Origin of the sequence: Acinetobacter sp. RUH 2624, assembly GCF_000162375.2 — a bacterium.
Lineage (GTDB): Bacteria > Pseudomonadota > Gammaproteobacteria > Pseudomonadales > Moraxellaceae > Acinetobacter > Acinetobacter nosocomialis.
The window spans coordinates 249,623-364,965 of sequence record NZ_KI391939.1 but is presented as its reverse complement, the minus strand read 5'-3'; the positions used below and the strand labels follow the sequence as shown (position 1 = coordinate 364,965).

Here is a 115,343-nt window from a genome sequence, read left to right as displayed (position 1 = left end):
AACTTGTCCTTCGTGTAATACAATCAGCTCATTGGCATAACGGCGTACCAAATTTAAATCATGGCTAATCAAAATTAGCGCCATGCCATATTTACTTTGCAAAGACCTCAGTAACTCTAAAATTTGCGTCTGTAAAATCACATCAAGCGCGGTAGTTGGTTCATCTGCAATTAAAATTTTAGGTTGAAGCGCTAGCGCAGCCGCAATCATCACCCGCTGTTTTTGTCCACCTGAAAGCTCATGTGGATAACGTTTTAAAATGTACTCTGGATTAGCAATTCCTACGTCTTTTAATAATTGAATTACCTGCTGCTGAGCTTTTGCCTTTGACCAACCTTGTAAAATGAAATGTTCACCGACAATTTTTTCAACACGATGCAATGGGTTTAAAGCCGTAGAAGGCTCCTGAAAAATCATGGCAATTTGGCGGCCACGTATATGTGTTTTTGTCTTTTCATCTGTTTCTAAAATATTTTTTGAATCAATAATAATACGACCAGATGTTTTTAATTTTTCTGGTAATAATCCCATCATTGCCAAACAGCTTATTGTCTTACCTGAACCACTTTCCCCTACAATTGCAAGCGTATCTCCAGCTTGCAAATTTAAATTGAGACCCTCCAATAAAAGCTGATCTTGTGTAGAGATTGAAAGGTTTTCTATATTTAGCAATGTAGCATCTACATTTAAGTTATTTTCTTGGGTCAAATGCATCGCGTGCCGCCTCCCCAATATAAATTAATAATGACAACACAAAAGCCAAGCTAAAAAAGCCCGATAAAGCCAACCACGGTGCATCTAAGTTATTTTTACCTTGCAACAACAACTCACCTAAAGAGGCAGCATCTGGCGGTAAACCATAGCCCAAGAAATCGAGTGCGGTTAAAGCAATAATATTAGTAGTCAAAATAAAAGGTAATTGCGACAGGCTAGAACTTATGGCATTTGGCAAAATGTGCTTAAAGATAATTGCTCTATCAGTTACACCTAAAGCCTGAGCCGCACGCACATAGTCAAGTTGACGCGCTTTTAAAAATTCGGCACGGACAATTCCTACCAGTACAGTCCAGCTAAAGAACAGCATAATAAAAAATAGCCAATATACATTTGGGGTAAACATGCTGACTAAAATCATGACCATAAAGAGCATGGGTAAACCATTCCAGACTTCTACCAGTCGTTGCCCCAACAAATCAACCCAGCCACCATAGTAACCTTGTATAGCACCCACAAAAATACCAAGTAGTGCTGCACAAGCTGTTAAAGCCAAGCCGAAAAGTAATGAGACTCTAAGCCCATAGAGAATACGTGCAAGCACGTCTCGCCCTTGGTCATCTGTCCCTAACCAGTTCTGCTTAGAAGGTGGCGATGGCACAGGTACAGCCAAGTCTAAATTAGGAGTCTGGTAAGAAAATCTTATAAGGGGCCAAATTGCCCATCCGTTATGATTGATAAGCTCTTGTACAGCGGGGTCTTTATAATCTGCTTCTGTTTCAAACACGCCACCAAAAGTAGTTTCGGGATATGATTTAAAAACAGGCAAATAATAAGCGTCCTCATATTTCACCAACAATGGTTTATCGTTAGCAATGAACTCAGCAGCTAAAGACATCGCCAAAATGAGGCTAAACAAAACAAAGCTTGCCCAACCTAATTTATGTTGCCTAAACTTTTGCAGCCGTGACTGCACAATTAAAGACATTATTTGCCTCCTTGTGCGTCAAAGTGAATACGCGGATCAATCCATTGATACAGCACATCGCAAATAAGTCGTAAAAGTAGACTAAACAGCGTGAAGAAAAACAATACGCCGAAAATAACCGGATAGTCTCGTTGAACAATCGCTTCAAAACCTAATAATCCCACACCATCTAGGTGAAAAATAATTTCAATGAAAAGGTTTCCGACAAAGAAAATACCTGCCAAAGTCTCCGGCAATCCGGCGAGTACCACTAAAATGGCATTGCGAAATACATGTTTATATAAAACTTGCTGGCTATTTAGGCCTTTTGCGTAAGCTGCCAAGACATAAGGTTTATTGAGTTCTTCTAAAAATGAATACTTAGTTAAATAAGTTAGGCTCGCAAAACCACCTAAGACCATCGTAATAAGTGGCAAAGTCATATGCCATAAATAGTCCGTAATTTTTCCAAAAAAACTCAATTGATGAAAGTTATCTGATACCAGGCTTTGCAATGGAAACCAGTGAAAATATGACCCACCCGCAAAAAAAACAATAAGCAGTATGCCAAAGACAAAGCTGGGTACCGCATAACCCACCACTAGCAATAAAGAAGTGGAACGATCAAACCAAGAACCTTGTTGTTTCGCTTTTTTAATTCCAAGTGGAATTGAAATAAGATAAATCAGCAAAGTGCTCCATAGCCCAATCGAGATCGACACAGGCATTTTTTCCCAAAGCAACTCAACTACTGGTTTATCTTTAAAAAAGCTTTGTCCAAAGTCTAAAGTCAAATAGCCCTTTAACATCAGTAAAAAACGTTCTACTGGAGGATGGTCAAAACCGTATTGTGCTTTAATTTGCTCTACCATTTCGGGGCTTAATCCTTTAGCACCCTGATAGTACATTTCAGTACCTAATATCCGCCCTGCTCCTACGCCACTTTCTACCTCATGGATTGCTTGTTCTACAGGTCCACCCGGTGCAATTTGCACGACCACAAAGTTGATCAATAAAATAATGAACAACGTTGGAATCATTAAAAGAAGTCGCTTAAGAATATATGAACCCATATAACAGGATTTCCTTTAGATACGTGCTTTTATTGTTGATGTAAATATTGGGCAATTTTTTTGGCTTGGTTTGGATTACTCCACCAATACTCTATACCAGCCGAGAGCACAGGTTTCACTTTAGGTTGCTGATACATATTCCAGTACGCATACCAATAATCCCCTTTCCCATAAGTCGGGATCTGGTAATATCCTGCGCGAAGCAATCGGTCAAGAACATGAGTATAAGTGATTTGCTGATCACGGTCTTTGGCAGTCACCAGTTTTGAAATGACTTCATCAATAACCGGATTACGAATACCAGCGTAATTATAGTTACCATCTTGAACTGCTGCGGCACTTCCCCAGAACTGAGCCTGTTCATTGCCCGGATTTAAAGATTGCGGCAAATTCATCGTAGTCATGTCAAAGTCATAACGGCGTGTACGCTCTAAATATTGCGGCGCATCAACCTGCCGTAAATTAATATTAATTCCTAATTTTTTTAAATTTCTTACAAATGGCATCAGTGTTCTTTGTTTGCCATCTTGCTGAATGAGGAACTCAATTTTTACAGGCTGGCCTTCAGGAGTATATAACTGCCCTTCTTTGATTTTATAGCCTGCTTGAATGAGTAATTGTCTTGCGATTAATAAGTTTTGACGGTTAAAACCACTGGCATCCGAGACCGGATATTTCCAGTCTGTCAAAACAGCTTTTTGCATGACTGGAGAAAGCTTTGGCAAAAGAGGCTTTAATATAGTGAGCTCACTCTTTGAAGGACGTCCTGTTGCTGACAACTCACTATTTTCAAAATAACTTTGTAGTCTTAGATATTGTCCATAAAACAAAGCTTTATTTTGCCATTCAAAGTCATAGACATAGGTTAAGGCTTGTCTAAAGTGAATATCGTTTAAAGGTTTTTGTCGTGTGTTAAACACATAACTTTCAGTTGCAATCGGATTATGGTGTCTAAACTTATATAGCGTGATTAAACCTGATTTTACCGCTGGAAACTTGTAGTCAGTGACCCATTTTTTAGGATTAGTTTCTTCATGCAAGGTATATTGCCCAGATTTAAAACCTTCGAATGCAATATCCCAATTTCGGTAATAAACATATTTTAAATGGTCGAAGTTATAGCGCCCTTTATTAATAGGCAAATCTTTTGCCCAATAATTTGGGTTTCGTTTATAGCTAATACTACGTCCAGCATCAATCTTCTCAACCACATACGGCCCTGAACCTATAATCGGTTGCAAAGTAATACGAGTAAAGTCACGGTTCTGCCAGTCTGCTTTTGAGTAAATCGGTAAGCTCGCCACAACAAATGGCATTTTTGGATTATGGCTAGACTTAAAAGTGAATTTAACTTGATGAGGATTTATAACTTCTGTTTTTGCCAAGTCGGCAAGATACATTTGTAGGCCAAAATTAGATTTGGTTTGATAGATATCAAAGCTAAATTTTACATCCGTTGCTGTTAAAGGCTGTCCATTACTAAAGCGTGCTTTGGGATTTAAATAGAAGGTAATCGATTGCGTTCTTTCTGGATCATAGGAAACTCTCTCAGCTAAAAGTGGATATAAAACTCCAACTTCATCGAGTGACTGAGTCATTAAAGTATCAAAAAGATAATTTACTCCTTCTGTCGCGTTCCCCTTACCGTTCATGCTGTTTAAATTATCAAAAGTCCCTTGCGCAGCCCGACTCAATACTCCACCTTTTGGTGCATTCGGATTGGCATAAGGCATTGCAGCCATTGTTAAATATTTAGGCTTAGAGTGAATTGCGATATAAGGCGTGATTTGCTGTGCAGAGAATACAACTTGTGAAAAGACACTGAGCCCGACTAGCAGGCTCAGTTGAGGATATAACTTTTGCATAAAGTTCTAATTATTCTATAAATTAGGCACTTTAATAATATCGCCAATACGTAATTGAGTCGACGGTGTTAAGTTATTGAGTTCCGCCAGTAAAGTAGTTTCTAAACCATATTTACTTGCAAGACCAATTAAAGTATCACCACGTTTAACTTTGTATTCCACAACAGTTTTTGGAATTACAATATTTTGTCCGCGCTGTAAGTTTGCATTTGCTTTTAATGCATTCATTTCAGCAAGTTCACGAACTGAAATACCTGCACGGCTTGCAATCGTATGTAACGACTCGCCAGCTTTAACCGTATACTTTTCAGTATTTTTTCCGGCTGCAACAGGTTTAGCTGCTGATTTCGCCGTATCAACTTTTGCTGTTTCTACTGGTGGCACATCACCTGTTAATTTTAAACGTTGACCAACACGAACATTACTGTTACGAGATAAACCATTCAATGAGGCAAGGTAATCTAACTGCAAATGATAGCGGTTGGCGATATTCCCTAAGCTATCACCAGATTTGACCGTATAAGTCTCTGGCGTTTCTTCTTTGACATTTTTAGTAGAAGTCTTGCTTGGTGTTTCAACCTCACCTGTCAATTTTAAACGCTGACCAGCACGAACACCTGCTGTACGCGACAAACCATTTAAATCAGCCAAATAACTGGTTTGTAAGTTATATTTAGCTGCAATCGCATGCAAGCTATCGCCAGATTGAACAACATAGTGATCTGGAACACTTACACCAGCAGGTACTTTTAAGTTTTGACCAAGCTGTACATGGCTATTGGCTTTTAAGTTATTTAGTTCAGCAAGTTCAGCTAGGCTAATTTTAGACTTGATCGCGATACTTGATAATGTATCACCACGCTGCACTTTATAGCTTTCAGTTTTATACGACGGTCCTGCTGCAAGTTTTTCATATTTACCAGAAGCTTTATTATCATCAACTTCATCGACAGTAACTTCTTTTGCAGGTACATTGATTTTCTGACCAACCATTAAGTTACTACCAGCCGACAATCCTGGCGTTAGCTCTGCTAATTCTTGGTTAGATAATGCGTAACGATCTGCAATTAACTTCAAATATTCGCCGCGTTTAACTGTATAGCTTTTTGTTGCAATACGACGTGTACTTGCCTGAACTGCTTTAGGTTGTTCTGCTTTAGCAGAAGTACGGTTGCCTTTAGGCTCTTTTAAATGCAACTTTTGGCCAACAAATAGACCATCGCTTACCGATAAATCGTTGTATTCAGCAAGCTGTTTCACAGACAAATTAAATTGATTTGCCACTCCCGTTAAGCTGTCATTTGCTTGAACAACATATACATCAGGTTTAGCTGCCGATTTTGCAGTAGATTCAACCTCTTGCGGTTTAGCATCATACAAATACAGGCTAGTTCCTACAAATAATGTCTTTTCAGGATCAATCTGGTTCCACTTAGCGACATCGCGCCAGTTCACACCATTTTTCATCGCAATAATTGCTAATGTATCACCCGGTTGTACGGTATAGGTACTACGCTTACCTTTAGGCTGTACAACAACAACATCAGTATCCGTTTTAATGTAAGGCTTATCTTTATTACGCTGACCATCTTCAGAGTTCGCAACACTTGCATCTTCAGCTAAAGTTTTCGGGTAAGCAAAGCCTTTACTTAATTCTTTACCTTGCTGTTCAGCAACTGACAAACTCGTTTGAATCGCAGTTAGCTTAATTTTACCGTCATAAGGATCAACAATTTCGGTACCTTGCGGTGCAATTGCTTTTAGCTCGGCAACCACTTGGTCTTTTTCAGCTTGTGTAGCTTGCGGCTGTAAAGCTTGCTCAACTGTTTCTTTCTCACCTTCAGCACGAACTGCCGCTAAAATTTTCTCACGCTCAACTGCTGAAATTGGCGGTTCTGTTCTTACAGGTTTTACATTGGTCGCAGGTGTGACTGCAACTGGAATACGTGGTGCACTCGGTACATCAGCTGAGGCGGCAAAAGCAGCTAAAGCATCAGATCCACGAGGTGTAGAAGTTTTTACCGTTACAGAGCTACCGGTTGTTTTGGTAGGTGTAGTTGGTCTTACAGGCTGAACCTGTGTCGCCGGTGTAGTTTTAACAGTAACTGAAGTTGAGGTGGTTGTAGTTGGTTTAGATGGAGATGTGACATTTGCCCACCAACCTGAACTGCTACCACCAGCTTTCATGGCTTTTAATTTGTTATCAACTGACGGGCTTACATCAGCTGGAATTAAAATACGCATTGGGCTTGCAGGGTCTACTGTTTCACCACGATAGCCTGGGTTTAATGCATATAGCTCAGCACGGCTAAGACCAGTTACTGATGCAATTTCATTTAAAGACAATGGTGCAGATAACGTGACTTCACGGAAATGGGGTCTGTTTGCAATCGGCGGTAATGAAACCCCATAAGCACGCGGATTTTTAATAATTTGAGCAACTGCCAAGAAACGTGGAACATAGTTCATGGTTTCTTGTGGAAGTTTTAGTGACCAGTAGTCCGTTGGTAGACCTGCAGCCTGATTTCGGTTAATCGCTTGTTGAATACGCCCCGGACCAGCGTTATAAGCTGCTAAAGCCAACTCCCATGAACCAAACTGGTTATATAAGCTTCCTAAAAACTCATACGCAGCACGTGTAGATTCAACAACATCACGACGACCATCGTACATACCCGTTTGTTGTAAACCATAAATACGACCAGTACTTGGAATAAACTGCCATAAGCCTGCTGCTGCTGCACTACTTGTTGCAGCAGGGTCATATGAACTTTCAATCACGGGTAATAATGCAAGTTCGGTTGGAAGACCACGGCGTTCTGCTTCTTTCACAGTATGATATAAATAACGACTTGCGCGAGCACTTAAACGGTCAAGGTAGGGCTGACGTGAGATAAACCAACTACGCTGCGCTTCAATGCGTGGATCCCAATGATTGAGGTCCATTTTGAAGCCTACAGCCATACGCTTCCAGACGTCACCGTGTTTTAAAATAAGTAAACGGTCGCCTTCTACAGCACGCATATCCGTTGCTGAAAGTAAATCTTCTAACGAGTCCAGACTGCTTGCATCAAGATAGCCTGCTCCACTGACCTGTTTTGTTTTCGAGGTTTTTGCAGATTGCGGAGTCGAAGAACAGCCTGTTGTAATACCCAACGCAGCTAAAGCAGAGCTAAGTACTGTAATTTTGAATAATGATGCTGCAGATGGCTGCCACACAAATGTGGTTGGTTTATACATAAAAACTTCCAAACAACTCGCGTAATATTTCTTGGGGTCTGCCCACAAACCCTAGGTCTTCGATGCCATTGTAGTAAAGCATGCAAGATAGACAAGGCAATAATTTAATGTCATTTGCATGGAAATGTTACAAGAAATTAAAAAAAGCTTGCTTTGTAACGATGGAACCGAACTTTTTGCGTATACAATACACCATATTCAGTTCTTTTTCTTTCAGTTTAGGTTTCGATTTATGTCTCAAACAATCACACTGTATGTTGATGGTGCATGTCGTGGCAATCCCGGTTTAGGTGGTTGGGGTGCATATGTCATTACCGAACAGGGTGAACATAAATTATTTGGCGGCGAACCCGACACAACCAATAACCGTATGGAACTTACTGCGGCTATTGAAGGAATTTCTTTTTGCCCTCCTGATGCACAATTAATTGTCTGGACAGACTCAAATTATGTAAAGCAAGGCATTACAGAATGGATTCATGGCTGGAAAAAGAAAAATTGGAAAGATGTTAAAAATCCTGACCTATGGCAAAAACTTGATGCTGTTTGCGCAGGTAGAAATATTGAATGGAACTGGATTAAAGGTCATGCAGGACATCCTGGCAATGAAATGGCAGACCAACTTGCAAATTTAGGTGCAGATAAAACAGCTCAAGAAATCAAGCAACCACAGTCTGTGGCTGCACCGCAAGATATAAAAAAGCCTGAACAGGACTGGTTGCTAGATGATCCTTTCGGGTTTGATCTGGTTGAAACAAGCGAAGATGAAGATGTGGCTCTTGAACCATCACAAGAAGTTGAGATGAATACTTTAGACGAAGAAGTAAATGAGATTGAAGCTGTAGAGCAAGAAACAAAGCAACAAAGTAGCAATATTCATCCTCAAATTATTGTTACCGAAGCAAAGCTTAAATTACAAGGCCCTCGTCAGCTCATTCTCGATACTGAAACGACTGGTTTTTATTTCCAAGATGGCGACCGTATTATTGAAGTCGGCGCCATCGAAATGATTAACCGTAAGCTTACAGGCAGTTCGATTCATATTTATATTAACCCTGAAAAACCAGTGGGTGAGTCAGAAAACATTCACGGTATCAGTGATGATTTCTTAAAAGATAAACCTGTCTATGCGGACATTGCAGATACTTTATTTGAGTATCTAAAGGGTGCAGAAATTATCGCTCATAACGCAACCTTCGATATGAACTTCCTAGATATGGAGTTTAGACGTGTTGGGTTACCTGCTCTTTCAGAAGTTTGTGAAGTTACCGATACTTTAGCTTTAGCCAAAAATAAGCATCCTGGACAGAAAAACTCACTTGATGCCTTAGTTAGACGTTATGAAATTCCAGCGCGCGACCGTACCTTCCATGGTGCGTTACTCGATGCTGAAATTCTTTCTGATGTTTACTTGGCAATGACTGGTGGTCAAGTTTCCTTTGATATGGATGCGCTCTCTCAAAGCGAAAGTGATCAACAAAAAACAACCAAAGCTAGAATTCAAATTGATTTACCCGTTATTTACCCTTCAGATGAAGAGTTGAACATACATGAGACTTGGGTCAAAGAATTTGAGAAAAAACATGGAGAACCTTGCTTTTTTGCAAAATAAATTTTTGATTCTCTAATGTTTTTTTAGTTTCCCCTTTTGCAAGTTAAGTTATATTAGTCATATAGATTTTTAGCTCAAAATATTGAGCCATGACGAATATAACAATTGATTTTTTTTGCAAAGGGGAATTTTTATGTCTGAGCATAATTCGATCCAATTTGATCCAACAGCGTTACTTATTATCAAGAATGAAATTGATAACTCAATAAAACTGGTGGAAGGTGCTGTAAGTACATTAATTGAAGAGCAGGCTCTCCCTTTTGGTATTGATGATGCATTAGAACAATTTAAACAATGCACTCAAGTATTACGCCTCATTGATATCCCCTATTTAGCAAAAATCACTCAATATTCAACCGAGTTGATGCAAAAAATTATGGCTAAGCCCGAACACATCAACACCGATGAGGTTGTTGCTCTAAGTGAAGGCACGACTATGGTGAAACGCTATATTGAGTTTATTTGTTTACGTGAAGTTGAAGTCCCTCAGTTTCTTTTGGACACTCTAAACAATTTAGAAAAAGCCTTAAACAAGCCATTAACTTCATCTGGCCAGCAGATTGCTTCAAACCTTACAACAACTTCACTTGAGTTACCGTTACCCGAAGTGCTCATCAATGAAAAAACTCAATTTATCCATCAACTTTATAAATTATCTTTGCATCAGTTTTTAAATAAAACTGAAAGTGCTCGAGACTTTCAGGCATTCAAACTTGTTGGTAGCTATTTAATCAGTATGGCTCATGGTCAACCAAGCCAACAATATTGGCAATTAGTGAACTCCACCTTTAATCATATTGATGAACTTGTTTTAAATGATGCTCGCTTACGTGTATTGATTAATCTTGAAAATGCTATAGGCCTATTTTTAGCATCGCCAGAAAGCTTTGAAGCAAAATTAACTGCATTAGCAGATATCATCAGTATTGTAATTGGACAAGAAGATCACCTCGCAAAGCAAATTCGTGGGCAACTAAACATTGGTCATGAGTTTCTCACCGACACTCAACTTAAAGCACTGAGCCAACATTTGTATGGACCAGACTTTGATACCATGCAAACGGTCAGTCAATTAATCTTAAGCGAAATGAATAAAGTTCGTAATGATATTGAATATAACTACCAAAACATGTCGCCAGAAAAGGCTCAGCAACTTCAAAGCAGCCTTATGCAACTTGCTCATACTTTTAAATTACTTAACTTAAATGAAGCTGCTTCAGAGCTTTCCCAACAAGCCAGCAGTTTAAGTCAAATCAATATATTGAGTAATGAAAACTATGCTCAGCAGCTCATGAAGAGCATTTTATCTGCTATGAACGCTATTGGTATTTTAGTACGCAATTATTCATCCAACCGTCTACAAATTCGTGTGAACAACACTAATATTTCTTTAGATCGCTTAGATGAAGCACATGAAATGTTATTAAATGAGACAAAAAATTTAATCGATTTTGTATGCCAAAGTTTGACCTTATATGCCAACGATCAAACTCAAAATATTGAAGCGATTGCAGGCTCATTAAAAGAATTGGCTGGCGCGGCTGAATTTTTAGGAAGTACGGTTCAACAAAATGCTCTGCTTGAAACTGCTAAATTTGTACAGCAGCAAATCGAACAGAACCAACCTTTTAGTCACGACCAGATTCACTGTATTTTTAACGTATTAGCTGGACTAGATATGTTAGTTGACAATTTAAAAAATAAACAGCCTGTTCTACAATCCATGTTTGATGTAGCATTGCTAAGTAGTCAACAACTTCAAAAAAAGGCAGCTTAATGTCTGAATTATCACTTGCTTATATTTTTCATCACCAACAATTATTGGTTGACCAAAACTTCCAATTACCCAAAGTCGAAAAGTTAGCAAGTGATCTGCTTTTCACTCATGACGAACAGGTCATTGCACGTGACCTGCTGAGTGAAGAAGCTATACCGGAAGGTCTGCAACTCGTTCCAATTCGTCAACTTATTTCCAACTGGTCAAAAGAGCAATTTTTACAGGCAAGTCGTGCTGTACAGTTGCTCGAATGGCGACGTAATCACAAATTTTGTAGCCACTGTGGACACGCTACCGAAGTCCACTCAACCGAATATGCAATGGTATGCCCTGCTTGCGGTTATCATCAGTACCCTCGCGTAAACCCATGTATCATTACTATCATTACTAAAGGTGATGATGAAATCTTATTAGCAAAATCAATTCACAATAAAACCAACATGTATGGTTTGATTGCAGGTTTTGTCGAAGTTGGCGAAACTCTTGAAGAAGCTGTTCAACGCGAAGCTTTAGAAGAAGTGGGGCTTAAACTCAAAAATATCCAATATATGTCAAGTCAACCTTGGCCGTTTCCAAGTAATCTTATGATTGCGTTTAGAGCTGAATATGAGTCAGGTGAAATTTCTTTGCAGGAAGATGAAATTGCCGATGCGCAGTTCTTTAAATTTGATCAGCTTCCTGAAATTCCATTTAAAGGCAGTATTGCACACGCAATGATTACGCAGATTACTCAAGCAAAGTAATCTGCGCGCTCTCAAACAGATGTTTTAGAATACTTCATCAAGAAAGTGCAAAATGGTTCGTTTTGTTCTGAAGTAGTGACTTACAAAACTCGATAGACTGGCCAAAATCGTTATATGGCCAGTTTTAGGGATAATAGCAATATGACTATGATTTCCCTTCTCTCTAAGGGCTTGATCCATATCCAAAGTATTATGCTGCTTTACGAGCTGATCATTTTCAGCCATGAGTAGATAATGCTTAATATTATTTTGTTTTACAAGATAATAAGGCATCACCTCTTTATAAGAAACACCTTGATCAAAAGCATCTTCAGCAAGCGGATCACCCTTATAATCAAAATGATACGGACCAGCTAATCCGACTATTGCCTTAATTTTCCCTAAACATTCAATCTTAGGTGAGTCAGGGTGATAAACAGCCGACATTACATTAAATGCACCTGCCGAATGTCCCATAAGCACAATATTCTCAGTCGAGATTTCGTGTTTTTCCTGATTTTGATGCAAATAATTTAACGCTTGCGTTAAGTCATCTACATAACTTGGAAAAATATTTTTTGGCGCAAGTTGATAGTTAATGACAGCAACGTCATAACCTTCTTTTGTAAATGCTTCGCCAATAAATAAATAGTCTCGTTTATTACCATGTTGCCAAGCACCACCGTGTACAAAAACAATGAGTGGTCGATGAGCTAAGCGTTTAGTAGAACGATAAATATCTAGACGATGGCGAGGCTTTAAGCCATAACGCACATTTAAAACCTGCTCAAAACCATCTTTTGGTGTAAAACGGTTTAAAGCAAAGCTCCCCAAATCATACAGGCGGAACTCTTTATAAAGAGTTCTCGCCTGCTCAATTTTACTTTGTAATTGTTCAATCAGGTTCATATTTTATTGTGCAGTAGATGATGCTGGATCTGTTTGGTCCGGATCAATTGCAACAGGAGTTTGAACTGTTGGTTGAGCAAGAACATTATTAATTACCGGCGTAGTTGTTGTGTTGCCAGTCGATGCTGCCGGAGCAGGCGCTAAATCAATGTTATCAATAAGCGTTACAATCTTAGTCACGTTACCGACATTTTGCAGCACATTGTTTAAGTCATTAATTTCAGCTGTGTTTAAACGACCCATTACATATAAAACACCATCCTCGGTATGGACAAGTACTTTACTGTCCGATACAACTGGCGCTTTCATTAATAAAGCACGTGTATTTGCGGTTACCCCAGCATCTTGCATGATCGTGTTATAGCTTACTTTGTTACCCACTGTAATATAGTTATGTACAGCTTTCACATCACTCATGGCTTTAACGTTATCTTCTGCCAACTGTTTCAAGTATGGATCTGGCACCTGACCAGTTAACAATACTGTGCTATGGAAGCTTTCGATGTTAATACGAGATTGTTTAAAACGCTGATCAAGCTTATAGAGGTTAATATTCGCTGTACGCTTAATTGAAGAATCAATAAATACTTGGCCTAAGCTACGTACACCACTATCTGTTCCAACTGGAGCTGTACCTGTTCCACCAGAAATAAAACTTGCGCAACCTGACAAACTTGCGACACAAAGCGCTGTTACAGCAATACGTTTCAACACTCCACCAGACTCCTATCAATCTCTTCTTGGCTTGATCATAAACATCGGTTTTAATTTGCTCAAAAGAGTAATGAACTCTTAATCCAAAGTAAATGCATTTTCGATCCATTGCAGATCATAATGGAATTTCGAAAAGTCTTGCTGTACTGTTTTTGCAATTTTCTGTGGAAAATCAAAACAAATCACATCAAAACGACAATAAAAATCCTGATAAGATGGGTAGCGCTGTAAAAACCTCATCGCCGTCTTAATTATTTTTTTCTGTTTACTTAAAGTCACCATTTCACAAGCTTGACCATAATTTCCCTGCCCTCGCGCTTTTACCTCAACAAAAATCAATTCGTTACCGCGTTTTACAATCAGATCGACCTCTCCACGGCGTGAATGATAATTACTAGCGACCCATTCATAATTTTGTTCTTTTAAAAGTTTTAGTGCTGTTTGTTCAGCCCATTGGCCCAACTGCTGTGCAACTAACATGATTTTTTTGTTTCCCCCTTTTTTAAATGTAAATGCTCTTAATACCGATTCTGCGTTTTTATATTTTGAATTGAGTAAATCAAAAGCAAATGTTTTGAAAAATAAAAAGCCTACTGACATTGTTCACGCCAAAAACAGAATTTCGGGTACACTAACCGATTAAAATTGTTTATCTGTACGGAGTAAAAACCAAATGAGTGCTCAGTTATTTGTTGTAGCCACCCCAATCGGGCACTTAGATGATATGACTTTCCGTGCAATTGATATCTTAAAATCAGTTTCTGTTGTGGCTGCCGAAGATACACGCCAGTCAGCTCAATTATTCAAACACTATAATATATCTACCCCACTTACCGCATGCCACGACCATAATGAAAGTAATAAAATTGAGCAGTTAGTTCAAAAGCTACTTGCTGGTGAAAATATTGCTTTGATTAGTGATGCAGGCACACCACTTATTAGTGACCCAGGTTTCAAACTGGTTCGAGCTGCTCAAGAAAATGGCATTAGAGTTGTGCCTGTACCGGGTGCATGTGCTGCAATTGCTGCGTTAAGTGCTGTGGGCTTACCAAGTGACCGTTTTAGTTTTGAAGGCTTTTTGCCATCAAAAGCTTCTCAACGTATTTCGCAACTCGAAAAGCTTAAAAATGAAACTCAGACCTTAATTTTCTATGAAGCACCACACCGTATTTTAGAATGCGTCAAAAATATGGCTGAAGTATTTGGTGAAAACCGCCCTGTGGGTTTCGCACGTGAAATTACCAAAACTTTTGAAACGATCAAAAAAATGACCTTAAAAGATCTGGTCAGTTTTATTGAAAATGACCATAACCAAGAAAAAGGTGAAATTGTTCTTGTAGTTGGCGGTGCACCAGAAAAAACAGATCTGGAACAAGAAAAACTAGATGAACTTTTAAAGCGCTTACTTCAAGACTTATCAGTTAAAGCGGCATCTCAACTGGCTGCCGATTTAACGGGTATTAAGAAAAAAGTCGCTTATCAACGTGCGCTTGAGTTAACACAATCTTAATTTATTAACTAAACGGTGATGACCAACGCCTATGTCATCACCGTGCATGAATTTTGCATAACAATATTAAAGATAAAAACAAGAGTAGTGATATGACTGAGTCACTTGGAAAGCTTGGCCCACATGAAGGGCAAGAACTAGAATTATTACTTTCAGGCAAAAAACCTATCGCTTATTTTTATGAGTTATTACCTATTGAATTTATAAAACATCTTGAGCAAGGGTCTTTATCTATGATCAGTAAAGACATTGAAACTTCTCTGCCTTTCCCCTTTTCAATTATGCTGATCTATAAAGATGCTTCTTTAGCAGATTTGAATGAACTCATGTTATGTATTGAAAATTCATTAAAAGCAACTCAACTTGAAGAGCGCCTAGAACTCGACCGTAGAATCGGACAACTTTTAGGTTACTCAGTACAAGATATAGAATTTTATGTTCAACACATCTCAAATCGACATTTAAGAACTAAGATCTAAAATTATCTCAATATCTCTTTTGCTGACTGAACAATCGTTTCAGTCAGTACATCGAGTTGCTTCGACTGTCTTTTCCAGTGATGCCAATATAAAGGAACATCAAGTTGAGCCTCAGGCATAATATCAATAAGTGTTCCATTTTCGAGTAATGGTTGAACCTGAAGCTCGGGCACCATGCCATAACCTAAACCTAGTTGAATTGCTTTAACGAAAGCATCTGTTGCCGGAATAAAACTATAAGGATAACTCTGCATTGGTAAACCGTATCCTTTTAATAAAACCTCTGAATGCATTAAATCTTTATGGTTAAAAATAACCGCCGGTGTTTTTCTTAAAACTTCTCGGTTAATTCCACCACTAAACCACCGATTTACAAACTCGGCCGATGCCAGCATTTTATAGCGCATTTTACCAAGAGGCTGAGCTAAGCAACCCGCCATCACTTGCTCTTCTGCTGTAATACATGCATTGACCTGCCCTGTTTCTAGCAAAGTATGTGTGTGTGATTGATCATCAATTTTTAGCTCTAACACTATTTTTTCTTTAAAAAGTGTTTGCTGAATACTGGGTAAAAGCCAAGTTGCTAATGAGTCTGCATTTGAAGCCAACGCAATTTTATAAAATTCCGATTCGGATGATTTTCCCATTAAGCCCTGTAATAGATTTTGCTCCATTAATCTTGTATGCCTTAAATGTTGTAGCAAGGTTTGCCCTGCTTGTGTAAGCACACATGGACGGCCACGTATTATTAAAATCTGCCCTAAATATTTTTCTAGTGCTTGTACACGTAGTGATACAGCAGATGGAGTGATACATAAATGTTCTCCTGCTGCATCGAAACTTCCGACTTCTGCAACCGCAAGAAAAGCTTCACACTGCTTACTATCCAACATATAAAACCTAAATTATTTTTAGCCAAACCTAAATATTCTTAATTTTACTTATTTCTTTATAAAAAGACAGATAATTCCCGCATCTGATTTTTTCTACTTAATGGTTATGCTTTCTCTGAGTGTATTTTTTAAAGGTTTAGGTATTGGTAGCGGCCTAATTGTAGCGATTGGTGCTCAAAATGCTTTTGTTCTAAAACAAGGGCTCAAACAGCAATATGTATTTTGGTTATGTTTAATCTGCGCACTGTCCGATTCGATTTTAATTGCTTGCGGTGTATTAGGTTTTGCCGAAATTATGACAGCTTCACCTATCTTAATTACAGTCGCGAAATATTTAGGAGCAACGTTTTTATTTGTCTATGGTGCAAAAGCCTTCTATGCCGCGTTTAAAACGAATCAAGGCATGGAACTTGATAGCAGCCAAAAGCAGACTTTAACCCAAGCACTTGTGACTTGTCTGGCATTTACTTGGCTCAATCCACATGTTTATTTAGATACTATTGTGCTGATTGGTTCGGTTGCAACACAGCTAGAAGATAAAATTAGTTTTGCTTTAGGCAGCATACTTGCTTCTTGGATTTTCTTTTTCAGTTTGGGTTATGGTGCAAGATTCCTAAAACCATTATTTATCAATCCCAAAGCTTGGAAAATTTTAGATTTTATTATTGGTTGCGTTATGTGGAGTATTGCAATATCAATTCTCATCTAATGCATTCAAAAACAAAAAGTACCATGCTTAAATGGTACTTTTTTGTTTATACGATCAAAATTAAGCTTCTGAGCTCAACATTATCTTTGATTGTTTTCTTTCTTGTAATGACTGCTTAATCACAGCATAACCCGAAGAAACACCTAAATATGCGATCACAAAGGCTACTAATAAATCCGGAAATACAGTGCCTGTTCCAAATACGCCAACCGCCGCTAAAATTACAGCAATATTGGCAATAGAGTCATTTCGACTGCATAACCAGACAGAGCGCATATTCGCATCGCCATCGCGGAATGCATAAAGCATTAAAGCAACTGAAACGTTAGCAATTAAAGCAATTACCCCAATTGCCCCCATAACCATCGGTTCAGGTGAAACACCATGAAAAAATGACCATACCACTTTTGCAATGACGAAGAAACCAAAAGCGGCCATCGTAATACCCTTAATAAGAGCTGCGGTTGCGCGCCAATAAAGGCTCATCGAGAGTACAACTAAAGACAAAGCATAATTTGCTGCATCTCCTGCAAAATCTAATGCATCTGCCCATAATGAAACAGATTGAGCTTTGTAGCCACCTACAATTTCAACTACAAACATGAGTGCATTAATCACAAGTGCAATCCATAGCGCTTTTTTAAAGCGTGGGCTGACTTTCTTTGTAGGTGAACATGTTGAAGCACATCCACATCCGGCCATTTTATTTCCTCAAGAACTCTTTTATAGTCATTAAAAACCCTTGAGTAGCTCCAGAGTCAAGTCTTATGAGTCTTTCTATTGGCCAATTATCAAAAAAAGCAGATGTTCCAATCGACACTATTCGTTATTACGAAAAAGTAGGTGTACTCGACCGTATTCAACGCTCAGAAAATAATTATCGTGTTTACACAGATCAAACACTTGCGGACCTATTATTTATTAAACATTGCCGCGAATTAGATATTTCTCTTAGTGATATTAAAACGTTAAAAGAAATGAAAGCTCAGCCAAAGCAGGCATGTACGGAAATTGATAATTTGGTGAATAAATATTTGATTGAAGTATCGGAAAAAATTGAACGACTTTTGCTTTTAAAAGAAACACTCATCGATTTAAAACAACATTGCTCGACCGACCGTACAGTAGACGAATGCGGCATTTTAAAAGAGCTGCAAAACAACCTTTAACTCAACCTAAAAGCCAATAAAAAAGCATCACTCATGTGATGCTTTTTTATTATTAAAGGTCGCTATGTTCATCTGGCGGAACTTCAGTAATTCTCCCACCACGAGCTAAAAATGCAGCAACTTCATCTTCCAATGCTTGGCGCTGTTTTTGTTTCGCAGTTACGGTAAGCGTTTCTGCTTCAGCAAGATCAGCATCAGTTAAGTTGCCTGCTTCTTCGTCAGCCGCGCCACTCTCAGCCGCTTTGGCTTCATCTTCATCTACAGCAGAATCTTCTGCATCTTCATAATCATTGATATCTGTCATATTTACACTCCCCACAATGATTTGTATTGCATCATCGCTATGGTCTTTGAGACCTCAGAAATTTAGCAATCTCTTTGCATTTAGCAAAGAGCCAAATTGGTCAAATCCGTATCTTTTCTGACCGATTTGGTAATGATATATAAATGATTGTTTAAAAAATATCTACTGATATTTATTTAGACCAGTAGAGCATAAACTTCGTAATTATTTTAACGACTATACTGGGTGTTTTGTAAAGCCCCTAAACCATTTGCTTGTTGCATAAAACGCTCTTTTAAGAGTGAAATTTGTTCAACCTGCTTGAGTCCGGCATTTCTGGCCCAAATCAATGGAAATAGCTCAGAACTTTCCAACCAACCGATAGCCGACATACTATGCATCATCGCATCGTTTTGTCCTTTACGGCGGTGTTCATAACGCATTAAGGTTTGTTCATGCGCCCATACGCCACGGCCTAAATCATGCAATAGTGCATCACAGAGTACCGCTGCATCTAAACAACCAATATTCACCCCTTGTCCAGCAAGTGGATGAATCACATGAGCTGCATCACCGATTAGGGCTAGGCCAGCTTTAACGTATTGTTTTGCAGCGCGCGCTTTCAATGGAAATTGTGCTCTTGAACGAACATCTAACACTTCACCCAACATATGTTGGCTTTCTCGAGTTAAAAGCTGCATAAACTCGCTATCACTTAAAGCCGAATATTCATCTGCATAATCATCTGGCAGTGTCCAGACAATAGACTGCCAATAGCCGTTTTCACTTTCTTCAAGACTTGCCATCGGCAAATATGCCAAAGGGCCTCTAGGTAAAAAGATTTGACGAGCAACATAGTGATGAGGCTTAGAAGTCTTAATTGCACAACTAATCGCTGCTTGCTTGTAATCTAGTACGTCTAGATCAATAAAGGCTTGTTCACGTACAAATGAATTGGCGCCATCTGCGCCAATAAGCAGTTTAGTTTTAAGTGTTGTGCCATCTGCCAATTGAATATGCCAACACCCAACACCTTGCTCAATACGTGTCACGCGGACTTGAGTACGATAATCTGTTAGCTGCTCAAGCATTTTTTGTTGAATAGCAACATTCAATACACTTGGCTCAACCATAGAGCCCAAAGCTTGCTCTGGCATTGGTCTTTGTACAGACTCATGGCAAAAATTAATTTCACCATAGCCATTTAGGTTCCACACTTGCATGCCGGTATAAGGCATTTGGCGTGCCAGATCATCCCAAACATTCACTGTTTTAAGTAAATGAATCGTCGCTTGGCTGAGCGCTAAAACACGCGGATTCATCACGCTCAATGTCTTTTCAACATCAAGTACAGGGGCAGCATCAAGCACGGTAGCCTGTACTCCACCTTGTGCAAGTAATAAAGCAGTTAAGCCACCAACCAGTCCACCACCAACAATGACGACATCTAACACTTCACTCATGCTTTTAACCCCATTGCATAGTTCGCTACCAATGGCTTAACACCCGAAATGACATCAAATGCAATTAATCCCGTATTACGGATTAATTTTAATAATGGGTTTTGGTTACTAAAGCCCCGAACGACCGCATCGCAGAACTTAATCACGCGCTGTTGGTCAGATAAACGGGCTTGTTCATAGGCAAGTAAATTATCTGGATTACCAATATCATCAGATGTACTTAACTGATTTACTAAATAACGAAGCAATACATCTGCATCACGCAGACATAAATTAAAACCTTGCCCTGCAACCGGATGGATTGTATGCGCTGCATTACCCATTAAAATAACGCGTCCAACAGCTTGTTTATGCGCAAGTACTTGTGAAAGCGGATAGCTAAAGCGTTTGCCTGTTTTTTCAAATTTACCCGCTCTGTCACCATAAGTTTTTTGCAAGGCATCTAAAAAGTGTTGGTCATTTTCTTCGCCCAACCACTCATATTCAGTGCCCTTTTTAACAGGCCATACCACTGAGCGACGATATTCACCTGGTAACGGCAATAAAGCTAAAGGTCCTAATGCACTAAAACGTTCAAACCCTACCTGTTCATGCGGTTTTGAAGTCTGAACAGTCGTAACGATCGCAACCTGATCATAGTCGTGGACATCAACACCCACACCAATTGCTTGACGACAGAAAGAATCACGACCATCTGCTGCAATTAATAATTTTGACTCAAGCTTTAAAAGTTCATCACCACGCTGAGCTTCAATATGTACCTGTTCAGCGTCTTGAGTTAAAGCGGTTACTTGTACGCCATCAATCAGTTCAATCAAAGGTTGTTGGCGTACTTGCGTTAACAAAACTCGACCAAGCCACGCATTCTCAATGACTTGTCCAAAGCTTTCGACTTTTTCTTGTTCTGCAACTAAACGTGCTTTACCAAAACTGCCTTGCTCAGTAATGTGAACTTGCAAAATTGGAGTGGCATGCTGTTGTAATGCATCCCATAACCCTAGCTTCTGATAGATCTGTACGCTACGACGCGATAAAGCCGTATTACGTGCATCAAAACTGGAATGATAAGGGGCAACATTTTGATCATCATAGTTTGGGTATTTCACAGCTTCTAATAGCTTTACCGCGATATTAGCCTTCGCCAGCATGAGGGAAAGGCTTAAACCCACCATACCCCCACCTACAATAATCACTTGTTGTTGCATCGAGTTTTGCTCCTTTGGCGAATACGTTTAATTATGCTTTAGCTTGCGCCATTAAATGTTCAATATCTGCAATATCTTTAACCACGTCGGCCGTTAATACTCGTGGGCCTTTTGAAGTTGCGACTACATCATCTTCAATACGAATACCAATACCACGCCATTTTTTATCTACTGTTTCATCGTCGGGCGCAATATATAAACCTGGCTCAACAGTAACAACCATGCCCTCTTCATATTGGCGCCAGTCGTCATCTTTCTTATAAGAACCGACATCATGTACATCCATACCTAACCAATGGCCTGTACCATGCATATAAAATTGACGATATGCCTCGGTTTCAATCAGTTCACTCACATCACCTTTGAGCAAACCTAAATCAACTAAGCCTTCCGTTAAAATTTTGACCGCAACCTCATGAGGCTCACGGTACGAATTACCAATACGTACTGCATCAATCGCCGCATATTGAGAGGCCAATACCACCTCATACAATGCTTTTTGTTCGGGACTAAATTTTCCATTTACAGGAAAGGTACGGGTAATGTCCGATGCATAGAACTCATATTCACAAGCAGCATCAATTAAAACTAAATCACCATCTTTGAGTGGTTGGTTATTTTCAACATAGTGCAAAATACAGGCATTAGCCCCACCACCAACAATACTGTTATATGAAGGCACACAGCCGTTTTGCCCAAATATATAATTGAGTTCGGCTTCTAGTGCATATTCCATCATGCCAGGGCGAACAGTTTGCATCGCACGGGTATGTGCTTTAGCACTAATTTTTGAGGCAATTTGCATCAACTCAATTTCTTGCGGTGATTTAATTAACCGCATTTCATCAATAATGCGATCAAGTTGAACTAACTGGGCTGGAGCGGCTTCATGACGATGCTCGGCATTCGCTTTTTTGATCCATTGGCTTACTCTGGCATCAAATGCAGCATTGTGTCCGATTCGATAATAAAGACGCTCTTTATTTAATAATTTTTCAATAATTTCTTCATCAAGCAGATCAATTGCATAAGCTTCATCTGCTTCGTACTCTTCAATTGCGCCGTCAATTCCCGCACGATATCCATTCCAGATTTCCATCTCGCGATTACGTTCACGGCAAAAAAGACTATAGCTATAGTCTGTAACGTCATCAAAGGTTTCAATGACAGCAACTGCCTCAGGCTCTGCAAAACCCGTTAAATAGAAAAAACTACTATCGGCACGGAATTTATAATCCGCATCACGATTACGATACATTTCCTCACGCGTCGCAATAATCGCAATGCTGTTTGGGCCCATTTTTTCTGCTAGACGGTTTCTGCGATGTTGAAAATCAGCTTGAGGCAATTTCATAATGATCTACTTGATTTAGAATTTTAAAGTCAAAAAATTAAACACAGCCAATAACACATCGCCTCAATTAACTTGGGCGATGTGGTGTAAACATTTCTACAATATTTTGATCTAGAGTGCCTACAGTAGAAGTTTTACTTTTTGCATAAAAGTTTTTCAACAATGAACTTTCAGCCACTGTTACTTTCTTTCTACCAATAGATAAGCTCACTGGAATAAGGCGTACAAACTCATACAATTCTTCGTAACTGCTTTCGCCTTCTTCGTCGTTATCAGAGTCTTCAAACTCTACTGCTGCCACATCTTGCAAATGTTCAATTAATTCGCGCTCATCAGCACGAACATGGCCTGATGCCAAACCAAAGCCAAGAACAACACCAGCACACCAGTCTGATAATGCTTGCACACGATCTTGAAGCGTATGTTCATCGTCTGGAAGCATTGGCAAATAATCCAATTCATCTTCCGACAACGCATGTGCTACATCTTCTGTTTCATCGGTTAAAAGCGCTAAAGCTTCTTCATTTAAATCAGGAACATTAAGAGTTGTTAAAATTTGTGTCCATTCTTCACGCGTAGGCGCTTCTGTCACACAAACAATACCTGTTAGTAAACCATGTAACTCACTAGGGCTTGAAATTTCTTCAATTCCTTCAAAATGAGCGTTCCATTCTGTCCAGCCTGAAATATCGTCTTGCATTCGTTTATCCAATCTCTATACTTCGTATATATTACCTTTGATTGCAATTCTGTGCGACCTCGTTATGTTAGAACAATTACAGCGGCTACAAGCGCATATTGGCGTTTTAAAAACACGCTTACATCATCTAGAGAGTGAAAATTCTACTCTCTTGGAAGCTAAAGAACTGGCTGAAACAGAGCACCACGCACAAGTTGTGCAAAAAAATAGCATCATCACTAAAAAACAAGAGGAAATTGAGACACTAACTGAGCAACTCACTCAGCTACAAGGTCAATTTCAACAATTGAATCAAGATGCTAACACACTTGCCGAGCGTTACAGCCGCCTAGAAAAAAGTACGACCGATTTAAAAAATCGTTTTCAAGAAATTTTGGCTGAGCGTAATGAGTTACGCGTTACCAAAGAAAAACTTCAGTCACACCAACGTCAAACTCAACAAGAGTTACACGACTTGCAGCAAGACCGTGACCGTTTGTTACAAAAAAATGAACTTGCCAAAGCAAAGGTTGAAGCAATTATTCAACGTTTAGCAATTTTAGGTACAGCTCAAGATCAACACGCGCAAGAAATTCAGCAACTTGCTCACCCAAATGCTGAAGCTGGTGAGGAGACCCAATCATGAGTGAACAAGTCATGGTAGAGCTTCGTCTGATTGAGCAAACATTTAGACTTGCAACAACATCAGATAAAAAAGATGAGCTTGAACGTGCAGCTGAACTTCTTAATGAGAGATTCAACGATATGCGCCGTAGTGCCCCTCGTGTTGAGCACAATAAGCTTGTTATTATGGTTGCCTTACAGCTTACCCAAGAAGTGTTAAGTTTAAATAAATCTTTGCAAGAATATACACACTGTGAACGCCTATTACAGGCTATTTTGGAAGATGTTGAACAAACTGTTTAATCGACTTGTATCAATAAAAATGCCTTGCTCTATTCATTTATAGTGCAGGGCATTTTTGTATTGACCTATCTTATGTACCACATGATTGTTATATATACTTTTAGTGTACAAAGCTTCATCAAATGAAGCCTAACTTTACAGTTCAATAAACTCAGATGATTGCCAATGGAACCAGATCGGTTATACTTAAGCTATCTCTGGGATGTTCGCCAGCGGGTCTATTCCCCTGCCGATACTTAAACTTATGGATTGCGTTCTGTATATTTAGAGTGTATGCCTACCTTAGAGTAGGAAACCCAGCAAGTATACGTCGCGTCCACCTTGAACTCGTCGGGTTCAGGGTAACGACACATGCAGCGGCATCTTCGGAGCATTAATTTTATTATATAATTATAATTTAAAGACAGACCTGTCAGTCTATTTTTAGTATTTTGCCTTTCTAGCTCATTAGCTAAACTTAAAAGTTAAATATATTTCTGTTGCTACTTATTGCTCATTTCGATGTAAGCATTCTTGATACCACCCTGTCTGAAAATCTTCGATGGCTTTACGTTTAAAGAAGCTTGTTTTGAATACTTTAGCAGCATAAGCTGAGTTGATTAAGTCTTGATAAAGCTGCTTTGCTTTTTCTTCTGTAAGGCCATCAGCAATTTGTTGTAAATCTTGTGCAGGTACTTTTTTTTGCCTTGCTTCCATTACGTTATAAGCGACTTTTTTTACGATATTACAAATATCAGGATCATTTATATTATCGTTAGCATAACAACCTGTGGCAATAAAACTGAGTAATAATATTTTAAATTTCATATCTCTACCTTACATTAATTATTAAATTTCACTTAGTTAAAAAACGATTTCCCTTCGTAATTCTGCATATTTGCTAGCAAGATAGAGGCAAGTGTTAAATAGCTACCGACCGTATTAAAACTCTGCAAAAATTTTAATATTTGCATCTTAAGTCCAGCGAAAAATTTAAATAAGGAGCAGAAAGAAATTTAGCACAACTAAATAATGCCAATCAACTCACAATTATTAATTTTTACGTGATAAACAACAAACTTTAATTATCACATTTTATTCCTAAACTTCCCTTATAGTAATCTGTTGCGCTTTTCAGATCTGATAGTAATTTTTCTTCGGTATAAGGCTTAGGCGAAATTTTTATTAATGCAGGCATGTATTGCTTTTTGTAGAGATCAGGATAATCATGGCACAAAATTTTAACTTTAACTTCTTGCGGTGTCTTTGGACTATCTAATTGATCTAAAAACTCGCCAATTTTTCGATCAGACTCTTCGAATTGAGTCTTGTAATCAACTTGAGGAGCCTCAGATTCTGCCTGTTTCGTGCACGCACTGAGCAAAGCAGCACATAGCATCATCAATAAAATTTTTAACTTCATAGACTTTAAAGTTTCATATTCATCTTTAAATATACTTATCCTGATTAAATGTAAATAAATACTGTAAATACGTAAAAAAACTAAAAAATATTATATAGAGGCTTTTTAGGAACACAGTTATTTTTATTTTCGATTCAACTAGACTGTTTTTATAACGTTTAAAGTTCGGTGAAGCTAAAGAAAAATGGATATAATTTTGCACGAATCATCTCAAGTCTTTGTTAGATTTATCCATGAATGAACTCAGCTTTATTAGAAAAAATTTAAGATCTAAAAGACGTTCTTTAACCCAATTTGAGCAAAAAAAGGCTCAGCTTAATGTTTTACACTACCTAAATTACCTTCCTATTTTTCATTCATCCAAAAAAATTGGTTTATATCTGCACGCTTTCGGTGAAATTCATACTGATCTTCTTATCAAATTCTGTTTTAAAAAGAATAAACAAGTTTATTTACCAATGATTTGCTCGATGAATCAACGTTTAGTGTGGATAAAGATAAATAAAAACCAGTATTTAAGTCGTCGCTTTTCTCACCATCCTTTAGGTATGAAGGAGCCTATGGCAACGCGAGGAAGACATGTGTCACAGCTTGATTTGCTACTTATGCCGCTTTTAGCTTGTGATCACTACGGAACACGTATTGGTATGGGTGGTGGTTATTATGATCGTACATTAGCAAGTGCAAAGCATAAACCTTATCGTTTAGGATTGGCTCATCAATTTCAATTTATTGAACATACCTTAGAACGTCAAAGTTGGGATCAACCATTAGATGGTTTACTCACGCCACAGCACTTTTATAATTTTAAGAGATGATTTTTATATAAAAATTTAAATATATTCTTTTGTTTTTTTAGCCTCTTAAAACGAAAAAGTAACCACCTTATGGATGGTTACTCTTACGTGACAGGCTGTTACCAACTTATATTAACACGTCTGTTTGGTGCTAAACATTGAATAAGTTGTGAATTATGTCCACCCGAACATTGCTGATATAAATCAGTCTGGCTATTCGCATGGATTTGAATACGGTTCGGATCTACACCTTGTTTGACAAGTAGTTTTGCCACCGTATTCGCTCGTTTAGATGATAACTCTTGGTTATAACTAAATTTACCTAATGGATCTGCAAATCCAGAAACAATAATAGGTGCTGTTGATGGGCTTTGCTTAATTTGATCGACAACGTTGTCTATATTGTTTAAACCTTGCTGTATTGCACTAGCATCAGATCGATCAAAAGCAAATAAAACGCTCGCTGTACGTCCATTAACCGCAGTACTACTTGCAGGAGGCTGATTATTTTCGCCCCAAGCCATCAACCCTTCACATGCTTCACCTTTCCAAGATAAATGTTCAGCCAAATATTTTTTATTAAAATCAATGCGTAACTGACAACGTTGGTATTGATTACTATTTGGTACACGTATATCTAGTACATAGTTCCAGACTTTTACTGCAAAAAGTCCTTCACTAAATTGTGGATTGCCTAGTAAAGCTCGAATTTGGTCTTTATTTAGCCCTAAATCCAAGCGCGCAACGTCATCGTACTCATAACGCTTAACTTGCTTAAGATAGCTATCTGATACTTTAGGAAATGTGACATTTTTTTGAGATACTGCTTCTTCTTGTGCATAACTAACCATTGCTAGGCCAGAAAGAACAGCAATAAATAACGCTTTAACTGTATTTTTCATATTTTTACTCTCGAAATGGAGAATGAGGAAGGACTATGCCTTCCTCGCCTAGCGAAATTAGTCAATTACACCACTAATACCGATACGAACACTTGGATCACCTTGAGAAGCTGCAGCTACACCACCAGTCAGTGACCAACGTCCATTATCAGCAGTTTTACGTAAGGTCACACCAACAGCATTTTCACCACCGTGATAAGCAGCACCAACAGCATAGGTATATTTACCAGCTACAAATGGTGCATTTTCTAATGCCATCGCAGCAGCAATACCAGCATTCGCTCTTTTCTCGACATCATCAATACGTTGATTTGTCGCATAGAATGCTTGCTCAAGCTTGTTACTTACATTATCAATTTTGGTATTTAATGTTTGGTCAGCTTGATTCAATGCACCTATCGCATCACCAACATTGTTGTAAGATTTATCACCTACGTTATATGTCGGATTTGAGAAGCTTTGGGTAATATTGTCATAACCTGCTCCACCACCTAAGTAGTTTACAAGTGCCTGATTTGTTGTATTAAGCTGAGAACCATTTACTGCATCTTTTGAAGTCGCTGTAACCGCTCCCGCTTTAACACCAGTCACCGTACGGTCACCTGCTGTTCCTGCAACATTAACCTGGGTGCCGCCAGTATCTTTACCAACAGTAATCGCAGCATCTTTATTAGCTTGCTGAACTAAACCTGATTTACCATTGTTAATATTGCTGATGTCAGTCTGAAGGTTCGAGATATCACCTGTATTTTTGTCGACCTGTTGTTGAACAGTCCATAACTGGCCTCCATTAACAGCATCTTTAGAACCTTCTGCTATAGTACCGTTTGCTACATTTTTAATGGTTGTACCATTAGCACCGCCAGCTAAAGTAATAGAGTCTTTGTTAACTGATCCATCACTATTTTTATCGTACTGCACAGCACTATTAGCAAGAGCACCAACATTATTGTTTATGCTACTTATTGCGCTATCCAGTTGTCCTTTGTTTACCGCATCTGTAGAAGAAACACCTGCGGCTACATTACTTATCGTTTTATTACCAGCACTAATTCCAGAAGTAGTGATACTCGGACCGCCAGCAATGATTAGACCTGTTGTTCCTAACTGAACGTTATCACCAACTTTTACGCCAGTCGTATCGATAACTGTAGTACCAGTCGTGACACTATCAACTTTCAAATTTTTGTTTAGCGCAACTTTAATATTGCCTTCATTGTCCGTTTGACTAGTCTGAGCAACAGTTAAGTTATCATCACCCGTAAAATTCACTTTACCATTTGGTTTGATGTTTTTAGCAGTAGCAGCATCACCATTGGCTGAAATTGTCCAGCCTGCATTCGCTGCTGTACCTGCATCAGTAACTGCTTTATCCAAGGCTGTTAAAGCGTCACCAACATTGTTTGCACTTGTACCTGCAACATTATAAGTCGGGTTAGAAATCGAACCATCTGGATTAGCTTTAGCATCACCACCAAAAATATTGGCTATAGAATCACCATTCTTAGTCACACGACTATCGAGAGTATGTAACTGACTACCATTCACTGCATCTGTTGATGTAGCAGAAACAGTACCTGCTGCTACGTTAGTAATCTTCTGACTAGCTGCATCAATGCCAGACTTGGTCACGCTTGGGCCACCAGCAATGGTTAAACCAGTGGTGTCTAGCTTGCTATTACCTGCTGTTACACTGTCAACATTTAGATCACGGTTTAAGCCATACTGAATCTTGTTACCAGTCTTGGTTACTTTTAGGTTGCTTTCACCTGCAACCGTACCAATGTCAACTGTATCACCAGCTTTCACTGCACCTGCATTGGCACCATTGCTTTGTAGTGTCCAGCCTTTATCCAGTGCTGTGATCGCGTCACCAACGTTGTTCACGTTGTTGCCATTCACGCTATAGATCGGTGAACTGACTGCACCTGTAACCGGATTATAAACTGCTCCTCCACCCAGATTGCCTGCCGTACTTGTACCTAAAGCATCTGTTCTAGTATTCGCTGCTGTAGTTATTGCCCCAAGTTGACTTACATTAACAGCATCAGTTGCATTGGTTCCTGCTGCTACATTGGTAATTTTCTGGTTACCCGCATTAATACCTGCAGTCGTTACACTTGGGCCGCCGGCAATGGTTAATCCACTGTTATCAACCTTGGTGTTACCGACCGTTAAACTACCCGCATTGGTTAATGCAATGTTGTCATTTACATTGTATTTATAGGTATTGGTCGCAGGGTCATACACTGCTGTGGTGTTAGTGCCATCTGCAAAATTAACCGTTTCACCCAGCTTCACGTTGTCTGCTGTACCACCATTCACACTAAAGTTCAGGCCTTTGTCTGCCGTCGCTTGTGCTGCAGCTGCATTCGTCACTGCCGTGTTTGCAGTATTTTGAGCATTGGTTACATTCTGGTTCGTGGTATTTAACTGACTACCATTCACTGCATCTGTTGATGTAGATGAAATCGTACCTGCCGCAACGTTAGTAACCTTCTGGTTACCCGCATTAATACCTACAGTCGTTACACTTGGACCACCAGCAATGGATAGACCACTGTTATCAACCTTGCTATTCCCAACCGTTAAGCTACCCGCATTGGTTAATGCAATGCTGTCATTTACATTGTATTTGTAGGTATTGGTGACAGGGTCATAGACTGCTGTGGTGTTGGTGCCATTAGCAAAGTTAACCGTTTCACCTAACATCACATTGTCTGCCGTCCCACCATTGACACTAAAGTTCAGGCCTTTGTCTGCCGTTGCTTGGGCTGCTGCAGCATTGATCACCGCTGTGTTTGCAGTGTTTTGGGCAGTGGTTACGTTCTGATTAGTCGTATTTAACTGGCTACCATTTACTGCATCTGTAGAGGTCGCAGAAATAGTTCCAACCGCTACATTAGTAATCTTTTGGTTACCCGCATTAATACCTGCAGTCGTTACACTTGGGCCGCCGGTAATTGTTAAACCAGTGGTGTCTAGCTTGCTGTCGCCTGCCATTACACTATCAATATTTAGATCACGGTTCAGTCCATACTGGATCTTGTTACCAGTCTTAGTTACTTTCAGGTTGCTTTCGCCTGCAACCGTACCAATGTCAACTGTATCACCAGCTTTCACTGCACCTGCATTGGCACCATTGCTTTGTAGTGTCCAGCCTTTGTCCAGTGCAGTGATCGCATCACCAACGTTGTTCACGTTGGTGCCATTCACGCTATAGATCGGTGAACTGACTGCACCTGTAACCGGATTATAGACTGCTCCTCCACCCAGATTGCCTGCCGTACTTATACCTAAAGCATCTGTCTTGGTATTCGCTGCTGTAGTTATTGCCCCAAGTTGACTTACATTAACAGCATCAGTTGCATTGGTTCCAGCAGCTACATTGGTAATTTTCTGGTTGCCAGCATTAATACCTGCAGTCGTTACACTTGGGCCACCAGTAATGGTTAAGCCATTATTATCAACCTTGATGTTACCTACCGTTAAGCTACCTGCATTGGTTAATGCAATGTTGTCATTCACATTGTATTTATAGGTATTGGTTGCAGGGTCATATACTGCTGTGGTGTTGATGCCATCTGCAAAGTTAACTGTTTCACCTAACTTCACATTGTCTGCCGTACCACCATTGACACTAAAGTTCAGACCTTTGTCTGCCGTCGCTTGGGCTGCAGCAGCATTGGTCACTGCCGTGTTTGCAGTGTTTTGGGCAGTGGTTACATTCTGGTTCGTGGTATTTAACTGGCTACCATTCACTGCATCTGTAGAACTCGCAGAAATAGTTCCTGCTGCTACATTGGTAATCTTCTGGTTACCCGCATTAATACCTGCAGTCGTTACACTTGGACCACCTGTAATGGTTAATCCACTGTTATCAACTTTGCTGTTGCCTACTGTTAGGCTACCGGCATTGGTTAATGCAATGTTGTCATTCACATTGTATTTGTAGGTATTGGTGGCAGGGTCATACACTGCTGTGGTGTTGGTGCCATTGGCAAAGTTAACTGTTTCACCCAGCTTTACGTTGTCAGCCGTGCCACCATTGACACTAAAGTTCAGACCTTTGTCTGCTGTAGCTTGTGCTGCTGCCGCATTCGTTACTGCTGTGTTTGCGGTGTTCTGAGCAGTGGTTACATTCTGATTCGTGATATTTAACTGGCTACCATTCACTGCATCTGTAGAACTTGCTGAAATAGTTCCAGCTGCAACATTGGTAATTTTCTGGTTACCCGCATTAATGCCTGCAGTCGTTACACTTGGACCACCGGTAATGGTTAATCCACTGTTATCAACCTTGCTATTCCCAACTGTTAGGCTACCGGCATTGGTTAATGCAATGTTGTCATTCAGATTGTATTTGTAGGTATTGGTGGCAGGGTCATACACTGCTGTGGTGTTGGTGCCATTGGCAAAGTTAACCGTTTCACCCAGCTTCACGTTGTCTGCTGTACCACCATTTACACTAAAGTTCAGACCTTTGTCTGCCGTTGCTTGTGCAGCAGCAGCATTGGTCACCGCTGTGTTTGCGGTATTCTGAGCAGTCGTTACATTCTGATTAGTCGTATTTAACTGGCTACCATTCACTGCATCTGTAGAACTCGCTGAAATAGTTCCAGCTGCAACATTGGTAATTTTATTTCCGCCATTGTCTAGCCCAGTATTCGTTAATTTTACTGGACCATTAGCTCCGCCATTAACTGTAACCCCTGAACTATTCAGGGTCGTATTACCAGTTGTTACACTATTTAATGAAATATCATCTGCTAAATCAAAAGTAACATCAGTATTGCTATTTAATTCGTCCGCTACTTTAGCAATAGTATTTTTACCATTGATAAAGCTGACTTTATCAGTAGTACTATCACCAATAGTTGCTTTATTTGTTGTTCCTTGACGTACCGTAAATGTATTCGCATTTACAGTATAAGTCGTTATACCGTTACTATCAGTTCCCTGAGCAACTGTCGTACCTGTTCCGGCTAAAACTTTAGAAGTTGCTTTCTTTAACTGTGCGACATTGGCTGCATCTGTATCATTCGTTCCAGCCGCAACGCTAGTAATCTGACGAGTTCGTGTAGTTCCATTTCCAACTGAAACAGCAGCATCTGTCGCCTTCCAAGTACTATTCGTATTTGTCGTGCTCGTTTCAGTTAAAGGGTCATATCCGAGTGACCCCGAAGCTCGATCAGCCACTGAATCAATACCTAGAGCAACAGAGTTAGTTTGTAAGGTTTGTGCTCTTACACCAATTGCTACAGATGTTTGAGAGGAAGCCGCACTATTTGAACCAATAGAAACACTTTGGTCGCCAGCTGTGGCAACTGAACCAACCGCTACAGCCAGATTTGATGCTGTTGATTGCGTACCTACAACTACCGCATTTGTGCCAGTCGCAGCAGTGTTAGTACCTATTGATATCGAGTTTGCTCCAGATGCACTAGCACCCTTTTTACTCGCTGACGCACCTGATTGAACATAGGCTGTGCCTTTTAAGTCACTTCCAGCACCAATTGCAATGGAATCACCTCCTGTAGCAGCGGAGTTAACACCTACAGCAACATCACCTGTATTTTTGGTATAAGCCAGTGAACCAATCGATAAACTGCCTTGCCCTTGTGCTTCTGCTTTTACACCTAAAGCAACTGAAATTGGTGCCCCAGCCGTCGCTACTGCCCCTAAAGCTGTACCCAAATCAGTAGCTGTAGCCTTAGGGCCTACTGCAACTGCAGCTTCACCTGTTTGTACTCTGGTATAACGATTTCCTATCCCAGATGCACCGCCATTTGTTTTTTCAAAATCAACCAAGTAATCGCCTGTCAAATTTTTATATGCAGCCGCTGTAGCAGTATTATTATATAGAGCGTTATCTCCGGCAGTTGGTGTGTAGTTATAAGCTGGCGGGTTTGTACTAGCAACTTTATCCATATCGTCAGCACCGATCGCTACAGATGAATTACCTGTTGCTGTCGCCTGACCACCTATTGCAAGAGCCTGAGATCCGCTTGCTCTGGATTCAGCACCAATAGCAATCGATTCATTATAATTTCCGATGGCATTTGCTGGATTTGCAGTAGATGCTTGGCTTCCAATTGCAATATCTCTATCTGAGTCTGTTACAGCACCGCAACCTAGCGCTAATGATCGGTCTCCCCCCACATAAGCTTGACCAGTGGTCGATCCAGATGTTGTCCCAGTACATGCTGAAATTGCTGTAGAATTAGTAGCTCCATTAGGACCAAGAGCACCGCCAGAAACTCCAACTTCAGCAAAAGTAATAGACGGAACGAGTACAGTTAATATGCCCCAAGTAAGTGGTTTAATTTTAAAATTAATTGAAGTTGAGGACTGTAGAAAATCGGTGGCTTCAGTAGAAGGCATCAAAGCATTATTTGTTCTTTGACTACGAGTTTTTGAATGACCCTTTGCAATTTCTGAAACAGCAACCCAAATTCCTAATGAAGCATTCCAAATTACTTTGTATATCTTATTCATATACTTACTCGCATTTTACAAAAAACAGACAATACTTACCTAAAGCTACACAAAGTTTCAAAAAACTAAAGGTATGAAAAATTTCGCGAAATATATCAAAGAAAAAATGAGAGGTAAATCACAGAAATTTACTGTAATGCGATGAAAAACAAGAAAAAAGAACAATATATAATCAAATAAATACAAAAAATATATTATGATTTTTTACTACAAATTTAACTTTGCAATTAAGTTCTGTGTTTTTTAGGCTAGAAAGATAATAAAAATAAAATATTGAGTTTAAATTTATATTTAAAAACTATCGTTTTACTTCATTAAAAAAATTTTAATTATTTCGATAAATAATTTTTTTAATAACTCATTGGTAAAGATATTCTTTGAAACATGAAGGGTAGATTCAAAAATTAAATGACTTACTAACCTCACCACACTTTTATAATTTTGAAAGATGATTTTTATATAAAAATTTAAGTATATCCTTTTTTGGTTTTTTAGCCTCTTAAAAACGAAAAAGTAACCACCCTATGGATGATTACTTTGCCGTGACAGACCGTTTTACCAACTTATATTAACACGTCTATTTGGTGCTAAACATTGAATAAGTTGTGAACTATTGTTACCGCTACATTGCTTGTATAAATCGGTCTGGCTATTTGCCTGTATTTGTATTCGGCTTGCTTCAATACCTTGTTGTACCAATAATTTAGCAACCGTATTAGCACGTTGTGATGACAATTGCTGATTGTAACTAAATTTGCCTAACCGATCTGTAAAGCCTGAAACAATAATAGGATTTGTTGTTTGGCTTTTCTTAATCTGCTCATATCTGGCGAACCAATTGCAATTGAACGGTAACCTTCTGCAGTTGCCGAGTGACCAATTGCTAAAGAGCCTTTACCGGTAGCAGCTGCAACATTACCAATGGCTTGAGAAAAATCAGCAGTCGCGGCAGATTGTCGTCCAAGTGCAAGAGCAGTATTTCCAGAAGACAAAGCTCCAGTCCCAATTGCTACGCCTGAAATACCTTGAGTTGTCGCATAAGAACCAATTGCGGTACCTAAACCTTTCTCAACTACAGCGCCAGTACCCACACTGATCGCACCGCCTTGTTTCATTGCACCAGCATAAGCACCAGTAGAATTATTATAAGGATTATTACGGTTTGCGATGTTAGAGCCCATTCTGTCTTGTGTTTGAGCTCCACAACCAATAGCAACATCTTTTTCATTGGCTGTACTCGCATTCCCCTCACGACATGAAGTTGTACCTGAAATAGAGGTTCCTTGACCTACTCCCCCTTCGGTATTTGTCCCTGCGAAAGCATTTGGAGCAAAACTAATTACACTTGTTAAAACTACCGCTGATACATTTAAAGTTTTTGATTTAGTCTTTGTTTTACCTTTTGCAATTTCAGATGTTGCAACCCATGCTCCAATTGAAGCATTCCAAATGACCTTATAAACTTTATTCATAAAACTTCTCAGACAAATACCAAAATTAAAGGTCAATAAAAATGTAGAAATACATTTTTAAAAAAATTTGACCAAAAAAAAGAGGCGGCATCCTAATTGAATAAATTTAAGGGGTAAACATTAGATCCTTTAAATTTATGAAAAAGTGAGACAAAATTCACAAAACAAAAATATTGATTAATTTTTAATTACTTGAATTTATTAATATATTTTAAAAGCAAATCATATTATCTCTATTGTGTTAATAATTTGTAAATTTATTTTAAAATAGAATAATAACTCTAAATATATGGTTATTTTTTATAAAATTAATAAAGAAATAAACTCTTTAAAATACACTTGTACTCTATTAAAAATAGAATATTAACTCTAAAATAAATATTACTATTAATATAATTATTCTGTAATCACCATCCATTTAAAATACACATGTATATTATAAATAATAATGCTTTTATACTACTAATAATAAATTATAAAATAAATAAAATTTTAAATATACTTAATAAAAATACCTATTATAAAATAAAACTAAATAAAGTTTTTTTGAAAGCTGACCGCCTTACTTGTACGGAAAAGTATAATTATTAAGTAAAAATGCTCAGCTTCACTACAAAATTTCATTCTTCTTAAGAATTAATCTATTGATTCATAACATTTTTAAAAAAAAGTTGACTAAATTAGTCCTTTTTTCAACATTTTCTATTGTCATGCCCTTGTAATTTTTAAAATACACATCACTATAAAAAACATGGCAACCTCGTTGTCACTCATTAGGAGTGCCCATGTCTGAACTTATTATGAATGAAAAAACTGACTTAGAGCCTCAGGTTCCAAGTGTATTACCACTATTAGCCTTACGTGATGTGGTGGTTTATCCACACATGCAAATTGCGCTATTCGTGGGTCGTGAAAAATCGATCAATGCAGTTGATGTGGCTCGTAACAGTGACAATTTAGTATTTGTAGTTGCGCAAAAAGATTCGCTTACAGAAGAAATTGATCACGACAATTTATACCAGTACGGTACAGTCGCTAAGATTGTACAAGTAGTTAATCATGAAAATGATGAAAACTGCATTAAAGTACTTATTGAAGGCTTACATCGTTCTAAGCTCACAAAAATTATCGATGAAGATAGTTATTTGACTGCTGAACATGATTTAAGCCCAATGACTATTAATGTAGATAAGGCAACTCAAGAAACTCGTTTACAAGAGTTACGTAACCTATTTGCTCAATATGCAGAAGCAAAATTACGTAATGCACGTGAACTGGTAGCTGCTGCCAATAAAATCGAAGACTTATTGCAATTGATGTTCTTCGTAGCAACTCGTGTACCTCTAAATATTGAAATTAAACAGAAATTTTTAGAGTACGATGAGTTTGAAGCTCATTTGCAAGAGTTGATGAACTACTTGATGAATCAATCTGCTGAACAGCAAATTGAGCAAACTTTACATGACAGCGTAAAACGCCAAATGGAAAAGAACCAACGTGAATACTTTCTAAATGAAAAAATGAAAGTCATTCAACGTGAGCTTTCCGATATGAATGGCGGTGCTGAAGATGACGTTGCTGAAATTGAGAAACGTCTTGCTGAAGCTGATTTACCTGAACACGTACGTAAAAAAGCCGAAGCTGAGTTCCGCAAACTTAAAGCAATGCAGCCTGCATCTAGTGAAGCTGCTGTGGTACGTAACTATCTAGAAGTGATTTTAGATACGCCGTGGAACAAAGCAAGTAAAGTCAGTATTAACTTAAATAAAGCTCAAGAAATTCTTGATGCTGACCACTATGGTCTTGATGATGTTAAAGACCGTATTGTTGAATACTTAGCTGTTCAATCACGTGTGAAAAAACTCAAAGGTCCTATCCTTTGTTTAGTAGGTCCTCCTGGGGTTGGTAAAACTTCACTCGGTGAATCAGTAGCTAAAGCAACAGGTCGTGAATTTGTTCGCATGGCGCTTGGTGGCGTACGTGACGAAGCAGAAATTCGTGGACACCGTCGTACTTATATTGGTGCGATGCCAGGTAAAATTGTGCAGTCTTTAACAAAAGTTGGCGTGAAGAACCCATTGTTCTTACTCGACGAAATTGACAAGATGGCACAAGATTACCGTGGTGATCCAGCTTCTGCATTGCTTGAAGTACTTGATCCATCACAAAACAGTAAGTTCAACGATCATTATTTAGATCTTGATCTTGACCTTTCTGAAGTAATGTTTATTTGTACTGCGAACAGTATGAATATTCCAGAAGCATTACTTGACCGTATGGAAGTCATTCGTCTACCGGGTTATACCGAAGATGAAAAAGTAAACATTGCTGAACGCTACCTTGTTCCTAAAGCAATTAAGAACAACGGATTACGTCCAAAAGAGTTAACAATTCATGAAGAAGCGATTCGTGACATTGTTCAACGTTATACACGTGAAGCTGGTGTTCGTAGTTTAGAACGTGAAGTTTCTAAGATTGCGCGTAAAGTGGTAAAAGAAGCCGTAAGTAAAAAATCTAAAAACTTACAGCTTGATGTTACCTCTGCCAATCTTCCTGAATACCTAGGTCCACATAAATTTGACTTTGGTATTGCTGAAGATGAAGCACAAGTAGGCCGTGTAAATGGTTTGGCATGGACTTCTGTAGGCGGCGAGTTACTTACTATTGAAGTTGCAGCTGTTAAAGGTAAAGGTAAATTTATTACAACCGGTTCACTCGGTGACGTAATGAAAGAATCAATTACCGCAGCAATGACTGTAGTACGTACACGTGCTGATGAACTTGGTATTGAAGCATCTCGTTTTGAAGAAACTGATGTACACGTTCACTTACCTGAAGGTGCAACTCCAAAAGATGGACCATCTGCTGGTTTGGCATTAACAACTGCACTTGTATCAGCATTTACTGGTATTGCGATTCGTCCAGACATCGCGATGACAGGTGAAACAAGTCTTGGTGGTCGTGCGATGCGTATCGGTGGCTTGAAAGAGAAACTTCTTGCTGCACATCGTGGTGGAATTAAGCTTGTCTTTATTCCTCAAGATAACGTTCGTGATTTGGCAGAGATCCCTGACAATGTGAAAGAAGGATTAGAAATCAAAGCTGTGAAAAGTATTGATGAGATCTTGCCTTTAGCATTAACTTCAATGCCAAAGCCTTTACCAAAAACACCGATTGTAAAACCGGTGGAAGGCTCAAAAGCAGCACGTCACTAATTAAAAAATAAAAAAGAGAGCTTCGGCTCTCTTTTTTTTGTTACATAATTTGATTGAAAAATATCCAACCATCCTCATAATAAGAAGTAAGAGTGATTAATTTTATTATTTACTCTTATCTATCTTATGTTACAGATAGCCTTGTTTTTATTCTCTATGATCATCTGAACTCCAGACAGATGATCATTTGATCGCAGTCCAACACTGTTTTTTGGACTGCGTTTTTTATGCTCACTTACTCCCCCGCAGTTATTGTCTCCTCAGGTATAATACGTCAGCTGTTTTGACTGAATAGACCACATGAAAATTCGTATTCTGACCATTGGTCAAAAAATGCCTGCTTGGGTACTTACTGGTTTTGAAGATTATTTCAAACGCATCCAACCTTTCGTTCAGACTCAAGTGATTGAACTTCCAATGGCAAAACGCGGCAAAAATGACTCAGAAGCAGATATTTTAAAATACTGCCAAATTGAAGGTGAAAGTATTTTAAATGCTTTAAAGCCCAACGAGACACTTATTGCTTTAGAAGTTGGCGGACGCGAACTTAGTACAGAAAAGCTGGCTGACACCATGAAACAATGGATGCTTGAAGGTAATGATGTTGCACTGGCTATTGGTGGCCCAGATGGCTTGTCTGATCAGGTACGTAAAGCTGCTGCCTGGCATTGGTCACTCTCAAAACTTACCATGCCTCATCCTTTAGTTCGTGTTTTATTAATCGAACAACTTTACCGAGCGATGTCTATTAATCATAATCATCCTTACCACCGTGCATAAAAAGAACAAACGTTTCATTTTAAGAACAATCCGTTGAAATCAGGATACTTTTAACATGTCCTGATTTTGGCATAATGACTATTATTCTGCTTTTCAACTCAGGTGTAATGAAATGGAACTACAAACCCTTCCCGGACTGTTTATTTCACATGGTTCACCCATGCTTGCACTTGATCCAGAACAAGTGGGCCCTGCATTACATCGCCTTAGTGTGAATCTACCTACCCCAAAGGCAATCATCGTGATGTCTGCTCATTGGGAAAGTAAAGCGCTTGAAGTAAGTAGTTCAACACGTCCAGAAACATGGCATGACTTCCGTGGTTTCCCGCCAGAGTTGTATGAGATTCGCTATAGCGCACCAGGTCAACCAGAACTTGCCGAAGAAATCTTAAAGTTGTTGGCAGATGCTCACTTCGTTGCTCATGCCAATAGTACCCGCCCTCGCGACCATGGTGTATGGATGCCTCTTTTACATATGTATCCAGATGCAGACATTCCTGTTGTTGAGATTTCCTTACCAATGAGCTTAAGCGCACAAGAAATTTATAGAATTGGGCAAACACTTGCGCCTTTACGTGAAAAGCAAATTTTACTGATTGGTTCTGGAAGTATTACCCATAATCTTGCTGAATTGTCATGGCAAGGTGATAGTTCAAAAGTTCCTGAATGGGCTTCAACGTTTAGAAATACTGTTGTTAATAAACTTTCTCATCAAGATTACGATGGCGTGTTGGAATGGCAATCATTACCTTATATAAAACGTAATCATCCAACTCTTGAACATTTTGCACCGTTATTTTTTGCAATGGGAACTGGCCATCGTTTTACGATTGTTCATAGCAGCTTCACAATGGGCTCGTTAGATATGGATATACCGTTTTGATTAATTTTTAGGAAATACCCCGTTTTTGCGGGGTATACCACTATTTTTATTAAAAATTCGAATAATTTACAAACTTATACATTTTAAAAACCGAAACAATCATATGTTTACATTTTATTTTTTTAAGAATGTTTTAAGCTTAGTGCTGTTGTTTTTTTACTTGAAGTTTTTTAAATGAAAATTAAATATTTAATTCTTGCGTTGTTACCTTTTTCTTTGATGGCGTGTCAAACAGTTTCAAATACTCAAGCTCCAATTGTATCTGAGCAACAACAAAATCTTGCAGCAACTTTAAATGAATATGCTTGGACTTATCAAAATGTAAAAGCTTCTAAGCCACTTGTTCTTAATTTTAATGCAGATGGTAAATTAGCAATTAACACAGGTTGTAATGGTCAAGGTGGTACTTGGAAAGTTGAAGGCAACCAACTTGTAACCTCTCCTCTCGCATCGACAATGATGGCTTGCCAAGACGATTTAATGAAACAAGAACAATTGTCTAATAGCATCTTTAGTGAAGCAAAATTGCCAATCGAAATTAGTAATAGCAATGGTCAGGTAATCTTAAGCGTGACAGATAAAGCAGGTCAAAAGCATATTTTCCAAGGCGTAAAAGCAACTAATACTCAAGCTTTAACTGATTATTCATGGGCATATCAACCTGAAAATACTAAAAAGCCGATCGTTCTTAACTTCACAAACGACCGTTTGTCTATCGCAACAGGTTGTAACCGCCAAGGTACAACTTGGAAAGTTGAAAACAATACTATCGTAACTGCTGATGTCATGTCGACAATGATGGCGTGTGAACCTGCGTTAATGAAACAGGAACAATTCTCTAGTAGCCTGTTCCAAAAACGTGCGATTCCATTTGAGCTTAATACGACAAATGCTGATCAACCAACATTAACAATCCTTGATGCTCAAGGTCAGAAATATACTTTCACAGGTAAAATGACACCTGAAGCAAAATACCAGTCTGAAGGTAAAACTGTTTTCCTTGAAGTAGCACCAGAAACTAAATCTTGTACGGGTGTTGCGCCACAAACTTGTTTGCAAGTTCGTGAAGTTAAATATGATGACAAAGGCGTAAAAACTTATGCCGACAAAAACTGGTCATTATATTATGGTCAAATCGAAGGTTTTGAACACAATCCAAACCAACGCGTAATCTTACGTGTAAAACGTTTTGAAGTGAAAAACCCAGCAGCTGATCAATCTAGCCAAGCAGATGTGTTAGATATGATTGTAGAGCAAGAAATGGTTAAAAAGCCTAAAAAATAATTTTTAGACTAAAAAAATCCGATGCATAAGCATCGGATTTTTTATTTCTATATTTTAATAAATACCTTGTGCAAGCATCGCATCAGCAACTTTTACAAAGCCGGCAATATTGGCACCATCTACATAGTTCACAGTACCGTCTTCTTTTGTACCATATCTAACACAGTTGGCATGAATATCTTTCATAATTGCATGTAAGCGTTCATCGACTTCAGCATGTGTCCAGCCCAAACGAATTGCATTTTGGGACATTTCTAAGCCAGAAGTTGCCACACCACCTGCATTAGATGCTTTACCAGGGGCATATAAAATCTTAGCTTCAATAAAATGCTCAACTGCCTCAAGTGTAGATGGCATGTTAGCGCCTTCAGCTACACAAATGACACCATTAGCAATAAGTGTTTTAGCATCTTCGCCTGTTAATTCATTTTGTGTAGCACATGGTAAAGCAATATCTACAGGAATATGCCAAGGGGTTTTACCTTCAAAATATTCAAAACCATGCTTAGAAGCAAACTCCGAAATACGCCCACGCTTAACGTTTTTCAGCTCCATGACCTCAGCAAGCAACTCATCTGTAAAGCCATTTTTTAGATAAACAGTACCGTTCGAGTCTGACAAGGTAACCACTTTCGCACCTAAGAACATTGCCTTCTCTGCCGCATATTGCGCAACGTTACCAGAACCAGATACTGAAACAGTTTTACCAGCAAAAGATAGCCCACGTGTTTTTAGCATTTCTTCTGCAAAATAAACCGTACCATAACCTGTTGCTTCCGGACGCATTAAGCTACCGCCAAATGAAATTCCTTTACCAGTAAATACACATGCCGTGTCATTACTGAGCTTTTTCATCATGCCAGCCATGTAGCCTACTTCACGCGCACCCACGCCAATATCTCCAGCTGGAATATCGGTATTGGGACCTAAATGACGGTAAAGCTCAATCATGAGTGCCTGACAGAACCTCATAATTTCAGCATCAGATTTACCTTTAGGGTCAAAATCTGAACCTCCTTTTCCTCCACCCATCGGCAAAGTAGTCAGTGAGTTTTTAAAAGTTTGCTCAAATCCTAAAAATTTTAAAATAGATAGGTTGACCGACGGATGGAAACGCATACCGCCCTTGAATGGACCAATTGCTGAATTGTATTGAACACGGAAAGCACGGTTTACTTGAGTCTGCCCTTGATCATCCATCCATGAAACACGAAATTGAATCACACGCTCAGGTTCAACCAAACGCTCTAACAATCCCTGCTCTGCATATTCCGGATTTTTTTCAATGAATGGCCACAAACTTGTCATGACTTCTTCGACAGCTTGTAAAAACTCAGGTTGATGCGGATCACGCGCTTGCACGTAATTCAGGAATTCATTCAGATTGTTATATTTCAATGCACGGTCCTCAGCATAGTAATGAATTAAATTGGTGCAATACATTTTAAAATGCATCATTTAGCAGCAAAATATTAAATCCCTTTCCATCAATTTTAACAATAGTTATTTTAAATTATTTTATTTTACTTAATTATCATAAACTTAATTTTAGAAAAACTATCTAAAAATCAAAAATAGTCATTTATCTTTTCAGTTTTATTGATCTATTATTGTGCAATATTAGCTACATTTTAGGTCAATCAAAAAGCCAATAAATTCGTTAAAATCCATTGACCTTACTTAGGTTTTTCTTCATTATCGCATCGTTTTAAGCAAGCTATTTTCCTCTATGAATCCATCTATTTCTCTCATACGCGAGATTGATGCGTTATTACCACAAACACAATGTGGTTTATGTGGACACCGTGACGGCTGTCTACCTTACGCAAAGTCCATTGCTGAAGGTGAAGAAGCAAATAAATGTGTTCCTGGTGGACAGCCAGTGGCAGATGCGCTCGCAAAATTATTAAATCGTTCATCGTTACCTGCTGAAACAAGTGTCTGGCCTGTACAAGCCGATGGACGCCCGCAACGCATGAAAGCGATTATTCGCGAAGACGAATGTATCGGATGTACAAAATGTATTAATGCTTGTCCTGTAGATGCCATTATTGGTAGTGGTAAGCTCATGCATACCATCTTGACTGATTTGTGTACAGGTTGTGAGTTATGTATTCCACCCTGCCCAGTTGACTGTATTGATCTGGTCGAAGACACTCAAGCTTTGCCGAACGAACAACAGCGCATTGCAGAGCAAGATGATTTAAGACAACGTTACTACGCGCATATTCAACGCGAAGAAAAACGTCGTATACATCGTAAAGGGCCTGTTGTACGCGCTGAAATCGATACACAACTTTTTGCACAGTTTTCTCAAGCACTTGATGATTTACCTTCAATTCAAATCATTGAGAAGCCAAAAGAAGCGGTTGTAAATGATGCAAAAACTACGATTGAATTAGCTAAAATTCGCACACAAATTAAAAAGTTGGAAAAGCAGCTCAGTGTTCGAGAAGATGCAAAAAAACGTCTTCAACTTGATGAACTACAACAGCAACTCATTCAATTACAGGAGGTCTGAATGGCCGTCAAAAACATGACGAAAAAGCAGATTCAAATTTTCTTTGAACGCCTTCGTGAACAAAGACCTTCTCCAGAAACCGAATTAAAATATTCATCACCTTTTGAATTATTAATTGCCGTCATGTTATCGGCACAAGCAACCGATGTTAGCGTAAACAAAGCAACAGATAAGCTTTATCCTGTCGCCAATACTGCTGAAAAAATCTATAACTTAGGTGTAGACGGCTTAAAAGAATATATAAAGACCATTGGCCTTTATAACGCGAAAGCTGAAAATGTTATTAAGACCTGTAAGATTTTAATGGAGCAATTTAACGGCGAAGTTCCAAGTAATCGAAAAGACTTGGAAGCTTTACCAGGTGTAGGTCGTAAAACAGCCAACGTGGTTTTAAATACAGCATTCGGGCAACCAACTATGGCTGTCGACACACACATTTTCCGTGTGGGAAATCGTACTGGCTTAGCAGTAGGTAAAAATGTTCTTGAAGTTGAACACCGTTTAGTTAAGGTAATTCCAAAAGAATTTATTATAGATGCACACCACTGGCTGATATTACATGGCCGTTATTGCTGTATTGCCCGTAAACCGAAATGTTTCGAGTGTGTTGTTGCTGATGTATGTAACTGGCCAGACCGCTTTGAATTTGGCGCCACAAAAGCAATTCCAACAAAAAACCTCAGTTAATCCTGAGGTTTTTTAAGCTGCTGCAATTTGGGATGTAGTTGACGTTCTCGTCCGTTCTTTTTATTTTCCAAAGCCTGTTGTTTCTGCACATGACGCAACATTTTTTGACTTTGATATAGTAAAAATAACAATAGTGCCAGACTCAGCAATACCACTAAAAACAAAATGATTTTCATATCGTTCTCCCGCACTCAATGAAAGAAAAGAGCCCTCATAAAGAGGGCTCTTTATCACAAATAATATTAAATTATTTGTCTAAGATGTTGAACAAATCTTTTTGTACATCTTCAATAGTGCGCAAGCCATCAAGCTTGTCATAAGTTGGCGCATTTTCACCAGAAGCAGCACGGCCTTGATAGAAACCAACTAATTGCTCTGTTTCAGTATGATAAGACGCTAGACGCTTACGGATGGTTTCTTCTTGGTCATCTGGACGTTGAACAAGATCTTCACCAGTTTCGTCATCTTTACCTTCCACTTTAGGTGGATTGTATACAGTGTGGTAAACACGGCCAGAAGCTGGGTGCTGACGGCGACCAGAAAGACGTTTTACGATTTCTTCGTCAGGTACATCAATTTCAATCACGTGATCGATGCTGATGCCTTCTTTTTCCAATGCTTCTGCTTGAGGAATCGTGCGTGGGAAGCCGTCAAAAATACAACCATTCACGCAGTCCGGTTGAGCAATACGTTCTTTTACTAAACCAATAATGAGTTCATCTGAAACTAAACCGCCAGATTCCATTACACTTTTAGCTTTTAAACCTAATTCAGTACCTTCACGAATTGCAGCACGGAGCATATCACCGGTTGAAATTTGTGGGATATTGTAGCGCTTACAGATCAACTGAGCCTGAGTACCTTTGCCTGCCCCAGGTGGTCCGAGTAAGATAATGCGCATAAAAAACATCCTCATTTAAAACAATGAATGTGAGGTCTGGCAGATTTAATTTCGTTGATCCTGATAGATCCTGCCCGACTTCGAATTATAAGAAAGCCACAAACAAATGTATTGTACCAGCAATAAATCCGGTTACCCCACCTAGTACAATAAGAATCCACTCGTCCTCTTGGAATGCTGGACGTAACAAATTCTGAAACTCTTTTGGTGTCAGTTCACGAATACGCTCTTTAAACATTTGAAAAATCTTCTGTGCCCGGCTTGCATTCAGTGCAGGGTCACATACGGGTCCCATCGTAATTTCAATTGAACGATCAATCAAGTCCGTCTTTAATCTTGCGTACTCTCTTGGGCCCAAAGAAAGCTGTAAAGATGTACGAACAAGTGGAGTTTCCATAATTTCGTTAATATGACGTTTAACAATACGACGTGTTTTGTCCTTGCGTGAACCGTACATCATTTCTGTCATAATCGATTTTAACGTAATTAGGTCTTCTGTCACTACACTAGAAAAGACTTCAGAGACTTCTTCTTGACGCTTCATGAAAGCACCTTGGAAATTATAGGTACCGATTCGTAAAACAGGCACAATCCAAGGGAACTTGCGATCTTTGGTTAATCTAAATATTTGCGGATAACGAACGTAATGTGGCTCAATTGGGTTAAATACCATCCAGATTGCAATCCAGTTGGTTAAAAAGCCCCAAATAGATGCCCAAAATGGTACCGTCCAATGCCAAGGTACAACAAACCAGACAACCATCTGGAAAATACCGAAGAACATCCCGATTAGAGCACTAATATGCCAAATAAAGTTGATTTCTTTTTGCCCAACTTTTAAAAACATACGTACCATTAAACGGCGGTCACCTTCCATTTGGCTCACCACCATTTCACGCATATCAACCAGTGACTCGACATTCATGGTCAGTTCAGTTACTAATTCTCTTAGCACACCTGGTAACTGCTTATGTGCTTGAGCATAAATACGGCGTTTAATCGAATAAGGTAAATTTTCCCAAAGCACTGCATTACGATCGATCATCACTTCATCAATCAAATGCTCAAGTTCAAATCCGACTTGTTCACCAATAATACGTGCCATGTCTTCAGGGTCCATTGCCTCTAAAAACTCACGTAAAGAGCCTAACTTAGATAGAGTATTATCGGTAATAATTCCTGAGATACGCCCTGCTTTACGTGGCACAATACCTTGCCAGCCGACTGGTAAAGGTCCTAAATGGAATCCCCAAAACTTGATTGGGTAAAACACCATTTTTAAAGCCATCCACACATGTGCCCATGTGACAAAGGCAGTGACCGGAATGATACTCAAAACGGCCCAAAAATCAGGTCTGTGTAAAAAGGTCTGCCACAATCCGCTGACGTACTCTAACATGTAAGACTCTCGTATTTATTTGTGCTCTGCTTATGGCGAGTTAACGATAAGCTGCTTTGTTTTATAAACCAAAACTTAGAGAATAAGAAAATTGTATTTGCGGTTTTGTATTGGCAGCAACGGCTCCATTTTGATCAGTTAATTTTTCAGCTGCTCCAATACCCACACTAAAGGTACTAATCCTTTCTGAATTCAACAATACATATGCCAAATCGACGCCAGCACCTAAACGAGATTTATAATCTCCGTCTACAGATTTGCTATCAAGATGTCCAGCATAAAAGCCAATATAGTAACCATTCTTATCAGTTCCGGTAAGGTAGTAAGGATAGCGAAATCCGACTTGTCCACCGGCAGTTTTATCACCATTTAAAAATGCACCAACTTTTGCATAAGCAATCCCATAAGGATTTACCCACTCACCATTGAGATGTAACAATTTTTGAGTAAAACCTGCGCCTACATTCCAAGTTGCTGCTTTATGATCTGCTAATTTTGCTTCTGGAAGAAATGAATAATCTTGAGCATGAGCCCAACTACTTACTGTCAAAACTGCAAGTAAGGGATAAATTTTTCTCATTATTTTCTCCATTTTCCCTAATCGTATGGTGAGAACAACCCTATTCTATTGAATGAGAGACTTTAACAGAATTATTTTGCTTCTTATATACAAGACTCTACAATTTTGTTGTCTACAAAGTCAAAAAAGCCAATTTGTTTCTTCACTGAAACTTTGAAAATTATGCAATATTTTAACTGCGCTTGCGTTAGAATAAGCAGCTATTTTTCTCATCCTATGTCATTAAGTCGATCCGTATGAAACAGCACTTTCCTTTAAAAGATATCCAGCAAGAAAAGCGCATTTATCGAGGTCGTATATTTTTTGCCGTAGGTCTTGTGATTATTTGTCTATTAGTATTAGCAAGCCGATACGCCTATCTACAAATTTTTCATTACGATGAGTTCTCGACCGCATCGGATAAAAACCGTATTCGCTTACAACCTCTCCCCCCTGCTCGTGGTTATATTTATGACCGTAATGGCGTTTTATTAGCAGATAACTATCCTGTTTTTACCGCAACATTAAGTAAGGCTGATGTTGAAGATCCGGATGCGGTTATTGAACAATTACAACCCATTTTAGAGCTGACTCAAGAAGATGTAGACCGCTTTAAAAGCCGTATTAAAACGGCGCGTAAAACTGAACGCGTAGCAATTAAGCTGAACTTAACCGAGACAAATATTGCCAAGTTTAGTGAAGTTAAATACAAATTCCCTGGGGTGAGAATTGAAACCCAAATGACGCGCTATTATCCGCATGGTGAGTTGTTTGCTCATGTGATTGGATATGTGGGCCGTATTAACGATAAAGAATTAAAAAGTATTGATAAAGATTTATACGCTGGAACAAACCTGATTGGTAAAATCGGCGTAGAGAAAAGTTACGAAGATTTACTTCATGGAACACCGGGTTATGAATCTGTGGAAGCAGATGCTCATAGTAATGTATTGCGCCATTTAGGACGTAAAGACCCAACTCGCGGTAATGACCTGTACTTATCATTAGATTATGGTTTACAAGTCGTAGCATCACAGCAACTTGCTGGACGCCGTGGTGCAATTGTTGCGATAGACCCACGTACAGGTGAAATTCTTGCGTTGGTTTCAAGTCCAAGCTTTAACCCAAACTTATTTGTGACGGGCATTAATCATAAAGATTATAGCTCGCTACGTGACAACATCGATCAACCTCTTTATAACCGTGCTGTTCAAGGGGCATACCCTCCTGGTTCGACCATTAAACCAATGGAAGCGATGGGTGGTTTACATTATGGTATTGTCGACTGGTCTACTGCTATTTCCGATCCGGGCTACTTCCATTTACCTGGAGACTCTCATAAATTCCGTGACTGGAAAAAAACTGGTCATGGCATCGTGAACATGCATAAAGCGATTATCATGTCTTGCGATACCTATTTTTATATTTTGGCAAATCAAATGGGCATCGACCAGATGAACCAATGGATGCGCCAATTTGGCTTTGGTCAAAAAACAGGTGTCGACTTACCAAGTGAAAGTGAAGGTTTATACCCAAGTCCAGAATGGAAAATGCGTACACGCAAAACTAAATGGATGAAAGGTGAAACAATTTCCGTCAGTATTGGTCAAGGTGCATTTACTGCAACTCCATTACAACTTGCAATGGCAACTGCTATTACAGCGAATCACGGCTCTCATGTAGTTCCACATGTTTTACGTGCATCGCATGGTGCAAAACCTTTTACAGTCCGTAATGCGCCTGATGGAAAAATTAATTTCAACGGTACAGACGAAGACTGGGTAAAAATGCGAGAAGCCATGATTGATGTAATTCAATCAGGTACTGGACGTGGTATCCGTACATCGCTCTATCAAATTGCCGGAAAAACAGGTACGGCACAGGTTAAGAGTATCGCGCAAGGTAAACGCTACAACGAAGCTGCGCTTAGTGAACGCCAACTTGACCATGGTCTTTTTGTTGGGTTTGCACCTGCCGATAAACCAGAAATTGCTATTGCGGTCATTTGGGAAAATGGTCGTCATGGTGGTTCCGCAGCTCAACTTGCTAAGCCAATATTTGATTACTGGTTATTAACCCGCAATAAAAATCCAATTCGTCCAGCCAACCATCAAGTTAATGGTGGCCTTATGACAGCCGGAATTAAACCGGGCGAGCTTCCAAGTGGCGGCGAAACAGCTAGCTCTACTCCAGCAGCTGCTACAACTACCGCAGCAGCAACATCTGCTCCACAAGCTGCTCCTGCTCGCCCTGCTACAAATGAGATCGATGAATAATGAAAAATCAGTTGCGCATTATTGGGGGCGAATGGAAAAGACGAGTTTTGCCATTTGCCAGTATTGAGGGTTTAAGACCAACCCCAGATCGTGTCCGTGAAACGTTATTTAATTGGCTCATGTGGGACATTCAAAATGCTCAGGTTCTCGACATCTGTACAGGTTCTGGTGCATTAGGCTTTGAAGCACTTTCGCGCGGTGCCGCATTTGTTTATATGATTGAACCTGATAAGACTCAAGCACGATTTTTAAAAGAGAATATCCAGCTTTTAAAAGCGCAAAATTGTCATTTAGTTAATGCAACTGCTCAACAAGCATTACCGCGCCTAAAAGAACAATTTGATGTAGTTTTTTTAGATCCGCCTTATAGTCTCGATCTATGGCAAGAGCTCGCTCACTTGGCAGATTCACATATTAAAAAGAATGGATACATTTATGTTGAAGCTGACCGAGATTTATCTCAGCTTCAACTTCCTGCAACATGGCAACAAGTTAAAACCACTAAAGCTGGTACAGTCCATGCAGGTCTTTATCAGAAAATTTAATCATGTAGAATTTTTATAACGAATTACTTTAACTGATCTATTTATCTGAATTAGATTATTTTAATTTTGCATTTCAGAATAAATAGATCGTAAAAAATCGTATGAGTTGAGCTCGGTCGTAAGGAAAACTCGAAATATATTCATAACCAATTTTTAGTCTTGGATTAACACTATAGTTAACTCCATACCCAACTGAAATGGATAAATCTTGAATATTAATATGATTCGTTAAACCAGCGATGCTTTTGCTGTGAAGTTGCCCCGTATCATAAGCTGTATAATTATAAATCACCCAACACTCATTTGAATAAAATTCGTTTTTAAGCACATTATAGTTATTAATTTCATCATCATGCTCAATTGCCAACCGCCTTTGTTCCAAGTTTAAATCTGATTGATCTAACAACTGATCTGTATTTAATAAAGCAGAATCATCGCTTTCTGGTTGAAAAAAATCATAAGCCTGAATATATCCACTATAAAGCATAGTGATCACTGTAAAAACAGTATAAAAAATTTTCTCTACACACATTTTATTTTGCAAATTCAAAAAGGTAGCTTAAAGCTACCTTTTTTTGCAAGGTTTTAATTAACTTAAACCAATGACTGCCACAATTGCTGCGCAGGTACCCATAATTTTTTTGCCATAAGGTACATATCGTGTAAATATTGCGCCTAATGCAAGTCCAGCACAATAAATAAGTGCCATACCGGTAACCATACCAGTTACTAATGCAACAATATGCCCTGCATGTGCTAACTCAACTCCATGAGCTACTCCATGAAAACTTGCGAGTAAAGCAGCAGCCATAGGCCATATCCGATTTGATTTTGTCCATAATGCAATCGCTGTAACAATCAAAGAAGCAATAATCCCATATTCAGCGATACTCTCTGGTATTAGACCTTGGGCACCTACTAAAAAGCCTACAATCAAAGCAATACTTAGAGTAATGACACCGGCAATTTTCCATTGTTTAGCTGCTGACCATAATAAGATACCAAAACCTAAAGCCATCACTAAATGATCGAGACCAGTAAAAGGATGAATAAAACCTGCTACAAATCCAGAATGCTCATGATCATGACCCGGGTGTGCCATAGCTAACACAGGTAACATGCTAAGGAGCCCGACACTACATTTTTTAATGAAATTCATAGTTACTCCTTAAGCTTTAAACAGCCCTTGCTTCTCAATAAATTGAATAATTTCTTCAAGCCCATCTTGTGTTTTCATGTTTGAAAATAAAAATGGTTTTTCACCACGCATACGTTTCGCATCTTGGTCCATCACATCAAGATTTGCACCAACCATAGGTGCAAGGTCAGTTTTATTAATAATCAGTAAATCTGACTTGGTAATACCCGGCCCACCTTTACGTGGAATTTTTTCACCACCTGCCACGTCAATAACATACAAGGTTAAATCAGAAAGTTCTGGGCTAAATGTTGCGGCCAAATTATCGCCACCGCTTTCAATAATAATGAGTTCTAAGCCATCAAATTTCTCACACAAATCATCAATCGCGGCCAAGTTAATTGAGGCATCTTCACGAATTGCTGTATGAGGGCAACCACCTGTTTCCACACCCACAATACGATCTGGTGACATCGCTTCATTACGGGTTAAAAAGTTTGAATCTTCTTTGGTATAAATATCATTTGTCACTACAGCCATATTGTATTTATCACGTAAGGCACGGCATAAGTTAAGCGTAAGTGCTGTTTTACCTGAACCGACTGGTCCGCCAATTCCAACTCGTAATGGACTACGTTCTGTCATGATTTTTATCCTTTTATTTCCTAATTTTAAGATCTGAATAATCGTGAATATTGTGTTTCGTGTTTCATACTCAGCATGGCATAGCGAGGTAAAGCACTACTCAGTTGCTCATCTTTAAGTTTTAAAGCCTTCTCTACAGCGTGTGGTACTCGCCCATGCAAATGCCACAAAATTCTTTGTCCTGCCATTTGTCCCAATGGGACTGTTTTTACGGCTGCTAAAACCTGATTTTCTAAAACAGTAAAGGTATACGCCGTGAGTACATCAATATCTTTAAGCTCTAAACGCCCACAAAGCTGTGCATAGACAGGTACAAAACCAAACTGCTTTTTAACCTCAACTGGCTTTTTCAAAACATCTTTAATCCATGCATTTAAAGAAAATGCGAGTTGCTGAGATTCAGCAAGTAGCTCTTTACTTTCTCGGCTTGCCTTATACAAATGTGCCCAAGTCAAGAACTCGTCTGAGTCATCATAATGTTGCATAAGACGCTTAAGTACAGGTAACTCAAAGCGTACCAACAACATTTCAAGCACTTCTTCAAAGTAAGCAATGGCAGAGCTTTCATCGTGTATTAAGCCAATATCAATGGCTGTTTCTACACCTTGTGAATAACAATACGCTCCAACTGGCAATGCCGTCGAAGACAGTGTCAGCAGTTGAAGTAATTGCGCTGCGTTATGAATGGACATGGTGCAAAGCTTTGATTGGGCTTAAACGATGATCATGGCTATGCTGTGCATAGGCACCACTTTCAGGCTCGAACGGATGATCGGTTTCTGTCACAGTAAGCCCCAAACCTTCTACCATTTCAGCAAGTACATGATCAGGCTCAAAATATAAAGCTGTTGGTGTCAGCATTAATGGAACATGTCGGTTACCTAAATGATAGGCCGCTTTAAGCAAATCAAATTCAGTCTGAGCAGTAACTTGCATTAACCGTTCAGGTTTTGCATCAACTCGCAATACATCGCCCTCTTGCGTTGCAATATATGAACCACTACGCAAAATGCCAGTACGAGGCAAATCCGCACCGATATCTACGCCACTTGCTAAAGCCGCTCGAAAACGTGATTTCTGACGGGTATCAAACGTTAGCTCAACCGTTTCAAATGTCTGATCAGGAGAAATATCTTCAAGACGTTGGGTGTAAATTTTCATTTAGCTTTTCTCTCCTTACTTATTTCTTTCATATAAGTTAATGAGGCAAATCACCTCTATAAAATTCATTAAAATAAGAAATAACGCTGTGCCATTGGTAACACGTCAGCAGGCTCACACGTTAGTAATTCACCATCTGCTCGTACCTCGTAAGTTTCGGGATGCACATGCATAACTGGACAATATGTATTGTGTTTCATATCGGCTTTGGTAATTGAACGCGTATTTTTACATGGGCTAATTAACTTTTTCAGATTTAGTTTCTCAGCAACTTTTTCATCAATTGCTGCTTGAGATAAAAAGGTAATACAAGTGTTATGCACACCACGCGGATAAGCCCCAAACATTGGACGGTAATGCACAGGTTGAGGGGTTGGAATGGAAGCATTAATGTCACCCATCGGTGCAGCTGCAATCATGCCACCTTTAATAATCATGGAAGGTTTTACGCCAAAAAACGCAGGCTTCCATAACACTAAATCAGCAAGTTTTCCGACTTCAACCGAACCGATTTCATGGCTTAAACCATGGGTAATTGCTGGGTTAATTGTATACTTGGCAATGTAGCGTTTAACCCGATTATTATCATGAAGCTCATTGTCACCCTCTAATGGGCCACGTTGTACTTTCATTTTGTGGGCAGTTTGCCAAGTACGTAAAATGACTTCACCCACGCGCCCCATCGCCTGCGAGTCTGATGACATCATGGCAATTGCACCTAAGTCTTGTAAAATATCTTCGGCAGCAATAGTTTCACGGCGAATACGACTTTCCGCAAAAGCAATATCTTCAGCAATTGCAGGGTCTAAATGATGACAAACCATGAGCATATCTAAATGCTCGTCAATGGTATTAATGGTATAAGGTCGCGTTGGGTTGGTCGAAGATGGCAAGACATTACTTTGCCCAATTGCTTTTAAAATATCGGGAGCATGTCCACCACCTGCACCTTCAGTATGGTACGTATGAATGGTACGATCTTTAAAAGCTGCTAGGGTTTCCTCTAAAAAACCACCTTCATTTAAAGTATCCGTGTGAATTGCGACCTGAACATCAAACTCGTCTGCCACACTCAAGCAGTTATCAATTGCTGCTGGTGTTGAGCCCCAATCTTCATGTAATTTTAATCCAATTACCCCAGCCTTAATTTGCTCACGAATAGGGTCAGGTAAACTCAAATTCCCTTTGCCTAGCAGGCCAATATTCATAGGCAAATCATCAATCGCCTGCAACATGGTCGCAATATGCCAAGGCCCTGGAGTTACTGTGGTTGCCGAAGTTCCGGCTGCTGGTCCTGTACCCCCACCTACCATTGTTGTTGTCCCAGACATCAGCGCGGTTTCAACCTGCTGCGGGCAGATCCAGTGAATGTGGGTATCAATACCACCTGCCGTTAAAATTTGCCCTTCACCCGCAATCACTTCTGTTGCAGCACCTAAAGGAATAGTAATGTCAGGTTGAATATCGGGGTTTCCAGCTTTTCCTATTTTCCAGATTCGGCCATTTTTTAAACCTACATCGGCTTTAACAATTCCCCACCAATCCAGAATTAAAGCATTGGTTATGACTGTATCGGCAACTTCATCAGCTAAAAGTTGCGATTGTCCCATCCCGTCACGAATGACTTTACCACCGCCAAATTTAACTTCTTCACCATATGTCGTTAAATCTTGTTCAACCTCAATAAAAAGCTCTGTATCAGCTAGTCGAATACGATCTCCAACCGTTGGACCAAACATCTCAGCATATGCACGACGTGACATTTTCATACGATTAGTTCCTTATTTTTCTGATAGCAAAGCATAATATTTTGTCATCGGGATAAACCGGATTCCCCATTTTTCAGCAGCATCACCACTTACAATAAAACCAAATTTTTCATAGATATCTTGAGCATAAAAACTTGAATTCACCGTAATTTTTTCAACGTCTATATTTTCATTTTTAATTTTTTCTTCTATGAAATCCCAAAGTTGTCGCCCTAGACCTAGTTTCAAATATGTTTTTTTAATAAAAAAATGCATTAAATGTGAGGGTTCCATATAAGCGACTATACCCACGACCTGTTGATCAATCTCTCCAACAAAATAATGAATATCTTCTCGATCAAAAATTGTTTGTATGACTTCTGGTTTAAAGCGTGAGCGCCCTTCATCATTTGCAATCACTTGATCTACATATGGAGCAATTATGGCAACAATATTATCCGTGTCATCTTTCGTTGCTTTTCTAATCAACATTTTCATCCAAACGCCCCATTACCCGACCAGCAAAACCATATACTTCTCGCTTACCAGCTAAAGCAACAAGTTCCACTTCTCGGCTTTGCCCTGGTTCAAAACGTATCGCAGTACCCGCCGCAATATTTAAGCGAAAACCCTTTGCTATCTCACGATCAAACTGTAAGGCATCGTTTGCTTCATAAAAATGAAAATGTGAACCCACCTGAATAGGCCTGTCGCCAAGATTAGCCACCACAACTTTTAAAGTTTCTCGTCCGACATTCAGTTCAATATCAGTGTCTGGAGTAATAACTTCACCGGGGATCATAAGCGTTCCTTTTATACTATTGGCTGATGAACAGTGACTAATTTCGAACCGTCAGGAAAAGTTGCTTCGACCTGAACCTCAGCAATCATTTCCGCTACGCCATCCATAACATCTTCACGCTTTAATAAAGTCGTGCCAAAGTGCATAAGTTCACTCACCGTCATTCCATCTCGAGCACCTTCAAGTAAGGCTGCCGAAATAAACGCAACAGCTTCTGGATAATTCAGCTTTAAACCTCGTGCTTTACGACGCTCAGCCACCAAACCTGCGGTAAAAATGAGTAACTTATCTTTTTCTGTTGGATTGAGTTCCATATCTCTTTCCTAATAGCATCTAGTTTTCTTTAAGCAAAATGCGTGCTCAAAAGCAGCATACTTGTTTTAATCGTTTTTAAAATACGCAATTTAACGTAAATTAAGTTTTCCAAATTCTTGGGAATTCCTCATCTAAATCAAACCAATACCGTCTTAATCTTGCTCTTATAGCCGCGAAAGCATCATGGCAAACTCGCACATCATTTCCTAAAAACCGCGCACACAGCACATCTTCTAGTAACGTCAAAGTCACAGGCACATCCATACGCATAATGAGTTCACGAATGAGTTCAATATGTTGCTCTAAATAAAATGAAGAACGGAATTTTGCTGGCGGTACAGCCCAGAAACTTGCCATTACAGCCAGATTATTCATTCCTAAACATGAGCTTAACCAGCGATCTCCCCCCTCAAAATATAAAGTATCGGCAACTAGTAATTTATTCTCACGCCATAACTTAAATTGATTGTGATAACTTCCATGAACAAAATTCTCAGCTCGAGCCTGTCGGCCCAAAACCAGCATATCCCATCCAATAAAACTTGCTGTTTGTTCAAGGTGAATATGTGTTTCCGAATGTGCTACAGCACCATCAAATAACATCGTTTCTTGTGGCATCCACTCTAAAATAGAGTCATTTTTTACAGTCAGATAAATATGCTGAAAAGCCTGTTTACCATTGGTTCTATACCATTTCCCAGCTCCAGGTGTGGTAATAACTGCATGTGCCTGCTCTGCTGTTTCAATTTGGAAAGTAAGATGATCCCCTCCTGCAATTCCTGCTGGTGGATGAACAATAATAGCGTGGCAAACTCCAGTTTTTTCGGGCCAGAGCATTTTTTGCACCCGAACAGGGCCATGATGTTTTCTATGACTCATTATGGTGCGAGAATTTTTAAAACTAAAACCAAGCTCTAATTGTGCATACCAAAATGGTGCTAAAGAAGTCTGAGAAAATTGCTGAATCCGATTCATTTTGGCTCATTTTTAATAATGGCTTTTTTAGTAAGCAAAATATGCACCAAATACAAAAAGAGGTCATTACAAACTTAGAAACAATTTTTTTATTTTAATGAGTTAAAAAATAGTCAATGTCTAACATAAAACCACAGTAAAGCATGGAATTATTTATACAATAGCGCCCATCCTCGCTCTTATAAATTTTTTCCATGAAAATCTTTTTCGTGTTAGTACCTTTTGTATTTTTAACTGGGTGTATTTTTGGCCAATCTAGTGAGCTCAAACGTGCAGAAAAACTATTAAATAATTTTCAATGTAAAAATGTTGAAACCAGTGAAATGCCTACAAGCTCTATCAATTCTTATTACCAACAAACTTTAGCCGTGAGTAAAGATAAAGCGACCACTTATGTAGAAAGTTATAAAGAGGGTGAAGAATTATTCGCTATGCCTTTAGATGAAGTGGTAAAGAAGCAATATGAACTTTATAAAGCAGCATGCGACTCTCTAGGTGGAGTTTCTGCACAGCCATAATTAAAAACAGGTATCCATTAAATCGCCCGAATGGATACCTCTACCCCACCAACTTAATTTTAAAAATTACTATTAAAAGGTTCCTAATAAGCATTCACTTTACCTTTTGATAAAATTAAGCAACATAGTAACGCTTTTATTTTATTTTCTTTTTTTCTAGGCTTTAAATACTTTTTATTTTTTATTTTGAGGTTTTGGTCATTATGAAAAAATCATTATTAGCAATTGCACTTATGAGTACTCTCCTTGTCGCATGTAATAAACACGAAAATAAAACAGAGACAACTTCTGATGCATCTACCCCTGTACAAACTACTGAAGCAAGTAATGCTGTTGCCGTAGATACTGAACATACAGCAGAGAACTCTCTCGACTGGAATGGTAAATACAAAGGAACACTTCCTTGCGCAGACTGTGAAGGCATCAAAACTGAATTAAAATTAAAAGATGATAAAACTTATGAGTTGAATGAAACTTATTTAGGTAAAGGTGATACAAACCCATTTGAAACACACGGTAAGTTTGCTTTCGATAAAGACAATACTTCTGTTATTACCTTAGATGATAAAGCTCAAAACCGTAAATTCTTTATTGGTGAGAATACTGCTACTGCATTAGACATGGAAGGTAAAAAAGTTGAAGGTTCTTTGGCTGAACATTATGTGTTGAAAAAAGAAGACTAATAAATTTTTTCAATATAAATAAAAAAACCGCTCATTTGAGCGGTTTTTTATGAAGTCAATTCTTAGTGAGCTGAGAATTGGTTCATTGTGTTTTTAGAGTCATCACCAGCTTTAAGTGCGTTTTCACCAGCGAAGATTTCTTTGTGATCATCACCGATGTCTGAACCAGCCATTGCTTGGTGTTTCACACATGCGATACCGCCACGGATTTCTTTACGTTGTACGCCAGCAACATAAGCTAACATACCTTGATCACCGAAGTAACCTTGTGCCAATTCGTGAGTAGAAAGAGCAGCAGTGTGGTATGTAGGAAGTGTGATCAAGTGATGGAACACACCAGCTTCACGCGCAGCGTCTGCTTGGAAAGTACGGATTTTTTCATCAGCATCAGCAGCTAATTCAGTGTTGTCGTACTCAGCGCTCATTAATTTAGCACGGTCGTAAGCAGATACATCTTTACCTTCAGCAACCCAACGGTCATACGCTTGTTGACGGAAGTTTAAAGTCCAGTTGAATGATGGGCTGTTGTTGTAAACAAGCTTCGCATTTGGAACCACTTCTTTAACACGGTTAACCATGTGTGCAATTTCTTTTACGTTTGGAGTCGGAGTTTCGATCCAAAGTAAGTCAGCACCATTTTGAAGGCTAGTGATACAGTCAAGTACAACACGGTCAATCTGAGTACCTTCACGGAATTGATATAAACCAGAAGCTAAACGAGTTGGACGGTGTAACTTGCCATCACGTTTAATTAAGATTTCATCATCAGTTGCTTCAGAAATATCAATTTCTTGAGTGTCTAAGTAGCTAATATATTTAGAGGCGATGTCACCTGGTTCTTTAACTACTGGGATGCTTTGAGTAAGGTCAGCACCTTCAGAGTCAGTACGAGCAACAATAACGCCTTCTTCTACACCTAATTCTAAGAATGCATAACGAAGAGCATGGATCTTAGCGATGAAGTCAGCATGTGGAACAGTTACTTTACCAGCTTGGTGACCACATTGTTTTGCATCAGATACTTGGTTTTCGATTTGAAGCGCACAAGCACCAGCTTCAATCATTTTCTTAGCAAGTAAGTAAGTTGCTTCTTCGTTACCGAAACCAGCATCGATGTCCGCAATAATTGGCACAACGTGAGTTTCGAAGTTGTCGATTTGAGCTGTGATTTCAGCTACTTTCGCAGAGTCACCCGCTTCTTTTGCTTTGTTTAAAGCACGGAACAAGTCATTTAATTCTTTTGCATCAGCTTGACGTAAGAAAGTGTAGATTTCTTCGATTAAAGCAGGTACTGAAGTTTTTTCGTGCATAGATTGGTCAGGAAGTGGACCGAATTCTGAACGAAGTGCAGCAACCATCCAACCAGAAAGGTAGATATAACGTTTGCTAGTAGTACCGAAGTATTTTTTGTTAGCAATCATTTTTTGTTGAGCGATGAAACCATGCCAGCAACCTAATGATTGAGTATATTTGCTTGAATCAGCATCGTATTCAGCCATATCACGACGCATAATCGCAGCTGTATACTTAGCAATATCTAAACCTGTTTTGAAACGGTTTTGAAGTTGCATACGAGCAGCATCTTCTGGGCTAATGTCTGCCCAAGTGTTGCCGAATTTTGATTTTAATTCACGTACTGCATCAATCGCTGTTTGATATGTAGTCATGATATTGTCCTGTATTCATTTTAGGATTTCATCGATCGAAGCCTAGAGTCATGTTACTTAAATTTCTTATGACACCAGCTGCTTCTTCATGTACACAGCTTAGACTTAGCCAATCAATTAATCCAATATCCTTCGTTAATCTTCAGTATTTATTTAAAAAATATACCAATAAATCGATATTATAAGTAAAACTAAAAAACATAACACTTTGTTTATAAAAACAAAATAATCCTAAAGGAGTATAGTATTTTGATCAAAAAACTCTCCAAGTTTTATTTTTATACAGTTCTTAAGATTTTTCCATTCATTTTTAGTGTTAAAAGTCAATTGTAAATTAGGCGACTTTTGCCAATGAAAAAAGTCAATCAACATGCTAGAACAATACTAAATATTAATTAAAAATATTTCTTCCATAACTACAAATATAAAAACATATCAAAGATAACAAAATCGAGCATTTGAGGTGCTTTTCAGGCATACTTAATTTCAACAAAAAATGTCGTTTTTCTCATCATTTTTTCACACAATGTTCTTTAAATATGGCATAATTTGAAACAATTTTAGGGTTTTATTTTCGGTATTTTTTTTATGAATCTGGAGCGGGTAGATCTTAATCTATTAATATATCTTGATGTTCTTCTTCGTGAAAAAAATGTTACTCGCGCAGCCGAACAACTTGGTGTTACTCAACCTGCCATGAGTAATATTTTACGCCGTTTGCGTAATTTATTTAATGACCCTCTCCTGATCCGTTCATCTGAAGGGATGACGCCGACAGAACGTGCGCTTGAATTACAACCACGTATTCGCGATGCCCTTTCTGATCTTTCCATGATTTTGGAACCGCGTACCGAATTCCGCCCTTATACCAGTAATCGCGTTTTCCGTATTATGACTTCTGACTATGCAGAAGCAACCCTAGTTCCTCGTCTTGTTAAAGCTCTACGCTCTGAAGCACCCAACGTTGTACTCGATTTTCTCACTCCAAGTGACGTGTCATATAGAGACATGGAGCAAGGTAAAGTTGATCTAGCAATTAATCGCTTCAATGAAATTCCACAAAGCTTCCACCAAGTTTTAGTTTGGCGTGATAGCTTTAGCTGTATTTTAAATGACAAACACCCTGCTGTTACTCATTTAAACTTAAAAAGCTATTTAGATGCTCAACATATTTGGGTATCTAAAACTGGTATGGGTGTAGGTTTTGGGGTAAACCCTGACAAACAAGGTGGCCTAGGCTGGATTGATCAGGCATTAGAACGTATTGGTCAACGTCGTAAAATTTCTGTGTTTACGCGCCACTATCAAATGCCAGCATTACTTGCTCAAAATGTTGATTTGATTGCGACGCTTCCAACTCGAATGGCTCGTTTGCAAGCACAAAATCCAAAATTAGTCATTAAGGATCCACCGTTTTATATTCCTGAGTTCGAACTCAAGATGGCATGGTGTCCATTATTACATCATCATCCAGCTCATCGCTGGTTACGCCAACTTATTTTATTCGTTGCTCGCCAAATGATCGAAGAGGAAAATCGTGAATTCCTAACTAATAATTCACAATTTTCCCACTATTAAATAAATTTTAATTTAATTGTCTCTTTCAAACATTATCTTAAGCGCTGAGCAATCAATCTGATTACCTCAGCGCTTTTTTGTGTTAAAACATAGTCATAATAATGATGATCCTCGGGTGATTTGTGAGTCTCTTTCAAAATATCATTATCATCGTACTGCTCATCATCGCAGCAGGCTTTTTATCTTTAACTGAAATTGCTCTAGCTGGTGCCAGAAAAGTAAAGTTAAAAATTTTGGCCGAAGCTGGCGAAGAACGTGCTCAACAGGTACTTGATTTACAAGAACAATCTGCAGACTTTTTTGCAGCATCCCAAATTGGCCTAAATGCTGTCGCAATCTTAGGCGGTATCTTGGGTGAAGCTGCATTTCGTCCTTTCTTTGTCAACTTAGTTGACCGCTTTTACCAAGGTCCGTGGACGCAAACAATTGGTTTCGCCCTATCTTTCACCTTGGTAACTTCTTTATTTATTTTATTTGCCGATCTCATGCCAAAACGATTGGCAATGATTGCACCTGAAAAAATCGCAATTAGCGTGATTAATCCTATTCAGATTTTTATTAAAATCTGTAAGCCTTTAGCTTGGGGAATCAACGCAATTGCAAACTTGTTATTTCGCTTATTTAAAGTAAATACAACACGTGAAGATAATATAACTTTTGATGATATTTCAGCAGTTATGGATGCTGGTGCCCAAGCAGGCGTACTTCAGAAACAAGAACATCACTTTATTGAAAATGTATTTGAGCTTGAAGAACGCACAGTGCCGTCAAGTATGACAACGCGTGAAAATGTTGTGTATTTTACTTTAAATGAACATGAAGACAGCATTCGACAAAAACTAGCGGAATATCCTTATTCTAAATTTTTGGTTTGTAATGAAAATATTGATCAGGTTATTGGTTATGTAGATGCCAAAGATTTTTTAGTTCGTATTTTAAATAATCAATCGCCTACACAGTTAAATGAATCAACTATACGTAATGTTCTCATTATTCCTGACACTTTAACACTTTCTGAATTACTTGATCGCTTCCGCTCAACAAAAGAAAAATTTGCCGTTGTAATTAACGAATACGCGCTTGTGGTCGGTGTTATTACCTTAAGCGATATTATGATTACCGTTATGGGCGATTGGGTTACCCCAATTGAAGAAGAGCAGCAAATTATTAAACGTGATAATAATTCTTGGTTAATTGATGGAAGTACACCAATTGATGACCTAAGACATGCTCTAGAAATTGATGAAATGCCTGATGAAGAAAATTATGAAACATTAGCCGGATTTATGATGTACCGTTTACGCAAAATTCCTCGCCCCGCAGATTTTGTTGAATTCGGTGGTTATAAATTCGAAGTTGTCGATGTGGACCATTTTAAAATTGATCAGTTACTGGTAACACGTGTATTAGAAAAATCTGACCTCCCCTCAACACCAGATGAAAATTGATTTATTTTGGTGCAAAATATCCTGCTAATTAAAGCGGGATATTTTTTTAATAAAATAATTTTTAAACTCATACTTATTTTAAGATATTGTCATTTTAAAAGTTTAATTTATTATCTTAATCATATTTTTAAATATATAAATTAACTCTTTAATTAAAATAAAAATTTTTAATTAAATAGAAATAAAAATTTGCACATAAAGCATTTACAGCTTCCTCTTACTTATGTAACGTAGCTATAGCAAGCAATGTAAATGGGTATACTTCTCATTTCAGCATTCAAAAACAAATATAATTGTTAAAAATATATGATAATTCCAAATATGATAAAGGTTTTATATGCTCTAATAATAACTACTATATATTATAAATAGACTATACCAATAATATATATATTCAGTATTTTCCTAGAATATACCTTTCCAAGTGAATATATATTAACCAAATAAACTAAATATATTATTTGTCTTTTTAATAAAAATTCATAAGAATAATCAAAGTCAGAGTTTTGAATAAACTTGTTCAGTAAAACTAAAGGCAAAGGATTGATTGTATGCTGACATTACTTGGTGTTGGCATGATTTTATGCTTCATGTATTTAATCATGTCCAAACGTTTAAGCCCTATTATTGCTTTAATTCTTATCCCATTTATTTTTTCTCTTATCGCCTGGGGCCTTGGTCATTATTTTGAAAGCTTAAGTCATATTGAGCTTAAGGGTCTCAGCGAAATGATGCTAGAAGGCATCAAAAAACTTGCGCCTACTGGCGTAATGCTATTATTCGCGATTTTATATTTTGCCTTAATGATCGACGCAGGTCTTTTCGATCCTCCGGTTAAATGGATTTTGAAAAAAGTTAAAGGTGACCCTCTAAAAATTACATTAGGGACCGTTTTTTTAACTACATTAGTTTCTCTTGATGGTGATGGCTCGACTACATATATGATTTGTGTCGCAGCAATGCTTCCTCTCTATCAACGTCTAGGTATGAATACACTGATCATGACAGCACTTATGTTGTTATGTAGTGGTGTCATGAATTTAACACCATGGGGAGGCCCTACTGCTCGTGCAGCGAGTGCGCTTCAAGTCGACCCAAGCCATATTTTTGTACCAATGATCATTCCAATGGTGATTAGTATTGGCTGGTTATTCTTCTTGGCATATTTATATGGTCGTTATGAGCAAAAACGTCTAGGGGTAATTGAGCTTGAAAGTCACCATGGTGACAACATTACCGTTTCAAAAGATCCGGAAGCGACTCGTCCACATTTACGTAAAGTAAATATGGTACTTACCATTATTCTTATGATTGCGTTGATCAAAGGTATTTTACCAATGTCAGTGTTATTCATGCTGGCGTTCTGTATTGCGATGCTTATTAACTATCCAGATGTTGATATGCAGAAGAAACGTATCGCTATGCATGCAGATAGTATCTTGGCTGTTGTCGGTTTAATTTTTGCGGCAGGTATTTTTACAGGTATTTTATCTGGCACAGGCATGGTTGAAGCGATGTCTAAAGAATTTGTCGCAATGATTCCTGCAAGCATGGGACCATATCTTGCACCAATTACAGCGTTGGTAAGCATGCCTTTGACGTTCTTTATGTCAAACGATGCATTCTTCTATGGTGTATTGCCTATTCTTGCCGAAGCTGCTTCACATTATGGTATTAGTCCAGAAGCGATTGCTCGTGCTTCAATTGTAGGTCAACCTGTACACTTATTATCACCTCTTGTTCCATCAACTTACTTGTTATGTGGTCTTGCTAAAGTCGATTTTGCAGATCATCAAAAGTTCACTTTTAAATGGGCATTTATTACTTGTATGGTGTTAATGGGTACAGCTTTAGTGATTGGTGTTTTCCCACTTTTTAGTGCAATCTAAGCATATTCTGCTATAAAAAAAAAAGCCCCAATTGGGGCTTTTTTTTATTTATTCACATACTCAATCATGGCATCTAAGAACGCATGAAAGTGCAAGGTAATATCTTCTTCTAAAATTTTATAGGCATTATCAAATTGCACCATTGGCCAACCTTCTTTCCAAAATGGGAAGATATCATGTAAGTCATGGGTAACTATCCCATCTTCACGAACAATTGCTTGTGAAATTTGTGCCAAAACTTGCGCTGTTTCTGCCCCATCAATAGCTAAATAATCAATACCACGTGCTTTTAAAATACGAATTCGATCTTTTTTATAGCGAATTTTTTTAGCTTGAGCTGCATTTAAACCTAGTGCAAGAGTAACTGCTTCTACAAATTTCTCTTCAAAATTTGTATTTAGTGCTACCAAAGCCTGTTTATGCGCTTCCTGACGTCCTGCTTTCCCCCCGCTACGGATGATCTCATGTGCTTCCGTATCTAGCTTATCTTTTTTCATCGACTGTAAAATGTCTAAAATTTCGATATCGCTTAAAGATTCAGGAGATTGCTCAAACATAGGAGTCCTTATACATACAACTAAAGACACATTCTCTCATAAAAGCAATATTAAAGCAGAACAAAATTTTAAATGGTCGATTATCTTGACTATTTTTATAGTCCTAATCTAAGAGACTACATTCATAAAACCTGATAATTCTTTGGTTATGAATTTTACTATTTGCCAAATTAATTTTACCCTGATAATATTATTTTACCCTGATAAAAATATACGGCTAAAATGAATACTAAAATCACCTATACTGCTTTCACTGGAAGCACGTTTATTGCGAGTGACTCCCTTGTTGAACTTGCAAAAAAACTCAAAGAACTTCCGAAAACAACGGAAAATATTCTGATTTTTAATGATCAAACAGGTCAACAAATTGATCTTGACCTTTCTGGTTCGGAACAAGAATTTCAACAACGTTATGCTGAGCCGGAAGAAATTAAAAAAGTTGGACGACCTAAACTTGGCGTAATTTCGCGTGAAATCACTTTACAGAAAAAACATTGGGATTGGTTAGATCAACAAAGTGCGAGTGCATCAGCAGTGATTCGCAAGTTAATTGATAAAGAGTTAAATAACCCAAATTCGGAAGGCAATATTATGCTCGCCAAACAAGCCATCGATCGTTTTATGTCTGCCATGTTAGGTAATATGCCAAATTATGAAGAAGCAACACGTGCCTTATATCAAGGTGATCGAGATACATTTTTAAAGATGATTCAGAACTATCCTAAAGATTTAAGAGAATATTTAATGTTAAAAACTCAAAATATTTTCTAAACTCAATAAAAAAACCCGCTTACGCGGGTTTTTTTAGAACTCATTTTCAATCTATTAAAGACGAACCAATTCCACGATTTTTTCTACTGCTTCTTCCACAGTTTCAGCAGTTATCTCTGTATCTATACCTTCCACAGAAGTTGTGATAACCACAACACCCGTCTCACGTAATAGAACCAATTGCTCAGCTGTTAAGCTTGCTTTTGCAATTGCAACTACACCTTGCTGAATCAGCAAACTTTCTAAAGCTTGAGCTTTTTCAATTAATTGTGCAGAAACACCAATAGCGGCAGGTTTTTGACCTAAACGAGCAGCACGGTCTTCGGCAGTAACAGCATTGCTATGAGCAGTCCATTCTACAGCCGCCTCTACCATGCCCGCACCAACGGTCACGTTACTTAAACGGTCAATAAATATAAATGAACCTGTGTAACGCGAATCTTGATAACGGTCAAACACGACTGGAGCATCGAACTCAACCACAACATCCGCAATTGCATTTAACTCAAGCTCTTCGACCTGAGTATGCTCAAGTGTATTCACATTTACACGGTAGTGAATGTTCGTCACTTTTGCTGGAACGGTTTGTGTACCAATCTTAATATTGTACAACTTACCTTTTACAAGTGGATGCTCATTCATCCATACCACAGAAGCACGAACGCTACGTGAAATTAATGGTTGCTCACCTGCACGTACCAGCACGTTTCCGCGACTAATATCAATTTCATCATTTAACGTTAATGTAACTGCTTGGCCTGCAACTGCCTGCTCAAGGTTACCGTCAAAAGTAACAATTTCTTTAACTGTAGAACGCTTACCAGAAGGTAACGCTACAATTTCATCACCAACTTTAATTTCACCTAAAGCAACCGTACCCGCAAAGCCACGGAAATCGAGGTTTGGACGGTTCACATATTGAACTGGGAAACGGAATTCATGTTTATTTGACTCACGGCTAATTTCCACAGACTCAAGAATACTCATCAAAGTCTGGCCTTTATACCAAGGAGTATGAGCCGATGGATTTACAACGTTATCGCCATTCAAAGCAGAAATTGGAACAAATAAAATATTGGCTGGGCGACGATCACCTAACTGGCTCACGAATGCATCATATTCAATCTGAATTTCATTAAAGCGCTCAGGTGAATATTCAACCAAGTCCATTTTATTAATGGCAACTACAATATTCTTAATACCAAGCAAACTTGCAATAAATGTATGGCGACGAGTCTGAGTTTGTACACCATAACGTGCATCAATCAAAATGATTGCAAGATCAGCAGTCGATGCACCAGTTGCCATGTTACGGGTATATTGTTCATGTCCCGGTGTATCAGCAATAATAAATTTACGCTTTTCAGTCGAGAAATAGCGATAAGCTACATCAATGGTAATACCCTGCTCACGCTCGGCCTGCAAACCATCTACAAGTAATGCCAAGTCCGGTGCATCACCTGTTGTACCCACTTTCTTACTGTCACGTGTTACAGCTTGCAATTGATCTTCATAAATCAATTTTGAATCGTAAAGTAAACGGCCAATTAAGGTACTTTTACCATCATCTACATTACCGCAAGTCAAAAAGCGTAAAAGGTCTTTTTGTTCATGTTGTTTTAAATAAGCCAGAATGTCTTGGCTGATTAAGTCTGATTGATGAGACATTGCTCAAACTCCACAAATTTAGAAACTGTCTTAGAAATAGCCTTCTTGCTTTTTCTTTTCCATTGAGCCTGCTTCATCATGGTCAATCATACGACCTTGACGCTCAGAACTTGTTGCCAATAACATTTCCTGAATAATTTCTGGCAATGTATCAGCTTCAGACTCGACTGCACCTGTTAATGGATAACAGCCTAGCGTACGGAAACGTACAGACTTCATTTGCGGAACTTCACCCTCTTTTAAACGCATGCGTTCATCATCCACCATAATGAGCGTACCACTACGCTCAACCACAGGACGAACAGCAGAGAAATAAAGAGGAACAATTTGAATATTTTCTAAATAGATATATTGCCAAATATCTAACTCAGTCCAGTTTGATAATGGGAATACACGAATACTTTCGCCTTTGTTCACTTTACCATTGTAAAGATTCCAAAGTTCAGGACGTTGGTTTTTAGGATCCCAACGGTGCTTACTATCACGGAATGAATACACACGCTCTTTCGCACGTGATTTTTCTTCATCACGGCGCGCACCACCAAAAGCAGCATCAAATTGATATTTGTCCAGAGCCTGTTTTAAAGCTTGGGTTTTCATAATATCTGTATATTTTGAGCTACCATGATCAAATGGATTGATACCTGCTTCACGGCCTTCTTTGTTCTGATGAACAATTAAATCAAAGCCATGCGTTTTTGCCATGTTATCGCGAAACGCGATCATGTCTTTAAACTTCCATCCAGTGTCTACATGTAATAAAGGAAAAGGAAGCTTCGCAGGATAAAATGCTTTTAATGCAAGATGGAGCATTACAGCCGAGTCTTTACCAATTGAGTAAAGCATGACTGGGTTTTCAAATTCTGCCGCAACTTCACGAATAATATGAATACTTTCAGCTTCAAGTTGCTTGAGATGTGTAAGTCTTGATTCAGTCATGAACACGTCCTTCTCTATCCATTTTGCCCATAAAATCTAGAAGTGGTATTAAACCACCACTTAGAAGACCATGTGGAGGAACGAGTGCCATAACAACTCCAATTTTTTGTGATAAATAATCCAACCACAAGCCTTTATGAGGCTTATAGCATTAGTTATGCATTATAGTGATTTAAAACTGTTTTCTTTTGCTTGTTTTTTCATATTGATATTCAAATTCATCATATAAATGTAAGATACTGATTCGCATAGATAACATGTCCATCCTAGCTCGCATCGTTAACCGAAGCAAATCACGATCTCATCTTTAGATTTCTTTAAATACAATAAAAAAAGAGAAGCCATTTTAGCTTCTCTCTTTCTATAGCATTATTTAATTCTTAGAAACCAAACATTTTACGTTCTAACGGAATTTCAATACCAATAGATGCACCTGAATCATTACCCTCTAAATCAGAGTCACTAATCCAACCATTAATTTTTAATGGAAGATCTGGTTTGATGTAATGCGTCCAAGTTAAATCAAGCGCTTTAATTTTATCTTCTTTAGGGAAAGCTTTATTGATTGCCAAGTTAGATTCATTCACTTTAACAACCATTGCACGACCACTTAAGCGATTCATCGTGTCAAATCGAATATCGCCACCAACAGAATACATTTGACCATCACCACCCATTGCATGCCCTAGAGGGAAACCATGCTGGTAATAACCATCTGTATAAATATAATGGTTATAAGAAATTCCTTTTACATCGCCATTAGTACGTGTATCTGCCCATTCAGCATAAAGTTGATAAGGCATATTTTTATAGCTAGAAGAATAATCAGCACCAGCTAAATACATTTTCTTCGATGGTAAGTGCCCCGCTTCATCTTCACCTACATATTGACCATAAATACCAACAGGGGCATTTAAAAGTGATTGAAGATTTAAACGAGCATCAAATCCAGCAATTTGATTAGATCTGTCTTCAGCTGCATCATAAACATTATCATTACCTTTAATTGCATTCCATAATGAGTTCCAACTTTCAGAACGCCCTTCACCACCCCATTGTAAAGTTCGTGAAGCACCTAGTTCCAAGTAAGGTAATGGACTTGCAGTAACACGCAAACCTAATAACTTAGCATGTGGAATAGCTTTATAATCATCTAACTGACCTGCAAATAGTTGGTATTGCCAAGGCCCAATCCAAGATAACCATTTGGTATCAAATGCATTTTGTATAGCTCTTTGAGCTGTCACCCCATAAACAGGACGACTTGCATCACCACGGATTAAACTACCATCATGCCCAGGTCCCCACCATGTTGGAATTTGACCGGCAACAACCCATTGGTTCCAGATTTTACCAGCGACATACGAACCTTCCACATTGGCATCATGACCATTATCAATTTGCGGATCTTTTTCTGCGTTTACACGGATTTTTGCATCCCAGTTTTCACCACCAGCATTAAACTCTACAGAGCCTTGATACTGTGATTTATGATTATTCCCAAATGCTTGAGGAATATCTTTGATATCTGTTCCAGCAAAAGCACCCACTTTAACTGTATCGTTATCTGCCTTTAATGCATTGAGAACTGAGTTAATAACTTTTTGTTGAGCTGGATGTGTTACTTTAGCCTGAGAGAGTGCACGCTGAATTTCATCACCACTTAAAGGCCAAGTAGAAGTACTGATGTTAATGACACCTTGCTGATTTAACCAATTTAAATCTGTACGTAAATCATCATTATTAAGCACCAAACCTTGGGCAAAAACAGCTGATGAGGCAGTAGCTAATAATGCAATTGAAAGTGTTTTTCTTAAAAACATGTCAGCACAATTCTCAAAGTTATTTATGAGCAACACATTAATTTTTTTATTGCAAATTTGCAATTGTTAAACTGTGCAATTACATTTTTTAACGAGGTCTTAAGTTTTCTATAATTTAAGTTTTTTTTATATATAAATAGTTAATAAAAAAGGCAGTTTACACTGCCTTTTTTATTGAATATTAAATTAACCTTCTTTACGACGCATATGCGGGAATAAAATTACATCACGAATACTTGGCGCATCTGCAAAAAGCATAACCAAACGGTCAATACCAATACCTTCACCCGCTGTTGGAGGTAAACCATATTCAAGCGCTTCAACAAACTCTGCATCGTAATGCATTGCTTCATCATCACCTGCATCTTTTTCCGCAACCTGAGCTTGGAAACGTTCAGCCTGATCAATCGGATCATTTAACTCGCTAAAGCCATTTGCCAATTCACGTCCGCCGATGAAAAATTCAAAACGATCGGTAATGTGCGGATTGTCATCATTACGACGAGCGAGTGGAGAAGTCTCGGCTGGATATTCAGTAATAAAAGTAGGTTGACGGAGTTTAGTCTCAACCGTTTCTTCAAATACAATTGTTTGAAGTTTACCTAAACCGAAACCAGGTTTAACTTCTTCTTTCAGCTCTTCACGCACAAATTTTGCAAGGAACTCACGATCACCTACATTTTCAGGTGTGAACTGAGGGTTATTCTCTAAAATCGCATCGAACATAGAGATTTTCTTGAATGGCCCTTTAAAGCTAAACACTTCACCTTGGTAAGGCACATCAGTCGTACCTAAAATATCAAGAGCTAGCTTTTCAAGCATGTTTTCAGTTAAAGCCATCAAGTCTTTATAATCAGCATAAGCTTGATAAAACTCGATCATTGTAAATTCAGGGTTGTGACGCGTTGACACCCCTTCATTACGGAAGTTACGGTTAATTTCAAACACGCGCTCAAAACCACCAACAACCAAACGCTTTAAGTAAAGCTCAGGTGCAATACGCAAGAATAATGGCATATCTAGAGCATTGTGATGCGTTTCAAACGGACGTGCAGACGCACCACCTGGAATCACATGCATCATTGGCGTTTCAACTTCCATGAAACGTTCATTTGTTAAAAATGCGCGAATACCTGCAACAACTTTGGCACGAATTTCAAAAGTCTTACGGGTTTCTTCATTTACGATTAGATCAAGGTAACGTTTACGGTATTTAACTTCTGTATCGTTCAAACCATGAAATTTATCTGGCAACGGACGAAGTGATTTTGTAAGAAGTTCAAAACCTTCAAGGTGTACATACAAGTCACCTTTGCCTGAACGACCAATATAACCTTCAGCAGCAATAATGTCGCCTAGGTCTAAACCTTTAATCGTTTCAAGCGTATCTTTTGGTAAACCTTTACGGTCAACATATAACTGAATGCGACCAGTCATATCTTGAATCACCATAAAAGAACCACGGTTTAACATGACACGGCCAGCGACTTTTACATATACATGTTCAGCGCTTTCAATTTGTTCTTTCGACTGATCTTTAAATTGTTCTTGTAGATCAGCAGCGTAATGTTCACGTTTGAATGTATTTGGCCAAGGACTCTTTCCAGTATCCTTTGCAACATCTTGGATTTGCTTTAATTTGGCATGACGCTGTGCAATTAAATCGTTTTCGGAAATAGTTGGTTCAGAAGTCGATTGAGCGTTTTGTTGCGTCATCTCTGCCTCGATTAAGTAAAAATGAAGTGGCATAGCTTAACAGATTGCTGAGGTTTTTCGAATGATTTCAATCAAACAAAAATGAAAAAAGTCAAAGCCATCAAATTAAAGGCGGTTTGAATGATGAAAATTAGTTAGACCAATCGCTAAGATCATTTTTTTTAGCTTTAAGTAAAATATAAAAAAATCCAAATAACCTCGATTTTTAAAAGGCCTATTTTGCCTTTTATTTTATCTATGAGATTGTGTAGCAAATAATGAAAATTCTATTTTTACATGGCTTGGATTCTTCTCGTGAATCAACAAAATTCCATGCCATCTTGCATCCTGAAAAATTTTGTATTGATGTGGATTATCGTAACTTGAGTTATGCCTCAGTGAAGGACTTTTATCATCAAGCAATTGAAACGATTAAACCAGATTTATTAGTTGGTCATAGCCTTGGTGGCTATTGGGCTTTAAAAACAGCTGCTCAACATAAGTTAGCTGTTGTTGTTGCCAATCCAAGCCTTAATCCTAGTTTTCGTAATGATTATCCCGACCTTTGTGATGAAGATCTTGATCACTCTAATCCTAAAATGGCTTATTTAGAATTAGGAGACGAGCAACTTGATATGTACCAAGTACAGGAAAAGCTTTCACCTTATATGACAGTAGAAACATATGACGGAGGCCATCATCGTCTTGCTTATCCTTCTCGTCTCAATGATCTTATTTCTAAAATTCATAAAAAATACTTTGCCTAAACAATTAACTGAATAAGATAAATTAACTTCCTTCAGCAATATGTTTTACAACTTCAAAACCTTGAACAAAGCCACTTTTTAACATACCGATATATTCAGGTAAGGTGGCCAATTCAACTTTTAAAGTTGTAGTATTCCCATTTTGGCTTAAAAAATATTTTTCTAACGAACCACTCCAGCTTTTCACCTCTTCACTTTCTAAGTCTTCTTTTCCTTCTTTAATCATTCCTAAATGTTTAAAAATTAATACTTCAGGCTTTTTCATTTCTTCAATGGTTGAAACCATTCCATTTCCTTCTCCGTCTAGAAAATATGTATTACCGCCAACTTTCCAGTCCGTCTTCATTGAAGAATCCGGTGCAAAGAATTTTGTCCATGCATTATATGTCTCGCTATTCCAGAGTATGTCCCATACTTTTTCTATAGGCGCATTAATTTCTACTTCATATACTAGAATTTCCATATTCAATTTCCTTATCTCTGTTACTCAAGTGTTCAATAAACTTTCTCGTTTTATATAAACATCAATTTATCTGTCTATTTATTAATCAGCTTATGTTTTTAAGAGCTTTATTTATATAAATGCTTTGTTCTTTTTGTAACCCTTCATATCACGTAAGGTCTTATTACATTAGTGAGTGAATAAAAACATATGATTTATTATGCGTTTAAGTGGAAGTTTTGCCTAAATAACCACTTATTTGTCTCGATATGCCATTCATCTTTGCTTACGAATGATTAAACTCCCTTATGTGCTTTACTTTAAATGTAGAACTGCGTAAAAATTTGATACCCGATCAAAGCTACATTAGTTATTATTGAACGGATCGTAGTTACATTATTAATAGATGGAATAGTTTTACTGAAAGGCAGCTTTGAGCAAACTTATCAGTGCGGAGAGTCTCATGAAAAAATATCAATGTATCGTTTGTGGATGGATTTACGATGAAGCAGAAGGTTGGCCACAAGACGGCATTGCAGCTGGAACAAAATGGGAAGATATCCCTGATGATTGGACTTGCCCTGATTGTGGCGTTTCAAAAGCTGACTTTGAAATGATCGAGATCTAATGTCTTAAATTAAAAGGCCATGATTTACATGGTCTTTTTTATATATCACCAATCACCGTATTAAATGAACAATTCTAATTCTGGAGAAAAAAATGCATCCAATCGTCATTATCGGATCAGGCATGGCGGGTTATACCTTAGCACGTGAGTTCCGTAAGCTTAACCCAGAGCAAGAACTTGTGATGATTTGTGCGGATGATGCAGTGAACTATGCAAAACCAACGTTATCTAACGCTTTTGCAGGTAAAAAGGCTCCAGAACAGATTCCTTTAGGTGATGCCGCAAAAATGAGTGCGCAGCTCAATATGCGTATTGAACCTTTTACATGGGTAAAAGAAATTTTAGCTGAGCGTCATGAGCTTGTTCTGGAAAAAGATGGGGTAACTTCAAATCAGCCGTATTCAAAACTGATTTTAGCCGTTGGTGCTAACCCGATTCGTCTTGCAATTGCAGGTGATGGCAGTGATGACATTCATGTGGTGAACTCTCTTATTGATTATCGTTCTTTCCGTGAAAATCTAGCTCAGCGCAAAGATAAACGTGTTGTGATTTTGGGTGCTGGTTTGATTGGTTGTGAATTTGCCAATGACTTACTTCATAGCGAATATGATGTAACGGTAATTGATTTAGCGCCTCAACCGTTAGGCCGTTTATTACCTTCACACATTGCTTCAGCTTTCCAAGAAAATCTTGAAGAAGCTGGGGTTAAATTTGCATTAGGCACAACCGTTGAAAAAGTAAGTAAAATCAATAACGGTGAAGATTACGCGGTTACATTGGCAAATGGTCAGACTTTGGTCGCTGATATTGTGCTTTCAGCCATTGGCTTACAACCGAATATTTCTCTTGCTCAAAGCGCAAATATTCAAACTAGCCGTGGTGTAATTACCAATAGCTTGCTTGAAACCAATCAAGCCGATATTTATGCAATTGGTGACTGTGCAGAAGTGAACGGTACCCTGCTTCCTTATGTAATGCCAATTATGCAACAAGCGCGTGCTCTAGCAAAAACATTAAGCGGTCAACAGACAAATGTACATTACCCCGCTATGCCAGTTGCGGTAAAAACTCCGGCTGCACCGCTTACAGTTTTACCGGCTCCGGTTGATGTCGATGTAAATTGGGAAACTGAAGAATTCGACGATGGTATGCTTGCCAAAGCAATTGACAATGAAGGAACATTGCGTGGTTTCGTATTGTTAGGTGCAACAGCAGGCAAGCAACGTTTAACGTTAACTAAGCTTGTTCCAGATCTTATTCCTGCCCAAGCATAAGGTTTAAATTGGGAATGCTCGCTCGAGAGTATTCCCTTCAAGGAATGCATAACATGAATAGCGCCTTACAATTTAGTATTTCACCCTACACTCCTTTTATGCAAGAAACTAAAGTCAACTTAGGCAATGGTATTGAATTGCATGTAGAAGTAGGAGGAAAAGCAGAACATCCCACCATTTTGCTGATTATGGGTCTAGGTGCCCAAATGCTATTTTGGCCGGACTTTTTCTGTAAATCGCTCATTGATCAAGGTTTTCGTGTTATTCGTTTTGATAACCGTGATATTGGCCTTTCTTCGAAAGTACGTCATCAGGGTAAACGTTTAAATACCATGAAATTGATGGGGCGCTTTGCTTTAGGGTTAAGTAATCAAGGTGCACCTTATACGCTCTATGATATGGCAGATGATGTATCGATGCTTCTCGACCGTTTAGGCATAAGTAAAGCGCATGTGATCGGTGCCTCAATGGGCGGCATGATTGCTCAGATACTTGCTGCAAAATATCCGGAAAAAGTAGAAAAATTAGGTTTAATGTTTACAAGTAACAACCAACCGTTTTTACCTCCACCGTTTCCTAAACAACTTTTAAGCTTAATTGGCAAGCCAGAATCACGTGATGAAGAAGGGATTGTTAACCACAGCTTAAAATTATTCCAATTGATTGGTTCTCCTGGTTATATTAACCATATTGAAGCTGTACAAACTGCACGAAAACTTTATCAACGTAGCTATTATCCTGCTGGTGTACTTCAACAGTTTTTAGCAATATTATGTACAGGTTCCTTACTGCAACTGGACCGTGAAATTAAGCAACCCACTATAGTCTTACATGGCTCGCGTGACCGCTTACTTCCACCAAGCCACGGTAAGGCTGTAGCAAAAGCAATTTCCGGTGCTAAGTTTGAATTAATTGATGGAATGGGGCATGATATCCCTGCCCATTTTATTCCACAGCTTAGCGGTTTATTTGCGCATCATTTTAAATCATCATACTAGGACACTATGGCTGCATTACCCTCACTAAGACAGCTATCATATTTAGTTACGTTGTCGGAAACTTTGCATTTTACTGAAGCAGCACGACGCTCTTTTGTTACCCAATCGACTTTATCGGGCGGTATCATGGAGCTAGAAAGGCTATTAGGTGGCGTTCTGGTTGAGCGTGACCGTCAAAATGTGCGTTTAACGCCATTAGGTGAACAAGTCGTTGCTCGAGCCCGTGTATTGCTAGCAGATGCTCAGGATTTAATGCGTTTAAGCCGTGAAATGAGTGAACCATTAACTGGTGATCTTCATTTAGGTGTTATTCCAACCATTGCACCTTTTATCCTGACACGGTTACTTGATGAAGTGCATCAACAATTACCGAAGATTCAGTTGCATTTACATGAAGCTCAAAGTGAGAAAATTGTAGAACGCTTAGAACACGGTAATTTGGACATGATCGTCCTTGCTCTACCTTTTGACACAAGAAGTCTAAAAGTAGCTGAAATTTCAAAAGAAAATTTATATCTTGTTTGTAGTAAGCAAGATACAAATGCACTTCAAGCAAACTCTCTCGATGACCTTGATTTGTCACGCCTTATTTTGCTTGAAGAAGGCCACTGTTTACGTGACCATGTATTAAGTGCTTGTCCAATTGGTGAACGTAAAAACGATAACCGTTTAAAAGCAAGTTCACTACCAACATTAGTCGAAATGGTTTCTTCTAATTTAGGTTTTACGCTTTTACCAGAAATCGCAATTGAAAATAGTATGATCAAGTTTAATGATCAGATTACTGCAAAACCAATTGAAGATGCACCAAGTCGTACTCTAGCACTCGTTACGCGTAAAAGTACGCCATTGCAAAGCGAGTTTGACGTACTACTGCAAATCATGCAGAAGATCACAACAAATTTATATGAATAAAAAAAAGGAGTCTTCAGACTCCTTTTTCTTTTACTGTGCTGTTAAAGAAGCCCATTTAAAAACCCAAGCCGATCTTAAATCTAAACTCTCATCTGAAATTATTTTTTCTCGAATAATTTGTGCAATCGCAAAATCATTAGCGGGGTCTACCATAACCCTTATTCCTTTTGTGGTTGGGCTAGTCACAATCTTATATCCTTTCGCCTGCAATTGTGACTGGATCATATTTGCTTTATTTTGATTAGGTGCCAACGCTACCTGTACCATCCATTTTTTTTCGCCATTTTCTAAAATTTCTTTAGCGACTGCTGCATCAAGCTGTTTTTTATTCTCAAGATTTTTCTTTTCATCTATTTTTTTTAATTGAGTATCTTCAACTTTCTTTTGTGCTACCAGTTCATCTTGAGTAGGTTTTCTTTTCTGGACCGTTATTACCTTGGTTTGTGATTCATTTTTCTTATTTTTTTCCTTAGAGGGTTGTATAAAGTAGGGATATATCATTTGATCATCATATTTATGAAAAACAATAATATCTCCATAGCACTTTTGATCTGCATATGCAGTCACTGGCATTACCCCTAAAAATATTCTAATAAATAAACTTTTAATAAAGCCTTGCATATTATTCACTTACCAAAGTTAAGTATATTTAATGCCGCGTATTAAAGTAGATTTCACGTAATTTGTATATTTTTAAAATTCAATGTTTTATGTAAAGAATCACATATTTTTAAAACATATTGCGGTGTTTCAAATTATTATCGTATATCCTGCAACCATTTAAGAAATCATATTAAATTACTATGAATTTCAAATAATTAAAAAGCCGACACGAAGCCGGCTTTTTAATATTAAGTTTTATTTAAATGTTTCTAATAATTCTCTTTGAGCATTATGTAATTTTTCACCCTCAGCAGGCTGCGCACGTATCCAAGTACCATCCCCTTGTAATAACCAAGCTTGCTGGTTATCTTGCAAATAATTAAGAAGACCTTGCTGATAAATACGTTTTTTCAACGCAGGATCTTCAATTGGGAAACATGCTTCAACACGATTAAATAAGTTACGGTCCATCCAGTCAGCACTTGAACAATAAATGCGGGCATCACCATTATTACTAAAATAATAAACACGTGTATGTTCAAGGAAACGTCCTACAATTGAACGTACACGAATATTTTCCGATAAATTTGGTAAACCTGGACGTAAGCAACAAATCGAACGAATAATGAGATCTACCTGCACGCCAGCTTGAGAAGCTTCGTATAATTTATTAATGAGTTGAACTTCAGTTAATGCATTTACTTTCACAATAATTTGGGCTTTACGACCAGCCTTTGCATTGGCAATCTCTTCATCAATGAAATTGATGAGCTGAGCATGCAAAGTAAAAGGAGCATGGAGTAATTTTTTCAGTTTTGCCATTTTGCCCATACCAGTCAGCTCTTGGAAAATGCGGTGTACATCTTCACACAAGTCTTTATCGGTCGTCATGAGACCATAATCGGTATAGATACGGGCATTCATAGCATGGTAGTTACCTGTTCCTAAATGAACATAACGTACCAGTTTATTGTTTTCACGGCGTACCACCATAATCATTTTGGCATGTGTTTTATAACCCACAATACCGTAAACAACTACCGCCCCTGCTTCTTGAAGTACATTTGCCACTTCAATATTTGATTCCTCATCAAAACGGGCACGTAATTCAATGACTGCTGTTACTTCTTTTCCATTACGTGCAGCTTCGGCCAAGACTTGAACAATTTCAGAGTCCGCTCCACTGCGGTAAAGCGTTTGTTTAATTGCGAGCACCTGTGGGTCACGTGCTGCTTCACGGAGTAACTGAATAACAGGAGCAAATGATTCAAAAGGATGATGCAGTAAAATATCCTGCTTTTGCATAGCCGAGAAAATACTCTCGGTCTTTTTAAACACTTTCGGTACGACTGGCGTGTGTGAGTCGTAACGTAAATGAGGACGTTTAAAGTTTGAAACCAGACGGGCTAAGTTTACAGGGCCATCAACTTTGTATAGTTGTTCTTCGTTTAAGTCGAATTCTTCAAGCAAATATTCATAAATATGTTGTGGACAGTTGTGAGTTACTTCCAAACGAACTGCACGACCAAATCGTCGTGAACTTAATTCACCTTTTAAAGCTTTAGCTAAATCTTCAACGTCTTCATTGAGCGCCAAATCCGCATTACGAGTTACGCGGAATTGATAGCATCCAGTTGCAGTCATGCCAGGGAACAAGTCTGATACGTGTTCATGAATAATTGCGGACAGCATAACATGATGCTCTTTGCCACCCGTTAGTTCGTCTGGTAATCGTACAACACGTGGCAATGAACGCGGCGCTGGTACAACAGCTAAATCAATTTGACGGCCAAACGCATCTTTACCTTCTAAGGTCACAATAAAGTTTAAGCTTTTATTGACTAAGCGTGGAAATGGATGGGCTGGATCTAAGCTAATTGGTGTCAACACAGGTGCGACCTGTTCCTGAAAATACTTTTTCACCCACGCCGATTGAGCTGGTGTTAACTCCCCACGACGCAAGAAGCAAATATCTTCCTCACGAAGTTTAGGTAAAATTTCTTCGTTTAAAATACGATATTGACGTTCAATTGCAGCGTGAGCAGTTTCAGAGATTTTTTGTAAGACTTGTCTTGGTGTTAAGCCATCTGGACTTCGACTTTCATTACCTAGAGCATATTGCTCCATGACTCCCGCCACACGAATTTCAAAAAACTCATCTAAATTACGCGAAAAAATCAGTAAGAAATTCATTCGCTCTAATAGAGGATGTAAAGGGTCGACTGCCTGTTCCAATACACGCAAATGAAAGTCAAGAATAGACAACTCACGATTAATATAACGGTCGTTATAACTATATTCTGTTGGGGTCGTTGCTGTAATCGCTGTATTCATGTCTAAATCTATCTCTTTCCAACCAAAATCTCTGCAAAACAGTATGCTGCAAAATTATGTCAATTTTATAAAAATTAAAAAAATAACACATCTTTAAGACAGTGTTATTCAGGAATTGGGGTGCTATTCATATAACGTAAAATTACGCGTTTTCGATATTGTAGTTTACGATCATTGCGGTGATCTTGATAATATTTCGGATCAGGCAATAAGGCTGCTAAAAAAGCTGCTTGTTCGCGCGTTAAGCTTTTAGCACTTTTACCATAATAATATTGAGCAGCTGCTTCAACCCCATATAAATGTTTACCAAATTCAACCGAGTTCATATACACCTCAAGAATTCGGCGTTTTGACCACATGCGCTCCATCATCCACGTTGCTATCGTTTCTTGGCCTTTACGAATAAATGAGCGCTGATTATATAAGAACAAGTTCTTTGCAAGTTGTTGAGACACGGTAGAACCACCTGCGACAACTTCACCTTCTTCATTATTACGCTCTAGAGCAAAACGGATACCATCCCAGTCAAAGCCATGATGATGAATAAATTTTGCATCTTCGCCTGCCAAAATCGCATGTTTGAAATTGTCGCTAATATCATCATAGTCGAGCCATTCATGAACAATCGGCCGAGATGTATCTGACCAATAATCAATTCGCATAAACATGGTGGTATCAACTTCATGTGTACGCCACCAAACCAAACTTGAAAAGATCCAAAGCTGAATAAGGAGAATTGCCCCAATAAAAATTAACAACACGCGAACAATAAAAGCTTTCATGTTCGTCTTGATCTCCTGTATTCAACTTTTTTCATGTTAAGCTGTAAAGCATGTTCATATATAACAAAAGCATAGCATGACTCAAACTCAGCCTCCGCACATTAATCGTAAACTCAATGTACAAGCTTGGTGGCTGACCGCCCTACTGATCTCGATCAATGTAGGTTTGTTCATCTGGCAAATTGTATCTGGGGTGGACATAAGTGACCCAGCTATAAAAGATGCACTTCGCTGGGGAGCAGATTTTACACCACTTACTTTCTCTGGACAGCCAGAACGTTTATTTACCAGCATGTTTTTTCACTTTGGTATTATTCACCTTATGCTCAATATGTGGGCCCTATATATTTTTGGTAATGTCGCTGAAGCTTTATTTGGTCGCTTATATTTTATTGGTCTATATTTACTTGCAGGTTTGTTTGGTAGTCTTTTGAGTAGTTATATCAATATTCAAAATGGACATGAATTACTACAACATTTTGATCAAAGCTTACTTCCTCACGTAAGTGCAGGTGCATCGGGCGCTGTGATGGGATTAGGTGCAGCGTTAACCGTTCTTTCTTTATTTCCACCCTTGCCACATCAAGTCTACATACTTGATAAAAAAGCATTATTAATGATTATGGCCATTAACCTTATATTTGGTCTGGTTGCCACAGGTATTAATAATGCTGCACATGTCGGCGGTATGATTATGGGTGCCTTACTCGCACTCATTTGGTATTTAAGCTACCGCACTCAATTTAAAAGCCTCCTAAAATTCTTAGGGTTAGTGGGAGGACTTTTCATGACTGTCGGTTTCTATATTTACTGTAATCAGCTTAACTCACCATTACTTCCACTTTGGCATGAAGTTTTAATTCAGAATCCAGAAATACTGCCCTAACTTAAATCTGGTTCAACTCTCTTAAACTTTGTAGTGGCGGTAAATTACAAAGATAACCGAGTCTATATCGACCAATAAGAGCACAAAGTAACATCATGGCAAGCGGTAAAATTAACCATATTTCAATATGCCACTGTAAAGCCATATTCATTTTATAACTTGCAATTGCACTAATTACCTCGGCAAAACAGCAGGCAACAATGCCTGCTAACAGCCCTAAAAATCCAATTTCTAAACTGAGCATTTGCTTCATTTTATTTTTAGACAAACCAAATGAACGTAACAAAGCCACTTCCCGACGGCGTTCATCCATTAATAGATTTAAACAAGCAATTAAAACGAGTATTCCAGAGAAGCCAACTAAAGCTGCAAGCACAGTCACAATTTTAACCAAGACATTCATTAAGCGCTTTACTTCATCCAAAATACGGTCAACATCAATAAAAACCGTATTTGAAAATTGCTGAATCATATGGATCATTTTAGGTTGATCTTGTTTTGGCACATAAAAACTGCCCAAGTAACTACCAGCATTTTCATCTAAAGTTTTAGGTGAAAATATAAAGAAGAAGTTTGGGCTAAAACTTTCCCATTCAACATTTCTAAAATTCACAACTTTAGCCTGTAAAGTACCGTCTGGCAGGCTAAAAGTAAGCTTATCGCCAAGCTGGATACCTAGACTTTCAGCAGTTTTTGCCTCGACCGAAACTTGCCCTACAGCATTAAAAGTGGCCTGCCCCTTTGTAATGACATTGTCATTTGGCAATGTACTTGACTGAGTTAAATTTAATTCACGTCTTAAAGAATTATTTTGCTTGATCGCATCTTCAGAAAAAGGAATATCATTCTTTGCGAGTAATCGCCCCCGAACATTGGGATATAACGGTGTGCTTTGCCAACCATTTTGTTTTAATTGTTGCTCAAAAGCTTTTAAATCAAATGGAGGCAACCCGTATACAAACTGGTTTGGTGTACCCTCAGGTAACTGCTGTTGCCAGCGTTCTAGTAAATCTGTTCTGAGCACGCTTAACACTGTAATAAGACTTAACCCTAAAGCCAAAGCAGTAATTTGTAAGGCACTTTGCGATGGTGAACGAATATAAAAAGACAAACGAGTTTTCATCTTTTTTAAACTACGAAGCACACCCCAAACAACGGTGTATAGCAAAATACAAAGAACGAAAATGGTAGCCAAAACTATAATGCTGAGCATTAAGTTTTCACTTAAAACTAAGCTAAAAATAACAAGACTGGTGATGCCTGCAAAAAACATAAAGAATAATGATTTTCGGGATTTTGCCTGTTCGCGAATAACTCGAATAGGTGGCGTATTTAACAATTCCCAAATGCTTGGCAAAATAAACCCAAGTAGCACAATTACACTGGTAAAAATGGCAATTGGTAAGGGACCAAGTAAAAATCCAACCACAGAAAAACTTAATTCCAGTTGTGGAATCAGTTGTAACATGAGCTCAAGTAAACCATAGCCCATCATTATTCCTAATAGACTACCAATCACAATTGAAATTACGCTGACTACGCAAAGTAGCCCAATATAGGCCCATAAAATTTGAAACTTGCTAGCACCAAAGCAACGTATTACAGCAATATGATCTTGGTTTTGCTGAACATAACGTTGGCTTGTTAAAGCAATGGCGATACCACACAATAAAATCGTTAAAATATTGGCCAATTGCAAAAAGGTATCTAGGTTTTCTAACGGACGTAATAATCTGCTATTTGATTCACTAGCATCGCGTAAACGCAACCCTATGGTTTCTTCCTGATCGTTTGCAGGTTGATGTTGTTGCTTAAATAGTTTACTAAAGTTCTGAACCTGTTCAGGCTGACCAGACATTAACAGTCGATAATCAATTCTACTGCCTGTTTGAATTGCATGGGTTCTAGCAATATCTGCTTGATGAATAATAACTGTGGGCGAAAAACCTGAAAAACCGAGTTCTTGATTTGAATCTCGCACAATTACGCCGCTAAAGTGAAATTGGGCATCTGCAATAGATACCGTATCGCCAAGTTTAACTTTAAGTAAATCAGCTGCTCTTTGACTTAGCCACACTTGACCAGGTTGAATACTCTGTGCACTAGGCTCAATCTCAAGTTTTCCTCTTAATGGGAACGCATGTTCTATAGCTTTCACATTGACCATGACAAACTGATCTTGAGTATGTGCCATTGAACTAAACATAGTCACATGAGTCTGCTTTAAGCCAATCTGTTCCGCCTTTTTTTGCCATTTAGTGTCTAGAGGTTCATTATTCGACAGAACCAAATCAGCTGCTAACATTTGCGAGGCTTGTAGGCTAACCGCATTTTTAACTTGGTCATTACTAAACTTAAGAGCCGTGGTCGCACTAATCGCAAGTGAAAGCGCAATGATGAGTAAATATAACCCTCCAGTGCGAAAGCTTTGTAGCAAAAGTGGCTTAAGTAGATTACGCATAGTCTAACCACCCTGTACTGTCTTTAAACAACCATCATTTAATTCAACATGACGCTGGCAAAGTCCAGCCAAATTGCGATCATGTGTGACCAAAATAAGCGTCGTACCGAGCTCTTTATTTAAATCAAAAAGTAGCCGTTCAATTTCTTGGGCTGTTTGACCATCTAGGTTTCCAGTAGGTTCATCTGCAAAAATAATTTGTGGTTCTGCAATAAGTGCCCGTGCAATTGCCACACGTTGCTGCTCACCACCAGATAAGACTTTAGGCGTTTGTTCCGCTTGACGACTTAAACCTACCCGATGCAACCAGTCTAAGGCCTTCTGCTCAGCAATTTTATAATCAAAATTTTTACGTAACCGAAGCGGCAACATCACATTTTCAAGCGCACTTAACTGCGGTAAAAGTTGGAAAGACTGAAATACAAAGCCAACATGCTGCATTCTGATCTGGGCGCGCTGTTCCTCCGTCAACTCATGAACAGGCTGACCACATAACCATACTTCGCCTTCAGACGGTTGGTCTAAAGTCGCTAAGATACCAAGTAAAGTCGATTTTCCTGAACCGGAACGTCCCGTAATGGCTACCTGCTCCCCTTCATAAATATCTAAATCGATATTTTTTAAAATCGTAAATTGATTTTGGTTAATATGAATAGTTTGTGTAACTTGATGGGCAGCAATGATAGGTTGTGGCATGATGGGGACAGTCCTATATATTTAGTATTCGGGTCGAAACACAAATGTATAAATCTTATTTGTCTGGTTCTAAAAGTCTCTTGCTCATCGCATTGAGCATGTTGCCTATGTTGGTCTCGGCCAAAACTATTTTAATTTTAGGAGATAGTATTAGTGCCGGTTACGGAATAGACCCTAAACAAGGTTGGGTACAATTACTACAAAAACGTCTAGACCAACAGTATCCCAAACAACATAAAGTGGTCAATGCAAGTATGAGTGGTGAAACCACAAGTGGCGCTTTGGCCAGATTACCTAAGCTTTTACAAACGTATAAACCCGAAGTCGTAGTTATTGAATTAGGTGGGAATGATGGTTTACGAGGTCAACCACCACAAATAATTCAACAAAATCTGTCGCAGCTCGTCCATTTAAGCCAACAACAAAAGGCGCAGGTTATTCTTTTTGGTATGAAGATTCCGCCTAATTATGGCACAGCTTATAGCAAAGCATTTGAAACCAATTATAAAACTGTAAGCCAAAAATATCAGGTGAAACTGCTACCGTTTTTCCTTGATGGCGTCGCTGGACAAAAACAACTAATGCAAAATGACTTGATTCATCCAAATGCCCAAGCGCAGTCAAAATTACTTAATTTAGCTTATCCATACATAAAAGGTGCCCTATAGGCACCTTTTAGTTTTAAATCTTTATAGACTGATTAGAAGTCAAAAAAAGTAACTTCACCAGTTTCTAATGAATACTCAGCACCAACAACAATCAACTCGCCTTTTGCAATCAGGTTCTCTAACACAGCCGAACCATGACGTAATTGATTGACCGAAGCAAAAACGTTTGAACGTACTGCATGACATGAAAGTTTTTTCAAATCATTTTTCAGATCAGTTTGCATTAAAATTTCAACTGATGGACGAACACGGTTCACAATCGACATTAAGTTAGATGATGGCGGATGATCAGGGTTCATCAACGTATCAATAGTCGCTTGAATCGCACCGCAATGACTATGTCCTAATACAACTACAACCGGACAATCATAACGTTCTGCCGCAAACTCAACACTACCAACTTGTGAAGGCGCAACAACATTACCAGCAACACGGATTACGAATAAGTCACCAAGACCTTGATCAAATACCATTTCTGCTGGTACACGAGAATCTGAACAGCCTAATACAATTGCAAACGGATTTTGATCCTTTGCCATTTCAGCGCGTTCATGATGCGATAAGGTTTTTGCAAGGGAAGTATTTCCATTTACAAATCGTTGATTACCTGCTTTCAAACGATCTAAAACTTCTTGCGCAGTAGGCATTTTATATTTCCATTGTTTTTTCAAGGTTAGAAATCATTTTAATGTGTCAAAATTTGAATGTCACTGACAAAAAATGAATCCTTTTCTAAGAAAATATTTTTAAAGCTTTAATGAGTTTTCTCTGTACACGACAAATTTCATAGGATCCTTGTCCTATCAGGCTTTTTCTTTCTTAAAATTGCTAGCACTTTCTTAAATTCTTCTTTTTTTCCAAAACCAATCAAACGTAGAATAGCCATTTGAACATAGTCCAAACCGTAGCGAAATAAACTTACTGAAAGTCGTCCATGCTTCTTTATTTTTATCGCTTTTTTTCGATCATGTTGCCATTCACCTGTTAAATAGCACCAACAGAAACCGATAGCTAGCACTGCTATCAATTTCTTGACTCGTCCAGGGTCTGTTAAACGAGTATTTTCAAGATTGAATCCACGTCCTTTGAGACAACTAAATAAGGTTTCGATTTCCCAGCGTAATGCATAATCACGAATAGCAGAAGCATTAAACATAGGAGAAACAACAAGTAAAAGTTCTCCATCTTCTAATCGTAGCGCACTAATATACAGTTTTACTCGACCAACCCAAATACGTCGTTTACGACATTCAGTTTGACCAACTTGAAGATGACGAAATAAATCACTAATTTTATGATTCCTGGCTAAGTGATTGGTCACAATAAAGTTTTTTTAACACGTATACAGAAGTTAATGTCATTTTCAATTAACCATGTAAACCATTTCTCACCGATAAATTCTCTGTCTGCGAACACATTCACAATACGGTCTTTACCAAAAATAGAGATAAAGCGTTGAATCAAAGCAATACGCTCTTTTGTATCTGAATTTCCACGTTTATTGAGCAATGTCCAAACAATAGGTATCGCTATTCCACGATAGACGATGGCTAACATCAAGATATTGATATCTCGTTTTCCCCATTTCCAATTGGTTCTATCTAAAGTCAGTTGCACTTTGTCGAATGAAAATATATTGAAAATTAACTGAGAAATTTGACGATAATCAAAATACTGACCTGCAAAGAAGCGTTGTATACGTCGATAAAATGATTGTGGTAAGCACTTGATGGGTAAGGCTTTAGATGCAGAAGAAAGATTACATGTCTGTTTTACAATTAATGCAATCATAATCAGTGTAAAACATTTTACATGTGACTTGTTCCACTTTAGATATTTGTTTAAGATGAGATGTAACTCATTGAAATGTGTCATCATATTCGTCGTCAGAAAACAAGTATTATGCCATTATTTCAATGAGTTATCTTTTTTTGTCGTGTACAAAGATGAGTTTTATAAGAAGGATAACCGCACAATTCCCTACTGTTTAGTGAAAAAATAGACATACTTTAGTTTATAGATTGACTATAATTTTCTTCATTCCAAACGTTTGGCAAATGACTCATTGGCAAAGTTTTTCAATAATTTTTCAAACTCGTTTAAGCTTCAAGGATGAAATGTATGATAAGGCTGTCCGCTCCAATTAAAGCCTCTATGAAAAAAACTGCTACTGCATTGACTCTAGCTTGTAGTTTGTTGTCAGTAACTAGTATTTCTCAAACGCAGGCAGCCGATAATATTGATGTCAGTTTTCAAACAATATTACAGCAAGAACGTAGCTGGGCCGGACTGCAAAGTAAAAAATTAAAAGTAGGTGATATTACTTGGTCATATAGTGAAGGTGGTTCAACCACAAAACCGACCTTGTTACTTATTCATGGTTTAGGTGGCAGCCGCGACAATTGGAATCGCATGGCGCATTACTTAACTACGAATTACCACGTGATTATTCCGGACTTACCAGGTAGTGGCGAAACTATCGTTACGCAAGACTTCGATTATTCGGTTCCGAACCTTGCTGAAAAATTACGCCGCTTTGTTGAAGCTGCAAATTTGAAGGGGCCTATTCATATTGCGGGGCACTCACTTGGCGGCTCAATTGCCCTACTTTATGCGGGACAATATCCATTTGAAACTAAAAGTCTATTTTTAGTTGATAGCGGTGGTATTTTCCGTTCTGCCAACACAATTTATCTCAAAGATCCTACCTATCTAAAACAACTGTTAGTCTCTAAAAAAGGTGACTTTAACTATTTGTTAAAACAAACCATGTTTAATCCTCCGTTTATTCCTAAAGAGTTCTTACAAGCTCAAGAAAAATTGATGATTAATCAGGCACCTCAAACACAAAAACTAGTTGATCAATTGATTGCACTCAATAAAGTCTATACTCCAGATTCATTTGCTGTACTTACCAAAACGATCGACGCGCCTACACTTATTTTATGGGGCAAACAAGATAAGATTATTAATGTAGAAGTGGCGAGTGAACTCAAACGACTTTTAAAAAATGCACAACCGCCAGTTATTTTAGAAAATGTAGGTCATATGCCGATTTTGGAAGCTGAACAACTGGTCATTCAACAATACGTACCATTTTTACTTAAAGTAGAATCGAATCAGTCAGTAAAAACGGCAACACCTTAAATAAAACTCCGGACTTGTGAGACCTTATGTCTACCCAACCAATTATTGAAAAACTTATTGAAGCTCATCTAGATTTTTTAGATGAGCAATTTGTTCAGGCTCAGGTGATTCAACAAGAGTTTGAACAGTTTTACCATTGGTTGGGGAGTCGGCAATTACAACACCTTTGGACTTTTGAACAGATTCAACATCTCATTCAAAAGCAGATTTTAGATACCCCCGCTTCTGATTTTCTGATCGAACAAATTGCAGAGCATATACGCTTCGCCCTGATTCATCCTGCAAATGAGACGGCAACAGTTGAAGATGTTATTCCTGTTTTAACGATTGACCGCATTGCACAGTATGTTGCAAGTAAAGAAGAGCATCGTAAAAAACTGATTAAAACAATTGTAAATAATCCAGCTTTTTCAGCTCTTTTGACTCAGTTGATTCAACAAACAATGCATGATTATTTAGATGAATCAATGTCAAAACGCGTGCCAGGTGTAGGACGCTTCATGAAAATGGGTAAATCAGTATTAGAAACAGTGACCGATTCTAATCTGGACGATACCATTAACCATTATTTGCAAAAGAATATTTTAAAACTTAGCCAAATGAGTGAGCGCGTTTTAAACCAACATTTTGACAATGATAAGCTCTATCATTTTCAGGCAAATGTTTGGCACAAAGTTAAAACTATGCCACTTGCTGTTTTAAAAAATTATGTAGAAGTTCAAGATTTAACAAAAACTGTAGGTCTAGGGCATGAAATCTGGGACCACATTCGTCAAACCGATTATCTAAAACAGCAAGTCCACGATGGTATCTATACTTGGTATGTCCGTAATCAGGAACGTAGTTTTGACTTACTACTCCGTGACCTCAATATTGATGAAAGTTTGGTGAAGCATGAACTCACCGACTTGCTTGTACCCGTATTACAACAACTCGTTACAACAGGACATTTAAGACGCCGTGCCCGTGTGTATTTAGAGAAGTTTTATTATTCTGAAAAAGCTTTAGATATTTTAAATAACAAAGGCGCTTGAAGCGCCTTTGTTACTTTTATTGATTAGAAAGAATATTTTAAAGAAGCGTAATAAGCTCGACCTGGCTCATTATAAGTTTGGCTAATAGAATTACTGTCTCTTAAAATTTGTTTATCAAATAGATTACTTACACCAACGCGTGTACTTATATTGTCTGAAAATTTATAACCGACATTAATTCCAGCAATACTATAGCTTTTTACAGTACTTGGCTTAAGCGCAGAATTCGCACCTCCTGAACCTATACCAGATTCAAGTCTATTTTCTGCAAACTGGCGTGATTTTTGACGACCATATTGAGTAAATACAAAATTTACATCTAACTGATCCGTAATGTCATAATCAAAAATTGAGTTAATCGTATAGTTTGGTACTAAAGATAATGGGTTCCCTGTTTGTTTATCTTTCGAGTCCATCATATAAGTAAAGTTGTTAGTCCAGCGGATATCACCAAAGTCTAATCCTAAGCTTCCCTCAAAACCTTGAATTAGAGCTTTAGGCGTATTTTCCCAACGCAGAATATTCCACTTCGTATTCGTCACAGCTCCTGTATTTGCATTGGTACTTGAACCATCAACTGTTCCGACAACATTTGTACCAGCCACAATTTTATCTTTATAGTCATTACGGAACCAAGTTAAGCTCGCATTCACAATATCTTTTTGGAACTGAATACCGAGCTCTTTGTTTACCGATGTTTCAGGTTTTAAATCGCCATTACCTTGTAACAAACAACGTGACTCAATATTGGCTGGACAACCATTACCATTTGTACTTAATAAATACCCTTCGGCATTTTGATACATATTTGGTGCTTTATAAGCTTTTGCTACCCCACCTTTTAAAGTGAAATAATCGTTAAGTCTTTGGGTAATATTTAAGCTTGGGCTCCAGTTAGAACCAGATTTACTATGGTCATCAAAACGTAAGCCTAATACAACATCTGTGCTGTCTGTAACTTTCAGGTTATCTTCAATATATGCAGAAGCAATACGTGATTCCATTTTACTACGATCACCTTTCGCCAATTGATCGCCATAACCTGAACCACTGCTGTCTTTACCTTGATTTGTCGAGACATTATCTTTAAATCTGTCTTCAACCCATTCCGTACCTACAGTTAATACTTGGGGTACATAGTATTCGAAAGGAATATTAGCCTCACCGTTAAAGCGAAGAGTTTCTAAACGTGAGGTGGCTTTATCATCAAGGTTATTAATTTTTCCTTCTACACTCCCCGCCAAGCCTTCGGGTAGACGTTTGTTATGCGTTTTATCATATTGAGCAACGAGTTTACTCTTACCCCAAGACCAATCGCCCTCGTGCGTTACCGCATAGCTATCACGATACATGGTATTGGTTTCTTTACCGATGAGCTGCGAAAGAATCGCATCTGCTTCTGCGTTTGCATTTAACTGAGAGTCACCAGAATAAATATTACCTTGTTTGCTAGAAGAAACATCGAACAAGACAGTTTGTTGGTCTGTTGCCTGCCAAGCTAAACGGCCTGAAATATCTTTATTTTTAACACCTTCACGGCCAGCTGCTGTACTGCCAATAGATTTATTAATATCAACATCGTCAGCTTCCGTTTTATTGTAATTACCATATAAACGATAAGACAAAACGTCTTTAATTAATGGCCCACTTACATTAAAACCAACACGATTTGATGAACCTTCTTTGGAGTCTTCAGGCTGTGAAGTATAAAACTCTACTGAACCATGAGTTTCATTAGTTACTTTTTTAGTAATGATGTTAACCACACCACCAGCAGCACCTGAGCCATATCGAGCAGCTGCTGGTCCGCGTAAAACTTCGATCGACTCGATTGCTTCTGCTGGTACCCAGTTTGAGTCGCCTCGTGTATCACGCTCTCCTTTCCAGCCATAACGGACTGAGTTACGAGAGTTAATTGGTTTACCGTCCACTAAAATAAGTGTGTTTTCAGGCCCCATTCCACGAATATCAATTTGTCTATTATTACCACGCTGCCCTGTTGCGCTATTGCCTGTCAGGTTGACACCTGGCATACGACGTACATAGTCAGAAATATCATTACGAACTGGTAGTTTTTCTAAATCTTCTTTGGTAATAACCGATACACCAAGCGATTGCTTCACTTGCTCTTCCGCTGTTACGAAAATTGTTTCCAATTTCACAGGTTCAGCAGGCTTTTCTAATGTTTGTTCAGCTTGTTCTTGCTCATTTTGTGCGGCAAAAGCCATAGACATCATACTTGCCAGTACTGAAACAGAAAGCACTGACTGGATAATACGCTTCGACATAAGTATTCCCAATATATTGATTTATTAAACATCTCTCATTTTCTGTTTCGCATTGTAACAAAGATAAATAAAATTACAAATGATATTGATAATAATTATCATTATTCATATTGAGTAATAAAAAAACCTCATTTCGAGGCTTTTTTATTTCACTTTTCAAATAATTTAATTATTTGAAATAAGCACCTTCTGCTTGCGTATGGTCTGTTTGGTCAACTACACGTTGTAGTTCAGGAATGTGCTCTCTTAATGTTGTTTCTACACCTTGTTTCAAGGTTACATCAATTGCAGAACAACCTTGGCAACCACCACCGAACTTCAATACAGCAGTTAAGCCATGTTCAGGATCATCTTGCACTTCAACTAAGCTACAGTTACCGCCGTGTCCTGCAAGACCTGGATTAATTTCCGCTTGAAGTACATAAGTAATACGCTCTTCAATTGATGCATCTGGCCCTACACGCGGCACTTTAGAGTTTGGTGCACGGAAAGTTAGCTGACCACCGAAACGATCTTTGTTGTAGTCAATAACAGCGTCTAAAAGATATGGAATAGACGGCGCATCAATGTATGCAGGGAAATCAGGATAGTCCTGTTTATAGTCCGTTGGCACCACTTCTTCTGGTGCACTATATGCCATACAGCACTCTGCACGTGGTGTACCCGGATGTTCAACAAAAATTCGAACGCCAATTCCCGGAGTATTTTGCTTCGCCAATAATTCGTGCAAATACTCTTGTGCAGATGGTGTAATCAAAAGGTTCGGAATTTCTTCTGCAACAGCAGTGTTGGTGTTCTCAGTCGACATAACAATATTCCTCAAGCTGATGCCTTTATATTAACCGAAGATGAGGTGGATTTAAAAAAAATCAACTAAATTTGTCGGATTTATACACAACGGGGTTTCAAGTTGTATTTTTAATGGCATTATTGACCTCAGTATCGATCATTTTTTAAATATTTCTTATGTTGCATTTGCCGTTTAACCATACCATTACCCTTATTATTATTACGGTCATTATCTCTTTACTTGCTTTTAGCAATCAAAACGTTATGAACCGCCTAATCTTTTGGCCGCCTGCGATGCAACGTGGACAATTTGATCGCTTCATCACACATGGCTTTATTCACGCAGATGGTACTCATTTACTCTTTAATATGATTACCCTGTTTTTCTTTGGTAGCATCATTGAAAGTTTTTATCGCCAATATTTCTACGACATGGGCTTTGTCTTGTTCTATTTGGGCGGGTTAATTTTTGCGATTTTACCAAGCTATCTACAACATAAAAATGATGCAAACTGGGCAAGTCTTGGAGCTTCAGGGGCAGTATCTGCTGTTCTATTTGCCTATATCCTGTTTCAGCCATGGAAACTTATTTTTGTATTTTTTATTCCAGTACCCGCTATTATTTTTGCAGTTCTCTATGTTGCTTATAGCATTTGGGCAGGTAAACGTGGCAATACACATATTAATCATAGTGCCCATTTATGGGGAGCAGCTTACGGCGTAATTGTAACAATTTTGATTGAACCGCGAGTGATTCCACATTTCTTAGATCAGCTTACCCGCTTACCGTTTTAAACTTAATATTTTTGAAAAGCCCGATATGGGCTTTTCTTTTTTTCTCATTTATTTATCACGATAAATTCTCAGATATTTTTCTGATTTTCTTTGATCAATTCCTTGTTTTGATTGCAAAAACCATCTGATTAAACTCAAGCACAATTCTTTTAATAATTCAGATGATACAATGAAGTACAAAGCTCTTTTATCTAGTCTTTCAATTGCATTATTTAGCTTATCTTTAGCTGGCTGTAACGATAATGATTCACAAGAAACCACGGTAAGTACTCCAAAGCAGCCCAATATTTTATTTATTATGGCCGATGACTTAGGCTATTCAGATTTAGGAGCATTTGGTGGTGAAATTCATACGCCTAATATTGATAGTTTGGCGCAAGAAGGTCGACTTTTAACGGATTATCATACTGCACCCACTTGTTCCCCTACTCGCTCGCAGCTTATTTCAGGAACTGATCATCACCTAGCAGGCATAGGTGCTATGGCAGAGCTTACACCAGACCATTTAAAAGGCCAACCAGGTTACGAAGGCTATTTAAATGAACGCTCTTTATCAATTGCGCAGGTGCTCAAAGACAATGGTTATCGGACATATATTAGTGGTAAATGGCATTTGGGGCTAACCCCTGAAACCAACGCACATGCCAAAGGTTTTGATCATTCATTTACCTTATTACAAGGTTTAGACCATCACTTTAAACAAGCTCCAAGCGCGTTTAAACGAAATTCAACCTATACCGAAGATGGGCAAATTATTCCAATTTCAGCATTACCTGATGACTTTTTCTCGACCAATTATTTTACCGATAAATTGCTGAGCTATTTAGAGTCAGGTAAAAATAGCGGTAAGCCATTCTTTGCTTATGCTGCCTATACAGCACCTCACTGGCCTATACAGGCTCCAGCAGAATACCGTGAAAAATATCGTGGCGTTTACGATGTCGGTTATGACGCCATTAGAAAAGCACGTATAGCACGTCAAAAACAGCTTGGAATTATTCCAGCAAATTTTGAAGCAGCAGAACCAATCGCCACTCAAAATGCACCACAAAAATATGGAAAATGGGAGGAGTTAACAGCTGAGCAGAAAGCACTTGAAGCCCGTAAAATGGAAATCTACGCAGGTATGGTAGAAAATCTTGATGCAAATGTAGGCCGAATTATCCAATACCTAAAACAAAATAATCTTTATGAAAATACTTTAATTTTCTTTGTTTCTGACAATGGTGCAGAAGGTTTCATTCGTGGTGGGTATGGCAGTGAATCTGGTTTTGATAACTCTGTAGCAAACGTAGGCACCCCTACTTCTTACCACTATATTGGACCACGTTGGGCTGAAGTCAGCGCGGCACCTTTTCATTTATGGAAAGATACAGCTGGCGAAGGTGCAACTACAGCTCCTGCTATTGTGAAATTACCAAATCAGAAAAAAGCTGAAGAAACCAATCATAGCTTCGCATCTGTACTCGATGTTTTTCCAACATTATTAGATTATGCCCATATTCCGGTACCTCAAGGACAATATAAAGGCCGAACCATTAATACACCAAGTGGTTACTCTTGGAAGTCTGTACTTGAAAATAAATCACAAACTATCCGTCCAGCTAATTTCAGCTTTGCCGATGAATTACACGGTAGTAAATATGCTAAACAAGGCGAATGGAAAATTGCACTTCAAGGACGCCCTGAATTAGGATCAGGTTCTTGGGAACTCTATAACATTGCTACTGATCGTGGTGAAAATCATAATGTTGCGCAGCTTTACCCTGCAAAAGTACAAGAGTTGCTCTCGGTTTATCAAAAATACACCGAACAAAATGGCGTACAGGAATATAACGCCAAATGAAATTGAAACTGGTTCTAAGCACTACAATCAGCCTGTTATTCATCACAGGCTGTAGTAAGTCTGAACATAGCTCTGACACAAAAACAGTTTTACCAAAGCAAGCCACCTCATCGGCTGCTTTGGGTTCTATCGAACAGTGTAAAAGCTATACAGGGCTTCCTACAAACTGGCTTAAAAATAAAACCGCAGGTATGGTATTCATACCAGATGGACAATTTAATTTTGGTTCTGAAAAAGCTTATCCAGATGAACTTAACTTTGGGAAAAAACAACGGGAAGTTAAAGGTTTCTGGATTGATCAAACTGAAGTCACTGTTGCTCAATTCGCAAGTTTTGTGAAGGCAACTGGTTATATTACCGATGCTGAAAAACAAAAACAGGCTGCTGTTTTTACTCCAGATCCACGTCATCCCCAACAATGGTGGCAACTCAAATCAGGATATACATGGAAAACTCCAAATGGCAAAAATGGAGCTCTCCCTCATCCTCATGAGCCTGTAAGATACGTAACGAAAAATGATGCTGAACATTATGCAGTTTGGCTAGGACGTGATTTACCAACAGAATTAGAATGGGAATACGCCGCTAAAGCAAACTCAAAAACTGACACACCTTTACACCAAGCACCTACCGATGAACATCAGCATCCACAAGCAAATTACTGGCAAGGCACATTCCCTTTTGAAAATTTGAATCACGACCATTTTACTGGTGTTGCTCCTGTCGGCTGTTTTAAATCCAACGGCTTTAAGCTATTCGATATGATTGGAAATGTTTGGGAATGGACATCCTCTCCCTATCAAGGTGCGCATGATCAACATATGGGTAATTATTCTGATTTAAGACAAAAAGAAATGAGCAGCACTCAATATGTGATTAAAGGGGGCTCATTTTTGTGTGCTGAAAATTACTGTTCACGTTACCGTAATAGTAGTCGCTACCCACAAGATTTTGATTTAGCCGCTACTCATGTAGGTTTTCGTACAATTTTACGTACGCCTTAATCGCTAAAAAAACTAGTTTAGAGTGTTGATATTTCTTAACCAAAAATAGATCGAAAAACAATCTAATAATTTCTATAGTAAATAGTAAAAGGGAGAATGATAAAAAGAGAGAACAATATGATGAAAAAATTTCTAGTTTGTGCAGCAGCAATTTTCACACTATCACTATCGGCTTGTGCAGTTTATACCCCTGCTGGCAGTGTAGTAGTTGATCCGGATTCGCCTTATCACAATCATCCAGGAGATTTTTGTCCACCAGGTCAGGCCAAGAAAGGTCGTTGTTAAAAGTTTAGATAGACTATAAGCAAATTAATCTGACTATTTAGAAAGATGATTTACAGCTTATGTATAGGGCTTCACCCAAAATTAGATGGGGCGAAACTAGAAAATTATGGTGTAAAAAAATCACCATATCCCCAAGATTTTTAAAAGACAATCTTACGTTGTCTTCCATCTAGTTTCACCCCAATTCTTTCTTATTCCGTTTGACTTTTCTTATCGTTTAATAAAAAAGTCTAGTTTTTTACTCATCATCGTATCTTTTTTATTGATACATTTTGAACATTTTATCTTCAGCTTAGATCTGATGAATTCGCTCTATACAAAATAATCATTTATGTAACGTAAGTCTATAAAAATGTTCTAGAAATGTGAAAAAAAATGAAGTTAAAATGAGATCAAATTATCATAAAAATTCACTCAAACTACCTTCATCACAAAAATAATTTAATTTTCATTTTGTCAGTTATTGCCACTCGTTTCTTTTAATTGGCATAGATAATGTATACACCTGTATATTAATACTACCGTCCAAGTGAGATATTTTATGTCCAGCCAGAGTCCAGACGAAGGTCTACAATTTCCGATACACGCTTCAACAAAAAAACAAAGTACTTCTCGCACAGGCCAAGAGATTTTGTCAGAAGCTTTATCTATTGTAGATAATAAAACTGCTCAACAGATTTTGACTGAAAAAAACTGGCGGAAAAACTATCCAAGATACTTTAAATCACTTGTTCAACATGGGCTTTCTAATAGCAATAACCCGATTACTATCGCCAAACAGGGCTTACATAAGGCTCATCATCTTTTTGACTATTTCCGCGATGGTAAACACTATCTTTTAAAAGATGCTCTGCACATCCCTACCACTAAGCCTTTAAATACAGTTAAATTTAAAGGTGAAAGTGAAGCTGCACCAGAATGGTATGTTCCATATAAAGGCCAAAAACTTAGCGGGCAAAGCTTACTTGATCAAATTCAAAAATGGGAAAATGCAGGTATTATTGAACCAAGCCATGCCAAGGCTTTACGTGAAGCTGCCGCTCATCCAGAATGGTTTGATTTATCTGATCGAACCATGGTTCTGTTTGGTGCGGCTTCAGAAGCTGGTCCTTTACCTTGGCTAGCAAAGTGGAAAGCGAATATTGTTGCAATTGATTTACCGAACCCACGAGTTTGGGGGAAAATTTTAAATACAATTCAGCAAGGAAACGCAACGCTGATTGCACCTACAATTGAATCAGTTGACTCAACAGCAAAAGCTTCTGAATTAAGAGATAAATTAGGTGCCAATTTACTGACTCAACTACCAGAAATTGCACAGTGGTTAGTTCAATTTCCTCAAAAATTAGATTTAGCTGCTATTGCTTATCTAGATGGTGAAAAACATGTCCGCGTCTCAATGGCCATGGACAGTATTATGCAATATGTGAGTGAACATAAACCTGATACAAGCTTAATGTTTATGTGTACTCCAACCGATGTTTACGCAGTACCTAAAGAAGTTGCAGAGGCAGCTCAAGAGAAATTTAAATCTCGTTCACAACTACAAAAAATGGCTGCAAAAGGTATCTCTACACTATCGCTCAAACGTTTTTTCCAAGCACCTTATCAAGACTTGATTACCAGCGAAAATGGCAAAACTTATGGTATTGCAGACTGCTTGGTAGTTGAACAAGGGCCAAACTACGCATTAGCTAAACGTATTCAACAATGGCGAGCAACACTTGCCCGTCATCAAGGCCAACGCGTGAGTATTAATATTGCTCCATCTACGACAACTCATTCGGTCACAAAAAATCCACTCCTTAAGGCCGCTTTTAACGGTGCGGAACTTTTTGATGTAGAAGCGTTTAGTCCAGAAACCACAAATGCCATTATGGCGGCACTCTGGATCCATGACTTAAGAAATGAATCTTCTGTCGCAAATCCTGAAACTGTGCTTGACCATCCTCTAGAGTTGATGATGGAAGGTGCCAACCATGGCGGTCTATGGCGTGTGGCTTATTTAGCCCGTACAGCCCTTCCTTTTGCTGCAATCTATGGTTTTGCGGCCGAAAAGCTTCCATTTAAGAAATTTTCTAAAAAATAATGAGGTTAAAAGCCCAATTCTAAAATTGGGCTTTTTTTGTGCAATTATTTGTTTTGACTATGTGTTAAATACTTTTGCATTTCATCAGGTGGAACCATACCACCACCAGTCGCCCATACCACATGTGTCGCATGCTGTAACTTTTCAGCTGACAATTGATGCAAGGCCAAATAATCACGAGTAGTTTGCACATAATATGGCCCCATCATGCCTGCCGCTGCCGAGGGCTCAACTTGGATATTCTCAGTTTGATTTAAAAGCGCAATCAGCTCATATAAACACTCATCATGAATGGTGTAGTAACCGTCAATTAACTGCTGCATAGCACGGCCGACAAAACCAGAAGCACGGCCAACAGCCAATCCATCTGCAGCAGTAATGTTATCTAAACCAATATCGTTTACTGAAATCTGATCATGCAACCCTGTATAAACACCTAGTAACATACATGGAGAGTGAGTCGGTTCTGCAAATATACAATGTACATGCTCACCAAAAGCGAGTTTTAACCCAAAACTCACTCCACCAGGGCCACCACCGACACCACATGGCAAATAAACAAATAATGGGTGTTCTGCATCGACTTTAATCTGTTTTTGCTCACACTGTTGTTTTAAGCGTATTCCTGCTACTGCATAACCTAAAAATAAAGTCGTCGAATTCTCATCATCAATAAAAAAACAATTTGGATCTTGTTCTGCTGCTTTACGTCCCTGCTCTACAGCGACACCATAATCACTGGCGTATTCCACAACATTGACACCTAATGAACGCAGTTTATCTTTCTTCCACTGTCTTGCATCGGCAGACATATGCACGGTCACTCTAAAACCGAGCTTCGCGCTCATAATACCGATTGATAAACCAAGATTACCTGTAGAACCTACTGCAATTTGATATTTGGAAAAAAATGCTCGAAATGCATCTTGGTCAAGTTGACTATAATCATCATCTAACTTGAGAAACCCTGCCTCAATTGCTAACTTTTCAGCATGAGCCAAGACTTCATAAATTCCACCACGTGCCTTGATTGAACCCGAAATAGGTAAATGACTATCTTTTTTAAGCCAAAGCTTTCCAGTAAGCTTCTGTTGTTTTTCTACAGATAAGGCTTGTTGCATATCTGCAATTTCAACTAGTTCTGATTCAATTTTTCCATGTAGTGCTTGAGTTTCTGGAAATACTTTTGCTAAGTAAGGTGCAAAACGTTCTAGCCTTGCTTCGGCATCTTTTACATCTTGCTCTGTCAGTCCTACTTTCATGAGAGCTTCTTTTAAAGGATAACGGTTCGGATTAAACCAAAATGTTTCTTGGTAATCTTGTAATGTTTGAATGAGTGGGAATTGTTGTTTGAGTTGATCGAGTTGAACCGTTTTCATCCTATATCCTTTCATCAATTTTTGAGCTAGTCACCTAGCAATAAGTATTTGCAGTAATCATTCATTCTTTACTGAGTTTATTTGAAAAAAGCGATCTTTTTTTTAAATGTGACAATAAAAAAGCCACTAATAATAGTGGCTTTTTAGATTTAAGCAGACAACTTAAATGAACTTTAAGAACAACCAATATAAACCACCTGACAAACAGATGGTCGCAGGTAAAGTAAATATCCAAGCTGACAAAATTGTCTTAATGGTATTAAAGTTTAGACCTGATTTATTTGCAACCATGGTACCCGCAACAGCACTGTTTAAAACATGAGTAGTTGAAACTGGCATACCTAAACCATCTGCTGCTGCAATAGTACTCATTGCAATAAGCTCAGCAGACATACCTTGACCATAAGTCATATGGTTCTTACCAATACGCTCACCTACAGTCACCACAATACGTTTCCAACCAACCATAGTGCCAAGACCAAGCGCTAATGCAACCGCAACTTTCACCCAGTTTGGAATGTACTGTAAGAATGAATCCAAGCTACCGCGATAATCTTTCACAAGCTTTTTCTGTGAATCATCCATTTTTGGTAAAGCATCTGCTTTGTCCAAACGTTTAAACGTGGTTGTGCTTAAATACATATCATTACGAATTTCACTAATCGCAGCTTCAGGAATATCTTTTAAGTCGCTATAGCTAGAAACACGAGCACCTAAATGATCAGTCATACTTGCCAATGCAGGTACAACTTCAGGTGTCTGTTGCTTGGTTTGAATATATTTAGTTAAAACTTCACGCGCTTTTTCATCAGTCAATTCTTGCTGATTATGGTTTAACAAAACAGCAGTTTGAGAAGAAAGCTGGTGGAATGATTGAACCTGTTGTGTATCTAGGTTTTTATTTATTGAATAAGCTAACGGTACTAAACCAACCAAAATGAGCATGATGAGACCCATACCTTTTTGGCCGTCATTTGAACCGTGTGCAAAACTTACACCTGTACAGGTAAAGATTAAAATTGCACGAATGATTGCTGGTGGTGGCTTATTACCTTCAGGTGGCTGGAATAATTCTAATTGGCGTTTGAAAATAGTTTTAACCAACAAGAATAAGATTGCTGCAAAAGCAAAACCAATTAAAGGTGAAAATAATAATGCCTTACCTACTTTAATCACCTGGTCCATATCTACACCACTGGTCGTTACGCCAGTCGATGCACTCAATAGATGGTTCATAATACCCACACCCAAAATTGAACCAATCAAGGTGTGAGAGCTAGAAGCTGGGATTCCTAAGAACCAAGTACCAAGGTTCCAAAGAATTGCAGCGATTAACAATGCAAAAACCATTGCAAAGCCAGCACCGCTACCCATGTTCATGATAAGTTCAACAGGAAGCAATGCAATAATGCCATAAGCAACAGCACCACTTGCGACCATTACCCCAAGAAAATTACAAAAACCAGCCCACATGACTGCAACTGGTGCAGGCAATGCATTTGTATAAATGACCGTTGCAACTGCATTAGCAGTATCGTGGAAACCGTTTACAAATTCAAAGCCCAATGCAATGAAAAGTGCAGTAGATAAAAGAATAACCGAATAAAGGCTCAAAGGTGGAACATGCGCTAAATCAGCACTAACCTGAAACCCAATATAAATAAGTGTTGCAACAATAATCGTCAGAAACACCGGCATAAAAAATTTCGGTGTTGGGACGTGTACATTCGTCGATTTTGCTTGCAGGTTTGCCGCAAGTTTTGAATCCGAAACAGGGGGTAGATTAGAATTCATGCAGACGGTAAGAGGATAATAAAATCCTCTGTATTCTTAAATTAAATTATGACAATTATATGACAAAGAGCCGCCTGATGAAGTCAATTTTTTATATTTTGACCTCATTTGATGCACCTTTCCCCGATCATTTTTATTTTATTTTTAAAATACAATAACTTAATTCATTATTTATGAGCTCCTTTTGTGCTTATTTTTACAGCAAAAAAATAAATAAAATGGCCTATATGTCTATTTTTCATACAGAACAACTGTAATATTTCGGCATATTGAGCATGAAATATTTCAATATCATGATCATTTGATGAATATTTCATGAAAATTCTTTCGTTTTTGTCATAAAACACCCTCTTTTTTATTTTTTTACTTATTGTCTCATGACCTTCGTAGGTCATCATTTGTGCTGCTATTCTGTTACAATAGCGCCGCATTTTTAAATTCATATAAAAGATCGGGGTTTTCTATGTCTACGCTTGCCACCCTAAAAGCGCTTCTTGCTAAACGCATTCTGATTATTGATGGTGCTATGGGAACTATGATCCAGCGCCATAAATTAGAAGAAGCCGACTACCGTGGTGAGCGTTTTGCCGATTGGGCACATGACTTAAAGGGTAATAATGACCTTTTAGTTTTGACACAACCTCAAATTATTCAAGGCATTCATGAAGCTTATCTTGATGCTGGTGCAGATATTATTGAAACCAACAGCTTTAATGGCACGCGTGTTTCAATGTCTGACTATCACATGGAAGATCTTGTTCCAGAGATTAACCGTGAAGCAGCACGTTTAGCCAAAGCAGCTTGTGAAAAATATTCAACTCCAGAAAAACCACGTTTTGTTGCTGGTGTACTTGGGCCTACATCGCGTACTTGTTCAATTTCACCGAATGTAAATGACCCTGCTTTTCGTAACATTACCTTTGATGAGTTAAAAGAAAACTACATTGAAGCGACTCATGCACTGATTGAAGGCGGTGTAGATATCATTTTGATTGAAACCGTATTTGATACATTAAACTGTAAAGCAGCGATTTTTGCAGTCAAAGAAGTCTTTAAACAAATTGGTCGTGAATTACCAATTATGATTTCAGGGACAATTACCGATGCATCAGGTCGTACTTTAACGGGTCAGACTGCGGAAGCTTTCTGGAACTCTGTGCGCCATGGTGATTTGCTTTCAATCGGTTTTAACTGTGCCCTTGGTGCAGATGCTATGCGTCCTCACGTAAAAACCATTTCTGATGTCGCAGATACTTTCGTTTCAGCACACCCCAATGCGGGCTTACCAAACGCATTTGGTGGATATGACGAAACACCTGAGCAAACTGCAGCTTTCTTAAAAGAATTTGCTGAAAGCGGTTTAATTAATATTACTGGTGGTTGCTGTGGTACGACACCAGACCATATTCGCGCCATTGCCAATGCAGTCAAAGATATTGCACCTCGCCAAGTACCTGAAACCGTACCTGCTTGTCGCCTAAGTGGTTTAGAGCCATTTAATATTTATGATGACTCTCTCTTTGTAAACGTTGGTGAACGTACTAACGTTACCGGTTCTAAAAAATTCTTACGCCTCATTCGTGAAGAAAACTTTGCCGAAGCTTTAGAGGTTGCACAGCAACAAGTGGAAGCTGGCGCGCAAATTATTGACATTAACATGGATGAAGGGATGCTCGATTCGCAAAATGCGATGGTGCATTTCTTAAACCTTGTAGCATCAGAACCTGATATTTCACGTGTGCCAATCATGATTGACTCATCAAAATGGGAAATCATTGAAGCTGGCTTAAAATGCGTACAAGGTAAACCGGTTGTTAACTCCATTTCCTTAAAAGAAGGTTATGACGAGTTTGTCGAAAAAGCCCGCCTCTGCCGTCAATATGGTGCCGCAATTATTGTGATGGCCTTTGATGAAGCTGGACAAGCTGACACTGCTGAACGTAAACGCGAAATCTGTAAGCGCTCATACGATATTTTAGTGAATGAAGTAGGCTTCCCTGCTGAAGATATTATTTTTGACCCGAACGTGTTCGCAGTAGCAACTGGCATTGAGGAACATAACAACTACGCGGTCGATTTTATTGAAGCAACAGGTTGGATTAAACAGAACTTACCACATGCCATGATTTCTGGTGGTGTATCGAACGTTTCGTTCTCGTTCCGTGGTAATGAACCCGTTCGTGAAGCCATTCACTCGGTGTTCTTGTACCATGCCATTAAGCAAGGCATGACCATGGGTATTGTGAACGCTGGGCAAATGGCAATTTATGATGATATTCCAGCCGAGCTAAAAGAAGCTGTTGAAGATGTCATATTAAACCAAAACCAAGGTGAATCTGGTCAAGCTGCGACTGAGAAACTGCTTGAAGTAGCAGAAAAATACCGCGGACAAGGCGGCGCAGCTAAAGAAGCTGAAAACCTTGAATGGCGTAATGAGTCGGTTGAAAAACGTCTTGAATATGCACTAGTTAAAGGTATTACGACTTATATTGACCAAGACACCGAAGAAGCGCGCTTAAAATCTAAACGTCCTTTAGATGTGATTGAAGGACCGCTGATGGACGGTATGAACGTGGTTGGTGACTTGTTTGGTTCAGGCAAAATGTTCTTACCGCAGGTTGTGAAATCTGCCCGTGTAATGAAACAAGCTGTAGCATGGCTCAACCCCTACATTGAAGCTGAAAAGTCTGAAGGACAATCTAAAGGTAAAGTCCTCATGGCAACGGTAAAAGGCGACGTACACGATATTGGTAAGAATATTGTAGGCGTGGTACTTGGCTGTAATGGTTATGACATTGTTGACCTTGGTGTAATGGTACCTTGCGAGAAAATCTTACAAACCGCAATTGATGAAAAATGTGACATCATCGGGTTGTCTGGTCTGATCACTCCATCTTTAGATGAAATGGTATTTGTTGCGAAAGAAATGCAACGCAAAGGCTTTAACATTCCTCTATTAATTGGTGGTGCGACGACATCTAAAGCCCACACGGCAGTAAAAATTGACCCTCAGTATCAGAATGATGCAGTAATTTATGTTGCCGATGCTTCACGTGCTGTAGGTGTTGCTACAACCTTGCTTTCTAAAGACATGCGAGGTGCATTTATTGAAGAGCACCGTGCTGAATATGCCAAAATTCGTGAACGTTTAGCCAACAAACAACCAAAAGCGGCCAAACTGACTTATAAAGAGTCGGTTGAAAATGGTTTTAAAATTGATGAAAGCTACGTGCCACCAAAACCAAATCTTTTAGGAACACAAGTTTTAAAGAATTATCCGCTTGCAACACTCGTGGATTATTTTGACTGGACACCATTCTTTATTTCATGGAGCTTGGCAGGTAAATTCCCGAAAATTTTAGAAGATGAAGTGGTTGGTGAAGCTGCAACAGATTTGTACAATCAAGCTCAAGCAATGTTGAAAGATATTATCGACAATAACCGTTTTGATGCTCGTGCCGTATTCGGTATGTTCCCTGCTCAGCGCACTGATGCAGACACAGTGAGCGTATTTGATGAAGCGGGGCAAAATGTTACGCATACTTTTGAGCACTTACGCCAGCAATCTGACAAAGTGACAGGTAAACCAAACTTGTCTTTGGCAGATTACATCCGTGCTGATAGCGAGCAGCAGGACTACTTAGGCGGATTCACTGTATCGATTTTTGGTGCAGAAGAATTGGCAAATGAATACAAAGCCAAAGGTGATGATTACTCTGCAATTTTAGTTCAGTCACTAGCCGACCGTTTTGCAGAAGCTTTTGCCGAACACTTACATGAACGCATTCGTAAAGAGTTCTGGGGTTATAAAGCTGATGAACAGCTTAGTAATGAAGAACTGATTAAAGAGAAATATGTCGGTATTCGCCCTGCACCAGGTTACCCTGCTTGCCCTGAGCACTCTGAAAAAGCAGTATTGTTTGACTGGTTAGGTTCTACCGACAAAATTGGTACTAAACTGACTGAACACTTTGCAATGATGCCGCCATCTTCGGTAAGTGGTTTCTATTATTCTCATCCACAAAGTGAATACTTCAACGTAGGTAAAATCTCTCAAGACCAACTTGAAGATTATGCAAAACGTAAAGGTTGGACACTAGATGAAGCAAAGCGTTGGTTAGCGCCGAATTTAGATGACTCGATTGTTTAAGTTTAAATAGTAATAAAAAATCCCCTCTAGTGAGGGGATTTTTTATCATATTTAATCAATAATTCCTGGAATATAAATCATTCCATTGAAAACATCTTCACCTAATTTAACATTATTAAATCTAAAAGTTTTTTTATCATTATCCATAGATAAACCTGAACAAGATTTATAGCGATCTCCACAAACTATTTTTTCATTTTCTTTCGTAGTTTCAATTGAAATATGACCATTGAATTCTTGAATTACTTCCAATGGATAAGCTCCTGTTTGCCCTATTAAACTAATAGAATATTTTTTCTGATCATTTACGACATAAGCGAAACCATAATTTTGGCGCAATATAGGATATATTTCTTTATTAATTAAAATATTAGAAGTATTCCTAGGAATATTATATTCCAAATCTAACACTCTAAATTTATTTCGTTCTTTATCAAATAAATTCAAGTTCTGTATATTAATAGATAGTATCTTTTCATTATCTCCCCACGAGATCGACGAAGCAGGAACTAAGCCATAAAAGGAAAAACCTGGTTCATAATTTGTTAAATTATAATTTCGAACTTTAAGTTGTATATCTTTAGAATATTGATTATTATTACTTTCTTTAAATATTTCAATATTCACAATATCATCATCTTTTTTAAAAACAAGTTCATCTACACTACCAATGTTTTTATTATTTCCATCTTTATAAATAATAATATCTGAATTCATATCAGATAATTTATATACTTGATTATCTAATTCGAGGATACCTATCCCACTTTTTCTTGGAAATCTATCTTTATTAAAACCCACCCAGTTAGAGGGTATTTTTAATTCTAAGTTACCTGTAATTTTTGCCGTTAAATCTTTTTTTTCTATCCAGTCAACTAAATAATTTTTCCATAATTTATTAAAATTATTTTTAAATCTTATATTTAATTGTCTACTATCATTATCAAAACTATATTCCGTATTATCTGAACAGTCTTCATAATTTATACAAAATAAAACACTCATATCATTATATTTATTTATCCAAGCAAGTGAGGCAAAACGTGCCTTATTACTTTCAGCCAAAAGCTGTAATTCACCATAAATAGGAAGGTCCGTTTTATCGGGTTTGTTAAAATAGAGAGTTACATCTGAGCTATTTCCTTGGGCTATTAAGCTATATTCCTCTTCTTTTACATTCAAGTTAACTTTATCATTAAAATTTTCAGCTTCGATTGTAAGCATATTTTTTTCATACTCATTTTCTTCTCTTTTGGACTCCTCCCCACAACCAATTAAAAAAATAGTACTTAATACACTTATTTTGATTAGTTTATAACTCATAAGATCCTCATATTAATTTTTTGTTTTTTAAATCCCTACAGATATTATCATCAATTACAAATATTAATACCATTAAATTCAATTATTTATTTTGAAAAAAAGATAAAATCAACCTTCCAAGTCTCTATCATAATTTTTAGTTTTAAAAAACTCGATATTTGAAGCAGCTATGCATGGACTAGGATTTGTTTTGGAAAGTAATTTACTCACTCAAAATTATTTGGACTCAGGAAAGTTGGTTAGAGTTTTTGCAGATGAACTATCGATTCCTATTTCTGCTCATCATTTGGTATATCCTCGAACGCATCAATTTATTCCTAAAATTGAACTGTTTTTAAACTGGATTCATGATGAGTTAGCAGATTGAGAAAGTGATTTCTTAAATGATCTGAATTTCCTCAACTCTTAAGTGATGCATCATCTCTCGAACAAATACAAAGTAGGTAAAAACATAAACCTGATCTCGAGCCACTTGGTTTGTGTAGTAGCTTAAACGCTCAATAAAATCATTAAATCCATGCTCAAGCTCAATACGGCTGATTTGCTTTTTAGCACTAAAAAATAACTCACTGAGTTGTGCCATGGCGGTATCAGCCGTAACAACTACCCCACTTATCTTTAAATTTCTGAGGGGCTGAGACTCGATGATTTCTTCAATAAAATAAATCATCTTTTCAACCGCAAGCTCATCAACAACGCCATTGCTGATACTTTTTGAATTAATAAAACCCAAACCCAGTTCAAGTTGAATGTGCTGGTTGTCTAAATCAAATGACAAGCCATTAAGAGCAAGTGAAAATTTTAAAACTGAGACAGAATGAGTCATAAAAATAGCTTACCGCTGAGTTTTATTAATAGGAGTAGGGCCAGTTTGTTCAATAGTTAGAGTTAACAGCGCTAATCCTCATTAACACTATATATAATAAAAACCTCTTTAAAAAGACGAAAAATCAATCTTATATTCATGCAATCTAACTATTAAAAAATAGAGTATAAGCATGAAAAAACTAGTAATTTTAGGTGTTACGATTTACAGCTTTGCACAACTGGCAAATGCAGCAACCTTAAATGTAAAGCCATATGGCACGACTCAAGACGGTCAAAAAGTTGAACTCTATACCATGAGCAATAACAAAGGAGTCTCGGTATCTTTTATTAGTTTCGGTGGTGTAATTACCCAGATTTTGACTCCCGATGCACAAGGCAAACAAAATAATATTGTTTTGGGCTTTGATGACTTAAAAGGCTATGAAGTCACTGATACCAAGGAAGGCATTCATTTTGGTGGTTTGATTGGTCGTTATGCGAACCGGATTGGTAATGCTAAATTTAGCTTAGATGGAAAAACGTATAACCTCGAAAAAAATAATGGCCCGAACTCATTACATAGCGGGAATCCTGGTTTTGATAAACGTGTTTGGCAAGTTAAACCCCTCGTCTCTCAAGGTGAAACCGTTAAAGCTTCTCTGAAGTTAACCAGTCCAAATGGTGATCAAGGTTTTCCCGGAAAATTAGATGTAGAAGTAATCTACAGTCTTTCAGATCAAAATGAATTCAAGATTGAATATAAAGCCAAAACTGATCAACCTACAGTCGTCAACCTTACCAACCATAGTTATTTCAATTTATCAGGCGCTGGCAATAATCCTTATGGTGTGCTCGATCATATTGTCCAACTCAATGCAGACCGTATATTAGTAACCGATCAAAACTCTTTACCAACAGGTGAAATTGCTTCAGTTGCAGGTACGCCTTTTGACTTTCGGAAGCCTAAAGCAATTGTGAAAGATATTCGAGCAAATAATCAGCAACTCGCCTATGGATATGGCTATGACCAAACTTGGGTAATTAATCAAAAGTCTCAAGGGAAACTCAATCTTGCAGCGATTGTGGTTGACCCAAAATCTAAACGGACCATGCAAGTCTTAACCACTGAACCAAGTGTCCAAATGTATACAGCCAATCATTTACTCGGAAATATTGTTGGCGCAAATGGCGTACTCTACCGACAAGCAGACGCACTAGCATTAGAAACACAGCATTTTCCAGACAGCCCAAATCAACCGGCTTTCCCGTCTACACGTTTAAACCCAAATCAAACTTATAACAGTGTTACTGTATTTAAGTTTGGTGTTCAAAAATAGTCTTTTTAATGAGGCTATGTGCATATTAAAAAGACTCTCAGTTGAATATGGCTGAGAGTCTTTTCATTTATTTAACCTTTGTGTTTGGTAAAAGTGCTGTTGCAAAACCAAGTAATGGCAACAATGAACATAAACCAAATACCCATTCAATACCGTTAATATCCGCTAAATGCCCCAGCCCAGCTGCGGCAATACCACTTACCCCAAACATAAGGCCAAACATTAAACCCGCAATCATACCCACACGGCCCGGAACAGCTTCTTGCGCATACACCACCATCGCTGCAAAAGCCGATGACAACACCAAACCAGCAATAATTGAAAAAACTGTTGTCCAAAATAAGTTTGCATACGGCATCATTAATGCAAATGGCGCCATACCAACAAATGAAACCCAAATCACAGCTTTACGGCCAATCTTATCGCCAATTGGGCCACCAGCAAATGTACCTACTGCCACAGCCGCCAAAAAAGCAAATAGGTGTAATTGAGCTGTTTGAATACTGATATGGAACTTTTGAATTAAGTAAAAGGTAAAGTAGTTACTAATGCTCGCAATGTAGGTAAATTTGGCAAACATCAACACACTAATTGTGCCCAAGGCGATAATGAGCTTACGGCCATGCAATTTAGTATGTGCTTGGGTAGCACGCGCAACTACCTGACTTTTAGCATGACTCACGGTCCAACGGCTTACGCCAAATAAAACCCAAATTGCTAAAAGTGCAAATATCACCAAGCCCGCAACTGCATGTTGTCCAAATGGAACAATTAATAACGCTGCTAATAATGGGCCAATGGCAGTACCTGTGTTTCCGCCCACTTGGAAAGTCGACTGAGCTGTACCGAAGCGCCCGCCCGATGCCATTCGTGCTACCCGTGAAGCTTCTGGATGAAAGGTTGCGGACCCGACTCCAATAAGTGCAGATGCACATAACAACACAGCAAAACTTGGTGAAAATGCCAACAAGATAATGCCGCAGAATGTGACGACCATTCCGAGTGGGAGAAGATACGGTTTTGGATGTTTATCGGTATAAAGTCCAATCCAAGGCTGTAGCAGAGAACCTGTAATTTGATATACAAACGAAATCAGGCCAACCTCCGCAAAACTCAGCGAAAAGTTTGCTTTTAGCATTGGATAGATGGCTGGTAACACCGCCTGAATTAAATCATTCAGTAAATGTGCAACCGCCACGGCGCCTACAATTTTAATAATCATTCCTTGAGGCTGATCATTTGCAACGGTATTGGCAATACCATCTTTCAATTGTATTGAAGACGTCATACCTGAAAAACTCCAATATTTTTAAATGAGATGCTTATTGTAAATTGTCGCTTATAAAGTTATCTTCCAATAATCATCGTATAAGTGACAATTTCTAGGATAATTTATGTCCGATTCTCTTATTCAGTCCGATTTGTCTGAACTGGTGATTGGGCTATCTTCCGAGCATTCTTACCGAGAAATCACCCCAACCCATACGCATACACGTGCGCAGTTTTTATATGCATCTACTGGAACTATTCAGGTGTTTACACCGAATAATGTGTGGATTGTGCCACCCATGTGTGCGTTATGGATTCCAGCACATGTAGAGCACAGTGTGATTTCACTGAGTCACGTGAAGTTAAATACGGCATTGGTTGAAGTAAATGCAGCCCCTCTAATGGGACAACATTGCTTTATTATTCGGGTGAGTAACCTGTTGCATGAACTTTTAATACGTTTAAATGAAATTAAACGAGAGGAAATTCCAAATACACCGACCTCTCAAGAGCTTTCCCGTTCTTTACAAATTTTGATTTTTGAAGAAATACATCGGGCCAATTTGTTGTCTATCCAGATTCCGTGGCCGAAAGACAAAAGACTCTTAAAAATTTGCCAAGAGTTATTACATACCCCTGACAGTTCAAAAGATTTAACAGATTGGGCTGATGATATTGGCACGAGTTCTAGAACTTTAATGCGTATGTTCCAGAAAGAAACTGGGCTATCTTATCGGGCATGGATACAGCAAATGCATATTGCACTTGCCTTGAGTAAAATCGCGAATGGTGAATCTATTTCTCAAATTTCAGAGTCACTGGGGTATACAAACCCCAGCGCGTTCAGTGCGATGTTTAAGCGACATCTAGGAAAAACACCTCAGCAATTTAGAAGTGCCGCGATGTCGCTATAAGTCTTTTTTTTTGCAGGGAGGTCATGCTTTTCGAGCAAATCATCGAAATCGTGATAAACATGAAGTTCTCTGTCTTTACCAGTTCTCGCATGATCTAGGCGCTGTTCTGGATCGACTAGAACAAGTGTATGTCCATCATCAATTAAACGATCTAAGCCTTCTAAAAACATACGTTTACCCACATCGTGGATAAGTGAAATCTGAGTTAAATCAATGACGATTGTGCTTTGATCAATTGTCTCGTCTTGTAAAATACGCAATAACATTTCAGCTTCAGTAAACTTCAACACACCACGCAGCACATACACACTCAATGATGCATCTTTTCCAGTACGATAATGGCTTTGTACAATGGTTTGTGCAGAAGGTGTTCCTTCCATGAGGTGTAACCCCATGTCACGAGATAATCGTTCTAAAATATCAATACCTCGAACACTATGACCATGTTCATCTAGTCGAGGTGAAAAAGCAGCCATACTGACCTGACCAGGTAGCACGCCCAAGATACCACCTGCTACACCACTTTTAGCAGGAATACCTACAGTTGAAAGCCAGTCACCCGCGGCATCATACATACCACAGCTCATCATGACACTGAGTACTTGTCTAACCACAGATCGATTTAGTAAGCGCTTTCCAGTTTTAGGGTCGACCCCACCATTGGCAAGCACACTGCCCATACGTACCAAGTCTTTCACTGTAACCATAATCGCACATTGGCGAATGTACCCATTCACAATATCGACTGGGTCAGTTTCTAAAATCCCTACCGTTCGCAACATATAACCGATCGAAAGATTACGGTAGGCTGTTTTGACTTCCGAATCATAAACAGACTCATCAAAACTTAATTCGCGGCCTGCAAGCTCGCTCATAAAACGGCGTAGAATTTCTGCGCTATGCAAACCATGTTTGACCTGAATCAAGGAATGTACAGTAATTGCGCCAGAGTTAATCATTGGATTTTTTGGTCGGCCGTCTTTACCCAATGAAATTTCATTAAAGGCTTCCCCTGAAGGCTCCACCCCTACTTTCGCGAGTACTGCATCAATGCCAAGTTGTTGCAAAACGTAGGCATATACAAAAGGTTTAGAAATCGATTGTATGGTGAACTCAACATCATCATCGCCGACCGAATAAATTTCCCCATCTACCGTAGACATTGCTAAAGCTAATCGATTTGGGTTTGCATTTGCCAACTCAGGAATATAATCGGCGAGATGACCGCTATTATCGACGTCACAGGCTTCTATAACATTTGCCAAATAATCTGGGAGAGGGGTTTTCATGGTCAGTAACCTTAAATGAGGAGATTTACAACATCGCGCAAAATTTCAGCACAACCTGCTGATAATATTAAAATTATATCTTTTGTAATGATTTAAATATCACGCTATAAGTATTGTAATTCCTATAACTTCTCCATTTCAAGCTCATTATAGGTTTTTCAAAACTTTAAAGAGATGGTTAGCTTATTCTTTCTACAAACAAGATCCCATTTAAATGATCAATTTCATGTTGAACAATACGAGCAGGAAAACCATGAAAAACGCTTTCAATCGTCTCACCCTGAAGTGTTAAGTATTTCACCTTAACCATTTCTGCGCGTTCAACTTGTCCACGTTCGTCTGGCACACTTAAGCAGCCTTCTTCACCTAAACAAACTTCGTTTGAGAACTCTAAAATTTCAGGATTTACCATAACCACAGCATCCATTTCAGGTGCATCCGGATAGCGTGGATTTGGTCGAGATGCCACAATAATGACGCGTTTAGAGATATAAACTTGCGGTGCTGCAATCCCCACCCCATTACGCTCAAGCATTGTTGCATGCATAGCGTCAGCAAGCTGATAAAGCCAATTACTGTTTAGCTCATTTGCCGAAACAGGAGCCGCGATTAATTTCAAAATATCTTCACCGCGCTTCGCGACAGGTAAAACTACGCTCATCCTTTGAATCTCTCATTAAACTGGCTATGACAAGTTTTATTGTGTCGCTGAACAGGCCAAAAGAAAAGTCATTCCGACATCTGTTTTTGTTTCATCTAAAGCATTTTTTGTTTTAAAGCTTTTTTAGCTTACTAAGTAAAATCCACATATCCCTATAGAACAAATTTCCTCCATTTACTTTTATTTCACTTTTCCATTAATATCCTAACTTCAATTACAACAACTAAGTAAAAAATGGATCAGGAATTAACTTTGCAGGACGCGAACTATCTCACTAAAGAAGATAAACGAACCCTCGCCCTTTCTTCATTGGGTGGCGCTTTAGAGTTTTACGATTTTGTGATTTATGTATTTTACGCAAAAATCATTTCCGACCTCTTTTTTCCAAGTACGCTTAGTCCGTTTTGGGCCATGCTCAACACTTACGGCATTTTTGCAGCAGGTTACTTTTTCCGCCCTTTAGGTGGGGTTATCATGGCCCATTTTGGTGACTTGGTCGGGCGTAAGAAGCTCTTTTCACTTTCAATTTTGCTGATGGCACTGCCTACCCTATTTATCGGGATTTTGCCCACCTTTGAAAATATCGGATATTTGGCACCTCTACTTTTATTGCTTATGCGTGTGGTGCAAGGGATTGCGATTGGGGGGGAAATTCCAGCTGCATGGACCTTTGTATCGGAACACGTCCCTGAAAGAAAAATCGGACTGGCAAATGGGTTACTCACCGCTGGGCTTTCTTTAGGAATTTTACTGGGTGCACTGATGTCTTTATGGATTTCACTGAATTTTAGTGAAGCACAAATCCATGACTGGGCTTGGCGTATACCTTTTATTGCAGGTGGTATTTTTGGTCTAGTTGCACTTTATTTAAGAACGTATTTAAAAGAAACACCTGTATTTAAAGCCATGCAGGCACGTAAAGAAATTTCAAAAGAAATGCCTGTAAAACAAGTCTTAAAAACGCATAAAACAGCGGTTGCGATTGGCATGTTATTTACATGGTTTTTAACGGGCTGTGTGGTGGTAGTGATTTTAGCCATGCCAAATTTGTTGATTGGTTCATTTGGTTTTGATCGTGCACAGACTTTTGAAATGCAAAGCGCAGCCATTATCATGCAAATGGTCGGCTGTATTTTGGCTGGTTATTTTGCTGACCGTTTTGGTTGTGGCAAAGTCATGATGATCGGTGCGCTTGCTGTGGCACTTACAGCGGCAGTTTTTTATCACAGTTTAGGTCATGCCGCACATTCAACCATTTTTGGTTTATATATGTTGTTAGGTCTA

At 38.4% G+C, this 115,343-nt stretch carries 101 protein-coding genes, 1 other RNA gene and 4 pseudogenes (2 of these 106 running past the window's edge); 44 read left to right on the top strand and 62 right to left on the bottom strand.

The window, feature by feature from the left end; all coding sequences use genetic code 11:
* The 5 genes in view from HMPREF0014_RS08405 to HMPREF0014_RS08385 are tightly spaced (at most 29 nt apart) and all read right to left on the bottom strand, a layout consistent with a single transcriptional unit that may run on beyond the window.
* On the bottom strand, window positions 1-714 hold the 5' portion of the coding sequence (locus HMPREF0014_RS08405; protein WP_004888152.1) for a dipeptide ABC transporter ATP-binding protein. Its footprint begins 876 nt before the window's first position; the window shows 714 of its 1,590 coding nt (coding positions 1-714); the start codon lies at window positions 712-714; its stop codon lies beyond the left edge, outside the window.
* Window positions 692-1,702: an ABC transporter permease gene (locus tag HMPREF0014_RS08400; protein WP_004888153.1), complete on the bottom strand. Its 1,011-nt coding sequence runs from the start codon at window positions 1,700-1,702 to the stop codon at window positions 692-694. Before HMPREF0014_RS08400 ends, HMPREF0014_RS08405 begins: the two co-directional genes overlap by 23 nt.
* Window positions 1,702-2,754 (bottom strand): microcin C ABC transporter permease YejB, encoded by a 1,053-nt coding sequence (gene yejB / locus HMPREF0014_RS08395; protein WP_004888156.1) that lies wholly within the window; start codon window positions 2,752-2,754, stop codon window positions 1,702-1,704. Before yejB ends, HMPREF0014_RS08400 begins: the two co-directional genes overlap by 1 nt.
* Window positions 2,755-2,783: 29 nt before the next feature.
* Window positions 2,784-4,619, bottom strand: a complete 1,836-nt coding sequence (locus tag HMPREF0014_RS08390; RefSeq protein ID WP_004888157.1) for an extracellular solute-binding protein — start codon at window positions 4,617-4,619, stop codon at window positions 2,784-2,786.
* A gap of 15 nt (window positions 4,620-4,634) precedes the next feature.
* Window positions 4,635-7,859: a LysM peptidoglycan-binding domain-containing protein gene (locus HMPREF0014_RS08385; RefSeq protein WP_004888159.1), complete on the bottom strand. Its 3,225-nt coding sequence runs from the start codon at window positions 7,857-7,859 to the stop codon at window positions 4,635-4,637.
* Window positions 7,860-8,091: 232 nt separating this feature from the next.
* On the opposite strand from HMPREF0014_RS08385, the gene dnaQ reads away from it, so the two are divergent.
* From dnaQ to nudC, 3 genes are all read left to right on the top strand, one after another.
* On the top strand, window positions 8,092-9,471 hold the full coding sequence (gene dnaQ, locus HMPREF0014_RS08380; protein ID WP_004888160.1) for a DNA polymerase III subunit epsilon: 1,380 nt from the start codon (window positions 8,092-8,094) through the stop codon (window positions 9,469-9,471).
* A 133-nt stretch (window positions 9,472-9,604) separates the two neighbouring features.
* Window positions 9,605-11,248 (top strand): hypothetical protein, encoded by a 1,644-nt coding sequence (locus HMPREF0014_RS08375; protein WP_004888161.1) that lies wholly within the window; start codon window positions 9,605-9,607, stop codon window positions 11,246-11,248.
* Window positions 11,248-11,991 carry an NAD(+) diphosphatase gene (gene nudC, locus HMPREF0014_RS08370; protein WP_004709985.1) on the top strand — a complete coding sequence of 248 codons (744 nt, stop codon included), beginning with the start codon at window positions 11,248-11,250 and terminating at the stop codon, window positions 11,989-11,991. Before HMPREF0014_RS08375 ends, nudC begins: the two co-directional genes overlap by 1 nt.
* A 24-nt stretch (window positions 11,992-12,015) precedes the next feature.
* Here nudC and HMPREF0014_RS08365 read toward each other — a convergent pair whose 3' ends face one another.
* From HMPREF0014_RS08365 to HMPREF0014_RS0206130, 3 genes are all read right to left on the bottom strand, one after another.
* Window positions 12,016-12,879 carry an alpha/beta hydrolase gene (locus HMPREF0014_RS08365; RefSeq protein WP_004888162.1) on the bottom strand — a complete coding sequence of 288 codons (864 nt, stop codon included), beginning with the start codon at window positions 12,877-12,879 and terminating at the stop codon, window positions 12,016-12,018.
* 3 nt (window positions 12,880-12,882) lie between these two features.
* Window positions 12,883-13,593: a BON domain-containing protein gene (locus HMPREF0014_RS08360; protein ID WP_004709989.1), complete on the bottom strand. Its 711-nt coding sequence runs from the start codon at window positions 13,591-13,593 to the stop codon at window positions 12,883-12,885.
* Between the two features lie 78 nt (window positions 13,594-13,671).
* Window positions 13,672-14,073 carry a YraN family protein gene (locus tag HMPREF0014_RS0206130; protein WP_000959396.1) on the bottom strand — a complete coding sequence of 134 codons (402 nt, stop codon included), beginning with the start codon at window positions 14,071-14,073 and terminating at the stop codon, window positions 13,672-13,674.
* 193 nt (window positions 14,074-14,266) lie between these two features.
* On the opposite strand from HMPREF0014_RS0206130, the gene rsmI reads away from it, so the two are divergent.
* Together rsmI and HMPREF0014_RS08350 are read left to right on the top strand one after the other, a co-directional pair.
* A complete protein-coding gene (gene rsmI / locus HMPREF0014_RS08355) occupies window positions 14,267-15,103 on the top strand; it encodes a 16S rRNA (cytidine(1402)-2'-O)-methyltransferase (protein ID WP_001275992.1) in 837 nt (278 codons plus the stop codon).
* A gap of 92 nt (window positions 15,104-15,195) precedes the next feature.
* On the top strand, window positions 15,196-15,582 hold the full coding sequence (locus HMPREF0014_RS08350) for a hypothetical protein (RefSeq protein ID WP_004888165.1): 387 nt from the start codon (window positions 15,196-15,198) through the stop codon (window positions 15,580-15,582).
* 2 nt (window positions 15,583-15,584) lie between these two features.
* Here the strand turns inward: HMPREF0014_RS08350 and HMPREF0014_RS08345 are convergent, their stop codons facing one another.
* Window positions 15,585-16,475 (bottom strand): LysR family transcriptional regulator ArgP, encoded by an 891-nt coding sequence (locus tag HMPREF0014_RS08345; RefSeq protein ID WP_004888167.1) that lies wholly within the window; start codon window positions 16,473-16,475, stop codon window positions 15,585-15,587.
* A gap of 106 nt (window positions 16,476-16,581) precedes the next feature.
* Here HMPREF0014_RS08345 and HMPREF0014_RS08340 point away from each other — a divergent pair, with 106 nt between their 5' ends.
* Window positions 16,582-17,184: a LysE/ArgO family amino acid transporter gene (locus HMPREF0014_RS08340; protein ID WP_004709994.1), complete on the top strand. Its 603-nt coding sequence runs from the start codon at window positions 16,582-16,584 to the stop codon at window positions 17,182-17,184.
* Window positions 17,185-17,244: 60 nt separating this feature from the next.
* On the opposite strand, the gene HMPREF0014_RS08335 is transcribed toward HMPREF0014_RS08340, so the two are convergent.
* A complete protein-coding gene (locus tag HMPREF0014_RS08335) occupies window positions 17,245-17,886 on the bottom strand; it encodes a cation diffusion facilitator family transporter (RefSeq protein ID WP_004888170.1) in 642 nt (213 codons plus the stop codon).
* Window positions 17,887-17,951: 65 nt separating this feature from the next.
* Between HMPREF0014_RS08335 and HMPREF0014_RS08330 the strand changes: the two genes are divergently transcribed.
* Entirely contained in the window at window positions 17,952-18,353 is a 402-nt protein-coding gene (locus HMPREF0014_RS08330) for a MerR family transcriptional regulator (RefSeq protein ID WP_004888171.1), read from the top strand.
* 52 nt (window positions 18,354-18,405) lie between these two features.
* Here the strand turns inward: HMPREF0014_RS08330 and HMPREF0014_RS08325 are convergent, their stop codons facing one another.
* The 5 genes from HMPREF0014_RS08325 to HMPREF0014_RS08305 form a co-directional block, all read right to left on the bottom strand.
* Window positions 18,406-18,657, bottom strand: coding sequence for a hypothetical protein (locus HMPREF0014_RS08325; RefSeq protein ID WP_002049530.1), 252 nt, complete (start codon window positions 18,655-18,657; stop codon window positions 18,406-18,408).
* Between the two features lie 209 nt (window positions 18,658-18,866).
* Window positions 18,867-20,099 carry an FAD-dependent monooxygenase gene (locus tag HMPREF0014_RS08320; RefSeq protein ID WP_004888173.1) on the bottom strand — a complete coding sequence of 411 codons (1,233 nt, stop codon included), beginning with the start codon at window positions 20,097-20,099 and terminating at the stop codon, window positions 18,867-18,869.
* The gene (locus HMPREF0014_RS08315; protein WP_006581020.1) at window positions 20,096-21,304 is read right to left on the bottom strand and encodes an FAD-dependent monooxygenase; all 1,209 of its coding nucleotides are present in this window, start codon (window positions 21,302-21,304) and stop codon (window positions 20,096-20,098) included. Before HMPREF0014_RS08315 ends, HMPREF0014_RS08320 begins: the two co-directional genes overlap by 4 nt.
* Window positions 21,305-21,335: 31 nt before the next feature.
* On the bottom strand, window positions 21,336-22,658 hold the full coding sequence (gene pepP / locus HMPREF0014_RS08310) for a Xaa-Pro aminopeptidase (RefSeq protein WP_004888177.1): 1,323 nt from the start codon (window positions 22,656-22,658) through the stop codon (window positions 21,336-21,338).
* Window positions 22,659-22,725: 67 nt separating this feature from the next.
* Window positions 22,726-23,358: a UPF0149 family protein gene (locus HMPREF0014_RS08305; RefSeq protein WP_002049531.1), complete on the bottom strand. Its 633-nt coding sequence runs from the start codon at window positions 23,356-23,358 to the stop codon at window positions 22,726-22,728.
* Between the two features lie 64 nt (window positions 23,359-23,422).
* Between HMPREF0014_RS08305 and HMPREF0014_RS08300 the strand changes: the two genes are divergently transcribed.
* From HMPREF0014_RS08300 to ssrS, 3 genes are all read left to right on the top strand, one after another.
* Window positions 23,423-23,983: a hypothetical protein gene (locus HMPREF0014_RS08300; RefSeq protein ID WP_004710008.1), complete on the top strand. Its 561-nt coding sequence runs from the start codon at window positions 23,423-23,425 to the stop codon at window positions 23,981-23,983.
* Window positions 23,980-24,264: a cell division protein ZapA gene (locus tag HMPREF0014_RS08295; protein WP_002049540.1), complete on the top strand. Its 285-nt coding sequence runs from the start codon at window positions 23,980-23,982 to the stop codon at window positions 24,262-24,264. Before HMPREF0014_RS08300 ends, HMPREF0014_RS08295 begins: the two co-directional genes overlap by 4 nt.
* Window positions 24,265-24,455: 191 nt before the next feature.
* Window positions 24,456-24,640, top strand: a non-coding RNA gene (ssrS, locus tag HMPREF0014_RS25255) — 6S RNA.
* Between the two features lie 110 nt (window positions 24,641-24,750).
* On the opposite strand, the gene HMPREF0014_RS08290 is transcribed toward ssrS, so the two are convergent.
* From HMPREF0014_RS08290 to HMPREF0014_RS08285, 3 genes are all read right to left on the bottom strand, one after another.
* Window positions 24,751-25,071 carry a hypothetical protein gene (locus HMPREF0014_RS08290; protein WP_004710010.1) on the bottom strand — a complete coding sequence of 107 codons (321 nt, stop codon included), beginning with the start codon at window positions 25,069-25,071 and terminating at the stop codon, window positions 24,751-24,753.
* A 32-nt stretch (window positions 25,072-25,103) separates the two neighbouring features.
* Entirely contained in the window at window positions 25,104-25,217 is a 114-nt protein-coding gene (locus tag HMPREF0014_RS26200; RefSeq protein WP_099143572.1) for a hypothetical protein, read from the bottom strand.
* 107 nt (window positions 25,218-25,324) lie between these two features.
* Window positions 25,325-25,666: a hypothetical protein gene (locus tag HMPREF0014_RS08285; RefSeq protein ID WP_004710011.1), complete on the bottom strand. Its 342-nt coding sequence runs from the start codon at window positions 25,664-25,666 to the stop codon at window positions 25,325-25,327.
* Window positions 25,667-25,899: 233 nt separating this feature from the next.
* Here HMPREF0014_RS08285 and HMPREF0014_RS08280 point away from each other — a divergent pair, with 233 nt between their 5' ends.
* The gene (locus HMPREF0014_RS08280; protein WP_002049562.1) at window positions 25,900-26,484 is read left to right on the top strand and encodes a 5-formyltetrahydrofolate cyclo-ligase; all 585 of its coding nucleotides are present in this window, start codon (window positions 25,900-25,902) and stop codon (window positions 26,482-26,484) included.
* A 98-nt stretch (window positions 26,485-26,582) separates the two neighbouring features.
* Here the strand turns inward: HMPREF0014_RS08280 and HMPREF0014_RS08275 are convergent, their stop codons facing one another.
* From HMPREF0014_RS08275 to HMPREF0014_RS08265, 4 genes and pseudogenes are all read right to left on the bottom strand, one after another.
* Window positions 26,583-27,365 carry an OmpA family protein gene (locus HMPREF0014_RS08275; protein ID WP_006581017.1) on the bottom strand — a complete coding sequence of 261 codons (783 nt, stop codon included), beginning with the start codon at window positions 27,363-27,365 and terminating at the stop codon, window positions 26,583-26,585.
* A gap of 57 nt (window positions 27,366-27,422) precedes the next feature.
* Window positions 27,423-33,863 carry an ESPR-type extended signal peptide-containing protein gene (locus HMPREF0014_RS08270; RefSeq protein WP_006581016.1) on the bottom strand — a complete coding sequence of 2,147 codons (6,441 nt, stop codon included), beginning with the start codon at window positions 33,861-33,863 and terminating at the stop codon, window positions 27,423-27,425.
* A gap of 555 nt (window positions 33,864-34,418) precedes the next feature.
* Window positions 34,419-34,685, bottom strand: a pseudogene (locus HMPREF0014_RS25250) (outer membrane assembly protein BamE); the annotation flags it as partial.
* Window positions 34,685-35,335 (bottom strand): annotated as a pseudogene (locus HMPREF0014_RS08265) (ESPR-type extended signal peptide-containing protein); the annotation flags it as partial. The pseudogenes HMPREF0014_RS08265 and HMPREF0014_RS25250, both read right to left, overlap by 1 nt.
* A 785-nt stretch (window positions 35,336-36,120) precedes the next feature.
* Here HMPREF0014_RS08265 and lon point away from each other — a divergent pair.
* From lon to HMPREF0014_RS08245, 4 genes and pseudogenes are all read left to right on the top strand, one after another.
* Window positions 36,121-38,550: an endopeptidase La gene (lon, locus tag HMPREF0014_RS08260; protein ID WP_004710036.1), complete on the top strand. Its 2,430-nt coding sequence runs from the start codon at window positions 36,121-36,123 to the stop codon at window positions 38,548-38,550.
* A gap of 300 nt (window positions 38,551-38,850) precedes the next feature.
* Window positions 38,851-39,330, top strand: a complete 480-nt coding sequence (rlmH, locus tag HMPREF0014_RS08255; RefSeq protein ID WP_002054393.1) for a 23S rRNA (pseudouridine(1915)-N(3))-methyltransferase RlmH — start codon at window positions 38,851-38,853, stop codon at window positions 39,328-39,330.
* Between the two features lie 112 nt (window positions 39,331-39,442).
* A pseudogene (locus HMPREF0014_RS08250) lies at window positions 39,443-40,217 on the top strand (class III extradiol ring-cleavage dioxygenase).
* 170 nt (window positions 40,218-40,387) lie between these two features.
* Window positions 40,388-41,497 (top strand): META and DUF4377 domain-containing protein, encoded by a 1,110-nt coding sequence (locus tag HMPREF0014_RS08245; protein ID WP_006581012.1) that lies wholly within the window; start codon window positions 40,388-40,390, stop codon window positions 41,495-41,497.
* Window positions 41,498-41,551: 54 nt separating this feature from the next.
* Here the strand turns inward: HMPREF0014_RS08245 and gdhA are convergent, their stop codons facing one another.
* Window positions 41,552-42,955: an NADP-specific glutamate dehydrogenase gene (gene gdhA / locus HMPREF0014_RS08240; protein ID WP_004888194.1), complete on the bottom strand. Its 1,404-nt coding sequence runs from the start codon at window positions 42,953-42,955 to the stop codon at window positions 41,552-41,554.
* A gap of 271 nt (window positions 42,956-43,226) precedes the next feature.
* Here gdhA and HMPREF0014_RS08235 point away from each other — a divergent pair, with 271 nt between their 5' ends.
* Together HMPREF0014_RS08235 and nth are read left to right on the top strand one after the other, a co-directional pair.
* A complete protein-coding gene (locus HMPREF0014_RS08235) occupies window positions 43,227-44,018 on the top strand; it encodes an RnfABCDGE type electron transport complex subunit B (protein ID WP_002054379.1) in 792 nt (263 codons plus the stop codon).
* Entirely contained in the window at window positions 44,019-44,705 is a 687-nt protein-coding gene (gene nth, locus HMPREF0014_RS08230; RefSeq protein ID WP_002054431.1) for an endonuclease III, read from the top strand.
* Here the strand turns inward: nth and HMPREF0014_RS08225 are convergent.
* The 4 genes from HMPREF0014_RS08225 to HMPREF0014_RS08210 form a co-directional block, all read right to left on the bottom strand.
* Window positions 44,702-44,881: a hypothetical protein gene (locus HMPREF0014_RS08225; RefSeq protein WP_004888196.1), complete on the bottom strand. Its 180-nt coding sequence runs from the start codon at window positions 44,879-44,881 to the stop codon at window positions 44,702-44,704. The two genes, nth and HMPREF0014_RS08225, sit on opposite strands and share 4 nt — an antisense overlap.
* A gap of 71 nt (window positions 44,882-44,952) precedes the next feature.
* Entirely contained in the window at window positions 44,953-45,606 is a 654-nt protein-coding gene (adk, locus tag HMPREF0014_RS08220; protein ID WP_002054405.1) for an adenylate kinase, read from the bottom strand.
* Between the two features lie 85 nt (window positions 45,607-45,691).
* Complete coding sequence (locus tag HMPREF0014_RS08215) at window positions 45,692-47,005, bottom strand: membrane protein (RefSeq protein ID WP_004710044.1); 1,314 nt, start codon at window positions 47,003-47,005, stop codon at window positions 45,692-45,694.
* 61 nt (window positions 47,006-47,066) lie between these two features.
* Entirely contained in the window at window positions 47,067-47,585 is a 519-nt protein-coding gene (locus tag HMPREF0014_RS08210; RefSeq protein WP_002054381.1) for a hypothetical protein, read from the bottom strand.
* Window positions 47,586-47,821: 236 nt separating this feature from the next.
* Here HMPREF0014_RS08210 and mrdA point away from each other — a divergent pair, with 236 nt between their 5' ends.
* Both mrdA and rsmD read left to right on the top strand, forming a co-directional pair.
* On the top strand, window positions 47,822-49,840 hold the full coding sequence (gene mrdA, locus HMPREF0014_RS08205; protein ID WP_002054406.1) for a penicillin-binding protein 2: 2,019 nt from the start codon (window positions 47,822-47,824) through the stop codon (window positions 49,838-49,840).
* Complete coding sequence (rsmD, locus tag HMPREF0014_RS08200) at window positions 49,840-50,385, top strand: 16S rRNA (guanine(966)-N(2))-methyltransferase RsmD (RefSeq protein WP_004888199.1); 546 nt, start codon at window positions 49,840-49,842, stop codon at window positions 50,383-50,385. The genes mrdA and rsmD overlap by 1 nt, the downstream gene beginning before the upstream one ends.
* Window positions 50,386-50,458: 73 nt before the next feature.
* On the opposite strand, the gene HMPREF0014_RS08195 is transcribed toward rsmD, so the two are convergent.
* The 10 genes from HMPREF0014_RS08195 to HMPREF0014_RS08150 all read right to left on the bottom strand — a co-directional run bounded on the left by HMPREF0014_RS08195 (window position 50,459) and on the right by HMPREF0014_RS08150 (window position 57,169).
* Entirely contained in the window at window positions 50,459-50,917 is a 459-nt protein-coding gene (locus tag HMPREF0014_RS08195) for a hypothetical protein (RefSeq protein WP_004888202.1), read from the bottom strand.
* A gap of 57 nt (window positions 50,918-50,974) precedes the next feature.
* Entirely contained in the window at window positions 50,975-51,544 is a 570-nt protein-coding gene (locus tag HMPREF0014_RS08190) for a HupE/UreJ family protein (RefSeq protein ID WP_004888204.1), read from the bottom strand.
* Window positions 51,545-51,553: 9 nt separating this feature from the next.
* On the bottom strand, window positions 51,554-52,168 hold the full coding sequence (ureG, locus tag HMPREF0014_RS08185; protein ID WP_000140200.1) for an urease accessory protein UreG: 615 nt from the start codon (window positions 52,166-52,168) through the stop codon (window positions 51,554-51,556).
* Window positions 52,169-52,194: 26 nt separating this feature from the next.
* A complete protein-coding gene (locus HMPREF0014_RS08180) occupies window positions 52,195-52,860 on the bottom strand; it encodes an urease accessory UreF family protein (protein WP_002060172.1) in 666 nt (221 codons plus the stop codon).
* Window positions 52,847-53,329 (bottom strand): urease accessory protein UreE, encoded by a 483-nt coding sequence (gene ureE / locus HMPREF0014_RS08175; RefSeq protein WP_002126865.1) that lies wholly within the window; start codon window positions 53,327-53,329, stop codon window positions 52,847-52,849. Before ureE ends, HMPREF0014_RS08180 begins: the two co-directional genes overlap by 14 nt.
* Before the next feature lie 68 nt (window positions 53,330-53,397).
* On the bottom strand, window positions 53,398-55,098 hold the full coding sequence (ureC, locus tag HMPREF0014_RS08170) for an urease subunit alpha (protein WP_004888209.1): 1,701 nt from the start codon (window positions 55,096-55,098) through the stop codon (window positions 53,398-53,400).
* Window positions 55,099-55,110: 12 nt separating this feature from the next.
* The gene (locus HMPREF0014_RS08165; RefSeq protein ID WP_004888210.1) at window positions 55,111-55,569 is read right to left on the bottom strand and encodes a GNAT family N-acetyltransferase; all 459 of its coding nucleotides are present in this window, start codon (window positions 55,567-55,569) and stop codon (window positions 55,111-55,113) included.
* Complete coding sequence (locus HMPREF0014_RS08160; protein WP_004888211.1) at window positions 55,559-55,879, bottom strand: urease subunit beta; 321 nt, start codon at window positions 55,877-55,879, stop codon at window positions 55,559-55,561. Before HMPREF0014_RS08160 ends, HMPREF0014_RS08165 begins: the two co-directional genes overlap by 11 nt.
* Before the next feature lie 11 nt (window positions 55,880-55,890).
* Window positions 55,891-56,193: an urease subunit gamma gene (gene ureA / locus HMPREF0014_RS08155; protein WP_002054385.1), complete on the bottom strand. Its 303-nt coding sequence runs from the start codon at window positions 56,191-56,193 to the stop codon at window positions 55,891-55,893.
* 100 nt (window positions 56,194-56,293) lie between these two features.
* Entirely contained in the window at window positions 56,294-57,169 is an 876-nt protein-coding gene (locus tag HMPREF0014_RS08150) for an urease accessory protein UreD (RefSeq protein WP_004888212.1), read from the bottom strand.
* A gap of 194 nt (window positions 57,170-57,363) precedes the next feature.
* Here HMPREF0014_RS08150 and HMPREF0014_RS08145 point away from each other — a divergent pair, with 194 nt between their 5' ends.
* Together HMPREF0014_RS08145 and HMPREF0014_RS08140 are read left to right on the top strand one after the other, a co-directional pair.
* Complete coding sequence (locus HMPREF0014_RS08145; RefSeq protein WP_004888213.1) at window positions 57,364-57,687, top strand: hypothetical protein; 324 nt, start codon at window positions 57,364-57,366, stop codon at window positions 57,685-57,687.
* Window positions 57,688-57,890: 203 nt separating this feature from the next.
* Complete coding sequence (locus tag HMPREF0014_RS08140; RefSeq protein WP_004888215.1) at window positions 57,891-58,370, top strand: copper resistance protein NlpE; 480 nt, start codon at window positions 57,891-57,893, stop codon at window positions 58,368-58,370.
* Window positions 58,371-58,432: 62 nt separating this feature from the next.
* On the opposite strand, the gene HMPREF0014_RS08135 is transcribed toward HMPREF0014_RS08140, so the two are convergent.
* Window positions 58,433-60,037, bottom strand: a complete 1,605-nt coding sequence (locus tag HMPREF0014_RS08135) for an isocitrate lyase (protein ID WP_002054455.1) — start codon at window positions 60,035-60,037, stop codon at window positions 58,433-58,435.
* A gap of 588 nt (window positions 60,038-60,625) precedes the next feature.
* On the opposite strand from HMPREF0014_RS08135, the gene HMPREF0014_RS08130 reads away from it, so the two are divergent.
* From HMPREF0014_RS08130 to HMPREF0014_RS08120, 3 genes are all read left to right on the top strand, one after another.
* Complete coding sequence (locus tag HMPREF0014_RS08130) at window positions 60,626-61,615, top strand: LysR family transcriptional regulator (protein WP_001047619.1); 990 nt, start codon at window positions 60,626-60,628, stop codon at window positions 61,613-61,615.
* Between the two features lie 122 nt (window positions 61,616-61,737).
* Window positions 61,738-63,063 carry a hemolysin family protein gene (locus HMPREF0014_RS08125; RefSeq protein ID WP_002054376.1) on the top strand — a complete coding sequence of 442 codons (1,326 nt, stop codon included), beginning with the start codon at window positions 61,738-61,740 and terminating at the stop codon, window positions 63,061-63,063.
* Window positions 63,064-63,614: 551 nt separating this feature from the next.
* Entirely contained in the window at window positions 63,615-64,952 is a 1,338-nt protein-coding gene (locus HMPREF0014_RS08120; protein WP_002054475.1) for a CitMHS family transporter, read from the top strand.
* A 44-nt stretch (window positions 64,953-64,996) separates the two neighbouring features.
* Here HMPREF0014_RS08120 and HMPREF0014_RS08115 read toward each other — a convergent pair whose 3' ends face one another.
* The gene (locus HMPREF0014_RS08115; protein WP_002054476.1) at window positions 64,997-65,509 is read right to left on the bottom strand and encodes a hypothetical protein; all 513 of its coding nucleotides are present in this window, start codon (window positions 65,507-65,509) and stop codon (window positions 64,997-64,999) included.
* 222 nt (window positions 65,510-65,731) lie between these two features.
* Between HMPREF0014_RS08115 and HMPREF0014_RS08110 the strand changes: the two genes are divergently transcribed.
* Window positions 65,732-66,280: a DUF2239 family protein gene (locus HMPREF0014_RS08110; RefSeq protein WP_004888216.1), complete on the top strand. Its 549-nt coding sequence runs from the start codon at window positions 65,732-65,734 to the stop codon at window positions 66,278-66,280.
* A gap of 54 nt (window positions 66,281-66,334) precedes the next feature.
* Here the strand turns inward: HMPREF0014_RS08110 and cysN are convergent, their stop codons facing one another.
* From cysN to lysS, 5 genes are all read right to left on the bottom strand, one after another.
* A complete protein-coding gene (gene cysN, locus HMPREF0014_RS08105; RefSeq protein WP_004888218.1) occupies window positions 66,335-67,948 on the bottom strand; it encodes a sulfate adenylyltransferase subunit CysN in 1,614 nt (537 codons plus the stop codon).
* A 30-nt stretch (window positions 67,949-67,978) separates the two neighbouring features.
* Complete coding sequence (gene cysD / locus HMPREF0014_RS08100; protein ID WP_000140408.1) at window positions 67,979-68,887, bottom strand: sulfate adenylyltransferase subunit CysD; 909 nt, start codon at window positions 68,885-68,887, stop codon at window positions 67,979-67,981.
* Window positions 68,880-69,011 (bottom strand): hypothetical protein, encoded by a 132-nt coding sequence (locus tag HMPREF0014_RS25245; protein WP_002054314.1) that lies wholly within the window; start codon window positions 69,009-69,011, stop codon window positions 68,880-68,882. Before HMPREF0014_RS25245 ends, cysD begins: the two co-directional genes overlap by 8 nt.
* Before the next feature lie 256 nt (window positions 69,012-69,267).
* Entirely contained in the window at window positions 69,268-70,710 is a 1,443-nt protein-coding gene (locus HMPREF0014_RS08095) for a capsule assembly Wzi family protein (protein ID WP_004888221.1), read from the bottom strand.
* A gap of 186 nt (window positions 70,711-70,896) precedes the next feature.
* A complete protein-coding gene (gene lysS, locus HMPREF0014_RS08090; protein ID WP_002054306.1) occupies window positions 70,897-72,426 on the bottom strand; it encodes a lysine--tRNA ligase in 1,530 nt (509 codons plus the stop codon).
* Window positions 72,427-72,683: 257 nt separating this feature from the next.
* Here lysS and HMPREF0014_RS08085 point away from each other — a divergent pair, with 257 nt between their 5' ends.
* A complete protein-coding gene (locus tag HMPREF0014_RS08085; RefSeq protein ID WP_000697206.1) occupies window positions 72,684-73,172 on the top strand; it encodes a YqiA/YcfP family alpha/beta fold hydrolase in 489 nt (162 codons plus the stop codon).
* Window positions 73,173-73,194: 22 nt separating this feature from the next.
* Here HMPREF0014_RS08085 and HMPREF0014_RS08080 read toward each other — a convergent pair whose 3' ends face one another.
* Window positions 73,195-73,635 carry an SRPBCC domain-containing protein gene (locus HMPREF0014_RS08080; protein ID WP_004888223.1) on the bottom strand — a complete coding sequence of 147 codons (441 nt, stop codon included), beginning with the start codon at window positions 73,633-73,635 and terminating at the stop codon, window positions 73,195-73,197.
* Between the two features lie 442 nt (window positions 73,636-74,077).
* On the opposite strand from HMPREF0014_RS08080, the gene rubA reads away from it, so the two are divergent.
* From rubA to oxyR, 4 genes are all read left to right on the top strand, one after another.
* On the top strand, window positions 74,078-74,242 hold the full coding sequence (gene rubA, locus HMPREF0014_RS08075; protein WP_000760495.1) for a rubredoxin RubA: 165 nt from the start codon (window positions 74,078-74,080) through the stop codon (window positions 74,240-74,242).
* Between the two features lie 92 nt (window positions 74,243-74,334).
* Window positions 74,335-75,516 carry a rubredoxin reductase RubB gene (gene rubB, locus HMPREF0014_RS08070; protein ID WP_004888226.1) on the top strand — a complete coding sequence of 394 codons (1,182 nt, stop codon included), beginning with the start codon at window positions 74,335-74,337 and terminating at the stop codon, window positions 75,514-75,516.
* Window positions 75,517-75,569: 53 nt separating this feature from the next.
* Window positions 75,570-76,514 (top strand): esterase EstB, encoded by a 945-nt coding sequence (gene estB, locus HMPREF0014_RS08065; protein ID WP_002054414.1) that lies wholly within the window; start codon window positions 75,570-75,572, stop codon window positions 76,512-76,514.
* A gap of 6 nt (window positions 76,515-76,520) precedes the next feature.
* Window positions 76,521-77,429, top strand: coding sequence for a LysR family transcriptional regulator OxyR (oxyR, locus tag HMPREF0014_RS08060; protein ID WP_004888227.1), 909 nt, complete (start codon window positions 76,521-76,523; stop codon window positions 77,427-77,429).
* A gap of 30 nt (window positions 77,430-77,459) precedes the next feature.
* Here the strand turns inward: oxyR and HMPREF0014_RS08055 are convergent, their stop codons facing one another.
* From HMPREF0014_RS08055 to mtgA, 3 genes are all read right to left on the bottom strand, one after another.
* Complete coding sequence (locus HMPREF0014_RS08055) at window positions 77,460-78,050, bottom strand: SPOR domain-containing protein (protein ID WP_004888230.1); 591 nt, start codon at window positions 78,048-78,050, stop codon at window positions 77,460-77,462.
* Window positions 78,051-78,287: 237 nt separating this feature from the next.
* Complete coding sequence (gene ppk1, locus HMPREF0014_RS08050; RefSeq protein WP_002054335.1) at window positions 78,288-80,366, bottom strand: polyphosphate kinase 1; 2,079 nt, start codon at window positions 80,364-80,366, stop codon at window positions 78,288-78,290.
* A gap of 104 nt (window positions 80,367-80,470) precedes the next feature.
* Window positions 80,471-81,148 (bottom strand): monofunctional biosynthetic peptidoglycan transglycosylase, encoded by a 678-nt coding sequence (gene mtgA, locus HMPREF0014_RS08045; protein WP_004710069.1) that lies wholly within the window; start codon window positions 81,146-81,148, stop codon window positions 80,471-80,473.
* Window positions 81,149-81,224: 76 nt separating this feature from the next.
* On the opposite strand from mtgA, the gene HMPREF0014_RS08040 reads away from it, so the two are divergent.
* Window positions 81,225-82,034, top strand: a complete 810-nt coding sequence (locus HMPREF0014_RS08040) for a rhomboid family intramembrane serine protease (protein WP_004888233.1) — start codon at window positions 81,225-81,227, stop codon at window positions 82,032-82,034.
* 1 nt (window position 82,035) lies between these two features.
* On the opposite strand, the gene HMPREF0014_RS08035 is transcribed toward HMPREF0014_RS08040, so the two are convergent.
* Both HMPREF0014_RS08035 and HMPREF0014_RS08030 read right to left on the bottom strand, forming a co-directional pair.
* On the bottom strand, window positions 82,036-84,495 hold the full coding sequence (locus HMPREF0014_RS08035; RefSeq protein WP_004888234.1) for an FtsX-like permease family protein: 2,460 nt from the start codon (window positions 84,493-84,495) through the stop codon (window positions 82,036-82,038).
* Window positions 84,496-84,498: 3 nt separating this feature from the next.
* A complete protein-coding gene (locus tag HMPREF0014_RS08030; RefSeq protein WP_004888235.1) occupies window positions 84,499-85,191 on the bottom strand; it encodes an ABC transporter ATP-binding protein in 693 nt (230 codons plus the stop codon).
* A gap of 44 nt (window positions 85,192-85,235) precedes the next feature.
* Between HMPREF0014_RS08030 and HMPREF0014_RS08025 the strand changes: the two genes are divergently transcribed.
* Window positions 85,236-85,859, top strand: a complete 624-nt coding sequence (locus tag HMPREF0014_RS08025) for an arylesterase (protein ID WP_006581004.1) — start codon at window positions 85,236-85,238, stop codon at window positions 85,857-85,859.
* Window positions 85,860-85,891: 32 nt separating this feature from the next.
* On the opposite strand, the gene HMPREF0014_RS08020 is transcribed toward HMPREF0014_RS08025, so the two are convergent.
* The gene (locus tag HMPREF0014_RS08020; protein ID WP_001141692.1) at window positions 85,892-86,506 is read right to left on the bottom strand and encodes a carbonic anhydrase; all 615 of its coding nucleotides are present in this window, start codon (window positions 86,504-86,506) and stop codon (window positions 85,892-85,894) included.
* A 137-nt stretch (window positions 86,507-86,643) separates the two neighbouring features.
* Window positions 86,644-87,734 (bottom strand): IS4-like element ISAba33 family transposase gene (locus tag HMPREF0014_RS25870; protein WP_115736667.1). Its coding sequence is split into 2 segments (ribosomal slippage): window positions 86,644-87,194 and window positions 87,194-87,734, totalling 1,092 coding nucleotides; the frame shifts between segments, so codons are not numbered across the junction.
* A gap of 246 nt (window positions 87,735-87,980) precedes the next feature.
* Here HMPREF0014_RS25870 and HMPREF0014_RS08010 point away from each other — a divergent pair.
* Both HMPREF0014_RS08010 and HMPREF0014_RS08005 read left to right on the top strand, forming a co-directional pair.
* Complete coding sequence (locus HMPREF0014_RS08010) at window positions 87,981-89,006, top strand: alpha/beta hydrolase (protein ID WP_004888237.1); 1,026 nt, start codon at window positions 87,981-87,983, stop codon at window positions 89,004-89,006.
* Window positions 89,007-89,032: 26 nt separating this feature from the next.
* Window positions 89,033-90,040, top strand: coding sequence for a hypothetical protein (locus HMPREF0014_RS08005; RefSeq protein WP_004888238.1), 1,008 nt, complete (start codon window positions 89,033-89,035; stop codon window positions 90,038-90,040).
* 23 nt (window positions 90,041-90,063) lie between these two features.
* Here the strand turns inward: HMPREF0014_RS08005 and HMPREF0014_RS08000 are convergent, their stop codons facing one another.
* Window positions 90,064-92,328: a TonB-dependent siderophore receptor gene (locus HMPREF0014_RS08000; protein WP_004888239.1), complete on the bottom strand. Its 2,265-nt coding sequence runs from the start codon at window positions 92,326-92,328 to the stop codon at window positions 90,064-90,066.
* A gap of 169 nt (window positions 92,329-92,497) precedes the next feature.
* Window positions 92,498-93,136, bottom strand: a complete 639-nt coding sequence (nfuA, locus tag HMPREF0014_RS07995) for a Fe-S biogenesis protein NfuA (protein WP_002054458.1) — start codon at window positions 93,134-93,136, stop codon at window positions 92,498-92,500.
* A 158-nt stretch (window positions 93,137-93,294) separates the two neighbouring features.
* Between nfuA and HMPREF0014_RS07990 the strand changes: the two genes are divergently transcribed.
* The 5 genes from HMPREF0014_RS07990 to HMPREF0014_RS07970 all read left to right on the top strand — a co-directional run bounded on the left by HMPREF0014_RS07990 (window position 93,295) and on the right by HMPREF0014_RS07970 (window position 99,136).
* Window positions 93,295-93,912: a rhomboid family intramembrane serine protease gene (locus HMPREF0014_RS07990; protein WP_004710083.1), complete on the top strand. Its 618-nt coding sequence runs from the start codon at window positions 93,295-93,297 to the stop codon at window positions 93,910-93,912.
* A 169-nt stretch (window positions 93,913-94,081) separates the two neighbouring features.
* Window positions 94,082-95,758, top strand: coding sequence for an arylsulfatase (locus HMPREF0014_RS07985; protein WP_006581217.1), 1,677 nt, complete (start codon window positions 94,082-94,084; stop codon window positions 95,756-95,758).
* Window positions 95,755-96,762, top strand: coding sequence for a formylglycine-generating enzyme family protein (locus tag HMPREF0014_RS07980; protein WP_004888241.1), 1,008 nt, complete (start codon window positions 95,755-95,757; stop codon window positions 96,760-96,762). The genes HMPREF0014_RS07985 and HMPREF0014_RS07980 overlap by 4 nt, the downstream gene beginning before the upstream one ends.
* A gap of 120 nt (window positions 96,763-96,882) precedes the next feature.
* Window positions 96,883-97,047 (top strand): hypothetical protein, encoded by a 165-nt coding sequence (locus tag HMPREF0014_RS07975; protein WP_004710089.1) that lies wholly within the window; start codon window positions 96,883-96,885, stop codon window positions 97,045-97,047.
* Window positions 97,048-97,588: 541 nt separating this feature from the next.
* Complete coding sequence (locus HMPREF0014_RS07970; protein WP_004888242.1) at window positions 97,589-99,136, top strand: hypothetical protein; 1,548 nt, start codon at window positions 97,589-97,591, stop codon at window positions 99,134-99,136.
* A gap of 44 nt (window positions 99,137-99,180) precedes the next feature.
* Here the strand turns inward: HMPREF0014_RS07970 and HMPREF0014_RS07965 are convergent, their stop codons facing one another.
* The 3 genes from HMPREF0014_RS07965 to HMPREF0014_RS26195 all read right to left on the bottom strand — a co-directional run bounded on the left by HMPREF0014_RS07965 (window position 99,181) and on the right by HMPREF0014_RS26195 (window position 102,707).
* Complete coding sequence (locus tag HMPREF0014_RS07965) at window positions 99,181-100,515, bottom strand: D-serine ammonia-lyase (protein ID WP_006582066.1); 1,335 nt, start codon at window positions 100,513-100,515, stop codon at window positions 99,181-99,183.
* A gap of 162 nt (window positions 100,516-100,677) precedes the next feature.
* Window positions 100,678-102,309, bottom strand: coding sequence for an inorganic phosphate transporter (locus tag HMPREF0014_RS07960; RefSeq protein WP_004710095.1), 1,632 nt, complete (start codon window positions 102,307-102,309; stop codon window positions 100,678-100,680).
* 167 nt (window positions 102,310-102,476) lie between these two features.
* The gene (locus HMPREF0014_RS26195; RefSeq protein ID WP_033845555.1) at window positions 102,477-102,707 is read right to left on the bottom strand and encodes a hypothetical protein; all 231 of its coding nucleotides are present in this window, start codon (window positions 102,705-102,707) and stop codon (window positions 102,477-102,479) included.
* Window positions 102,708-102,772: 65 nt separating this feature from the next.
* Between HMPREF0014_RS26195 and metH the strand changes: the two genes are divergently transcribed.
* On the top strand, window positions 102,773-106,459 hold the full coding sequence (gene metH, locus HMPREF0014_RS07950) for a methionine synthase (RefSeq protein WP_006581215.1): 3,687 nt from the start codon (window positions 102,773-102,775) through the stop codon (window positions 106,457-106,459).
* A 51-nt stretch (window positions 106,460-106,510) separates the two neighbouring features.
* Here metH and HMPREF0014_RS07945 read toward each other — a convergent pair whose 3' ends face one another.
* Window positions 106,511-107,782 carry a hypothetical protein gene (locus HMPREF0014_RS07945; RefSeq protein ID WP_004710102.1) on the bottom strand — a complete coding sequence of 424 codons (1,272 nt, stop codon included), beginning with the start codon at window positions 107,780-107,782 and terminating at the stop codon, window positions 106,511-106,513.
* Window positions 107,783-107,942: 160 nt separating this feature from the next.
* Between HMPREF0014_RS07945 and HMPREF0014_RS07940 the strand changes: the two are divergent.
* Window positions 107,943-108,149 (top strand): annotated as a pseudogene (locus HMPREF0014_RS07940) (LysR substrate-binding domain-containing protein); the annotation flags it as partial.
* A gap of 12 nt (window positions 108,150-108,161) precedes the next feature.
* Here HMPREF0014_RS07940 and HMPREF0014_RS07935 read toward each other — a convergent pair.
* Window positions 108,162-108,608, bottom strand: coding sequence for a hypothetical protein (locus tag HMPREF0014_RS07935; RefSeq protein WP_004888249.1), 447 nt, complete (start codon window positions 108,606-108,608; stop codon window positions 108,162-108,164).
* 172 nt (window positions 108,609-108,780) lie between these two features.
* On the opposite strand from HMPREF0014_RS07935, the gene HMPREF0014_RS07930 reads away from it, so the two are divergent.
* The gene (locus HMPREF0014_RS07930; protein ID WP_004888251.1) at window positions 108,781-109,926 is read left to right on the top strand and encodes an aldose epimerase family protein; all 1,146 of its coding nucleotides are present in this window, start codon (window positions 108,781-108,783) and stop codon (window positions 109,924-109,926) included.
* A gap of 67 nt (window positions 109,927-109,993) precedes the next feature.
* Here the strand turns inward: HMPREF0014_RS07930 and HMPREF0014_RS07925 are convergent, their stop codons facing one another.
* The gene (locus HMPREF0014_RS07925; RefSeq protein WP_004888253.1) at window positions 109,994-111,214 is read right to left on the bottom strand and encodes an MFS transporter; all 1,221 of its coding nucleotides are present in this window, start codon (window positions 111,212-111,214) and stop codon (window positions 109,994-109,996) included.
* A 106-nt stretch (window positions 111,215-111,320) separates the two neighbouring features.
* Between HMPREF0014_RS07925 and HMPREF0014_RS07920 the strand changes: the two genes are divergently transcribed.
* Window positions 111,321-112,109 carry a helix-turn-helix transcriptional regulator gene (locus HMPREF0014_RS07920; RefSeq protein WP_004888254.1) on the top strand — a complete coding sequence of 263 codons (789 nt, stop codon included), beginning with the start codon at window positions 111,321-111,323 and terminating at the stop codon, window positions 112,107-112,109.
* On the opposite strand, the gene HMPREF0014_RS07915 is transcribed toward HMPREF0014_RS07920, so the two are convergent.
* On the bottom strand, window positions 112,076-113,398 hold the full coding sequence (locus HMPREF0014_RS07915) for a glutaminase (protein ID WP_002054468.1): 1,323 nt from the start codon (window positions 113,396-113,398) through the stop codon (window positions 112,076-112,078). The genes HMPREF0014_RS07920 and HMPREF0014_RS07915 overlap by 34 nt on opposite strands.
* Window positions 113,399-113,576: 178 nt before the next feature.
* Window positions 113,577-114,059: a peptide deformylase gene (def, locus tag HMPREF0014_RS07910; protein ID WP_004710118.1), complete on the bottom strand. Its 483-nt coding sequence runs from the start codon at window positions 114,057-114,059 to the stop codon at window positions 113,577-113,579.
* Between the two features lie 234 nt (window positions 114,060-114,293).
* Between def and HMPREF0014_RS07905 the strand changes: the two genes are divergently transcribed.
* Window positions 114,294-115,343, top strand: partial view of an MFS transporter gene (locus HMPREF0014_RS07905; protein ID WP_004888255.1) — the 5' portion only. It continues 249 nt past the right edge of the window; the window shows 1,050 of its 1,299 coding nt (coding positions 1-1,050); the start codon lies at window positions 114,294-114,296; its stop codon lies beyond the right edge, outside the window.

Coding starts and splice junctions, on each gene's coding strand:
- HMPREF0014_RS08400 (WP_004888153.1), bottom strand. CDS start 1,702: ATGTCTTTAATTGTGCAGTCACGGCTGCAAAAGTTTAGGCAACATAAA.
- yejB (WP_004888156.1), bottom strand. CDS start 2,754: ATGGGTTCATATATTCTTAAGCGACTTCTTTTAATGATTCCAACGTTG.
- HMPREF0014_RS08390 (WP_004888157.1), bottom strand. CDS start 4,619: ATGCAAAAGTTATATCCTCAACTGAGCCTGCTAGTCGGGCTCAGTGTC.
- HMPREF0014_RS08385 (WP_004888159.1), bottom strand. CDS start 7,859: ATGTATAAACCAACCACATTTGTGTGGCAGCCATCTGCAGCATCATTA.
- dnaQ (WP_004888160.1), top strand. CDS start 8,092: ATGTCTCAAACAATCACACTGTATGTTGATGGTGCATGTCGTGGCAAT.
- HMPREF0014_RS08375 (WP_004888161.1), top strand. CDS start 9,605: ATGTCTGAGCATAATTCGATCCAATTTGATCCAACAGCGTTACTTATT.
- nudC (WP_004709985.1), top strand. CDS start 11,248: ATGTCTGAATTATCACTTGCTTATATTTTTCATCACCAACAATTATTG.
- HMPREF0014_RS08365 (WP_004888162.1), bottom strand. CDS start 12,879: ATGAACCTGATTGAACAATTACAAAGTAAAATTGAGCAGGCGAGAACT.
- HMPREF0014_RS0206130 (WP_000959396.1), bottom strand. CDS start 14,073: ATGTTAGTTGCACAGCAGTTGGGCCAATGGGCTGAACAAACAGCACTA.
- rsmI (WP_001275992.1), top strand. CDS start 14,267: ATGAGTGCTCAGTTATTTGTTGTAGCCACCCCAATCGGGCACTTAGAT.
- HMPREF0014_RS08350 (WP_004888165.1), top strand. CDS start 15,196: ATGACTGAGTCACTTGGAAAGCTTGGCCCACATGAAGGGCAAGAACTA.
- HMPREF0014_RS08345 (WP_004888167.1), bottom strand. CDS start 16,475: ATGTTGGATAGTAAGCAGTGTGAAGCTTTTCTTGCGGTTGCAGAAGTC.
- HMPREF0014_RS08340 (WP_004709994.1), top strand. CDS start 16,582: ATGCTTTCTCTGAGTGTATTTTTTAAAGGTTTAGGTATTGGTAGCGGC.
- HMPREF0014_RS08335 (WP_004888170.1), bottom strand. CDS start 17,886: ATGGCCGGATGTGGATGTGCTTCAACATGTTCACCTACAAAGAAAGTC.
- HMPREF0014_RS08330 (WP_004888171.1), top strand. CDS start 17,952: ATGAGTCTTTCTATTGGCCAATTATCAAAAAAAGCAGATGTTCCAATC.
- HMPREF0014_RS08325 (WP_002049530.1), bottom strand. CDS start 18,657: ATGACAGATATCAATGATTATGAAGATGCAGAAGATTCTGCTGTAGAT.
- HMPREF0014_RS08320 (WP_004888173.1), bottom strand. CDS start 20,099: ATGAGTGAAGTGTTAGATGTCGTCATTGTTGGTGGTGGACTGGTTGGT.
- HMPREF0014_RS08315 (WP_006581020.1), bottom strand. CDS start 21,304: ATGCAACAACAAGTGATTATTGTAGGTGGGGGTATGGTGGGTTTAAGC.
- pepP (WP_004888177.1), bottom strand. CDS start 22,658: ATGAAATTGCCTCAAGCTGATTTTCAACATCGCAGAAACCGTCTAGCA.
- HMPREF0014_RS08305 (WP_002049531.1), bottom strand. CDS start 23,358: ATGCAAGACGATATTTCAGGCTGGACAGAATGGAACGCTCATTTTGAA.
- HMPREF0014_RS08300 (WP_004710008.1), top strand. CDS start 23,423: ATGTTAGAACAATTACAGCGGCTACAAGCGCATATTGGCGTTTTAAAA.
- HMPREF0014_RS08295 (WP_002049540.1), top strand. CDS start 23,980: ATGAGTGAACAAGTCATGGTAGAGCTTCGTCTGATTGAGCAAACATTT.
- HMPREF0014_RS08290 (WP_004710010.1), bottom strand. CDS start 25,071: ATGAAATTTAAAATATTATTACTCAGTTTTATTGCCACAGGTTGTTAT.
- HMPREF0014_RS26200 (WP_099143572.1), bottom strand. CDS start 25,217: ATGCAAATATTAAAATTTTTGCAGAGTTTTAATACGGTCGGTAGCTAT.
- HMPREF0014_RS08285 (WP_004710011.1), bottom strand. CDS start 25,666: ATGAAGTTAAAAATTTTATTGATGATGCTATGTGCTGCTTTGCTCAGT.
- HMPREF0014_RS08280 (WP_002049562.1), top strand. CDS start 25,900: ATGAATGAACTCAGCTTTATTAGAAAAAATTTAAGATCTAAAAGACGT.
- HMPREF0014_RS08275 (WP_006581017.1), bottom strand. CDS start 27,365: ATGAAAAATACAGTTAAAGCGTTATTTATTGCTGTTCTTTCTGGCCTA.
- HMPREF0014_RS08270 (WP_006581016.1), bottom strand. CDS start 33,863: ATGAATAAGATATACAAAGTAATTTGGAATGCTTCATTAGGAATTTGG.
- lon (WP_004710036.1), top strand. CDS start 36,121: ATGTCTGAACTTATTATGAATGAAAAAACTGACTTAGAGCCTCAGGTT.
- rlmH (WP_002054393.1), top strand. CDS start 38,851: ATGAAAATTCGTATTCTGACCATTGGTCAAAAAATGCCTGCTTGGGTA.
- HMPREF0014_RS08245 (WP_006581012.1), top strand. CDS start 40,388: ATGAAAATTAAATATTTAATTCTTGCGTTGTTACCTTTTTCTTTGATG.
- gdhA (WP_004888194.1), bottom strand. CDS start 42,955: ATGATGCATTTTAAAATGTATTGCACCAATTTAATTCATTACTATGCT.
- HMPREF0014_RS08235 (WP_002054379.1), top strand. CDS start 43,227: ATGAATCCATCTATTTCTCTCATACGCGAGATTGATGCGTTATTACCA.
- nth (WP_002054431.1), top strand. CDS start 44,019: ATGGCCGTCAAAAACATGACGAAAAAGCAGATTCAAATTTTCTTTGAA.
- HMPREF0014_RS08225 (WP_004888196.1), bottom strand. CDS start 44,881: ATGAAAATCATTTTGTTTTTAGTGGTATTGCTGAGTCTGGCACTATTG.
- adk (WP_002054405.1), bottom strand. CDS start 45,606: ATGCGCATTATCTTACTCGGACCACCTGGGGCAGGCAAAGGTACTCAG.
- HMPREF0014_RS08215 (WP_004710044.1), bottom strand. CDS start 47,005: ATGTTAGAGTACGTCAGCGGATTGTGGCAGACCTTTTTACACAGACCT.
- HMPREF0014_RS08210 (WP_002054381.1), bottom strand. CDS start 47,585: ATGAGAAAAATTTATCCCTTACTTGCAGTTTTGACAGTAAGTAGTTGG.
- mrdA (WP_002054406.1), top strand. CDS start 47,822: ATGAAACAGCACTTTCCTTTAAAAGATATCCAGCAAGAAAAGCGCATT.
- rsmD (WP_004888199.1), top strand. CDS start 49,840: ATGAAAAATCAGTTGCGCATTATTGGGGGCGAATGGAAAAGACGAGTT.
- HMPREF0014_RS08195 (WP_004888202.1), bottom strand. CDS start 50,917: ATGTGTGTAGAGAAAATTTTTTATACTGTTTTTACAGTGATCACTATG.
- HMPREF0014_RS08190 (WP_004888204.1), bottom strand. CDS start 51,544: ATGAATTTCATTAAAAAATGTAGTGTCGGGCTCCTTAGCATGTTACCT.
- ureG (WP_000140200.1), bottom strand. CDS start 52,168: ATGACAGAACGTAGTCCATTACGAGTTGGAATTGGCGGACCAGTCGGT.
- HMPREF0014_RS08180 (WP_002060172.1), bottom strand. CDS start 52,860: ATGTCCATTCATAACGCAGCGCAATTACTTCAACTGCTGACACTGTCT.
- ureE (WP_002126865.1), bottom strand. CDS start 53,329: ATGAAAATTTACACCCAACGTCTTGAAGATATTTCTCCTGATCAGACA.
- ureC (WP_004888209.1), bottom strand. CDS start 55,098: ATGAAAATGTCACGTCGTGCATATGCTGAGATGTTTGGTCCAACGGTT.
- HMPREF0014_RS08165 (WP_004888210.1), bottom strand. CDS start 55,569: ATGTTGATTAGAAAAGCAACGAAAGATGACACGGATAATATTGTTGCC.
- HMPREF0014_RS08160 (WP_004888211.1), bottom strand. CDS start 55,879: ATGATCCCCGGTGAAGTTATTACTCCAGACACTGATATTGAACTGAAT.
- ureA (WP_002054385.1), bottom strand. CDS start 56,193: ATGGAACTCAATCCAACAGAAAAAGATAAGTTACTCATTTTTACCGCA.
- HMPREF0014_RS08150 (WP_004888212.1), bottom strand. CDS start 57,169: ATGAATCGGATTCAGCAATTTTCTCAGACTTCTTTAGCACCATTTTGG.
- HMPREF0014_RS08145 (WP_004888213.1), top strand. CDS start 57,364: ATGAAAATCTTTTTCGTGTTAGTACCTTTTGTATTTTTAACTGGGTGT.
- HMPREF0014_RS08140 (WP_004888215.1), top strand. CDS start 57,891: ATGAAAAAATCATTATTAGCAATTGCACTTATGAGTACTCTCCTTGTC.
- HMPREF0014_RS08135 (WP_002054455.1), bottom strand. CDS start 60,037: ATGACTACATATCAAACAGCGATTGATGCAGTACGTGAATTAAAATCA.
- HMPREF0014_RS08130 (WP_001047619.1), top strand. CDS start 60,626: ATGAATCTGGAGCGGGTAGATCTTAATCTATTAATATATCTTGATGTT.
- HMPREF0014_RS08120 (WP_002054475.1), top strand. CDS start 63,615: ATGCTGACATTACTTGGTGTTGGCATGATTTTATGCTTCATGTATTTA.
- HMPREF0014_RS08115 (WP_002054476.1), bottom strand. CDS start 65,509: ATGTTTGAGCAATCTCCTGAATCTTTAAGCGATATCGAAATTTTAGAC.
- HMPREF0014_RS08110 (WP_004888216.1), top strand. CDS start 65,732: ATGAATACTAAAATCACCTATACTGCTTTCACTGGAAGCACGTTTATT.
- cysN (WP_004888218.1), bottom strand. CDS start 67,948: ATGTCTCATCAATCAGACTTAATCAGCCAAGACATTCTGGCTTATTTA.
- cysD (WP_000140408.1), bottom strand. CDS start 68,887: ATGACTGAATCAAGACTTACACATCTCAAGCAACTTGAAGCTGAAAGT.
- HMPREF0014_RS08095 (WP_004888221.1), bottom strand. CDS start 70,710: ATGTTTTTAAGAAAAACACTTTCAATTGCATTATTAGCTACTGCCTCA.
- lysS (WP_002054306.1), bottom strand. CDS start 72,426: ATGACGCAACAAAACGCTCAATCGACTTCTGAACCAACTATTTCCGAA.
- HMPREF0014_RS08085 (WP_000697206.1), top strand. CDS start 72,684: ATGAAAATTCTATTTTTACATGGCTTGGATTCTTCTCGTGAATCAACA.
- HMPREF0014_RS08080 (WP_004888223.1), bottom strand. CDS start 73,635: ATGGAAATTCTAGTATATGAAGTAGAAATTAATGCGCCTATAGAAAAA.
- rubA (WP_000760495.1), top strand. CDS start 74,078: ATGAAAAAATATCAATGTATCGTTTGTGGATGGATTTACGATGAAGCA.
- rubB (WP_004888226.1), top strand. CDS start 74,335: ATGCATCCAATCGTCATTATCGGATCAGGCATGGCGGGTTATACCTTA.
- estB (WP_002054414.1), top strand. CDS start 75,570: ATGAATAGCGCCTTACAATTTAGTATTTCACCCTACACTCCTTTTATG.
- oxyR (WP_004888227.1), top strand. CDS start 76,521: ATGGCTGCATTACCCTCACTAAGACAGCTATCATATTTAGTTACGTTG.
- HMPREF0014_RS08055 (WP_004888230.1), bottom strand. CDS start 78,050: ATGCAAGGCTTTATTAAAAGTTTATTTATTAGAATATTTTTAGGGGTA.
- ppk1 (WP_002054335.1), bottom strand. CDS start 80,366: ATGAATACAGCGATTACAGCAACGACCCCAACAGAATATAGTTATAAC.
- mtgA (WP_004710069.1), bottom strand. CDS start 81,148: ATGAAAGCTTTTATTGTTCGCGTGTTGTTAATTTTTATTGGGGCAATT.
- HMPREF0014_RS08040 (WP_004888233.1), top strand. CDS start 81,225: ATGACTCAAACTCAGCCTCCGCACATTAATCGTAAACTCAATGTACAA.
- HMPREF0014_RS08035 (WP_004888234.1), bottom strand. CDS start 84,495: ATGCGTAATCTACTTAAGCCACTTTTGCTACAAAGCTTTCGCACTGGA.
- HMPREF0014_RS08030 (WP_004888235.1), bottom strand. CDS start 85,191: ATGCCACAACCTATCATTGCTGCCCATCAAGTTACACAAACTATTCAT.
- HMPREF0014_RS08025 (WP_006581004.1), top strand. CDS start 85,236: ATGTATAAATCTTATTTGTCTGGTTCTAAAAGTCTCTTGCTCATCGCA.
- HMPREF0014_RS08020 (WP_001141692.1), bottom strand. CDS start 86,506: ATGCCTACTGCGCAAGAAGTTTTAGATCGTTTGAAAGCAGGTAATCAA.
- HMPREF0014_RS08010 (WP_004888237.1), top strand. CDS start 87,981: ATGATAAGGCTGTCCGCTCCAATTAAAGCCTCTATGAAAAAAACTGCT.
- HMPREF0014_RS08005 (WP_004888238.1), top strand. CDS start 89,033: ATGTCTACCCAACCAATTATTGAAAAACTTATTGAAGCTCATCTAGAT.
- HMPREF0014_RS08000 (WP_004888239.1), bottom strand. CDS start 92,328: ATGTCGAAGCGTATTATCCAGTCAGTGCTTTCTGTTTCAGTACTGGCA.
- nfuA (WP_002054458.1), bottom strand. CDS start 93,136: ATGTCGACTGAGAACACCAACACTGCTGTTGCAGAAGAAATTCCGAAC.
- HMPREF0014_RS07990 (WP_004710083.1), top strand. CDS start 93,295: ATGTTGCATTTGCCGTTTAACCATACCATTACCCTTATTATTATTACG.
- HMPREF0014_RS07985 (WP_006581217.1), top strand. CDS start 94,082: ATGAAGTACAAAGCTCTTTTATCTAGTCTTTCAATTGCATTATTTAGC.
- HMPREF0014_RS07980 (WP_004888241.1), top strand. CDS start 95,755: ATGAAATTGAAACTGGTTCTAAGCACTACAATCAGCCTGTTATTCATC.
- HMPREF0014_RS07975 (WP_004710089.1), top strand. CDS start 96,883: ATGAAAAAATTTCTAGTTTGTGCAGCAGCAATTTTCACACTATCACTA.
- HMPREF0014_RS07970 (WP_004888242.1), top strand. CDS start 97,589: ATGTCCAGCCAGAGTCCAGACGAAGGTCTACAATTTCCGATACACGCT.
- HMPREF0014_RS07965 (WP_006582066.1), bottom strand. CDS start 100,515: ATGAAAACGGTTCAACTCGATCAACTCAAACAACAATTCCCACTCATT.
- HMPREF0014_RS07960 (WP_004710095.1), bottom strand. CDS start 102,309: ATGAATTCTAATCTACCCCCTGTTTCGGATTCAAAACTTGCGGCAAAC.
- HMPREF0014_RS26195 (WP_033845555.1), bottom strand. CDS start 102,707: ATGATGACCTACGAAGGTCATGAGACAATAAGTAAAAAAATAAAAAAG.
- metH (WP_006581215.1), top strand. CDS start 102,773: ATGTCTACGCTTGCCACCCTAAAAGCGCTTCTTGCTAAACGCATTCTG.
- HMPREF0014_RS07945 (WP_004710102.1), bottom strand. CDS start 107,782: ATGAGTTATAAACTAATCAAAATAAGTGTATTAAGTACTATTTTTTTA.
- HMPREF0014_RS07935 (WP_004888249.1), bottom strand. CDS start 108,608: ATGACTCATTCTGTCTCAGTTTTAAAATTTTCACTTGCTCTTAATGGC.
- HMPREF0014_RS07930 (WP_004888251.1), top strand. CDS start 108,781: ATGAAAAAACTAGTAATTTTAGGTGTTACGATTTACAGCTTTGCACAA.
- HMPREF0014_RS07925 (WP_004888253.1), bottom strand. CDS start 111,214: ATGACGTCTTCAATACAATTGAAAGATGGTATTGCCAATACCGTTGCA.
- HMPREF0014_RS07920 (WP_004888254.1), top strand. CDS start 111,321: ATGTCCGATTCTCTTATTCAGTCCGATTTGTCTGAACTGGTGATTGGG.
- HMPREF0014_RS07915 (WP_002054468.1), bottom strand. CDS start 113,398: ATGAAAACCCCTCTCCCAGATTATTTGGCAAATGTTATAGAAGCCTGT.
- def (WP_004710118.1), bottom strand. CDS start 114,059: ATGAGCGTAGTTTTACCTGTCGCGAAGCGCGGTGAAGATATTTTGAAA.